This is a genomic window from Verrucomicrobiia bacterium (assembly GCA_036405135.1).
Classification (GTDB): domain Bacteria; phylum Verrucomicrobiota; class Verrucomicrobiia; order Limisphaerales; family JAEYXS01; genus JAEYXS01.
This window is the reverse complement of record DASWYF010000008.1, coordinates 1-104,545: the sequence shown is the minus strand read 5'-3', so window position 1 is coordinate 104,545 and position 104,545 is coordinate 1. Positions and strand designations below refer to the sequence as shown.

Annotated in this window: 89 protein-coding genes and 3 tRNA genes; 37 read left to right on the top strand and 55 right to left on the bottom strand. The window is 55.1% G+C overall.

Annotation, left to right across the window (positions count from 1 at the left end):
- The first annotated feature begins 252 nt into the window (after positions 1-252).
- The gene (ppdK, locus tag VGH19_03330; protein ID HEY1170380.1) at positions 253-3,003 is read left to right on the top strand and encodes a pyruvate, phosphate dikinase; all 2,751 of its coding nucleotides are present in this window, start codon (positions 253-255) and stop codon (positions 3,001-3,003) included.
- A gap of 160 nt (positions 3,004-3,163) precedes the next feature.
- Here the strand turns inward: ppdK and VGH19_03325 are convergent, their stop codons facing one another.
- On the bottom strand, positions 3,164-4,099 hold the full coding sequence (locus tag VGH19_03325; protein ID HEY1170379.1) for an AraC family transcriptional regulator: 936 nt from the start codon (positions 4,097-4,099) through the stop codon (positions 3,164-3,166).
- Between the two features lie 186 nt (positions 4,100-4,285).
- Between VGH19_03325 and VGH19_03320 the strand changes: the two genes are divergently transcribed.
- Complete coding sequence (locus VGH19_03320; protein HEY1170378.1) at positions 4,286-5,008, top strand: SDR family oxidoreductase; 723 nt, start codon at positions 4,286-4,288, stop codon at positions 5,006-5,008.
- 205 nt (positions 5,009-5,213) lie between these two features.
- Positions 5,214-5,975, top strand: a complete 762-nt coding sequence (locus VGH19_03315) for an SDR family oxidoreductase (GenBank protein ID HEY1170377.1) — start codon at positions 5,214-5,216, stop codon at positions 5,973-5,975.
- 300 nt (positions 5,976-6,275) lie between these two features.
- On the opposite strand, the gene VGH19_03310 is transcribed toward VGH19_03315, so the two are convergent.
- Together VGH19_03310 and VGH19_03305 are read right to left on the bottom strand one after the other, a co-directional pair.
- Positions 6,276-7,625: an MFS transporter gene (locus VGH19_03310; protein HEY1170376.1), complete on the bottom strand. Its 1,350-nt coding sequence runs from the start codon at positions 7,623-7,625 to the stop codon at positions 6,276-6,278.
- A 154-nt stretch (positions 7,626-7,779) separates the two neighbouring features.
- Positions 7,780-8,367 (bottom strand): hypothetical protein, encoded by a 588-nt coding sequence (locus tag VGH19_03305; GenBank protein ID HEY1170375.1) that lies wholly within the window; start codon positions 8,365-8,367, stop codon positions 7,780-7,782.
- A 75-nt stretch (positions 8,368-8,442) separates the two neighbouring features.
- Here VGH19_03305 and VGH19_03300 point away from each other — a divergent pair, with 75 nt between their 5' ends.
- On the top strand, positions 8,443-8,850 hold the full coding sequence (locus VGH19_03300; GenBank protein HEY1170374.1) for a helix-turn-helix domain-containing protein: 408 nt from the start codon (positions 8,443-8,445) through the stop codon (positions 8,848-8,850).
- A 119-nt stretch (positions 8,851-8,969) separates the two neighbouring features.
- Here VGH19_03300 and VGH19_03295 read toward each other — a convergent pair whose 3' ends face one another.
- The 3 genes from VGH19_03295 to VGH19_03285 all read right to left on the bottom strand — a co-directional run bounded on the left by VGH19_03295 (position 8,970) and on the right by VGH19_03285 (position 12,880).
- The gene (locus VGH19_03295) at positions 8,970-9,338 is read right to left on the bottom strand and encodes a VOC family protein (GenBank protein ID HEY1170373.1); all 369 of its coding nucleotides are present in this window, start codon (positions 9,336-9,338) and stop codon (positions 8,970-8,972) included.
- Between the two features lie 89 nt (positions 9,339-9,427).
- Complete coding sequence (locus VGH19_03290) at positions 9,428-10,801, bottom strand: hypothetical protein (protein HEY1170372.1); 1,374 nt, start codon at positions 10,799-10,801, stop codon at positions 9,428-9,430.
- 15 nt (positions 10,802-10,816) lie between these two features.
- On the bottom strand, positions 10,817-12,880 hold the full coding sequence (locus tag VGH19_03285) for a M48 family metalloprotease (GenBank protein ID HEY1170371.1): 2,064 nt from the start codon (positions 12,878-12,880) through the stop codon (positions 10,817-10,819).
- A gap of 121 nt (positions 12,881-13,001) precedes the next feature.
- Between VGH19_03285 and VGH19_03280 the strand changes: the two genes are divergently transcribed.
- A complete protein-coding gene (locus tag VGH19_03280; protein HEY1170370.1) occupies positions 13,002-13,520 on the top strand; it encodes a dual specificity protein phosphatase family protein in 519 nt (172 codons plus the stop codon).
- Between the two features lie 13 nt (positions 13,521-13,533).
- On the opposite strand, the gene VGH19_03275 is transcribed toward VGH19_03280, so the two are convergent.
- Positions 13,534-14,250, bottom strand: a complete 717-nt coding sequence (locus tag VGH19_03275) for a hypothetical protein (GenBank protein ID HEY1170369.1) — start codon at positions 14,248-14,250, stop codon at positions 13,534-13,536.
- A complete protein-coding gene (locus VGH19_03270) occupies positions 14,247-16,193 on the bottom strand; it encodes a cyclic nucleotide-binding domain-containing protein (protein HEY1170368.1) in 1,947 nt (648 codons plus the stop codon). Before VGH19_03270 ends, VGH19_03275 begins: the two co-directional genes overlap by 4 nt.
- 272 nt (positions 16,194-16,465) lie before the next feature.
- Here VGH19_03270 and VGH19_03265 point away from each other — a divergent pair, with 272 nt between their 5' ends.
- The 3 genes from VGH19_03265 to VGH19_03255 all read left to right on the top strand — a co-directional run bounded on the left by VGH19_03265 (position 16,466) and on the right by VGH19_03255 (position 19,939).
- Complete coding sequence (locus tag VGH19_03265) at positions 16,466-17,263, top strand: sugar phosphate isomerase/epimerase family protein (GenBank protein ID HEY1170367.1); 798 nt, start codon at positions 16,466-16,468, stop codon at positions 17,261-17,263.
- A gap of 6 nt (positions 17,264-17,269) precedes the next feature.
- Positions 17,270-18,628: a nucleoside hydrolase-like domain-containing protein gene (locus VGH19_03260; GenBank protein ID HEY1170366.1), complete on the top strand. Its 1,359-nt coding sequence runs from the start codon at positions 17,270-17,272 to the stop codon at positions 18,626-18,628.
- 105 nt (positions 18,629-18,733) lie between these two features.
- Positions 18,734-19,939 (top strand): hypothetical protein, encoded by a 1,206-nt coding sequence (locus VGH19_03255; protein ID HEY1170365.1) that lies wholly within the window; start codon positions 18,734-18,736, stop codon positions 19,937-19,939.
- Between the two features lie 6 nt (positions 19,940-19,945).
- On the opposite strand, the gene VGH19_03250 is transcribed toward VGH19_03255, so the two are convergent.
- Positions 19,946-21,475 (bottom strand): arylsulfatase, encoded by a 1,530-nt coding sequence (locus VGH19_03250; protein ID HEY1170364.1) that lies wholly within the window; start codon positions 21,473-21,475, stop codon positions 19,946-19,948.
- A gap of 90 nt (positions 21,476-21,565) precedes the next feature.
- On the opposite strand from VGH19_03250, the gene VGH19_03245 reads away from it, so the two are divergent.
- Positions 21,566-22,330: a carbohydrate-binding family 9-like protein gene (locus VGH19_03245; GenBank protein HEY1170363.1), complete on the top strand. Its 765-nt coding sequence runs from the start codon at positions 21,566-21,568 to the stop codon at positions 22,328-22,330.
- Between the two features lie 2 nt (positions 22,331-22,332).
- On the opposite strand, the gene tsaB is transcribed toward VGH19_03245, so the two are convergent.
- Genes tsaB through glgB form a run of 5 tightly spaced genes read right to left on the bottom strand, consistent with a single transcriptional unit; the run spans position 22,333 to position 27,362 of the window.
- Complete coding sequence (gene tsaB, locus VGH19_03240; protein ID HEY1170362.1) at positions 22,333-22,989, bottom strand: tRNA (adenosine(37)-N6)-threonylcarbamoyltransferase complex dimerization subunit type 1 TsaB; 657 nt, start codon at positions 22,987-22,989, stop codon at positions 22,333-22,335.
- The gene (gene tsaE, locus VGH19_03235; protein ID HEY1170361.1) at positions 22,970-23,443 is read right to left on the bottom strand and encodes a tRNA (adenosine(37)-N6)-threonylcarbamoyltransferase complex ATPase subunit type 1 TsaE; all 474 of its coding nucleotides are present in this window, start codon (positions 23,441-23,443) and stop codon (positions 22,970-22,972) included. The genes tsaB and tsaE overlap by 20 nt, the downstream gene beginning before the upstream one ends.
- Positions 23,415-24,353 carry a thiamine-phosphate kinase gene (locus VGH19_03230; protein ID HEY1170360.1) on the bottom strand — a complete coding sequence of 313 codons (939 nt, stop codon included), beginning with the start codon at positions 24,351-24,353 and terminating at the stop codon, positions 23,415-23,417. The genes tsaE and VGH19_03230 overlap by 29 nt, the downstream gene beginning before the upstream one ends.
- Before the next feature lies 1 nt (position 24,354).
- Positions 24,355-25,113, bottom strand: coding sequence for a type II CAAX endopeptidase family protein (locus tag VGH19_03225; GenBank protein ID HEY1170359.1), 759 nt, complete (start codon positions 25,111-25,113; stop codon positions 24,355-24,357).
- Positions 25,114-25,169: 56 nt separating this feature from the next.
- Positions 25,170-27,362 carry a 1,4-alpha-glucan branching protein GlgB gene (glgB, locus tag VGH19_03220; GenBank protein ID HEY1170358.1) on the bottom strand — a complete coding sequence of 731 codons (2,193 nt, stop codon included), beginning with the start codon at positions 27,360-27,362 and terminating at the stop codon, positions 25,170-25,172.
- Positions 27,363-27,601: 239 nt separating this feature from the next.
- Between glgB and VGH19_03215 the strand changes: the two genes are divergently transcribed.
- From VGH19_03215 to VGH19_03205, 3 genes are all read left to right on the top strand, one after another.
- Positions 27,602-28,990: an NAD(P)/FAD-dependent oxidoreductase gene (locus VGH19_03215; GenBank protein HEY1170357.1), complete on the top strand. Its 1,389-nt coding sequence runs from the start codon at positions 27,602-27,604 to the stop codon at positions 28,988-28,990.
- Between the two features lie 315 nt (positions 28,991-29,305).
- Positions 29,306-30,676, top strand: coding sequence for a DUF4832 domain-containing protein (locus VGH19_03210; protein HEY1170356.1), 1,371 nt, complete (start codon positions 29,306-29,308; stop codon positions 30,674-30,676).
- Positions 30,677-30,803: 127 nt separating this feature from the next.
- Positions 30,804-32,111, top strand: a complete 1,308-nt coding sequence (locus VGH19_03205; protein ID HEY1170355.1) for a DUF4832 domain-containing protein — start codon at positions 30,804-30,806, stop codon at positions 32,109-32,111.
- 13 nt (positions 32,112-32,124) lie between these two features.
- Here the strand turns inward: VGH19_03205 and VGH19_03200 are convergent, their stop codons facing one another.
- Complete coding sequence (locus tag VGH19_03200; protein HEY1170354.1) at positions 32,125-32,316, bottom strand: hypothetical protein; 192 nt, start codon at positions 32,314-32,316, stop codon at positions 32,125-32,127.
- A 112-nt stretch (positions 32,317-32,428) separates the two neighbouring features.
- On the opposite strand from VGH19_03200, the gene VGH19_03195 reads away from it, so the two are divergent.
- From VGH19_03195 to VGH19_03180, 4 genes are all read left to right on the top strand, one after another.
- Positions 32,429-33,886: a PRC-barrel domain-containing protein gene (locus VGH19_03195; GenBank protein ID HEY1170353.1), complete on the top strand. Its 1,458-nt coding sequence runs from the start codon at positions 32,429-32,431 to the stop codon at positions 33,884-33,886.
- 43 nt (positions 33,887-33,929) lie between these two features.
- Positions 33,930-34,490 carry a DUF3341 domain-containing protein gene (locus VGH19_03190; protein ID HEY1170352.1) on the top strand — a complete coding sequence of 187 codons (561 nt, stop codon included), beginning with the start codon at positions 33,930-33,932 and terminating at the stop codon, positions 34,488-34,490.
- Between the two features lie 143 nt (positions 34,491-34,633).
- Positions 34,634-35,806, top strand: a complete 1,173-nt coding sequence (locus VGH19_03185; GenBank protein ID HEY1170351.1) for a DUF748 domain-containing protein — start codon at positions 34,634-34,636, stop codon at positions 35,804-35,806.
- Positions 35,807-35,810: 4 nt separating this feature from the next.
- A complete protein-coding gene (locus tag VGH19_03180) occupies positions 35,811-36,527 on the top strand; it encodes a group 1 truncated hemoglobin (protein HEY1170350.1) in 717 nt (238 codons plus the stop codon).
- A gap of 141 nt (positions 36,528-36,668) precedes the next feature.
- Here VGH19_03180 and VGH19_03175 read toward each other — a convergent pair whose 3' ends face one another.
- Complete coding sequence (locus VGH19_03175; GenBank protein ID HEY1170349.1) at positions 36,669-36,986, bottom strand: hypothetical protein; 318 nt, start codon at positions 36,984-36,986, stop codon at positions 36,669-36,671.
- 238 nt (positions 36,987-37,224) lie between these two features.
- Here VGH19_03175 and VGH19_03170 point away from each other — a divergent pair, with 238 nt between their 5' ends.
- Positions 37,225-38,373, top strand: a complete 1,149-nt coding sequence (locus VGH19_03170) for an AI-2E family transporter (protein HEY1170348.1) — start codon at positions 37,225-37,227, stop codon at positions 38,371-38,373.
- A gap of 15 nt (positions 38,374-38,388) precedes the next feature.
- Entirely contained in the window at positions 38,389-38,838 is a 450-nt protein-coding gene (locus VGH19_03165; protein HEY1170347.1) for a hypothetical protein, read from the top strand.
- 44 nt (positions 38,839-38,882) lie between these two features.
- Here the strand turns inward: VGH19_03165 and VGH19_03160 are convergent, their stop codons facing one another.
- The 5 genes from VGH19_03160 to VGH19_03140 form a co-directional block, all read right to left on the bottom strand.
- Positions 38,883-39,452 (bottom strand): HAD family phosphatase, encoded by a 570-nt coding sequence (locus VGH19_03160; protein HEY1170346.1) that lies wholly within the window; start codon positions 39,450-39,452, stop codon positions 38,883-38,885.
- Between the two features lie 67 nt (positions 39,453-39,519).
- Entirely contained in the window at positions 39,520-40,599 is a 1,080-nt protein-coding gene (gene prfA, locus VGH19_03155) for a peptide chain release factor 1 (protein ID HEY1170345.1), read from the bottom strand.
- 112 nt (positions 40,600-40,711) lie between these two features.
- Positions 40,712-40,960 carry a 50S ribosomal protein L31 gene (gene rpmE / locus VGH19_03150; GenBank protein HEY1170344.1) on the bottom strand — a complete coding sequence of 83 codons (249 nt, stop codon included), beginning with the start codon at positions 40,958-40,960 and terminating at the stop codon, positions 40,712-40,714.
- 212 nt (positions 40,961-41,172) lie between these two features.
- On the bottom strand, positions 41,173-41,589 hold the full coding sequence (locus VGH19_03145) for a DUF393 domain-containing protein (GenBank protein ID HEY1170343.1): 417 nt from the start codon (positions 41,587-41,589) through the stop codon (positions 41,173-41,175).
- Between the two features lie 111 nt (positions 41,590-41,700).
- Entirely contained in the window at positions 41,701-42,384 is a 684-nt protein-coding gene (locus VGH19_03140) for a phospholipase D-like domain-containing protein (protein HEY1170342.1), read from the bottom strand.
- 605 nt (positions 42,385-42,989) lie between these two features.
- On the opposite strand from VGH19_03140, the gene VGH19_03135 reads away from it, so the two are divergent.
- Positions 42,990-43,077: transfer RNA gene (locus VGH19_03135), tRNA-Ser, on the top strand.
- Between the two features lie 10 nt (positions 43,078-43,087).
- On the opposite strand, the gene VGH19_03130 is transcribed toward VGH19_03135, so the two are convergent.
- The 14 genes from VGH19_03130 to VGH19_03065 all read right to left on the bottom strand — a co-directional run bounded on the left by VGH19_03130 (position 43,088) and on the right by VGH19_03065 (position 60,782).
- Entirely contained in the window at positions 43,088-44,107 is a 1,020-nt protein-coding gene (locus VGH19_03130) for a hypothetical protein (protein HEY1170341.1), read from the bottom strand.
- A 156-nt stretch (positions 44,108-44,263) separates the two neighbouring features.
- On the bottom strand, positions 44,264-45,334 hold the full coding sequence (locus VGH19_03125; GenBank protein HEY1170340.1) for a PA0069 family radical SAM protein: 1,071 nt from the start codon (positions 45,332-45,334) through the stop codon (positions 44,264-44,266).
- A gap of 68 nt (positions 45,335-45,402) precedes the next feature.
- Entirely contained in the window at positions 45,403-47,271 is a 1,869-nt protein-coding gene (locus VGH19_03120; protein ID HEY1170339.1) for a hypothetical protein, read from the bottom strand.
- 502 nt (positions 47,272-47,773) lie between these two features.
- A complete protein-coding gene (locus VGH19_03115) occupies positions 47,774-48,691 on the bottom strand; it encodes a restriction endonuclease (GenBank protein HEY1170338.1) in 918 nt (305 codons plus the stop codon).
- Between the two features lie 11 nt (positions 48,692-48,702).
- Positions 48,703-49,053 carry a hypothetical protein gene (locus VGH19_03110; GenBank protein HEY1170337.1) on the bottom strand — a complete coding sequence of 117 codons (351 nt, stop codon included), beginning with the start codon at positions 49,051-49,053 and terminating at the stop codon, positions 48,703-48,705.
- Between the two features lie 39 nt (positions 49,054-49,092).
- Positions 49,093-49,830 carry a hypothetical protein gene (locus VGH19_03105; GenBank protein HEY1170336.1) on the bottom strand — a complete coding sequence of 246 codons (738 nt, stop codon included), beginning with the start codon at positions 49,828-49,830 and terminating at the stop codon, positions 49,093-49,095.
- A 10-nt stretch (positions 49,831-49,840) separates the two neighbouring features.
- A complete protein-coding gene (locus VGH19_03100) occupies positions 49,841-51,175 on the bottom strand; it encodes a hypothetical protein (GenBank protein ID HEY1170335.1) in 1,335 nt (444 codons plus the stop codon).
- Positions 51,132-52,658, bottom strand: coding sequence for a class I SAM-dependent DNA methyltransferase (locus VGH19_03095; GenBank protein ID HEY1170334.1), 1,527 nt, complete (start codon positions 52,656-52,658; stop codon positions 51,132-51,134). The genes VGH19_03100 and VGH19_03095 overlap by 44 nt, the downstream gene beginning before the upstream one ends.
- Complete coding sequence (locus VGH19_03090) at positions 52,639-53,190, bottom strand: hypothetical protein (GenBank protein HEY1170333.1); 552 nt, start codon at positions 53,188-53,190, stop codon at positions 52,639-52,641. Before VGH19_03090 ends, VGH19_03095 begins: the two co-directional genes overlap by 20 nt.
- A gap of 4 nt (positions 53,191-53,194) precedes the next feature.
- Positions 53,195-54,451: a hypothetical protein gene (locus tag VGH19_03085; protein ID HEY1170332.1), complete on the bottom strand. Its 1,257-nt coding sequence runs from the start codon at positions 54,449-54,451 to the stop codon at positions 53,195-53,197.
- Positions 54,452-54,482: 31 nt separating this feature from the next.
- On the bottom strand, positions 54,483-56,852 hold the full coding sequence (locus tag VGH19_03080) for a DEAD/DEAH box helicase family protein (protein ID HEY1170331.1): 2,370 nt from the start codon (positions 56,850-56,852) through the stop codon (positions 54,483-54,485).
- A gap of 304 nt (positions 56,853-57,156) precedes the next feature.
- Positions 57,157-58,647 (bottom strand): AAA family ATPase, encoded by a 1,491-nt coding sequence (locus VGH19_03075; protein HEY1170330.1) that lies wholly within the window; start codon positions 58,645-58,647, stop codon positions 57,157-57,159.
- Positions 58,648-58,843: 196 nt separating this feature from the next.
- Positions 58,844-59,692: a hypothetical protein gene (locus VGH19_03070; protein HEY1170329.1), complete on the bottom strand. Its 849-nt coding sequence runs from the start codon at positions 59,690-59,692 to the stop codon at positions 58,844-58,846.
- Positions 59,685-60,782: a tyrosine-type recombinase/integrase gene (locus VGH19_03065; GenBank protein ID HEY1170328.1), complete on the bottom strand. Its 1,098-nt coding sequence runs from the start codon at positions 60,780-60,782 to the stop codon at positions 59,685-59,687. The genes VGH19_03070 and VGH19_03065 overlap by 8 nt, the downstream gene beginning before the upstream one ends.
- 90 nt (positions 60,783-60,872) lie before the next feature.
- On the opposite strand from VGH19_03065, the gene VGH19_03060 reads away from it, so the two are divergent.
- From VGH19_03060 to VGH19_03025, 8 genes are all read left to right on the top strand, one after another.
- A tRNA-Arg gene (locus tag VGH19_03060) sits at positions 60,873-60,948 on the top strand.
- A 95-nt stretch (positions 60,949-61,043) separates the two neighbouring features.
- The gene (locus VGH19_03055) at positions 61,044-64,496 is read left to right on the top strand and encodes a PVC-type heme-binding CxxCH protein (protein HEY1170327.1); all 3,453 of its coding nucleotides are present in this window, start codon (positions 61,044-61,046) and stop codon (positions 64,494-64,496) included.
- A 14-nt stretch (positions 64,497-64,510) separates the two neighbouring features.
- Positions 64,511-65,275: an SDR family oxidoreductase gene (locus VGH19_03050; protein HEY1170326.1), complete on the top strand. Its 765-nt coding sequence runs from the start codon at positions 64,511-64,513 to the stop codon at positions 65,273-65,275.
- A 303-nt stretch (positions 65,276-65,578) separates the two neighbouring features.
- Entirely contained in the window at positions 65,579-66,487 is a 909-nt protein-coding gene (locus VGH19_03045; protein HEY1170325.1) for an alpha/beta hydrolase, read from the top strand.
- Positions 66,488-66,489: 2 nt separating this feature from the next.
- Positions 66,490-67,203, top strand: a complete 714-nt coding sequence (locus VGH19_03040; GenBank protein HEY1170324.1) for a metallopeptidase — start codon at positions 66,490-66,492, stop codon at positions 67,201-67,203.
- An 80-nt stretch (positions 67,204-67,283) separates the two neighbouring features.
- Positions 67,284-68,573, top strand: coding sequence for a Gfo/Idh/MocA family oxidoreductase (locus VGH19_03035; GenBank protein HEY1170323.1), 1,290 nt, complete (start codon positions 67,284-67,286; stop codon positions 68,571-68,573).
- A 180-nt stretch (positions 68,574-68,753) separates the two neighbouring features.
- Positions 68,754-69,677: a type II secretion system protein gene (locus tag VGH19_03030; protein ID HEY1170322.1), complete on the top strand. Its 924-nt coding sequence runs from the start codon at positions 68,754-68,756 to the stop codon at positions 69,675-69,677.
- A 32-nt stretch (positions 69,678-69,709) separates the two neighbouring features.
- The gene (locus VGH19_03025) at positions 69,710-70,162 is read left to right on the top strand and encodes a hypothetical protein (GenBank protein ID HEY1170321.1); all 453 of its coding nucleotides are present in this window, start codon (positions 69,710-69,712) and stop codon (positions 70,160-70,162) included.
- 17 nt (positions 70,163-70,179) lie between these two features.
- Here the strand turns inward: VGH19_03025 and VGH19_03020 are convergent, their stop codons facing one another.
- Together VGH19_03020 and VGH19_03015 are read right to left on the bottom strand one after the other, a co-directional pair.
- Positions 70,180-71,253 carry an alpha/beta hydrolase fold domain-containing protein gene (locus VGH19_03020; GenBank protein HEY1170320.1) on the bottom strand — a complete coding sequence of 358 codons (1,074 nt, stop codon included), beginning with the start codon at positions 71,251-71,253 and terminating at the stop codon, positions 70,180-70,182.
- Positions 71,250-74,360 carry a heme-binding protein gene (locus VGH19_03015; GenBank protein HEY1170319.1) on the bottom strand — a complete coding sequence of 1,037 codons (3,111 nt, stop codon included), beginning with the start codon at positions 74,358-74,360 and terminating at the stop codon, positions 71,250-71,252. The genes VGH19_03020 and VGH19_03015 overlap by 4 nt, the downstream gene beginning before the upstream one ends.
- 416 nt (positions 74,361-74,776) lie before the next feature.
- On the opposite strand from VGH19_03015, the gene VGH19_03010 reads away from it, so the two are divergent.
- From VGH19_03010 to VGH19_03000, 3 genes are read left to right on the top strand one after another with little or no spacing between them, the layout of a single operon-like run.
- Entirely contained in the window at positions 74,777-75,172 is a 396-nt protein-coding gene (locus VGH19_03010; GenBank protein ID HEY1170318.1) for a YciI family protein, read from the top strand.
- 19 nt (positions 75,173-75,191) lie between these two features.
- On the top strand, positions 75,192-75,821 hold the full coding sequence (locus VGH19_03005; GenBank protein HEY1170317.1) for a hypothetical protein: 630 nt from the start codon (positions 75,192-75,194) through the stop codon (positions 75,819-75,821).
- A 9-nt stretch (positions 75,822-75,830) separates the two neighbouring features.
- A complete protein-coding gene (locus VGH19_03000; GenBank protein ID HEY1170316.1) occupies positions 75,831-76,763 on the top strand; it encodes an MJ1477/TM1410 family putative glycoside hydrolase in 933 nt (310 codons plus the stop codon).
- Positions 76,764-76,838: 75 nt separating this feature from the next.
- Here VGH19_03000 and VGH19_02995 read toward each other — a convergent pair whose 3' ends face one another.
- Positions 76,839-77,600 carry a DUF481 domain-containing protein gene (locus VGH19_02995; protein HEY1170315.1) on the bottom strand — a complete coding sequence of 254 codons (762 nt, stop codon included), beginning with the start codon at positions 77,598-77,600 and terminating at the stop codon, positions 76,839-76,841.
- A 228-nt stretch (positions 77,601-77,828) separates the two neighbouring features.
- Between VGH19_02995 and VGH19_02990 the strand changes: the two genes are divergently transcribed.
- Positions 77,829-78,773 (top strand): TIM barrel protein, encoded by a 945-nt coding sequence (locus tag VGH19_02990; protein ID HEY1170314.1) that lies wholly within the window; start codon positions 77,829-77,831, stop codon positions 78,771-78,773.
- A gap of 164 nt (positions 78,774-78,937) precedes the next feature.
- Here the strand turns inward: VGH19_02990 and VGH19_02985 are convergent, their stop codons facing one another.
- The 3 genes from VGH19_02985 to VGH19_02975 all read right to left on the bottom strand — a co-directional run bounded on the left by VGH19_02985 (position 78,938) and on the right by VGH19_02975 (position 84,322).
- Positions 78,938-82,141 carry an efflux RND transporter permease subunit gene (locus VGH19_02985; GenBank protein HEY1170313.1) on the bottom strand — a complete coding sequence of 1,068 codons (3,204 nt, stop codon included), beginning with the start codon at positions 82,139-82,141 and terminating at the stop codon, positions 78,938-78,940.
- Positions 82,142-82,150: 9 nt separating this feature from the next.
- The gene (locus VGH19_02980) at positions 82,151-83,401 is read right to left on the bottom strand and encodes an efflux RND transporter periplasmic adaptor subunit (protein HEY1170312.1); all 1,251 of its coding nucleotides are present in this window, start codon (positions 83,399-83,401) and stop codon (positions 82,151-82,153) included.
- Positions 83,402-83,656: 255 nt separating this feature from the next.
- Complete coding sequence (locus tag VGH19_02975; protein ID HEY1170311.1) at positions 83,657-84,322, bottom strand: protocatechuate 3,4-dioxygenase; 666 nt, start codon at positions 84,320-84,322, stop codon at positions 83,657-83,659.
- Between the two features lie 141 nt (positions 84,323-84,463).
- Here VGH19_02975 and VGH19_02970 point away from each other — a divergent pair, with 141 nt between their 5' ends.
- Together VGH19_02970 and VGH19_02965 are read left to right on the top strand one after the other, a co-directional pair.
- Positions 84,464-84,808 carry a hypothetical protein gene (locus tag VGH19_02970; GenBank protein HEY1170310.1) on the top strand — a complete coding sequence of 115 codons (345 nt, stop codon included), beginning with the start codon at positions 84,464-84,466 and terminating at the stop codon, positions 84,806-84,808.
- Between the two features lie 226 nt (positions 84,809-85,034).
- On the top strand, positions 85,035-88,994 hold the full coding sequence (locus VGH19_02965) for a lamin tail domain-containing protein (protein ID HEY1170309.1): 3,960 nt from the start codon (positions 85,035-85,037) through the stop codon (positions 88,992-88,994).
- Positions 88,995-89,322: 328 nt separating this feature from the next.
- Here the strand turns inward: VGH19_02965 and VGH19_02960 are convergent.
- A tRNA-His gene (locus VGH19_02960) sits at positions 89,323-89,397 on the bottom strand.
- 171 nt (positions 89,398-89,568) lie between these two features.
- Here VGH19_02960 and VGH19_02955 point away from each other — a divergent pair.
- On the top strand, positions 89,569-90,669 hold the full coding sequence (locus VGH19_02955; GenBank protein HEY1170308.1) for an ATP-binding protein: 1,101 nt from the start codon (positions 89,569-89,571) through the stop codon (positions 90,667-90,669).
- Positions 90,670-90,705: 36 nt separating this feature from the next.
- Positions 90,706-92,679 carry a DNA mismatch repair endonuclease MutL gene (mutL, locus tag VGH19_02950; GenBank protein HEY1170307.1) on the top strand — a complete coding sequence of 658 codons (1,974 nt, stop codon included), beginning with the start codon at positions 90,706-90,708 and terminating at the stop codon, positions 92,677-92,679.
- Between the two features lie 18 nt (positions 92,680-92,697).
- Here the strand turns inward: mutL and VGH19_02945 are convergent, their stop codons facing one another.
- Positions 92,698-93,540: a hypothetical protein gene (locus VGH19_02945; protein ID HEY1170306.1), complete on the bottom strand. Its 843-nt coding sequence runs from the start codon at positions 93,538-93,540 to the stop codon at positions 92,698-92,700.
- Between the two features lie 227 nt (positions 93,541-93,767).
- Here VGH19_02945 and VGH19_02940 point away from each other — a divergent pair, with 227 nt between their 5' ends.
- Positions 93,768-94,766, top strand: coding sequence for a hypothetical protein (locus VGH19_02940; GenBank protein ID HEY1170305.1), 999 nt, complete (start codon positions 93,768-93,770; stop codon positions 94,764-94,766).
- 82 nt (positions 94,767-94,848) lie between these two features.
- Here the strand turns inward: VGH19_02940 and ychF are convergent, their stop codons facing one another.
- The 7 genes from ychF to VGH19_02905 all read right to left on the bottom strand — a co-directional run bounded on the left by ychF (position 94,849) and on the right by VGH19_02905 (position 99,002).
- Positions 94,849-95,952 carry a redox-regulated ATPase YchF gene (ychF, locus tag VGH19_02935; protein ID HEY1170304.1) on the bottom strand — a complete coding sequence of 368 codons (1,104 nt, stop codon included), beginning with the start codon at positions 95,950-95,952 and terminating at the stop codon, positions 94,849-94,851.
- A 23-nt stretch (positions 95,953-95,975) separates the two neighbouring features.
- Positions 95,976-97,235, bottom strand: a complete 1,260-nt coding sequence (locus VGH19_02930; GenBank protein ID HEY1170303.1) for a GTPase Obg — start codon at positions 97,233-97,235, stop codon at positions 95,976-95,978.
- 174 nt (positions 97,236-97,409) lie between these two features.
- Positions 97,410-97,673 carry a 50S ribosomal protein L27 gene (rpmA, locus tag VGH19_02925; protein HEY1170302.1) on the bottom strand — a complete coding sequence of 88 codons (264 nt, stop codon included), beginning with the start codon at positions 97,671-97,673 and terminating at the stop codon, positions 97,410-97,412.
- 6 nt (positions 97,674-97,679) lie between these two features.
- Positions 97,680-97,991 carry a 50S ribosomal protein L21 gene (gene rplU / locus VGH19_02920; GenBank protein HEY1170301.1) on the bottom strand — a complete coding sequence of 104 codons (312 nt, stop codon included), beginning with the start codon at positions 97,989-97,991 and terminating at the stop codon, positions 97,680-97,682.
- A gap of 142 nt (positions 97,992-98,133) precedes the next feature.
- Positions 98,134-98,412: a hypothetical protein gene (locus VGH19_02915; GenBank protein HEY1170300.1), complete on the bottom strand. Its 279-nt coding sequence runs from the start codon at positions 98,410-98,412 to the stop codon at positions 98,134-98,136.
- 18 nt (positions 98,413-98,430) lie between these two features.
- A complete protein-coding gene (locus VGH19_02910) occupies positions 98,431-98,787 on the bottom strand; it encodes a hypothetical protein (protein ID HEY1170299.1) in 357 nt (118 codons plus the stop codon).
- 2 nt (positions 98,788-98,789) lie between these two features.
- Positions 98,790-99,002, bottom strand: coding sequence for a hypothetical protein (locus tag VGH19_02905; GenBank protein HEY1170298.1), 213 nt, complete (start codon positions 99,000-99,002; stop codon positions 98,790-98,792).
- Between the two features lie 19 nt (positions 99,003-99,021).
- Between VGH19_02905 and VGH19_02900 the strand changes: the two genes are divergently transcribed.
- On the top strand, positions 99,022-99,477 hold the full coding sequence (locus tag VGH19_02900) for a hypothetical protein (GenBank protein ID HEY1170297.1): 456 nt from the start codon (positions 99,022-99,024) through the stop codon (positions 99,475-99,477).
- 219 nt (positions 99,478-99,696) lie between these two features.
- Here VGH19_02900 and VGH19_02895 read toward each other — a convergent pair whose 3' ends face one another.
- From VGH19_02895 to VGH19_02875, 5 genes are all read right to left on the bottom strand, one after another.
- Positions 99,697-100,116: a hypothetical protein gene (locus tag VGH19_02895; GenBank protein ID HEY1170296.1), complete on the bottom strand. Its 420-nt coding sequence runs from the start codon at positions 100,114-100,116 to the stop codon at positions 99,697-99,699.
- Between the two features lie 215 nt (positions 100,117-100,331).
- The gene (locus VGH19_02890; GenBank protein HEY1170295.1) at positions 100,332-100,946 is read right to left on the bottom strand and encodes a hypothetical protein; all 615 of its coding nucleotides are present in this window, start codon (positions 100,944-100,946) and stop codon (positions 100,332-100,334) included.
- Positions 100,947-101,272: 326 nt separating this feature from the next.
- On the bottom strand, positions 101,273-101,710 hold the full coding sequence (locus tag VGH19_02885; GenBank protein ID HEY1170294.1) for a hypothetical protein: 438 nt from the start codon (positions 101,708-101,710) through the stop codon (positions 101,273-101,275).
- 223 nt (positions 101,711-101,933) lie between these two features.
- Positions 101,934-102,428: a hypothetical protein gene (locus tag VGH19_02880; protein HEY1170293.1), complete on the bottom strand. Its 495-nt coding sequence runs from the start codon at positions 102,426-102,428 to the stop codon at positions 101,934-101,936.
- Between the two features lie 361 nt (positions 102,429-102,789).
- Complete coding sequence (locus VGH19_02875; GenBank protein ID HEY1170292.1) at positions 102,790-104,295, bottom strand: PQQ-binding-like beta-propeller repeat protein; 1,506 nt, start codon at positions 104,293-104,295, stop codon at positions 102,790-102,792.
- Between the last annotated feature and the right edge of the window lie 250 nt (positions 104,296-104,545).

The window sequence follows — 104,545 nt, the reverse complement described above, 5'->3', positions numbered from 1 at the left end:
CTTCCTGCTCGATCTCCCGTAAGGTCAAAGGCCGCTTGGGTTCTGGCTTCATCCGTGTTCCTTTGGTTCGTGGTTGCCCCTTTGCACCCAGGATCGGAACCGTTACCAACTCATTATGGGGGCAGTGTCAAGATGCGCCCTGTCACGGTTTTGTGGCAATTCCCCCGTTGACACCCCCTCCCCCTCTGGTACCCTCGCTGCTCCGTTTTTTCACGGAATAATCCGTAAAAAGTTAATCGTCCTATACCATTTATGGCCAAAGCAGCGAAGTCAGTGAAATACGTTTACACGTGGGGTAACAAAAAAGCCGACGGTGACGGCTCGATGAAGGCCCTTCTCGGTGGCAAAGGCGCAAACCTTGCCGAAATGACCCGTATCGGTCTGCCCGTTCCTCCGGGATTCACGATCACGACCGAGGTCTGCACCTACTTCTACGGCAACAAGCGTTCTTATCCGAAGGAACTCCAAGCCCAGATGGAAGTGGGCGTGGCGAACATGGAGAAGATCATGGGTTACAAGTTCGGCGACGCGAAGGGTTTCCCGCTGCTGGTGGCCGTGCGCTCCGGTGCCCGTGATTCCATGCCGGGCATGATGGACACGATCTTGAACCTGGGCTTGAACGACGAGACGGTTCTCTCCTTGGTGAACGCCACGAAGAACGAGCGTTTCGCGTGGGATTGCTACCGCCGCTTCATCCAGATGTATGGTGACGTGGTGCTGGGTGTGCAGAAGCGCGAGGGCGAAGATCATGAACCGTTTGAAACGGTGATCCATGAGTTCAAGCACGAGAAGTATCACAAGGATATCATCGACTCCGACCTGACGGCGGCTGACCAGCAGGAGCTGGTGAAGCGCTTCAAGGCGCTGGTGAAGGAACGCACGGGCAAGTCTTTCCCGAGCAATCCTTGGGATCAATTGCGCGGTGCCGCTGGCGCCGTGTTCAGCTCCTGGATGAATGATCGCGCGAAGGTTTATCGTGCGAAGTACAACATCCCGACGGAATGGGGAACCGCAGTGAACGTGCAGGCGATGGTGTTCGGTAACACGGGCGAGACGTCCGGTTCCGGTGTGGCTTTCACGCGCAATCCCGCGAACGGCGCGAACGAATTCTACGGCGAATTCCTCGTCAACGCCCAGGGCGAAGACGTGGTGGCCGGTGTCCGCACGCCGGAACCCGTCCTGAAGTTGAAGGACGTGATGCCGAAGTCCTACGCTGAGTTGCTCGCCGTCCGCAAGACGCTCGAGTCTCACTTCAAGGACGTGCAAGACATCGAGTTCACAATCCAGGAAGGCAAGCTGTTCATGCTCCAGACGCGTAACGGCAAGCGCACGGCAGCCGCCGCGCTGAAGTTCGCCGCGGACATGGTGAAGGAAAAGCTCATCACGTGGGAAACCGCCGTGCTGCGCAACCCGGCCGACCAGCTCGACCAGTTGCTCGCCCCGATCTTCGACCTGGGCGAAGTCAAGAAGGCCAAGGCCATCGCCACCGGTCTCCCGGCCGGCCCTGGTGCCGCCACGGGCAAAGTTTATTTCAACGCCGAGCGCGCAGTTGCCGCCGCTGACAAGGGCGAGAAGGTCCTCCTCGTGCGCGTGGAGACGTCTCCGGAAGATTTGCGCGGCATGATCGCGGCGGAAGGCATCCTCACCGCTCGCGGTGGTGTGTCCTCACACGCGGCACTCGTCGCCCGTCAAATGGGCAAGGTGTGCGTCTGCGGTGCTGCTTCCCTCGAGATCGATTACGAGAAGAAGACGGTGAGCGTGGGCGGTCAGACCTTCGGCGAAGGTGACTTCATGTCCATCGATGGTACGTCCGGCCAAGTTTACGGCGGCCAGATCAAGACGGCTCCGTCAGAGATCATCGCCGGCTTGATCAACAACGACAAAGCTTCTCAGAAGACCGAGAAGTTCAAGAACTACGTGCAGCTAATGAAGTGGTGCTCGCAGGCGACCCGCCTCCAGGTGCGCACGAACGCGGATAACCCGGAGCAGACGGCGAACGCGCTCGCGTTCGGCGCCACGGGCATCGGCCTCACCCGCACGGAACACATGTTCTTCGAAGGTAACCGCATCGACGCGATGCGCGAGATGATCCTCGCGGATTCGCTCGCCGCGCGCCAGACGGCCCTCGCGAAGCTCCTCCCCTACCAGCGCGAGGACTTCTTCGGCATCTTCAAGGAATTGAAGGGCTTCCCGGCCACGATCCGTTTCCTCGACCCGCCGCTGCATGAGTTCCTGCCGCACGATCACGCCGCGCAGACCGCGCTCGCAGAGAAGCTCGGCGTCAGCGTCGAGAAGATCACGGGCCGCGTGCACGAACTGCACGAGTTCAACCCGATGCTCGGTTTCCGCGGCTGCCGCCTCGGTATCAAGTATCCGGAGATCACCGCCATGCAGGCGCGTGCTGTGTTCGAAGCCGCTGCGGACGCGAACAAGAAGGGTTACAAGGCCAAGCCTGAGATCATGATCCCGCTCGTGGGCTTCAAGAAGGAACTCGACCTCCAGGTCGCCGTCGTTCACGAAGTCGCCGCTGCGGTGCAGAAGGAAAAGAAGACGAAGATCGCCTACAGCGTCGGCACGATGATCGAAGTGCCGCGTGGCGCGCTCACGGCCGACCAGATCGCCGAGACCGCCGAGTTCTTCAGCTTCGGCACGAACGACCTCACGCAGACCACGTTGGGCATGAGCCGCGATGACTCCGGCTCCTTCCTCCCGGGCTACGCTGATCTCGAGATCGTGAAGAAGAATCCGTTTGCGACGATCGACCAGACTGGCGTCGGCCAGCTCATGCAGATCGCCATCGAGAAGGGCCGCAAGACCCGCCCTGGCATCAAGCTCGGCATCTGCGGTGAACACGGTGGCGAACCGGATTCTGTGAAGTTCTGCCACAAGCTCGGCCTGAGCTACGTGAGCTGCTCGCCGTTCCGCGTGCCCGTCGCCCGCCTCGCCGCCGCGCAAGCCGCGATCGAGGAAGCCCGCGCCGCCGCGAAGGCCAAGAAGAAGTAATCACCCTTGGTAGGGACGCGGTGCTCCGCGTTCCCTAACTAAATTCGAAAGCCGCTCCGGGGAACTGGAGCGGCTTTTTCATTCCCTAGGAGCGCGGCTTTTAAGCCGCTTCAACACCCAAACGCAAAACCGATCATAGAATCCGCAACGGCTCTAACCTCTACGCAAACCGCATCAACGACTTCCTCCACCGCGCCGCCACAGCCGCCGGTCCATCACCGAAGAACCGTTTGAACTCGCGGCTGAACTGCGACGCACTTTCGTAACCCACCTGCAACGCCGCCGTGCCCGCGTTCATCCCCTCGTGCACCATTAACATGCGCGCCTTGTGCAGCCGCACGTTCTTCAGGTATTGCAGCGGCGAGGACGACGTCACCGCTTTGAAATGCGTGTGAAACGTGGACACACTCATCCCCGCATCTCGAGCCAGCGCCGCCATGTCATACTCACGCGCGTAGTCCGTGTGGATGCGATTCAATATCCTACTGATCTGCCCGAAGTGACTATGCGGTGCCGCCAGCACACGCAGATTGTGCCCCAGTTCACCAAGCAACACGCGATACGTGATCTCCCGCACAATCTGCGGCCCAAGGATCTTCGCCTCATCATTCGTGCGCAGACACTCCAGCAACCGCACCGTCGCATTACTCAACGCCTCATCTAGCGAAGCCGATTGGATCGCCTGCAAGCTGTCCTCATCAAACGCCGTCGATTGCTCCATCTGCATCAGCAACTCCGTCACGAGCGCAGGAGTGACACCGATTGAAACACCCAGCAACGGATTCTCCGGATTCCCCTCCGTCTCGCACTCGAACGGCAGCGGCACCGACAGCACCAGATAATTGTTCGCGTCATACACGAACTGTTTCCCGCCCAGATATCCGCTCTTCCTCCCCTGCCCCACGATCACGATGCTCGGCTCATACGCCACCGGCGTGCGCGACACGAACTGCGTCGAGCGCATGAACTTCACTCCCGGCAAGCGCGTGGGACTGAACCCCTCGCCTCGCGCCAGCTCCGTGAGCAATTGCACCAGCCGAGGATTCGTCGGCTTTTGCAGCGGTTTATTCGTTTGTTTGGCAGCTTTAGCACTCATGCGTTTCCGCAATAATAGGCAATTAATTCACCTTAAAACAACCCTCTCATACGCCCATTCGTAAAATTAGGCAAACCTTCCAGAAGTCTGTGTATGGAGCAAAACACCGGAACGCATTAAAGATAAACACAACGATAACGAAGTGATCGAACACTTCACCGAAACAAAAAAATAAAAACAAAGCATATGAAAAAAGTCATCCTCATCACCGGCGCCAGCAGCGGAATCGGCGAAGCCACCGCCCGCCACCTCGCCTCCCTCGGCCATCAAGTCGTCCTCGGCGCACGCCGCACAGAACGTCTGGAAAAGATTGCTGCCGAGATCCGCACCACTGGCGGCACGGCGGAATATCGCGCGCTAGATGTCACCAACCTCGCTGATGTGCAATCCTTCGCCGACTTCGCGCTTCAAAAATTCGGTCGTATCGACGTCATCATCAACAACGCCGGGGTGATGCCCCTCTCCCCGCTCGAAGCCCTGAAGATCGACGAGTGGAATCAGATGATCGATGTGAACATCCGCGGTGTGCTCCACGGCATCGCCGCCGCCTTGCCTATCATGAAGAAGCAAGGAGTTGGTCAGGTGATCAACCTCTCCTCCATCGGCGGCCATCAGGTGTGGCCCACCTGCGCCGTCTACAGCGCCACGAAGTATGCCGTGATCGCCATCTCCGACGGCCTTCGTCAGGAAAACAAAGACATCCGCGTGACCGTCATCTCCCCCGGCGTGACCACCTCCGAGCTGGCTCACACCATCACCGATCCCGGCACTGCGAAAGCCATGGAAGACTTCCGCCAAGTCGCGATCCCCGCCCTGGCCATCGCCAAAGCCATGGCCTTCGCCATCGAACAACCCGACGACGTGGACGTGAACGAAATCATCGTCCGCCCCACTGCCAGTGCTTACTAAGCTGATAAAAGCCATTCGCAGCAAAACTAGAAAACTCGAGAAATGTGACCTCTCCTCTTAATGAGGAGAGGTCGGTTCCGCCCCAAGCGGAACCGGGTGAGGAGTGAGACGTAACACCAGGCATTCAAGCTTCTCATCACCCAACTCAGGCAACAACTGCTCGGAATTCGAAACACCACTCATTCAACCAAATCAAAATATCACCATGAACCACTCCCATAAAATCGCCCTCATCACCGGCGGCAGCCGCGGCCTTGGCCGCAACACCGCCCTCAAACTCGCCCGCGATGGCGCCGACATCATCCTCACCTATCGCGAACGCAAAGCCGAAGGCGAAGCCGTGTTGTCCGAGATCGAACAACTCGGCTGCAAAGCCGCCCTGCTCCAACTCGATGTCTCGAAGACCAGCGGCTTCGACTCCTTCGTGAAAGCCCTCGCCGAAACGCTCCAGACCAAATGGCAGCGCAACGACTTCGATTTTCTCATCAACAACGCTGGCATTGATCGCGCTGCTCCCTTCGCCCAAGCTACCGAGAAAGATTTTGATGACCTGTTCAACGTTCATTTCAAAGGCGTCTTCTTCCTCACGCAGAAGCTCCTGCCCTTGCTCGCCGATGGTGGCCGCATCGTGAACACCTCCACTGGCCTCGCACGCTTCGCCATTCCTGGTTACGCTGCATATGCCTCCATGAAAGGTGCCATCGAAGTCTTCACCCGCTATCTGGCGAAAGAACTCGGTGCTCGCCGCATCACCGCGAACACCATTGCTCCCGGTGCCATCGAAACCGACTTCACAAAAGACGCCTTGAGCCATCCCGGCTTGCGTGAGTTTCTCTCCGCACAAACTGCCTTGGGCCGCGTCGGCGTAGCCGATGACATCGGCGGCGTCATCTCTTTCCTCTGCTCGGAAGAAGGCCGCTGGGTCAACGCCCAACGCCTCGAAGCCTCCGGCGGCATGTTTCTGTGAACAAATTCGGCAAGTAGAACGCCGCGTTGCTCAAAACAACGCGGCTTCTGTTTTTATAACGGTATGGAACGACGAAGCCAAACGCCCCGTGCTGCCGGATTCAAGCCGGCAGTAAGCAGACGTACGACGAAACCCATTCGCTTGCCCCTACTCCTTTCAACCCGTCTGAAATCCGCAGCCTTCTTCGTGCCGTCAGGCACGGCAAGATTCATAGCGGCGGCTTTCAAGCCGCCGTAGCTGAACTAACCAAACAGCGTCGCGTAGCGACGCCAGACTAATCCTTCGCATGGATTACTTACTTCATCTGCTCGTCCGTATCGGCAACGCAATCCCCGCCATCAACACCCCTGCCACACAAAGCGTCAGATAAACCCGCCGAAAATCCGCCAGCCCAGAACCCACCGTCCCCACCAGCGCCACCCCGATCGCTGCGCCCACTGCACCACCCAACTGACGCAACGTCGCATTCACCGCATTCCCCACACCCAATCTCGCCGGTGGTAAACCCGTAACCGCCGCTGCCGCAAATCCCGGCAACATCAGCCCGATACCGATTGCGCCAACCAGTTGACCCGGCAACCAAATATGCAAGTAATCCGCCGAGCCACTCAGCCGCGTGGTGAACCAAAGATTGCTCACCGCAAACACGATCCCTCCAACTTGCAACAACACCTTCGAATCTTTCCCCGCCATCAATCGTGAAGTGACCGCGATGACCACGATCACGCCCAACGGTCCCGCTGTCGCCGCCAATCCCGCACGCAACGGCGAGTAACCCCAGATGCTCGTCATGAACAGGTAGAACGAGAGAAACATCAGGCTCATCGCCGCACCCAACAGGAAAGTTCCCGCATTCGCCCATCGCACCGCTGCATTCGCGAACACCTCCGGCCACGGCGTCACTCTTCCGCCATTCCGCTCACGCACAATAAACGCCGTCAGCAAAACACTGCCGAAACCGAGTGATGCTATCATAGTCTGCGCCGTTCCGCTCTTCTCCCCGAAGTGCACGATCCCGCTCGCCAACGCTCCCACCGCCGCCATGAGCAACACACTCCCCGTGATATCCGGCGCTGCCGTATCCATCTTTGGATTCGATTTCGGCAGCGACTTCCGCGCCTGCCACGCCGCCCAGATTCCCACCGGCACATTGATCAGAAAGATCCACTGCCATTCCGCCAGCGTCAGCACCACTGCGCCCATCGATGGCCCCAGCGCAACCGCCAACGCTCCTACCGCCGACCACGCACTCACCACCTTATTTCGTTCCTCCACCGATCGCCCTTCCAGCAACAGCGCCAGTGACGCCGGCGTGACCGCCGCCGCGCCGATCGCTTGCAAAACTCGCGTCGCGATCAGCAGTTTGATATCCGGCGCGAACGCCGCTCCCGCCGATGCAATCGTGAATGCCACCAAACCTGCTTGGAATACCTTCGCCCGCCCAGCCCGATCCGCCCATTGCCCCATCGGTATCAACAACGCCGCATACACGATGGTGTAAGCATTCAACACCCAAGACAGCTCTGCCGCCGAAGCCGTGGCAAAGTGCGCTCGCAACGCCGGAAACGCCGCGATGACTACTGTTGAATCCAGCGCCACCATGAACACCACCGTCGCTGCCACTAAAAACACCGCGCGCTCTTGCTTCATAACTTTTCTCTGCTGATTAGGCTTTCCATGAATTTAAGTGGTGAAATGAACATTACAGCTATCACCCTCTCCCCTCGGAGGGGAGAGGGCCGGGGTGAGGGGTGCCGGTTTTGGTCCGCATGCGTTGATAATTCTGAATGATTCATGCGAATAATCAGGAAAGCCCCGCAATGATCGCCTCGATCTGCCGCCGATGCAGACTAATGTGAAAGCCCGCCATGAAATGCCACCCCGCCGCATCCAGCGCCCCAAACCACGGATGCGCGTAACGCGCCGATGTCTTCAGATCCTCTATCCCCGCCACCGTCTTCGAGAACAGATCACACCCCTGCTCAAACTTCTCGATGATCCCCGCATCCACTTCGGGCGAAGGCTTCACCGCCGCCGTGCTCGCCGTGCGTGTCGGCACCTGTCCGCGCGAGAGCGACCGTATCGCCTCCATGCAACCAAAGTTCACGATCCGCAGATGATCCAGCGTCATGTATACGGACCAATGCCGACTGCTATCCTCCATCCCCCGCAGCCGATTGATCAAAACACGCTGACTCCCCAGCTCTGCACTACAACCTCGCGCTAACCGCACCACCGCCTGCCGCTGCTCGTCGAAAAGCGCCTGCGCCGATTCCCGCGATGCCAACGCTCTCTTACCATGAAACAACAGGCGCGCCGCGAGCAGTTCAGGATAAGGCAATCCCGCTCCGGGAGCCTCCAGCTTGGGTCCAGCTTCAATGACCAAATTCATATTACTTGCATTATACAAGTAAGTTACTTGTTGAATGCAAGTAAAATTAATCCATACTATTTCACGTAACAATCTATGGCCAGCACCAAGAAAACCCTTAAAGAAGCCGAACGCCGTTCCCCCTGCCCCGTGGCTTGCACCTTGGATATCCTAGGCGACCGCTGGACCCTCCTCGTCATCCGTGATCTCGTGCTAGGCCGCTCCCGCTTCAAAGATTTCACCGCCTCCCCTGAAGGCATTCCCACGAACATCCTCAGCGATCGCCTCGAACGTCTGCAAAACCACGGCATCATCACCCAGATCACCCCACCCGATGGATCGAAACACCGCGCCTATCAATTGACCACCAAAGGCGAATCCCTCCGCCCCATCCTCGCCGCCATGCGCGACTGGGGCCTCACGTGGGAAAAAGGCACCAAAGTCCTGATGCAACCACCTCCAACCGATACCCCAAAGCCCAAAAAACAAAGCCGCCCTGCATAAAAGCAAGGCGGCTCAATCTTCGGAGTGCTAAGGCAGACCGACGAATCCCGACGTCCCGTGCTGCCGGCATCTTGCCGGCAGTCCAAGGGCGTTCGACGAAGCCCAAGCCTTCGTATCCCTCACTTCATCGAGTGCAACCCCACCACATTCCCTTCCGAATCCTTGATTATCCCGATGAACCCGTGCTCTCCGATCCCCATCCGTGGCTTGATCACTGAACCACCAGCACCAGCCACGCGACCCAACACCCCGTCCAAGTCTCCCTCTACATTGAGATAAACGAGCGTGCCACCCGCACCCGGCGAGCAACCATCCATCTGCGTGACCGCCCCACCGATGCCCTTCCCCATATCGAACGGAAACATCGCCATCTTCATCGTCTCACCACAACTCTGCAGCGTCGTCTGCAAAATCGTTTCGTAGAAGCGCACCGCACGATTGAAGTCGGAAGAATAGATCTCAAACCAGTTCACTGCGTTTGTTTTCATAGGATTGATAGTGTTCGTTAGTATTTACGTTACGCAGCCAAGCTACAACCCGCCACTGACAACCCCATGTCAGGAGACTTACGTTCCTCTCATTTTTCCTGCGCCGCCTTCAACTTCGGATCATTCAAATCCAGCCGGTAAATCATCTGGTTATAATCATACCGGGGCGTGAATTCCTTCCCGTCACTGAACTCTTTCGTGTAGGTACCTTCAAAGATCAGAATCGGTGAACCCGCTGGCGTGAACTCCGGGTGCAGGCGAGGATTGTAGAACGTGTAATGATCGTGCGTCAGCACCTTCACCGCTTTGCCCCACGGCCCCGTCGGCGCATCCGCTTCTGCATACCATAGTTCACCAAATGCCGAAGGCTTTCCGAAAGCCTCCATGAACACCGTCACCCACCGCTTGCGAAATGAATTCCATGCGATTGAACCCGTATGCGGCTTCACCACCTTGCCATCCGTTGCCGAAACAAAACTCTCTTGCGGTTTCAAGACCTCCCACTGCGCCGGATCTTGCCATGCTTCAAACGTCGCCAAGCAACGCACCTTGGGTAACGGATCACCAAAATAAACCCACTCCTTCCCCTGCGCATCTTTCACGAACGCTGGATGCCCATTCGGCATGGAGGGCTGCGTCGGCTGCTTGTCCGATTTGGTCCACAATACCTTGAGCTGATCAAAGCTCTGCTTCTTATCATTCCACACGCACAAGCCCGCTTCGTAAGCCTCCAGATGCCCTTTGATCTTCACATAATTACCCACCAACCGCTCCTTCCCGTTCTTGTCTTTCAACGTCACGTAAGAACTCACCCACGTCGGCCCACTACCCGGCATCTTCGCCACACCACGCGCCCGGCCCTTCTCATCGCGAAAATAATTCAGCTTCAATTTCAGCGGCGGCTCGAATGATTTCAGCGGCTGAATCTCGGTCGTCGCGCTGCTCATGTCATAGATTCCCAGCGGATAATTCGCCATCATCGTATCGCCCCACGCCCAGAACATTTTGCCCTGATACACCGCGTTCTGCACACTATCGCTGCCCACGATGCCTGACTCTTCCCAATCCAAATCCTTCCCCGTCTTCTGGCTCTCCGCAAACAGTCCTGCCCCCGTCAAACGCCCCAAACGTTTCGCGATATTCACCCGCTCCACCTCCACCTTCACCGTCTTGCCCGGCTGCGGAATGATGCGCACGCCGCGAAAACCAAACCCATCCTTCTTCGCCTCATACCCATGCCCACTCACCGTGAGCCAAGTCTCCTTACCCATCAGTTCCGGCAGGTCAAACGCGACCACTCCCGCATTATCAGAAACAAAACGGATTTGGTTCACTGTCCGCAATTCAATCAACGGCACCGGCCATCCTGAGCCCTTCTCCACTACTTCGATACGGCACGGCTCAACCGCTTTTAGTGCGACAAGGACACCCAGCCATGAGCAAAGCAGCCATAAAAAACGCATAAGATTAAACTATGATTAACTGGTTTGCGCTCCATTTACCAGTGGCGGCATCGGGCAATCCAGTGCATCCGCCACCGCACGCAGCAATTCACCTTCGGCCGGATGTATCTGATCATCGGCAGCCACGACTGCCACACTGGCTTGGAGGATGACGCGTTTCACTGAAGGCCCCGCCTCACGGATGTTGTTCAGCGCCGCTTCGAGCGTGTTCAGGGAGCACTGATCAGCAGGCAGCAGGCGCAAAGCGAACTGCGTGGAGTTGATGCTCTTCACGCCTTTATCGAACGCCTCTTGCCGCCAGGCAGGCGGCCCCACACTGGCCAAGGCCGAAAGCAGCACGGACACATCCCCGGCCAACGCCTTCACCGTGTGGTAGCGGATATCTGCCGAGGGCTTGCCCAAAAAATGTGCACCCATGTGACGTCGCAAGATGTGCTGCAACGCGAACTCGAACACGTCCAATTCCTGATCCGCCATGACCAGTTTGCGGATCAACTGGTCAAATGTGCGATACGCCTCGGCATTCAGGCCGCGCAAAGCGGGCAAGGCCAGCTCCACCAGCGGGATGCGGGCGTGGGCGGGCAGCTTGGCGACCAGTTCATGCAGACGCGCGGTCTGCGTGACCGCCGCTTCATTCTCTGCCTGTTTCACACTCTCAAGTTGCAGCGTACGCACGCTCGGGTCCGAAGACAGCAAGAGGGCGAACATCAGCGCCTTGGCCCGCTCCGTATCATGCGCTGCGGATTTCAACTCCTCCGGCAGTGATTCGAGCAGCTTCGTGGCGAACACCAGATGCTCCGCCATCGGCATGCCGACCTGCGCCAACGCTTCTGTGGCGGACGTGACGACCGGCGGCAACGGCAGATCTTGACTCAACTGTTGCAAGATGGGCGGACGTTGCACCGTGATGCTGGCTTTGGGCTTGAGCGCCTTCTCTTTGCTTTCCTCCAGCCGCATCGCCTCGGTCTCTTTTTTGGCAATCTCCGCATGAGATGGTACCCGCCCCATCATATTACGCACCCGGTTGATCCGCTCACTGATTGGCGGGTGCGTGGAAAGAAAGAGGAAGAACTGATCGCCCTGCAACGCATCGGCAAAGAACATGTGACTCGCCTCTTCCGCATGCGGGCAGACCACCTTGGCACCATCCGGCCACTGCTGCACTTTCTCGAAGGCGCCCGCCAGTCCTTCCGGATAGCGCGTGTATTGCACTGCCGCCGCATCCGCCAGATGCTCGCGCTGGCGGGATACCGCCGCTTTGATCATCCGCCCAAACACGGCCCCATGCCAGCCGATGAAGCTGAGGATGAACCCCACGATGGAGATGCCTATGTCCAAAAACATCTGCCCGCCGTAGAGCTTCACCTCACCGGTATTGGCGAACTCACGGTCAAAGCTGGCATTGCGCCGGTCCATCACCCAGTCCGCGATGGCCGTCACCGCAAAGAGACCGTGCACCCAGCCCATCAGGCGCATCTTCAGCGCCATGTCGCCATTGAAGATGTGGCTGTATTCATGAGCGATGATGCCCTGCAACTCATCCCGTGAGAGATATTTCACCGCCCCACACGTCACCCCCACAATCATATCATCCACCGAATGCCCAGCCACGAAAGCATTGATGGATGGCTCGCGTTCCAAGATGTAAACATCCGGCACGGGAATGCCCGAAGCCACCGACATCTCCTCCACCACATTCAGCAATCGCCGCTGACCCGGCTCTTCCGTCCCTGGGTTCACCCGCTTGGCCCTCAACAAGCTCGCCACAGCCCGCCCACCTTCACGCAACTGCCGCGTCTTGCGGATGCTATTGAAAAGAAACAGCACCAACACAACTAGCGCGATGACGATAGCCCGGTCCGCACTCCAGAATTGGAAATGGAAAACGGCATCATCACGAAACACGCCCTTCCAAAAGTGAAGGAAGCCACCGAGCAGAAATGCCAACCCTGTATAAACGGCATAGACAGCAGCAATGACACCAAGGATCGCCAGAAAGAACAGCGGTATGAGACGCACGCTGCTGGCCCGTGCCTCTTCCTGCCGTTCAAAGAAATTCTTGGGCGTAAGCTCTGGCATATGTCAGCGCCAGAATAGCTCTGCCAATATCTAAAGCCCATTGGAAACTGGGCGGGAATGTGTAATGCCAATCAACGGTGACCGCTTGCGTTTAAACCCGTCAGAAGCTAACGATTTCTCCATGAACGAAGCCCCTGATAGAAACCTGCTCTGGTGGCTCATTCCAAACGCTCTGGCCGGCATGCCCATGCCTTTTCTCCACCCAGAGCGCCGTCTAAATTCCGGCGGTGCATTACGAGCTTACGCCGATGAATTGCCCGTGCTGAATGATGCAGGCATACGCGGTGTCGTATCACTCTTGAATATTCCCTCTGATACGGTCGTGTATGCAGCCGCTGGCCTCAACTACCTTTGCCTTCCGATTCCCGATGGTCACGCTCCTGATTTTTCACAGGCAGATCAGTTTGTCCGCTTTGTCGATTCTCACCGTCAGTCTGGTCAGGCTGTCGCGGTGCATTGCTATGCTGGCTTGGGACGCACGGGCACGATGTTAGGCGCGTATCTCGTCGCTAAAGGAATGGATGCCACCTCAGCCTTGTTGAAGGTGCGTGCTGCAGAGCCTGCTGCCATTGAAACACGCCATCAGATAAAATTCTTGGACGATTACGAGATCCACCGCCGTTTATTGGATAAAAAGTAGAGCACCAACCGCTCTACTTTTTACCTGCTGTATCCAAAGCCGATAGCTTTTTAATAGCATCCGCATTCCCATTCTGCGCCGCCTTCTCCAGCCATTCGCGGCCCTTGGTAGCATCCAGTTCCACGCCACGCCCTTCCAGATAGCGTAACCCTAACTGATACTGCGCGTAGCCCGAACCTTTCTCCGCCTGCTGCCTCTGAAAATCCAATACCTTCAATTCCGTCTCCTCCGCCGTTTGTTTCGCAGGATTGATATTACGTGGCACAACAACAGGAGCAGGCGGTGTCGTGGTAGCGACTGCTTTCGCTTTGTTATATGCTTCTGGCGTGACGCCTAATCCACCTGGCATCTCCTTCACCGAACGCGCCGCTCGGATGTCATCCTCTGTTCCCCATTGTGCATCAGGTCCGGCACTGGATACCTCAAACGCATACATTTGCACCTTCAGCTTATAGGCATTGCCCCACGGATCCTTCGAGCGATCCCGCGTCCCCTGCCCCTTTCCTGTTTGCGAATTGGATGCTAGGAATTTACTGAAATCATCCGCAGGCAACCGCCCTTCCTCCAGAAACTCCGTAACCACCAGATCGCAAATAGCGTCCACTTCCAGGCCAGACGTCGTGGCATTCTGCACCTTGCCCACGACATCCAAGTTTTCCTTGAAGGCATCTTTTCCCAGCCACACTGCCGCTCCGATCGCGATGATCGGTAATATGCGGAAGAAGCTCATGCCTCCCTCCCCTGCTCATCGCGCCGCGCGGTCACCGTGGATTCGATTGCCAGTCCCGTAAGGAAATCCTTGCTGACTAGGCGCAGGAAGCTGTCCTTCTCCAAGCGCAGGCAACGGGCTTTTTCCGAGGCGATGACATCCGCCGTTGCGGGAATGTTCTTCAACAGGCTGATCTCACCACAAAAATCGCCCGCTTTCAGAATCGCCAGCTTTTCACCACGCAAGACCACAGTGAATTCCCCATCATAGACCATGTAGAACACGTCATTGATCTGACCGGCCTTAAGAATCACCTGTCCCGCAGCGCACTCTTGCAAAACGAATTCCTTGGAAATCTGGAAAAGGGCCGGAGGATGCCAACGGGCAAAGAGCGCATTGCGCCGCAGAAATGCAGACACTTGGATGAGCGTCTTGATCTGTGCTGAGCCGAGTGTATTGACCAGAATCCGTTCGAAATCTGGCCGGGCCAGCACCAGCAACGCGGTCTTCTCCAGCGCCTTGACCGAACTGGTGCGCGGCACTTTATCCAGCAAGGCGATCTCACCGAAGGCATCGCCTCTCGCGAGTTTCGCCACCGGTCGTTCACGTCCAGACTCCTCTTCCTTCAGCACCTCCACCGTCCCGCGATAGACGATGAACATGGATTCACCGACATCACGCTCGCGGATGATCGTCGCCCCCTCTTCCACCAAGGCGTATTGCATCGCCTTCGCCAACTCACCACGGGCTTCGGGATTCAATTCCGCACAGAGCAGCGACTCTCCGAGAAAGGTGACCAAGTCCTTGTCCGATGGCCGTAAAGCGGTGGCCGATGACTGCCGGATCTTTGATTCCGCATCAAACAACTTGGGAGCAACTGCCCGATAGATACCGCGCAAAACCAGCCACACCAAATAAGCAACGATGGCGATCAGGACGATAGCGAGCAGCCAGAACACTACCAAAGAAAGCGATGTTTCCTCACCCGGACGACGCTGGCTCAGTTGTTGAGAAACAAAACGGCCATGCTCGGCCATGAGCTTGTTTGCAAAACGGAAAGTGACACCGAGCCAGAGAATCGCATACGTGCAATAGCCGAGAAAGTAACGTTCCTCCTGCAGCTTTGTCTTCCAGTCAAAGATGACCGCGAGCAGCTTCGTATTCAGAAACTGATCGGCACAACGCGGCAGTTCATACTCCTTCCGCAACAGCGCATGCAGCAACGTGTGAGCGGGTGTGGGTCCGAAAGGCGAGCCAAGTATCACCGCCGTTAAAGCACTGCCGAGCAGCGCAGCATCTGAACCCGTGAGCCATGCGAAAGCTGCCAGCAAGAAAGGTGCGGCCAAGGCTTGCGCCGCCACACTCACCTCACACACGCGCCCGCCCATGAAAGCATCACGGGTATCGATGGAGAAGAAAGGGATGAGCCGGTCCAGCCGGAAACGCGGCTGATAGACGGAACGGCCAAAGGCATCCAAAGCCGCTGCCGCCCAAGCACTGCTGAGCGAAAGCCCCAGCGATACGAAAAGCAGCACCTGAAACCAACCATTCAGTTCCGTGACCGGGCGCCATTTACCCACTGCGAGCGCCCAACCGCCCAACACCGTGATCAAGACGGCTGCCGCCAGACCGTTCCAGACCCGTTGCGAGCGTCCGATCTTACGCGTGAAAAAGGTCGTGGCATCTTCAGTTCCGATTTCGATCAGGAAGCCGCGATTAATCGCTGTCAGCACCAGATCATAGAAACCGCGGATGTCCGGGTGACCTTGTTGCTGCAATACCCCATGTAAAATGGCTTCCACCGTCCGGCGGCCATCGAAGAGTTTCAGGATGTTTTGCTGCGCCGCATTCAGCGCGAGGTATTCGATGCGGGCGAGCTGTTTGAGCAGGCGGGTGCCGTCGGGCAAATCACGAACTTCAATTTGCGACGACAAAGCGAACACTTTGCCGGAGATATCTTGCATGCGTCGAAGAAACTGACGGCGTGAGTTCTAGCCAAGCCCAGCCAGAATGGCAAGGCGTAGTGGGACAGGCCAATGTGCTGCCGGATTCCAGCCGGCAGATCAAGAGCATTCTCTGGATTGGGACCAGCGGATCATAAACCTGCGCTTCCTATAGCCGCAGGGTTTCGACGTTCGCCACCTTACTGCCGGCTGGAATCCGGCAGCACGAGCCTTACGCTTCGTCGTTCAATTCCTCAGCTTTCATTTTCTTAGCTTTGCATTACAACCATCCCATGTCGTTCACACCACCCATCACTTGCCGTCTGGAAGTATTACCCGGCGAGAGTGTCGCCGAGAAAGTCATCAACGCGCAGCGCTTTGGCTTTGCGGGTATCGCCCTGCCCGGACGCTTCCTCAAGTCTTGGCTAGATGAAGCGCGTGCTTTCCAGAAAGACAGCCCACTGCCCTTTGTCAGTCTCTCACTCGGCTTTGAAGGTTCTTTGCTCAACCCTAATGCAGCAGTGCGACAAAAATGCCATGATAGCATCCTGCGTCTGCTCGACATCTGCGCGGAATTCAAAGCGCACCTCTTCAACATCCCGCCGGTCCTGATCCAGGATAATCCTGAGCGTCTGAAAGATCGCACCCAGCAGGATGATTTGTTTCTCGAACAGCTTCCGGCGTTGGGTGATGCGGCTAAAGCGCGTGGCGTGACTTTTCTCATCGAGCCCGTGAACCGCTACGAGAGCGATTACCTGCATTCCATCGAACACGCCGCCCAGCTTTGCGCGCAATTAAATCATCCCGCCATCGCTCTTACTGCGGATTTCTACCACATGCAATTGGAAGAGCTTCACGCCGATGCCGCCTTAACAAAAGCGGGTGTCTGGACGAAGCATGTGCATGTGGCGGAGAACACTCGTGTGGAGCCCGGTCCCGGCACATTGAATTTTTCACCCGGCTTCAAGGCATTGAAACAACTCGGCTATCGCGGCCTCATAGAAGTGGAATGCCGTACACTCTCAGGTTCGGGCGATGAAGTGTTGCCGAAGTCAGTCGTCTATTTGCAGAAGCTCTGGCAAACCACCTGACATTTTATGAAACGCTTTCTTCTCATCACCCTGCTGTGCCTTTTCAGTTGGATGGCCCAAGCCGCTGATGCGAAACCTCGCCTGCTCGTACTGACGGATATCGGCGGCGATCCCGATGACCAGCAATCCATGATTCGGCTGCTGCTCTATGCGAACGAATTCGAGATCGAAGGACTCATCGCCAGCGCCTCCGGCACTCCCGGAGAACTGAAGGAAAAAGTCACCAAGCCCGAACTGATACGCCAACTCATCAATGCCTATGGGCAAGTACAACCCAACCTCATCAAGCACGCTGAAAGATATCCGACCGCCGAGCATTTGCTATCTCTTGTGAAATCAGGCAATCCGAACCGCGGCCGCGATGCCATCGGTGAAGGCAAAGACAACGAAGGCTCCCGCTGGCTCATCGCGATGGTCGACAAACAAGATACGCGCCCCTTGAACATCAGCATCTGGGGCGGACAAACGGACTTTGCCCAAGCCCTCTGGAGGGTGCGCAAAGATCGCGGCGTGGAAGGATACCAGAAATTCATCAGCAAACTGCGCATCTACGACATCAACGATCAGGATAAGATTGTGGACTGGATCTTCGCCGAATTTCCCGGCCTCTGGTATATCCTCGCCCAAGCACCGACCGGCCAGGACAAGCGCACTGGTACTTATCGCGGCGTCTATCTGGGCGGCGATGAATCACTCACTTCACCTGAGTGGATCAACCAGCATGTGAAAGAAAACCACGGACCTCTCGGTGCGCTCTATCCCATGAAGACCTACACGGCACCGAATCCACACAAGACGATGAAGGAAGGCGACACGCCCTCATGGTTTTATTTCCTCGCGAATGGATTGAGCGATGCAGCACATCCGGAATGGGGTGGCTGGGGCGGACGTTTCAAAGTGGAAACAAACTCCATCTATCGTGACGTTGCTGACTCACTAAATGGCACCACTGAACCACGCGTCTCCGTCTGGCGCTGGCGCCCGGCGTTTCAAAATGATTTCGCTGCACGCATGGACTGGTGTGCGAAAGATTTTGCTGAAGCCAATCACGCTCCCCAGATCACAATCAATGGCGCGAAAGATACTTCCCCTCTCAAGCTTTCAGCAAAGCCCGGTGAAACAGTCGCGTTGAAAGCCTCCGCCACTGATCCTGACCAGAACACGCTCACTTACAAATGGTGGATTTATCCAGAAGCATCGACACACACCTCCGCCAAGATTGACCAGAGCCATTTGGCTATAGCGAATCTGTCCATTCCTGAAAACGCCACCTCAGGGGATATCCATATCCTTCTGGAAGTCATAGATAATGGCTCTCCCGCTCTGACTGCCTACCGACGTGTCATCGTATCGGTAAAGCGCTGATTACAAAGCAGCTCCAGCATTAGACTAGAAGCGGTTTGCCAAAACTGGCTGAGTTAGGCATTATGCTGACGTTAGTTTTGATGTCGTAATTTGAAACTGCCCGCCATGAAACGTTTTATCATCTTCACGCTGATCGCCGCTTTGCTCGCGGGCACTTGGTCCGCTTATGCAGCCACCAAGGCGGAACCGGCCCCTCTCGCACAGAAGGAAACGAACTCCAGCAGCAAGACGCCGGGCATGGCGGCAGCAACGGCTCTCTCCACCATCACGGGCGTGGCCATTTCCCCTCTGCTCGGTGTAAGTGCCGTGGGTGCTTACACCTATTTCCAAACGCCAAAGGAAAACCGAGGCAGTCTCTCATGGTATGCACAACCGTGGTTCTGGATGTCGGCGTTTGTGCTCGTCGGCCTCTGCTTTGCGAAAGATACGGCAGGCACTGCCTTGCCCTCAGTATTGAAGAAACCGTTGGATATCGCCGATGCGGTGGAGAACAAGATCAGCGGTCTCGTCGCTGTAGGCGCATTCGTGCCGATGGTCGCCTCGGTGTTCCCCTCGCTCATCTCCAGTGACCATGCGAATATCGCTGCACCGTGGTTCATGGCAGTGATCAATCCGGCGGGCTTGCTGAATTTCATTCTTGTGCCCATCGCCATGGTTTCGTTCGTCATCGTGTGGCTCGCGGCGCATTCCATCAATATCCTCATCCTACTCAGCCCCTTCACCACGGTGGACGCAGCGTTGAAATCCTTCCGCCTGTTCCTGCTCTCATTCATCACCGGCGGTTCGCTCATGGACCCCATGCTTGGTGCAGGCATCTCGCTTATCATCATTTTCATCGCTTACTTCATCGCGGGCTGGTCCTTCCGCGTGACGGCCCTGGGCAGCATCTATATCTGGGATGCGCTCAGCCTGCGTCGCACACGCACAAAACCACAGACGAATGAAGTTTGGGGTTTCCTCTACTCCGAGATCAGCAAAGTCCCGATCCGCACCTACGGCAAGCTGGTAAAGGACGCCGCTGGACGCATGGTGTTCCATTATCGTCCCTGGATGATTCTGCCTGAAAAAACTTTGGTGCTACCCGTCGGTGAATACGCCGTGGGCGAAGGACTTATCAATTCCTACATCGTAAAAACCTCTGGTGAAGACGAATATGAAGTAGTGACACTCCCCCCACGCTATCGCTCTCACGAACAAGCGGTAGCAAATGCTTACGAACTGGCTGGCGTACGTGAGATCGGGTTTATGAAAGGTTTCAATGCCTTCATCCGTGCCCTCTTCGGCGGTTCATCCGAACCCGCACGGGTTTAACCTTTCTCAGTTCAACTTGTCCAAAGCCGGGAACGGAAAATCGGCTGATTTCCGATGTTGTTCCCGCATGAGCTTCTCCATGCGCGCGATGATTTCAGGATGTGCAGCAGACACGTCCTTGGTTTCCGCACGATCCGTTTTTAGGTCATAAAGCTCGATCTTGTAATCGGGATTGTCCTTGCGTGCCAGATTACGCCGGATGCCCTTCCAATCACCGATGCGCACGCTCTGCTGGCCGGTGTACGCTGGAAACTCGCGATAGAGAAAAGGCCGCTCCAGTTGAGATTTTCCCATCAAAGTAGGCGCGAACGAGATTCCATCCAAATTCTTCGGTGTTTTGCCTGATACTCCAACAAGTTCCATCAGCGTAGGCATCCAGTCTTCAAATCCCGTCACCCGTTCACTCGTGCTGCCTGCCTTGATCTGACCTTTCCAACGGATGATACCAGGCACGCGATACCCGCCTTCATACAAAGTGCCTTTGCCATCACGCAAGCCACCGGAGGAATTGAAGAACGCGCCATCTGTCCCCGCCAATCCCTGATGAGTGCCGGTTAAAGGGCCGTTATCACTGGTGAAGACAAAGATGGTGTTCTCATCCAGCCCAAGCTCAGTAATCAGTTTTATCATCGCACCGATCTCACGATCCATGCGCGTGATCATCGCGGCGTAAGCTGCCTTGGGTTTGAAGTGAGGAGTGTAGCCTTTCCCACCGACGTAGGGCGCATCCTCCCACTTGCCCAGATACTCCTTAAGCGAATCATCCGGCACTTGCAAAGCCACGTGCGGAACAGTCGTTGGCCAATAGAGAAAGAATGGCCGCGACTGGTTCTCCCGCACAAAATCCCTCGCTTTCTCAGCGATCAAATCAGCGGAATATTCTGTGCCTTGAAAGCGTTTATAGCTCTCGGCCTTGGCCGGATCTTCAGCTGGAGTGAGTTTGTCATTGGAAGCGAAAGGCGGATTCTTCAGGTCGATGGTCTTGTCGTTGTCCCAAAGATAGGTCGGATAAAAATTGTGGGCTACTCCCTGGCAGTTGTAACCGAACCAGCGATTGAATCCCTGTTTCAGCGGCTCACCGCTGCTGCCTGGCCCACCGAGTCCCCATTTCCCAAACCCACCCGTCACATAACCGGCAGACTGGAATAACTCTGCCATCGTCACGGTTTCTGCGGGGATGGGATGCTGCCCTTCCGATGACGGTTTGCCGATCTTGGGCAGGCTCGCCCCTTCCATCTGACGATTGTTACGAATGAAAGCGTGGCCGGGATGCATGCCCGTCATCAGCACGCAACGCGAGGGAGCACAGACAGCGTTGCCGGAATAATGCTGGGTAAAACGCATTCCTTCAGCGGACATGCGGTCGAGGTTCGGTGTTTTGATCTTCGTCTGTCCATAGGCACCGATGTCGCCATAGCCAAGATCATCTGCGAGGATGAAGATCACATTCGGTGCCCGGCCAGTGGCGGCTTGTAACGACGTGACTAGCAGGAGAAAGAAAAAGCCTGAGGCTAAACGATTGAGCCGGATCTTCATGACGCGCAGAATAGCAGGCTATGTCTGCGGAGGCCAGCATTGACAAGAGCACACGCTCGACCAACTCTTCACAGCAACCCAACAACTGCCATGAGATATTGCTCTGCCCTCTTTCTCGCATGTGCGCTACTCAGTGCCGGTTGCGCATCCACCGCTGTCTCCCAAGCTCCTACACCAGCTACAGCCACGACACCTGCACGTGCGGTAGTGCCGAAGCTGTCTGGTAAATTGACCCTGGATGGCAAGCTGGATGAGGCGGTTTGGAAAAAGGCATTGGTGTTGAATCCACTGACACCGAATCGTGGTGAGGGAAAAGATTCCGAAGGCACTGAAGTGCGCGTGTGGTATGACGATACGGCTCTTTATCTGAGCTGGGTCTGCACGGACAAGGACATTCAGGGGACGTTCACGAATCGCGACAGCATGTTCTGGAACGAAGAAGTCGCAGAACTGTTCCTCGCACCGGACAAGCTGGATAAATATTATGAACTGCAATGGAATCCGCTGGGCGCAGTCTTCGATGCGATCATCCACAACACGCTCGGGCCTGATGGTATCTCCAAGAAGATCGATGGCGAGTGGGGCTATACCGCCAAGGGCATGCGCAGTGCTGTGAAAGTCGATGGCACGGTGGCAAATGCGAAGGACGAAGATAAGTCGTGGACTGTAGAAGCGGCCATCCCGTTCTCTGATTTTAATCTAACTGCTCCCAAGCCAGGAACAGTGTGGCGCGCGAACTTCTATCGCTTCTCACGCGGAAAGAATAATCCTGAACTGCAACTGAGCTGGTCCCCCACCCGCCTACCGAGCTTTCATCAGCCGAGCAAATTCGGGTATCTGGAGTTCGGGAAATAAACTCATTTACGCGTTGGCGGACTTTTCACGAAGCTGACTTCACGTAGATAGATCGGTTCCAATTCATTCGCGGGTTTGAATTCGCCGCGATTCACAGCGAGTTCGGCCACGATCGCGGCGTTGGCGTAGAGAGGAATCGCGCTGGGAAATGCTTTCTGCAAATCAGGGCCCAAGACTTTCTTGCCCGCTGATTGATATGCTTCCAGCTCTTCCTTCGTAGTGATACGAAGATCGTTCAATTGCTTCCACCCAGCTTCACCCAACTGAAATTCGGCGGCGTAGAACTCGCCGCGCATAGCATCGATCGCCAGCACGATGGTGCCGCGTTCACCACCGCGCCAGATCTGCTCAGCGAGACAGCTGGGGGTATCAATGCCGCAGACTTTTCCCCCGGTCATGATCTGCCAGCCTTGCGCGATGGCGAGGGACATGCGGATGCCCGTATAGGAACCGGGGCCGAGGCAAACGGCCATGCAGTTCACATCACCCTTTTGCCAACCGGACTTGACCAGCACGTCATCCGCCAGACGAAATGCGGGAGTGTGACGAGTGGTCGCCTCGACGGCTTCCGCCAAGAAGCGAAACCCCGTCGCTGCTTCGCCTTCCACGGCGGCAACGCTGCGATGATTGCTCGAAAACTCAAACGCCAAAATCTTCATAGACTACCCGCCGTTCCGTCTCACCTAATGTCTCGAACACTAAACGCCTTACATTGGCTTCCGGTTTAACTACGAAACCATCCTTCTCCGCATTCAGCGCAAAGAACTCTGAACTGAACCAACGCTCAGGCCATTCTACCAAGGTGATGCCGTTAGGTTGGATAAGAAATTCATCCAGTCCAGCCACGAGCACATCATGCTTCGTATCTAAGCGATAAAGGTCGAGGTGATAGATGATCAAGTCTGCGACCAAGTATTCGTTGATGAGTGCAAAGGTCGGCGATTGCACGCGCTTACCGTAGCCCAAGCCGGAAGCAATGCCTTTCGCCAACTGTGTCTTGCCCGCGCCCAAGTCGCCAACGAGCGCGATGACATCTCCTGCGTGCAGGGTTTGCGACCATTTCTGCCCGAGAGCGAAAGTCTCTTCAGGACTGCGCGTGATGCACGTAGCCATGGTCGTGTAATTCGCGGACACCCCGCTCATCCTTCAGATGCAGACCGGGTTGCTTGGTGATTTTACCAATGCAGCTCAGGGGCAGATTGGGGAACTGCTCTTTCCATGCGTCTTTGAGCTTCACGGCTTCGTTAGGAGGCAGCGTGAACAGCAGTTCGAAATCTTCCCCATCAGTCAGTGCCGCAAGGATGGCGGGCTTGGCGATAGTTTTTTCGCGAGCCTTCACTTTTGCTTCTCGGCTCACAGGAATCATCGCGGCGAAGAGCAATGCACCCACGCCGCTTTGCTTCATGATGTGGCGAAGATCACCGGCGAGGCCATCGCTCACATCCATCATCGAGGAGAGGGAAAAGTTTTCCATCAGCCAACGGCCTTCGGCAAGGCGCGGTTCGAAATCCAGATGTTTGCCCGAAAGCGAACCGCCCAAGTTTCCCGTGACGAAAATGGCATCGCCCACTTGAGCACCCTTGCGTAAGGCCGCTTTATCTTTCTTCACGGTACCGAGGAGAGCCACGGAGATGAGCAGACATCCGGGATTCGTCGTAGTCTCGCCGCCGACGATGGCGACATTATACCGCAAGGCCAGCGCGCTCATGCCACGATAAATCTGCGAGATGCGTTCGGGGTCGTAATCCTTCGGCAAGCCTAACGTGACAAGTGCATGAGTCGGCGTGCCACCCATGGCGGCGATGTCGCTCAGGCAGCGGCCCAAAGCTTTGTGACCGATGCGCTCAGGTTCCGTTTCAGCGGTGAAGTGGACGCCCTCCACCACAGCATCGGTCTTGAAGAGGACAGACTGGTCCTTCAGGCCAAGGTCCAGCACGGCGCAATCGTCCCCTGCCCCGACCGTTACCGATTCATTGGTAGGGAGGGTTTTCGTCAATTTTGCGATCAACTCAAATTCGTTCATGTCACTCACCAGATAAAGCCTTCTGCGTTCCCTTAAGCCATTGTTCGATAGCTGGTTGATTTATCAGCAGAACAAAATTCACGAGATTGAAAAACGCATGAGCAGCAATGCAGCTCAGCAAATTACCCGTCCTTTCATACAACCATACCAGCACCAGCGCCAGCACTGTCAGAGGCAGGAAGGTCATGACATTGGCGTGGATCAAAGCAAATAAAAGCGAAGATCCCCAGAGGGCAGTACGCCGGTAACCAGTCTGTTTTATGGCCGTATAAAACACACCCCGGAAGAAAATCTCCTCGACGACAGGTGCCATGACAACTGCCATGACACCGAAAAAGAACTGCTGCATAGGTAAGGTTGTCTTCTGCAACATCTGCACAGCTTGCTGCGTCTCCGGCTTGGTGCCCAGCAATTCCATCATCACTGCGGAAACCTGCCCCAGCATCCAGGCTGCGGGAAGAAAGACCACAGCTACGACAATTCCCGAGATAATGGCCACGAACGGCGGGCTATCACGAAAGCCAAATCCCTGGGACCATGTCAGTCCATGGCTGCGCAAAAAGGAAGCCACTAACAAAAGACCGCCACCGTGGAGCATGACGGTGAAAAAGACCATGCCTGCAAAACGACCTTCATCCGTTTTTGCAGCTTCTTCCCCCTGGATCAGACTGGACAATACGCCACCTATCCCTAGGCAGAATAAAAAGCCCGAGAGGAGGCGCAGCAACTGTTCCGGTTTCCATGTCTTGTCCGTCAACACGCGCGACAAGGTATGTCAGGTAATGCGGGAAACTCCAAACCCAAAGCTCAGAGCGTTCATTTGGCCAGCACCACGACACCCAAGGGCGGCAAGGTGACTGGGGCAGAGAACGGCTGGTTGTGGACCTGGTAGTTGTCCGCCGTCACCCCACCGCCGTTGCCCACGTTGCTGCCAGCGTAGATACCGGCATCTGTGTTCAAGGCTTCGCGCCAGAAACCCTCTTTCGGCAGGCCGATGCGATAATTGGCACGAGTAACCGGCGTGAGGTTCATGATGACCGCCACCTCGCCACCGCCATTTTCATCACGTCGGAGGAAGGAGAGCACGCTGTTCTCGTTATCCGCGCAATCAATCCATTGGAAACCACCACCATCGTAATCCGTCTGCCAAAGAGCATGACGGTCGCGATACAGGCGGTTGAGGTCTTCCACGAGACGTTGCGCGCCCTTGTGATACGGACCGGCATCAAGCAACCACCAATCAAGCTGGGCATTGGCATTCCATTCGCGGCTCTGGCCGATCTCGCCGCCCATGAAGAGCAGTTTTTTGCCTGGGAACATCCATTGATAAGTCAGCAGGCAGCGCAGGTTCGCGAAGCGTTGCCAGTCATCACCGGGCATGCGACCGAAGAGCGAACCTTTGCCATGCACCACTTCGTCATGCGAGAGCGGGAGCATGAAATTCTCGTTGTGATGATACAGCATCGCGAACGTGAGATCGTTCTGGTGATATTTGCGATAGACGGAGTCGCGCTTGAAATAACCGAGCGTGTCGTGCATCCAGCCCATGTTCCACTTGAGGCTGAAGCCGAGACCGCCGAGGTAAGGCGGACGCGTAACCAGCGGCCAGGCGGTCGATTCCTCGGCGATAGTGACCACGCCATTGCATTCCGTATGGACGAGATGATTGAACTCGCGCAGGAAGGCGATGGCTTCCAAGTTCTCGCGGCCACCGTATTTGTTCGGGATCCACTCCCCTTCTTTACGTGAGTAGTCGAGATAGAGCATCGAGGCCACGGCATCGACACGGAGGCCATCGACGTGGAAACGCTCACACCAGAAAAGTGCATTGGCCGTGAGGAAATTGCGGACTTCGTGACGGCCAAAATTAAAGATGAGCGTGCCCCAGTCCTGATGCGCACCTTGCTTGGGATCCTCGTGCTCGAAGAGCGCGGTGCCATCGAACTTGGCGAGCGCCCATTCATCACGCGGGAAGTGCGCAGGCACCCAATCCACAATCACGCCGATGCCAGCGCCGTGCAGGGCATTGACGAGGAATTGAAAATCTTCTGGTGTGCCATAACGGCTCGTCGGCGCGTAGAAGCCGGTAACCTGATAACCCCATGAAGGGTAATAGGCATGCTCAGCCACGGGTAGTAATTCCACATGGGTGAAGCCCATCTTGCGGAGGTAATCTACCAGCGGTGCGGCGACTTCACGATAGTTGAACGACTCGAATTCGTTCTTCTTCATCCATGAGCCGAGATGGATCTCGTAGACACTCATGGGTTCGCGCAGACAGTTCTTCTGCTTGCGCTCGTTCATCCACTTCTCATCAGTCCATGCGAACTTGCGGTTGTCCCAAACTACCGCAGCGTTCTTGGGCGCTTGCTCGAAGTGGCAACCGAACGGATCGGTCTTCAGCGCGACATGGCCGTGAGCGGTGAAGACTTCGAACTTGTAGATATCCCCTTCCGAGACGCCCGGGATGAACAATTCCCAAACACCAGAAGCACCGAGCATGCGCATGGGATGACGGCGACCGTCCCAGTTATTGAAATTACCCACCACGCTGACGCGCTTCGCGTTCGGAGCCCAGACGGCGAAGCTCGTGCCTTTCACGCCATCGATGACGCGGAGGTGTGAACCGAGCTTCTCGTAAATCTTCCGTTCGTTGCCCTGGCCGAAGAGGTAGACATCCGTCTCACCCAAAGTGGGCAGGAAGGAATAGGGATCGCGCGTGGAAATCTTGTGGCCGCCTTTCAACGTGATGACGAGGTCGTAAGCGTAGACTTGCTCGCTCTGGTGCGAGACACCCTCGAAGAGGCCGATCTCATGGATGCGCTTGAGGGTGATCTTCGGCTTGGTCTTCTCGTGCGTGGGATGGATCTCCACTTTCTCGGCATCAGGGATCAAGGCGCGGACAACGACGCCGGAGCCATCGCCCAACGGATGCATGCCCAAAAGCTGATGAGGAGAACGATGTTCGAGTTGAACCAAACTCTGCAGCTCGGCGGCCGTAAGAATCATGGCGGGATGCTGCCATGCGGTCAGGGGTTTGGATAGGGGGAAGTTCGGACTTTTATTGGTAGCAGCCGCGGAAACGCTTGGCGCGCCCACCCCTCACCCCTGACCCAGATATCTCCCCGTCGAGTTCCGAAAGCTTTCGCGAGTTCGGGAGAGGGAGAACACTTCTCGCTGCAGTAGATCGTGAGGCGATTGTCATTTTCACCTTTTGAATTATGTTCGCGGGCATCATTCTTAAACACATGAACGAGCACAATTTTGACGTCATCGTCATCGGCGGTGGCAGTGGTGGGTATGCGGCGGCGCGCACGGCTGCGGGCAAAGGGTTGAAGACGGCAGTGATTGATGGTGCGGAGGAATTGGGCGGACTCTGCATCCTGCGCGGGTGCATGCCATCGAAGGCTTTGCTTTATGCAGCGGAGGTGAAGCATCTCGCGGATCATGGCAGCACATGGGGCTTGCGCATTCCCGAGGTGAGCTTTGATTTCACGGCGGTGATGGCGCGCAAGGCGGCGATGATCAAGGATTTCGCGGACTATCGCGTGAAGCAGTTGAATGCAGGCCGCTTCCAATTGTTCCGCGCGTTTGCGAAATTTACCGATCCGCATACGGTGGAGCTTTCGGATGGGCAAAAGCTCACGGCAAAAAACTTCATCATCTCCACCGGTTCAGTGATCGCTCCCCCGCCCTTGCCGGAAATGAAAGAGATCGGCTGTCTCACGAGCGATGACATTCTCGCACTCAAGGAATTGCCGAAATCGGTCATCGTGTTAGGTGGTGGTGCGATCGCGGTGGAGCTGGCGCAGTTTCTCGCGCGCTTCGATGTGAAGGTGACGATCATCCAGCGGGGTTCTCATTTCGTGAGAAGCTGTGATGTGGATGCGGCCAAGGTGATCGAGGACGTGTTCGTCAAAGAAGGCATGACCGTTTATACAGACACGAAGCTGAAGAAAGCATTTATCGAGAACGGGCAAAAGGGCATTGAGTTCGAGCAGGCAGGCAAGACAGTGCGCTTGCAGGCGCAGGAGATTTTTCACGCACTGGGTCGCGTGCCAAACACGGCCAAGCTGGCATTGGAGAAAGCGGGAGTGAATACGGAGAAAGGACGGATCCTCACGGATTCACAGCAACGCACAAGTGCGGCGCACATCTTCGCCGCGGGTGATTGCTGCGGACCGCATGAGATTGTTCACATCGCGATTCAACAAGGCGAGATCGCGGTGCACAATATCGTCACGCCGGAAAAGCCGAAGGAGATGGATTACCGGTTGCTCATCAATGTGATCTTCACTGACCCGCAAGTGGCGAGCGTGGGACTCACCGAAAAAGCAGCGAAGGAAAAGAACATCCCCTACCTCGCCGCGAGCTATCCATTCAACGATCACGGCAAATCGATGATCATGGAAGCGGTGCATGGCTTCGTGAAGCTGCTAGCTGATCCGAAAACGGGCGAGATCATCGGTGGATGTTGTGCGGGACCTGTCGGCGGCGAACTCATCCATCAGATCGTCACAGCGATGGCGAAGCGGATGACGGTGCATGAACTGGCAGCAATGCCACACTATCATCCGACGCTGGCGGAGATATGGACGTATCCGGCGGAGGAGTTGGCGGAGCAAATTACGGAATGAAGTTTCAAGTGTTCAGTTTTCAGTGGGGAAAATTTCCTGCCACTGATGAAACACGGAACCAACATGGATGGGAGTGACCAGAGACAAAACGCACAATTATCACCGGAAAGAAACGGCATTCAGGAATGCATATTTGATGAGTTGGAGTTGCCGTGATCAATTGCACATGCTGCTGTAAAAACCAGAGTTGGGAACAGCGTGGAACTTCGAGAGACGTCGCGAGCACACCCACCCTTACCAAGCCTAAGCGCGTGCAAGATTACGAATGTTCTCAGCGTTTTGAATATTTCTTAAAGATCTCGCGTCAGTTCTCGCATGTCCGAAACTGCCCGGGAGGTGGAGTTGGCGTTGGACCACCGCTGTCGTTTAGCGGTGGTCCTTGGCATTCTTCTAATGGTCGTTTTCATGACCGCACACGCATCAGCCATCGAGCTGGAGTATGCGCCGCAAACGAAACCCGCTCCGCTCAAAGGACTCGAATCCAGCCTCGCAGGAAATGACACCATCGATTGGTCGTATCTGCGGTTGAGCTCGGTGATGAAGGGGCCGTTTGAGTTCGACTGGACGAGCTTGGAGAAGCAACTCGATAAATCTGCAAGTGCGGGCAAGCACCTGATTCTACGGCCCATCATAGACTGGCCATCGCTTTACCCAGCACTTCCCTTCTATCTGACGAACATACCGGGCGCGACATTCAAGCATACCAACAACAACCATCGTCTCTATGGCACAGGTATCACCGTGCCGGTCTATACAAATGACGCCACACGCACGGCGATATTCAATTTCATATGGGCCTTCGGAGCCAAGTATGATGGCGATCCGCGCATCGGCTTCATCGAGACGGGACTGCTGGGAGCTTGGGGAGAGCTATATTTCGCAAGAAATCCATACTTCCCGCTGACCGATGTACCTGAAGACCTCGAAGGAGAGGTGCTCAAGGCTTATACCGAGAACATTAAGAAGACCAAGCTGATGACTCGCTGGCCCAAGCAGCAACACCTTGTCTATCAAACAGGGTATCATGATGACTGGTTCGCGGATTGGAGAATCCCTGACAATTTGTTTCGCAACCAGACCAAGGCAGGTCCTGCTGCTTTGCAAATCTGGCAGACCCAACCCATAGGAGCGCGTCTGCATCCGCACTTCACCTTCCCAAGTGAATTTGAAACGCCACCATCCGCCGCCACTTCCGAAGCGTTTCTGAAGTTTATACAACGCGACCACATCTCGTGGCTGCGCTACTCCAAGGATAAAAAGTATCTGCCGGCAGAACTGCTGACGAATCTCGAAACACTCGCGCCCAAGATGGGTTACGAACTGTACGTCTCCCATGCAGATTGGAAAAAGAATCTATCGCAGCATACGCTCGAACTCAGCGTGACCATCACGAACACGGGGGTGGCTCCATTCTATTATCCGTGGAAGTTTGAAGCGGCTCTTTGGAAAAACGATCAGATACAAAACCGCTGGCCGGTGACATGGGACATCAGTCAAGTCATCCCTGGAAAAGACGCGGTCACGTTCAGGACCGTTCTGCCTGATTTTCCAGAAGAAAGGGAGAATACCCGCCTTCTGTTGCGCGTCATGAATCCTTTGAAGACTGGATTTCCGCTTCGTTTTGCAAACAAGATGCAAGATGCAGATCTGAACGGATGGTTGACGCTGGGAAAGTTGAAACACTGAACCACACTCAACCTGGCCGGTTCAACGCATTCATCATCTGCTGATTTCACACACGAGACAAAGAAATCCCTCAAAACAAATGAATCACCTTCATTCAGTGGTGTTCTTTTGCATTTGTCTGCTTGTGATGAGATGTGCAGCAGCGGAAGCTGCCGTACATCTGGACTACCAGCAACAGACCAAACCGGCTCCTTTGAAGGGATTGGAGCAACCTCTGAACGCTCCGGGCACAATCGGGTGGAACTATGTGACATTGCGGATGGTGATGAAAGGGCCCGATGAGTTCGATTGGTCTTTTTTGGAAGGAAGGCTCAACCGGGCAGCCGCTGTGGGCAAGATGCTAGTGCTCCGCCCAGTGATGGATCTCTACGGAGACAGCAGCGGCCCAGTGTTCACAGAAGCACCTCTCTATCTGACGGAATTACCAGGAGCAACGGTCACGGTGAGTCAGGCCAACCGGTTCTACGGCCAGCGCCTCGGCACGGTCCTCCCAGTCTACACCAACGTATTCACCCGGATGGCGATCATGAACTTTATCCGGGCTTTCGGTAAAAAGTATGACGGCGATCCGCGAGTCGCATTCATAGAGGTGGGACTTTTGGGAGCGTGGGGCGAATGGCATGACATCAATAGCAGGCGTTCACCGGAAACCACCGTACCTCCAGAGATGAAGCGGGCGATGATGCAGGCTTACAAAGAGCATTTCAAAAACACCAAGCTGCTGACCCGCTGGCCGGACAAGGAGATCGAGGACTTTCCCACGGGTTACCACGATGATTGGTTCGCATTCTGGAAAAGGCCGGACACTCTCTACCAGAAACAAACCAATGCGGGACCAGTGGCCCTAATGCGCTGGCAGACGGAGCCGATGGGTGCACGATTGCATCCTGAATTCGACATGCCAGAAAAACTACCAAGCCTGACAGCCAGCAGCATCACTCCCACCCGCCTTTCTGAATTGATCGAGCAGGGTCACATCTCTTGGTTACGCTATCGGCATAACAAACGCGAGCTTCCAAGTGGACTGCTGGTAGATTTGGAAACAGTGGCTCCCAAGATGGGGTATGAGTTTTATATTCCGCATGCCGACTGGGAATGGCGGCAGCGTGAGCAAATCGTCCACCTGAGTCTGACAGTCACGAACACTGCAGTGGCCCCATTCTATTATCCATGGCAGGTGGAGATCGGATTGTGGCATGACCACAAATTGCAACAGACTTGGCCGGTAGATTGGGATATCCGCAGAATCATCCCCGGACAGGAGGCGATAACTTATACGGCGACATTGAAGGAATTCCCAAGGCGGTTGCGTGATGCGCGTTTGATGATGCGGGTGGTGAATCCATTACCGAGCGGGTTTCCATTGCGGTTTGCGAACAAAACGCAGGATGTGGATCTGGATGGGTGGCTGACCTTGGGCCCGTTGAATCGTTGAAAGATCAAAAACATTAAACAGGATGATGTTGCAACGTTTTTAACTTTTCACGATTCAACGGCTTTTCCAGCACGAAGACGATGGCGATCACGGACCCGCGTAAGCAATCGTAATCTTGCGGTTGCAATTCTTCAGCAGGCAGGAGGTCTTTCTTCCTCAACGAGTTAGGCTTGTGTTTTGCACGGTATTTATTGGGGTTTTCCACATTTAATTTCAGGGGAGTGTACCCTATGGAGACAGTGTCTGACCGGGCCTAGGTTGAGGAGACAAACAAAAACGGAAGAGCGAAAGAAACACTCTTCTGAACATCTACCAATATGAAACGCAACCTACAAACAATACTCTGTGCCTCGGCCGCAACGGTCATCGCCATTTCTGCTCAGGCCCAGCAAAATAAAGAGCGACAAACGGATCGTTCGACATCGACATCCGAAGTCACCATCAAGGCCGACAAGGCGGAAAAGCGTGCGGCTCAACTGACGGGAGCAGCCAAGGCATCTGACCTGGTGGGCATGACGGTGAAGAATCTACAAGACGAGAAGATCGGCAAAGTTGAGGAACTCGGTGTGGATGTGGAATCCGGCCGGGTGCTGCAAGTGATCGTTTCCACAGGCGGTTTCGCCGGTATCGGCGATACGTTGACGGCCGTGCCGCCCAGCGCCTTCCGTCAAAATACCGCTGACAAGACCTTGATTCTTGATGCGACGAAGGAGCAGCTTAAATCCGCTCCGAAGTTTGATATGTCGAAGTGGGATGAAGCCTACACGGCAGACCGGCTGCATACTGTATATCGCCACTACGGCAAGGAATCCTCGCTCGATTACCTCGAAGACAACAAGATTGCGCGCAATGATTCGCCTAACACGGTGATCAAGCGTCTGCCAGACGGCACGTGGGACAAGGAACGCATCGAAGGTGATCTCAAGACATCCAACAACACGATCCCTAACGCACGTCTGGTGAATACGCATCGCGCCAGCAAGGTCATCGGTATGCCGGTGAAGAACTTGCAGGATGAGAAACTGGGTGATGTGGATAACCTGCTGGTGGACATCCACTCGGGCCGCATCGTTGCTGTGGCGATCTCCTCCGGAGGCTTCATCGGACTCGGGGACGAACTGACCGCAGTCCCCTCCTCGGTGTTGAGCTTCAATGCGGAGAAGAAGGCGCTGCAACTGGACGCAACAAAGGAGGTGCTGGCGCGTGCGCCGCACTTCAAGTCCAACCAATGGCCTGACTTCGGCGACAGGACGTACGTGGAGACGGTATATCGTCCGTTCAACGTGGAACCTTATTTCTCTGACAACAGTTGGAGCAGCCGCACAGAACGCGCGATTGATCGCACAGCGCAACGCACTGAACGCGCCATTGACCGGACGGTTGAGCGCACGGAACAGGCAGTTGAGCGCAAAATGGACCGGACCGAACGCGGAATTGTAGATGCAGACAATACGGCCCGCAATGAACGCGACCGTGATGGCCGCACCTTGACGCCGATCGAACAAGGCACCTCCAAGGCGGATATCGATACCACGGCACGCATCCGCAAGGAGCTCGTGGGGAACAAGAACATCTCGCTGAGCGCGCAAAACGTGAAGGTGATCAGCAATAACGGCAAGGTCACGCTGCGCGGCCCGGTGGAAACCGATGCAGAAAAACGCATCGTGGGTGACATCGCAAACCGCGTGGCCCGTGCTGAGAATGTGGACAACCAGATCGAGGTGAAACTCGTGCCGACCGGTCGCAGCCAGGACGGACGTCCGCCGCAGAAGTAACAATCAACAAACAGAACAACACAACGAACAAAAGGGAAATATTATGTCTAAAAAATCTGTATTCGGTATCGCAACGTCCTTGAACCAGGCGGACCTGATCGTGGACAACCTGAAGATGGCGAACTTCTCGAACAACGACATCTCCGTGCTCTTCCCCGACAAGGAGACGAGCCGTGATTTCGCCCATGAGAAGAACACCAAGGCCCCCGAAGGCGCAGTGACAGGTGCGGCCACGGGTGGTGTGCTGGGTGGTGCCTTGGGTTGGGTCGCTGGCATCGGCGCCCTTGCTATCCCGGGTGTCGGCCCATTCATCGCAGCCGGTCCGATCATGGCAGCTTTGAGCGGTGCAGCTGTGGGTGCTGCTGCTGGCGGCATCACGGGCGGCCTCATCGGCCTTGGTATTCCGGAACTGGAAGCCAAGCGCTATGAGGGCAAGGTCCGTGCGGGTAACATCTTGATCTCGGTGCATACCGAGAACTCGGATGAGATCAAGCGCGCGAAGGAGATCTTCGAACGCGCTGGCGCACAGGACATCTGCACAACGGGTGAGGCCTCCACGCCTAAGGATGACAAATCCAAGAGCCGTGAGCATGTCAGCCGCTAAGCAAAAGTGAATTCATCTGCGGTCGGGGATGCGTTCTCCGACCGCAGTTTTTGTATCCAGAGACAACTGGACACCACACTTCTGGGATGAAAGAGACGCCACATAGCACGAGCCTCACGGAGCATCCAAGCCATCGACCTGCGATGATCGAGAAAAAGCGCAAAGAGCATCGGGGCTGGAGGCGGTTCTGGATATTCGTTGCCGGGTTGGTGGTGATATTGGCGATCGGGAGGGCATTTCTGCCGGTGATGGTTCGGGATTATGTGAACCGGACATTGGACAGAAATCCGATGTATGACGGGACGATCGGGGATGTGAGCATTCACCTGTGGCGCGGGGCTTATTCGATCGAGAATGTGAAGATCAACAAGACGGCGGGAAATGTACCGGTCCCCTTCTTTGCGGGCAAACGCGTGGATTTTGCGATCGAATGGCAGGCTTTGTGGAATCGCAGGATCGTGGGGCGCGTGCACATGCTGGAGCCGGAGTTGAACTTCGTGGATGCGCCTGATGAGGATGATACGCAATCAGGTGCCGGTACTCCGTGGCTGGACATGATCAAGGATTTGTTCCCTTTCAAGATCAACAGCGCAGTGATCGAAAATGGCTCGATCCATTTTCGGGCGTATCAACTGGCACGCGTGGTGGATGTTTATATCTCCAAGGTGCAGGGAAAGATCGATAATTTGGGCAACATCCGGGATGAGACGACGCCGCTGGTTTCCACGGTGGAGGCGAAGGGTCTGGTGATGGATCACGCGAAGTTTGAATACAAGATGACGCTGGATCCGTTTTCGTATCGGCCCACGTTTCATATGGCTTTGCAATTATTGGGCTTGGATGTGACGCGGATCAATGATCTGGCGTTGGCGTATGGGAAATTTGATTTCAAGCGGGGGTACTTCGATCTGGTACTGGAGACGGATGTGCAGGAGGGGTTGATCACAGGTTATGCCAAGCCGCTATTCCGTAACCTGAAGGTGTTCAGCATCACGGAAGATATCGAGGAAGGGAATGTGCTGCACTTCTTCTGGCAGGCGCTGGTGGGTGGCGTGACATTTGTTTTCAAGAACCATCCGCGAGACCAGTTCGGCACGCTCATCCCCTTCTCTGGTGATGCGACGGGTGCGACGTCAGCAGACATTTTTGCCACGTTGGGAAACATCCTTCGCAATGCGTTTATCCGGGCATATCTGCCGCGATTGGAGGGCGGGCAACAGGCGGTGGGAAATCTGAATTTTGAACCGCCGGAATTTACGGATCCGATTTCTGCGGGAGACAGCGAACCAAGTGAGCAATACGAAACACTTCAGTAATACCATGAAAACGAAGAGTAAAATTATCGGAAGCGTGACATGGCGTCCGCTCGTGTTGTGTGTTTTGAGCGTGGCCTTGACCGGCCTCGTGGGCTGCGGGACTTCAAAGAGCGCGAAGAAAAATGATGATTTCTTCACTTCCGGCAGCCGCGATGCCGATCAGCGCGCGAGCCAGCGCATGGCGAAGGAACAGCAACTGGCCGGGACCGGTGAAGGCAGTGGAGAGAAAGGTGTGAAGAAGGCGGAGGTAGCTGAGGGTGGGACCACGAATGGAGTCACGGCTGCGCAGGTGGAAGGCAAGCTGGCATTGTTCGACCGCTTGGGCGGCGAGGAGGGGATCAAAGCGATCATCGATGATTTCACGCCACGAGTACTGCAAGATCCGCGGGTAAACTGGGACCGCTCAGATGTGAAGGGGAAAGGCGTCGCATTCATCCGCAAGGATGGGCCGGAGCCGTGGACGGCGGATGAGAGGAGCGTGGCGCGGTTGAAGAAGCATCTTGTTCAATTCCTGGTGCTGGCGACCGGTGGTCCGGCGAAGTACGACGGCAAGGACATGAAGGAGACGCATGCGAACATGCGGATCGGCAACCCGGAATTCGATGCTGCCTTGGGAGATTTGAAGGCGTCGCTGGACCGCCTAAAGATACCTAACAAAGAGCAGAAGGAACTGCTTTCAATCGTGGAGAGTACGCGGCCGCAGATCGTGACGGAAAGATGATTCCAGTAAGTTTGAGGACGGCTAGGAGTGGGACGGGAGCCCCCCTCCTCCCTGTTGGAGATACGGATGCAGTAATTATTAGAATGTCAGAGACTGCCTTCCCTTCGGGTATTGCTGCCATTCGGAACAACCCGGGTTCCATCAGAAGTCGGAACCGAAGTGATTGGTGAAGATAAGGTAAACCAGGACGCCACTCCCAATGACGACGGCGAGGTAGGCGATGAGTTTGAGGCGTGACACGCCATTGTCATCAGCCCCTTCCGGGTCATTCAGGTACGCCGTGAGGTTGTCGCATTTATCCCGGGAGTTTTCAAAGAGGCAGCCAGTGAAATCACTATGGTCATCAAAGAAGTCTTTGAAGAAGAGCGCGGCGGTAAGCGCGGAAACGAAGATGGCAATGAGCAATATCATCTGGACTTGGGCGTAACCACGGATCTGGCAGTTCAACTTCTCAAACACACGATTCACGGAAGATATTGAAGGAAACATAACATTGGCCAGTGCATTATGAACAGCACGGTGGACACCAAGAAGCACCTCCAGATCGCTACAATGGCCCGACTCTCAATTATCCGATTCTTTGTAATCTCCCGTTTCCCCAGACCATGTCATCCTCCAATTGTTGTTGATTGATAAAAAGACATAAAATTGAACTGGTGACACCATCACCTGCTCAGCTATTCATACATACATAGGCATGAGCTTTCCGGCACCCAGCGAAACACAGGCGCGCGTCCTCTGGTTTTCCCTGACCACGCTCGCCGTCGGCGTCACCATCGCCGTGTTCGGCGTCGTCATCTGGGGCCTCGGCTGGCTCATCAACGCCCTTTCCTCCGTCCTGCTTCCTCTCGCATTCGCCGCCATCCTCGCCTACTTGCTCGATCCCGTGGTGGATTGGTTGGAGCGTAAGAAAGTCCCCCGCACCCGCGGCATTCTCCTCGTCTTCTTTGTAGCGGTCATGCTCTTCCTCATGATGCTCGCGACCGTCATCCCGCAACTTCTCGTGGAAACCAGCCAGCTCATCGATCTCATTCCCGATTACGCGGCAAAGCTGAAAGACAAACTCGGTGTCTGGCTCGAATCCTCCCGCCTAGGTCAGCAAGCCAAACAAGCCTGGGATGAGGGCATTGGTGCCGACGCCCAAAACTGGGCCACCACCGCACTGCCCGTCGTCTCCGCCTGGGTCGTTGAAAAACTGAGTAAAGTCGCCTCTTGGGGCGGACTCCTCGCTGGCTTCGCCCTCGTGCCCGTTTACGTCTTTTATTTCCTCTCCGAAAAGCAAGGCATCACTGGCAAGTGGAGCAACTACCTGCCTCTACAAGAATCCAAGTTGAAGGACGAAGTCGTTTTCGTAATCAACGAGATCAACAACTGCCTCATCGTCTTCTTCCGCGGCCAAGTCCTCGTGGCCATGTGCGTCGGCGGCATGCTCACGCTCGGGTTTCTCGGTATCGGCCTGAACTACGCCATCTTGCTCGGCGTCGTCGCCGGCGTCCTCAGCATCGTCCCCTATCTCGGCGTCATGCTTAGCATCATCCCGGCACTCGCACTTGCCGCCATCCAATTCGGCGATCTCTGGCATCCCTTGGCCGTCGTCGGCATCTTCATCCTCGTTCAGATGATGGAGGGCCTCGTCATCTCCCCCAAGATCATCGGCGACCGCGTGGGCCTTCACCCGTTGACCATCATCATCTCCGTCATGGTCGGCACCACGCTCATCGGCGGCATCCTCGGCGGCGTCCTCGCGATTCCGCTTACAGCAGCGCTACGCACCCTGATGTTCCGCTACGTGTGGAAGAAACCCGCAAGACAAAGCGCTCCGGCGAAGTCTGGCGGAAAAAAGTAGGCCTCGATTGAAGCCATGGACCTGTATCGAATCAAATGTACAAGCTGCGATTGGTCAGCCATCCGTACATTTGATGGCAAGCAATACGATTACATCCCAGATGGATTTGATAAACTGGTTCTCGATGAAAAGGTCGTGCAACTAAGCGGTTTATTCGCAAGCTGCACTTTAGCTGAACACGGTTACACTTGGGAAAAAGCGGAATCAGAAAACCGGCTTGTCTATGTCAGCAGCGTGATATGCCTGACCTGCGGTGAATTATCCGAACTCGAAATCAATCACAAGGAATTGAAGCTTGCGGCCCAGAATCCAGAAAAATTGAAATCTTGGTTCAAATCAAAATCCTGCACCCACTGTGGCAGCTCCACCTTCAACAAACCCTTCAAAGCCATGGATAAAACACTGCCCTGCCCCAAGTGCAAAACACTCTCTGTGAAATGCAACCGGGAGACTACGGTCGACTAATTCGCGACCATCCTCATCGCGTCGAAATAAAAGGTGGCGCTCCCCTACCTCCGATACATCGGTCGCACATCCACCACGTGCATCCCCGCCGCTTGGATCGCCTGCAAACCCAGCTCCGCATCCTCAAAACCCTGACAATACTGTGGCTCCACCCCTAAGCGCCGCGCTGCCTCCAGGAAAATATCCGGCGCGGGCTTTTGATTCTTCACATCCTCGCTCGTCACCACTGCATCGAACATATGCGCGATGCGCAGATGCTCCAGCACCTGCGTGATGATCGGCTTCGTCCCGCCTGAGGCCACCGCCATGGGCAGCTTACCGAAATTCTGCTCCGCGATCGCCAGCACCGCTGGAATCGCAATCACCTGCGGCAACAAAGGCAAATACGCATTCTCCTTATCATGCGAGGCCTGCAACGGGTCCAGCTTCACGCCTTGCTCCTCACCCAGCATCTTAAATATATCCCGCGAAGGCACACCACCCAGCGCATAAAACCGCTCCTCCGGAAAATGCAACCCATACTGCTGCGCGACCGTATTCCACGCGCGCCAATGCAACGGCATCGTATCCGCCAACGTCCCATCACAATCAAAGATCAACCCACGAATTTCCATAATGCTATCTCGTAATCGTTCTCGTCGTCCTCGATATTTTCTTCTACTGGCCCGTCGAGCATCGACCTTAGAGCTTCAACTGCGCCAGCTTCTCGTTCAGCTCATTCGTCAGCAGCGGCTGCACCAGTCCATCGATATCCCCATCCAAGAACTGCGTCAGACTATACAGCGTCACCTCGATGCGATGATCCGTCACGCGATTCTGCGGGAAGTTATACGTGCGGATGCGCTCATTGCGTTCGCCGGTACCCACTTGGTCCTTACGGAACGCCGCATACTTCGCCGCTTCCTCCGCCACCTTGATATCCAGCAAACGTGAGCGCAGCACCGTCATCGCCTTCAGCTTGTTCTTCTGCTGGGAGCGCTCATCCGCGCAACGCACGATCATGCCCGTGGGCTTGTAGATGATCTGCACCGCCGAGTCCGTCGTGTTCACGCCCTGACCGCCCTTGCCTGAGGCACGGCACACGTTGATCTCCAGATCCTCCGGCTTGATCTCCACGTCCACCTCTTCCGCCTCCGGCATCACGGCCACCGTACACGTGCTCGTATGGATGCGCCCCTGTGCTTCTGTCGCGGGCACACGCTGCACGCGATGCACGCCTGACTCATGCTTCAAGCGCTTGTAAACGTCATTCCCCGTGATGCTGAAGATGATTTCCTTCAAGCCACCCAAATCCGAGTAGCTCGAATCCAGCGGCTCCATCTTCCATCCCTGATCCTCCGCATACCGCGTATACATGCGGTAAAGGTCTGCTGCAAAGAGCGCCGACTCCGCACCACCTGCACCGGCGCGGATCTCAAAAATCGTATTACGCGAATCCACCGGACTGGGCGGGATGATGCCGTACTGCACCGTCAGCGAGAGCTTCTTCACCTCTTCTTCCAGCCGCGCGATCTCTTCCTTCGCCATCTGCGCCATCTCGGAATCCGGTAACTCAGCAGCGTATATTTCCTTGTTATCCGCCAGATCGGCCTCGGCCTTCAGCAATGCTTTGCCCGCTGCGACCAAGTCTTTCAGACGCGCATATTCCTTCGTTAGCTCCTGTGCCTTCTGCGGATTATTGAAGGCGTCGGGACTGCTCAGCAACGATTCCACCTCGGCGAAACGCCGGGTGAATTTTTCGATATGTGGACGCAGATCCATGTAGGTCGTTCAGTCGGTGATAAAAAATGGGAGAGGGCCGTTCGCACGGCCTCGGAAAAAAGACGCCGCCCGCACGGTCTTGTGAACCATGCGGGCGGTGTGCTGGAAAACGCTACTTCTTCTTTTTCTTGCCCGTGGCAGCGAGGGCGTCCTGCGCGGCCTGGGTCTTCGCCAAGCGCTGCTGGAACTTGTCCACGCGACCGGCGGTGTCCACGAACTTCTGCTGGCCCGTGTAGAACGGATGGCAGTCGTTGCAAATACCGATCAAGACCGTCTTCTTCGTCGAACGCGTATGGATCACGTTACCACAGGCGCACCGGATCTCGGCATCCTGATAATTCGGATGAATGTCTGCTTTCATATTACCAAAAATTAAAGAGGCGAAAAACTAACAGGGAAAACCCGATTGGCAAGGGTTAATTTGCGATTTTTCCGACTACATTCCTTCATAAGATAAACCAGCGGAGTCGCAACAGGCTGTGGAAAACTCAGTAATGCTCCATCTCCCTCGCCCCTCAGAGGGGAGAGGGCCGGGGTGAGGGGTGCCTGCCGTCTTTAAAATTAGTTTCCTCCCTACCCCTTCTCCACCGTCACCGCTCCCTTATCCCCCTGCCGCCTTCGGGAAGGCAAAATCGCACATGCCTCCTTGCAGCCGAACCACTTGCTAAAGAGATACCGGTTCCTGCTGATCCACTGATAAACCTTCTCAGCTACCCAGATCACTCCCGGAATCCACAAGATCAAGACCGGCAGCACCAAAAGCGGCATCCTCATGCCCACGAACCGGATACAACGTGCCCCCCGATAAATCCGCCCCTCTGGCGTCACACAATGGATCGCCTCCGAAAGCTGGTCCTCTGTGATGCCCGGCGCGACCTCCTTCGCCAGCGGATCGCTGATAGGCACCAACCGCACCTTATCCAGCCAGTCCAGCCACGTCAGCATGCGCGATTGAAACGTACACAGCGAACACTCGCCGTCATACAGCACAACATGTTTCGTTCTGGCTTCGTTACTACTCACAGCAAAAGAGAAGGTCCGAGGTTGCCGCCCGAATGTCAACCTGTCCCCTTTCTTACTTCACACTTCTCCTCTCGCACCTTAACAAACCATCTTTCCCCACAACGCTTCAAACTCCTTCATGAACGGCTCCACCAATCGCATGTCATTGCTCACGATGATATTCTCCTGATTCACCGCTGAAGCACTCCGCGTCCAGTTGAAGCTGCCCGTGAGCAGAATGCGATTATCGAACACCGCGAACTTGTGATGCATATGATCCGGACCGCAATCCAGATGCACCGGAATCCCCGCGCGCCGAAACTCCTCGATGTCCGAACCCGCGTCATACGATTTATCATTATCACTGACGATCCGCACCTTCAACCGCCGCCGATGCGCATTCAGAATCGCTGAAGAAATCCGGTCATCCGCGATTGTGAATACACACAAATCCGCTGTCCGCTCCGTCGCTGACAACAGATCGATGATGCGATACGCACAATCATTTCCTGGACTGAAAAACACTTCGTTTGTCACCGTGCGCACCGGCTCATTCTGAGGAAGGAGCAACTTGTTCACTTCCTCCAGCCAGTTGCAGATCTCCTTTGCTCGAGGATCAGCCAGTTCCTTTCGCGCCAGCTCAAACGCCTGATGCCGCACCACCGCCCGTTGCTGCTCATTGAGATTCGCCGTGCGCAAGATTTCTCCCAGCGCCCGCTTCTCTGCTCCGGAAATGCTCCGGTCCGCCAGCGTTTGCGCCAATGCCTCTTCAATGGGAATCATGCGCGCAGCCTACTTTTCACCTCGAAAGTCATCCACGAAAATCCGGTGAAATTTTGTTACCCCTTGATAAATAGACGTTTGCGAAACCAATAAAAATTTACCCCACCGATTTGAACATTCTGGAACCGGTGCTATCTAATTAAGTGGAGAGCGTTGGTTGCGTTCTCTGACAATTAGCGCAGTGTTTGGAACGTTTCTTCAGCGGCCTCCCCCAGGCCCACCTCCTTGGCGTCCAAGCACTGCGTATTGTTTTTAGGCTATAATGCGATTCTGAACTGAGCATCAGTTTTTACGAACAGACGGCCTACTAGGCTGGACCTTCTCATACTTCATTCCAATCAAAGAAAGGCAAAAGCGATCATCGAACGGTCTGACATTGCCTGCGACATGCCTACCCACGAGTAATTTGGGGTGCATTCCTTCCTTTTGCGAATCCGCTTGCCCTCGGGGCATATCCATGCAAGAAAGACAGCAGATGGATCGTTGCGGTAAGCTTCGCATTTACGTCTTCTGACGGCGGCGGTTGCTTCCTCTGGCTAAACCCGATACCGAAAGGTGCACGGGATTAGTGTCGGAACCTGCAAAAGATTCATTAAATGCTGGTTGGAGAGATGGCTGAGTGGTTTAAGGCACACGCCTGGAAAGCGTGCGTAGGTAACACTACCGGGGGTTCGAATCCCCCTCTCTCCGCCACTGGCGTCAGTTACTTCTTAACTTCCCGAAAACCGCCCTCGCGGATCTGCCGTGAATCGAGCTGGGCGATGTTCACCCAATCGCCTTTCAATTCTGTTACGCGGTCTTGGTGGACGATCCAATCCACGCCGCCTTTGGCTTTTTGCAAGACGATGGCGTCGCCGCCCTGATAGGGCATCTCTTCCGGCTTGGCCTTGCGCCAAGTGCCTTGAGCCACACCTTTGGGAACATCGATATCCCAAGTGTATCTGCCATCCGCCGTGATGATGATGGAGCCGACATCTTTCACGCCGATCTCGGTCTGGCGGTAGATGTAACCGTCGTTGCCCTTGTAATCCACGGTCGCGCCGATCTTGCTCAGGCTCCATTTGCCGATATACCAAGGTTCCTTGGTGGGAGGCCCATAGTTCGCTTGCAGAGGGAAGATGATGTCTGAGCTGGCACCGTATTTGCCGAGCTGGTTGCTGAAGTCTGAGAGGGTCTGGTAGCGGAAGTTCACGCCGCGTTTCTTGATCATCTCGGCGAGTTCTTTTCGTATCTGCTCTCTCTGCGGATGAGCGAAAGGCTGGTCTCCCAGACGCGTTTGAAGAAAGTTCAAGACTTCCTCTTGTGTCATCAATCCACCAGCCGTGGCAGGAAGAGTTTGTGTCGCAGTAGGTGCCGGTGCAGCCGGTTTGGTGGCGACGGGTGCGGGGGGCTGGGCTGGCGTGGTTTTTGCCGGGGCTTCAACGGTCGGTTTGGCAGCAGGCTTGGTTCCCAGCGGGCGGATACGTTCCCAACTGTAGGCGGTTTGTGAGCCGTCTGGATAAAATTCGTTCGGCTTCTTGCGGATGATCGGTTGTTTGCCATCGGGCGTGGCATACATGTAAACACCGGGTTCCCACAGATCTTTGATCGGTGATTCGAGGTATTCGATCTTGTCACCGGGTCTGTATTTATCCGCCTGTGCCAGCAACGAGCACGTGGCGAGGAGTGAAGCAACGGCGGTGGTTAACAGCGTAGCTAAACGAACCAAAGAATGTGTTTTCATGAATGGATTTTCATTCAGCGGAAAAGCGGATGAAAACTTGCTTTGTCGCTCCATGACGAGATGGAAGGTGTGTCTCAACCATGCTCACTGGAGAGAGATTACTCCCTTTGTGAGTGGTGGGAAGAGTGCGTTTTGTAAGAGGAGAGCTAAATGGCCTCAGAATAACTCCAACTGCTTCCCTGCAGGGCGTCTGAAATGCTCTGTGCTGAGGTGCAATTCGTCTTTGTTCATACCGTATTTATGACATGCGACTTTGAAAATCTGGTGGATCTGTTCCGCGAAGATGCCTTCACCGGAAAAGCGCTTGCCCCATTCTGAGCTGTTCAGCTTGCCACCGCGGATGGCACGGATGCGGTTGAGCACTTTTTCTTTGCGATCGGGGAAATGGCGCGTGAGCCAGTCATCAAAAAGCTCTTTCTGTTGATAGGGCAGGCGGAGAACGACGTGACCGGCGTGCTTGGCACCGGCTTCGGAAGCGGCTTTGAGGAGTTGCGGAATCTCGTGATCGTTCAGGCCGGGGATGATGGGCGCGGTCATGACGCCGACTGGTATGCCGGCAGTGGCGAGCTTGGAGATGGTATCCAGACGATCGCGCGGTGAAGCGGTGCGCGGCTCCATCACGCGGCGAAGATCGGTGTCCAGAGTGGTGAGCGAGATGAACACCATGGCGCACTGGTGACGGGCGAGTTCTTGAAGCACATCGATGTCCCGCACCACGAGCGCGTTCTTGCTGACAATGCCTACAGGATTGCGACATTCCGCGAGGACTTCGAGACAGCCGCGTGTGATCTTGAGCTTGCGCTCGACGGGTTGGTAGCAATCTGTCACACCGCTGATAGCAAGGCATTGCGGTTTCCATTTGGGCTTGGAAAGTTCCTCGCGCAATAGGACTGGCGCGTTCAGCTTCACCATGATCTTGCTCTCGAAATCGAGGCCTGAGGAGAAACCGAGGTATTCGTGCGTGGGCCGTGCGTAACAATAAATGCAGCCATGCTCGCAGCCGCGATAGGGATTCACACTGGCACTGAACCCGATATCCGGGCTGTCATTATAGGCAATGATCGTCTTGGAATGATCAACGAGGAACTGCGTGCGCAGCAGATTGTCGTCCTCTGGATTCCATTCCTCATCACGCTCCAGATGGATCTGCTCGAAACGATTTGTCGGGTTGCCGGAAGCTCCGCGAGCGACCCGCTTATCCGCACTGATCTGTGAGGTGACCGACACAGAAGCATTTTCGCACGCGCGACGGCATCTGCAATGGAGAGATATTCACAAAATATGGACTCATGGGATCAGGGCGTGATTTTCCGGAGGCGGTAGAACTGAGAAGAAGAAGCGGGCACGGGTATGGTCAAGGTGCGATCACCTAAAACATATCCCTGAGTTCCCCCTAGGGGTGCCCAGGTAGCATTTGGACCCAAAGAATCCGTGCTTTCTACCTCGAACCCGACATTCTCCATCGACCAGCCAAGAATCAGATTTGTTCCGTCACTTCGCATACTAAAGCCAGGGCCGCGGAAAGAATAACGATATATGGCGTAGCTGCGCGGAATGATAAAATCACCATTCTCGTCGATGGCCAGTCCTGACCCTCTCCCGGACCATCTGTTGAGCAAAGTTCCTTCAGCGTCAAAACATTGAATCTTATCGATGTCAATCACCAGGATTTGGCCGAGCGAATTCAGGGCGATATCTTGCGGATAGTAGAATTGGCCATCATCTGTTCCTTCGCCGCCCCAGGACGTCACATAATTACCATTGAGGTCAAATTTCTGGATCCGATGGTTTTGAGAGTCGGCAACATACAAAAAATTGGTCCCGTCAGTGGCCATTCTGAGAGGCTCATTGAACTGTCCCGGCCCGTTTCCGCTCGTGCCCCATTTTGCCGTAAAATTCCGATCTTCGTCGAATTTCTGGATCCGATGAGTGGAGAGATCGCTTACGTAGATGTTCCCGGCCAAATCGATTGCCACACCTCCTGGATGCTGAAACTTCCCATCGGTTGCCGCGCGCGCGCCCCAGGCTCGAAGAAACTGGCCGTTAGGGCTAAATTCTTGGATCCGACCATTATTGGTATCCGCCACCAGGAGATTACCTTGGCGGTCCACGGCAACATCTCCGGGAGAGTTCAACTGCCCTTCCGCAGAACCTTTCATTCCGAAGCGAAAAACCAAGTTCCCTTGAGGGTCAAACTTGAGAAGGCTGGAGACATTGGCATCACAAACCCAGACATGGCCCGTTGCATCCAGCACAGGTGCCATCACATTGGCCAAGGGGACATATTCTTTGACTCCCCAAACTCGGACCAGATCTCCTGTATCAGTGAACTCCTGCACCCGGTGGTTGAAGCTGTCGATGACATGGACGTGGTCATCACTACTCACCGCGATGCCGGCGGGAAAGTTGAACTGTCCGGTGGCGAAACCAGGCCCGCCCCATTTAGCCAGGAAATTGCCACTACGATCGAACCGCTGCACCCGGTGGTTATCACGTTCCGTCACGAAAACATCGTTGCCTCTGATGGCGATACCGGAGGGGGCTTTGAATTGTCCGTCCTCGCTGCCGGAAGCCCCCCACTTGCCGAGGTAATTCCCGTTTGCGTCGAATTTTTGGATCCGGGCAAGGCTCTCATCGGTGACATACAAGGTACCCTCGGCATCCACACCGAGTCCGGCAATGACTGAGAACTGTCCGTCTGCCACCCCCTGCGCCCCCCATTTCAGCAGAAAGTTTCCTGCGGTATCGAATTTCTGAATACGCCGCAGACCTTGATCCGCCACGTAGATGGCGTCATCAGCACCTATGGCTATGCTGATGGGCAGGCTGAACTGGCCATCACCAGATCCGTTGCTGCCCCAACTGAGGACGTGTTCCCCGGAGGAGTTGAATTTGTGAATTTTCCGGAATTGATCATCGCTAACATAACTGTTGCCCTGGCTGTCCAGGGCGATGCTGATCGGCTTCATGGACTGGAACCCTTCTTTGTAAGTCCAATGAGCGAGATATTCCTTGGAAGCAGAAAATTTTTGGATGCTATTGTTGCCAGTATCCGCGACGTAGAAATTTCCGTTGGCATCAATAGCAACCGCCTTGGGCGTGATCAGCATGCCAGGAACAAACGTGGGACGCCCCCAAGTTTGAGCGACGTAGGGTGCAGCCATGAGGTGCCATCGGCTTATGGGAACGAAGGCCAGCGCCAGCAGCAAAAACTGGCCAGCCCAAAATTGCCGCTGTGATAATTTTAGTCGTAGAGGGTATCTCCGCTCCATTTGCTGATAAATTATAGGTCCGGCGAATCAGTGTCTATCAGAAGAATTAAAGGACAGAGTGTTCCGCAGGCTTGACCCTGAGAGCAGAAGACCGCAGTTTTTGCAGACCAAGTCGCTATGTCTCCATAGCTCAAATGGATAGAGCAGCGGTTTCCTAACGCCAACCAGCCATTTTTCAGGAGTTTTCCCGAGTTATCTGCTGTCATCAAACCGGAAAATCATTGGGCTTTTTTCGCGTTCGACTCATCCTGAGTCATCCTGAAAAACCCCAAATTTCGGCACCGGGTTACAACTTTGGGTTACAAGTTAGAAAGGCCGTTTTTGCGGCTTAATGCAACGGTTTCAATGATCGCTGCTCCAATTTCAGCGGTTGTTACCTTAGCAAAAGAGATGCTCATTCCTCCTCAAAATAGTCGCTGTCCACGCGTTTGATTTCGTAGCTGTATGCCCGCGAAACCCCGATGTTGTGCTCGATCATTAATTCGGCAAGACGTTGGCCGTCTATGAGGATAACCCGTTGAGGCAGGTTTTTGACGTAATCCCGCGCGGTAGTGCTGAAATCGCTGGTGGTGATGAAAATGCCTTTTTGCGCGTGTTGTCCAGCAAGAGCCCCGACAAAGTTTTGGATATGGGGACGGCCAACCGAATCTTTCCAGCGCTTCGCTTGGACGTAGATTCGGTCCAAGCCGAGGCGATCTTCATTTATCAAACCGTCAATTCCTTCGTCGTTAGACTTCTGCGTGACGGTTGCAGCTTCCTCCCGAGAGCCGCCGTAACCCATGGCCAGCAAGAGGTCCAAAACCAGCCGCTCGAATCTGTACGGGTTCATCTTGCGAACCAGTTCCATTAATTCGGCATTTAATGTGGCTTGCAGGCTTTTAAAGGCGGCATCGATGACTTCATTGGGTGTGGCTTCGCTCTTGAGTGCTATGTCCTTTTCCAAGGTTGCGGATTCACCGCTCTTTTCGGAAGCATTCAGCCATTCTGAAAACTTCGGAAACTTTAAGAGGAAATCGCGGTCAATAACCTTCGGCTTAGCCTCTGCAACTTTCTTGCCTAGTTCAGTGATGACATAGAACCCGCGTTTAGGCTTATCCAGCAAGCCAGCGCGGTAGAGATCATAGCAGGCCCAATTTGCGCGGTTGTGCCAACGGGATTGAGTGCCGCTTGGCAGCATTTCGCTTAGGTCGGCTTCGGTGAGAGAAAAGTGTTTTGCCAGCACCAAATAAATCTCGGATATTTTGTGCGGCTTGCCATCGGCAAAAAACTGCATCGCCGGGGCTTTGATGTCGTTGAATTCTGGAACGGCCATAAAACCTTTAGTTATGCTTGGGCCTTTAGGTTAAACTTACTCAAACGGCTGCGGATCGCACTTGGTTGACGTTGCATTATTCTGGCGATTTCATTCACCGACTCTCCCTGTGCGACTAGTTGACGGAGTTTTTCATCTTGGGTGGCATCCCATTTTTCATACGCGAGCGCGTGCTTCTGCCGCATTGCTTCTACTGAATAGGCCTTTTTAGGAGCGCTGTCTGGTGGATTCTCCAGTGCTTCGGCTGCTGCTTTGAATATGTCATGGTAGGTCCAAGCCAAATCCTGAACCAGAATTTGCTCATACGTCTGCCCTTTGGCAATGGCCTGAAGTATGAGCCGGGATTTTTCGCTTAATGGCATACTCTGCTTTGGTCATAAAGATTAAGGTCTATGATCATGTCAATTTGACCCTTTCTTTGGATTCGTCTCTTTATGTTCAATACGACCACTCTCTAGGGAATAAACTACTTCTTTTGAGCCAGCAGAACGGCTTTTTTCCAATGCGCTTAGGGGAATTGGTATTTGATAAATTCTATGTCTTCCTCGCTGTAAATAGTCAAGGTCTCCAAGTGGATGCTGGACCCAAGTTGTATTTCCCTCTCGATCTACAATCGAAACCATCCTTACTCGTTTGTGAACACGCCAAGGCATAAAAATAGGTCGGTAAGATATCTCGAACTCTAGAACAACTGAAATATCCTCATTAGGCGCAAGCTTTGTGAAACCGAAGGTAGAAATTGTAACTTTTTCGTCGGGGTTGAGATTGCCGACGTCAAAAAATCTCCGGCTTTCAATTGAATCGTTTACTGCTTCCACGGGAGGAGTTGTTATGTCAGGTTTTCTCGAGAAAACGAAGGGCATCCAACATCTATATTCAACTTTTCTCAGGGGAACTATTGATTCATTTGCTATCTGAAATTTTAGTGAGAGAGGACTATCAGGATTTGCTTCGGGAAATTGGCTTAGCGAAAGACGAGGTAAAAAGGTAACTAACGACGATAAAACTCCGATAAAGCCGATTATGAATGCGCCGACTTTAAGGAGCGAATTGCGAATACCTTTCTTATCCTCCGCGATCTTAGCGCGTTCTGTGCGAATCGCTTTTTTCAGGCGATTCCTCTCGCGTTTTTTGCTCATGGTATGTGCGTCAAGTAGTAGTTGGGTGCCGGAATGGTAATGTGCTCATGCCTGAAGGTTTTGACTTCTCTAATAGTTCTCCTTTGAAGGCGCGGTCTAGGATGGCGGGGAGCAAGGCGTCTAGCTCTCTGGCGGTTTCCGATTGCAGACTTTTCAAGCGCTCTACCTCTGCTTGTAACCTGTCCAACTCGGCTACGATCCGGCATTGTTCAATCAATGATGGATACGCTACGGGAGTTGCTTTGAGTATTGTTTGAGAAATATTTACCTGAGCATCTGCTAAACCTGTTTTTCGTTGAACGAGATGTTCTTGTGAGAAAGGCGAAGCTAGCGACAGCTCCAGAAATCTCGGTTCAATCTTTTGGAGATTTGCCCGCAAGCGAATCAGCTTATCCGAAATCGTAAGGAATGGTTCATCACGGCGCACTGCTGCAACTACAGCGACACGTTTTCGTGGGCCTGCTCGGGTGACAAGGATGTCACCTTTCTTCACAGCCAAATGGGGGATAGGTTGGAGGCTTTGAGGCAATGCTTTGTTATGTTCGGCCTGAAAATTGCACCATTGAACGGAAGTTGTTTTTAGGACTCCCCACTCACCTTCCTTTGCTGGTAGATCGTCACATTGTGGGCTCCACCCTGCATCCATCGATTCGATCACATCAACCACTGTTTCTCTTTTCCAGCCTTCGTCGTGCGGCATCATTACGATACTCAATTGTTGGGAATAAAGAGCCTCGGCTTCTTGGGTGGCTTGGTGGCGGAGGGTGCGGGCTTCTTGGATTTGGGCGGCTAGTTCCTCTATACGTGCCACCAACCGCTTTTGCTCTATCAAAGAAGGCAGCCTCAAACGAATCGTGTCGAGAACTTCTTGAGGTTTAAGATATTGGCGATTTGTTGTTCCTAGACTTGCGGCTGTGATGGCATCGACCACAGTTGGCATCATAAAGAGTTTTTGCAGAAGACGCGGATCAATGATATTTGTGTCAATGTCTGCCAAACACATATTAGGCGATGCAAGGCAACCTGCATGATCTTCAGTTGTTACGCCAAACGCGCCGTTTTTCGTATCAACTTTGCACCACATTAACTGATTAACTGAGGCGCGCTGATACTCGCGCATTGTCAAATCACTGCCACGAACTGTGCGTTTTATAGCAACACCACCGCCACGATTCGTGACGCCAAGAATTCGATATTCTACCAAATCATCTATTTGAAATCGCGATTCTTTGTTAATGCGAATAGCCGCTGATAGCGGTTTGACTGGCCAATCGGTTCGGTTGGAAAATGATTCAAACACTTTAGGAGGCCAGTGCTTTTTGAAGGTTAAACATAATTTCTGCAATTCGCTGTTCTTTCTTGAGAATGCTGGCGGCGAGTTGTTCCGGGGGCAGGTGGGTGATGTCTTCCTTGGCACTGGGGTTCTTACGATCCAAGTTGCAACCGGCGGCGAGCAGGTCGGCGGCTTTCACCTTCCAAGCGTTCTCGTTCTCTTGGCGTTTGTTCCACCAAGCAACGAGCGGGGAGAATTCCTCAAATTGGATAGGGGCGGTCTTGGTGTAGTTCTTCCGTCCTTCGGGCAAGGGTTGCTCGTAATACCAGACATCCTGTGTCGTGCCGGAGCGGTCGAAGAACAAGACGTTCGTAGGAATGCCAGTGTACGGGGCAAAGACGCCATTCGGAAGGCGGACGATGGTGTGGAGGTTGAATTCCTTGAGCAGTTCTTCTTTGATCCGGGCGCAAACGCCATCACCAAACAAGGTGCCATTCGGAACAACCACGGCAGCGCGGGCTTTGCCGCCTTGCCGCTTCAATTTACGCATGATGAGTTGCAGGAAGAGCAAAGCGGTTTCCGCCGTCTGCTTATCCTCGGGGAAATTGCCCTGAATGCCTTTCTCTTCCTCACCACCGAAAGGCGGGTTGGTAAGGATTACGTCCACTCGTTCACGTTCGCCGATGTCCGTCAGCTTGTGACGGAGGGCGTTGCCGGGATCGATCTGCGGAGCGTCCAAGCCGTGCAAAAGCAGATTCATTTGGCAAAGCAGATAAGGGAGTGATTTCGGCTCACAACCGAAGATACTTTTTTCCTGCAAGACACGGCGATCTGCCACGGTCTTAACCTGCTTGGCGAGGTGGTTGTAGGCTTCCACCAAGAAACCGCCCGTGCCGCTGGCGGGATCTAGCACGGTTTCACCCAAGCGCGGATTCGTTACTTCCACCATGAGGCGGACGACGGCGCGAGGGGTGTAGAACTCGCCTGAATCCCCGGCAGCATCGCGCATTTCCCGAAGCATGGATTCATAGAGCGTGCCGAGGGTGTGCAATTCCTCGCTGGATGTGAAATGAATGCCATTCAGCTTGTTGACGACATCGCGGAGCAGATACCCGCTTTTCATGCGGTTATCTACGCCCTTAAACACCGTGGCAATCACGTCGCGGCGATTGTCGCCGTTTTCACTGGTAAGCGTGCGAAGATAGCGGAACAAACCCGGACCACGTTTGCCATTGGGCAAAACTGCGTCCTCGTTATTGATGAACGCCAGCAATTCATCGCCGGTAATGCCATCCGTCTTGGCGGCCCAATCCCGCCAGCGATAAGGTGCTTCAATGGCGGGTTTGAACTTTTTTCCAGCGAGCTTGGTTTCCTCTTCCCGTTGAAGTTCCAAGTCATCCAAGAACTTCAAAAACATGATCCAAGTAAGCAGGGGCAAGCGATCCAAGTCGCCATTCAGCCCCTTATCCTTCCGCATGATGTCACGCGAGGATTTGAGTAGAGAGCCAAGGGATTGGGCGGTGGTGGCTAGGGCGTCATTCTTCAATTGTCGCATCTCCTTTACTCAAATCGAAACCGGTTACCAACTCAACGAAATCTGCCCCGGCAGCTCGGGGGACGATCTGATTACCTTGTCGAAAACTTTCGATGAGAGTGGCAAGTTCATGAACAACAACACCTGCACTTCGAATAACTTCTTTTTCTTCTGGGTGCCGCAAGTTGTGAACTACCAATTCTCTGCTCCATTCCCCATTATGCAGAGCCTTTCGTTGAGCAACCTTCCGGGGGTGATCGAATTTTTGATGAATCCAAGAGGCTACGCTTTCCTGTAACTCTGATTCCGTTCTGCGTCTAGCGTTGCTGGCGGACTCGCCGAGTTTTCTCTTAGCTTTGGGAATTTTTGTCAGATAGCTAACCGGATTGAATGACGCTTGAACTTCTACGTGCCGACAAAGGATGCCCTTGTCCGGGCTTGGTTTTAGGGCAAGAATATCGATTTCTTCAACGCCAAGCTTTATGCCGCGAATGGTAAACCATCCGGCTCGATTTAACCATTCCTCAACAATCTCCTCCGCAAGCAATGCCATAAATCTACTTCGCTTTGGTCAAATTGTTCAAAACATTGGTGAGAACACCAAACATATCTTTTTGTGTGACATCGCCGGTGGAAGCGGGAGATTCGGGAGCGCCAAAAAATCTCTCGGCGAGTTTACCTTTAATCGCATTGCGCTGTTCCTCTGGCAGCAGAACCAAGTAGGCATCGATTGAAGCTAATTCTAGGAAGAATCTCCGGTTGAGCCGTTCCCTTTCCCTGTGTTTAGATGATTCATTTGCTGCATAGGCGGCGGGAATGGCTAAAATCACTACTGTGCCCATCCGGAAAAGAAACACGGTCATATCGGTCGGATTTTTTATGCTAAAATAAAACGCGATACATGCTACAGCGATCATGGCAGTCATTAAGCCAATCGCAATCCACCGCCAAAGATTGGCAGCTTTCCCTTCAATATCAGCAGTGTTTTTGAAGTTTCCTGAAAATGAAGTTGAACCGATGGCTCCGAATATTTTGTCGATTTCTTCTTTGCGCGAAGCAATGAACTCTAAGTGGGCCGTATTTTCACTCTTCGCTGTAGAAAAGAAGTTGGTGTATTCATCTGCGTGCTTTTGAGAACGTGCCGCAAATGTGTCTTCAAACGACTGCAACTGTTTTAGGTGCTCTTCCAGCTTTTGCTTAATGGCAGCGGCAAACTCAACATTTCTTTTTTCTTGGGCTTGCGAGAACTGACTTTGAAACTCGGCAATAGATTGATCAAGTCGAGCTTTCTGTTGTTGGATGGTATTGGTGTGCTCGTCTAAACGCGTTTTGCCATCCGTGATAGCCCGAGAGAGAGAATCAAGCTGGGATTTAATGTCGTTGGATTTGCCTTTAACGCGATCCAGTTCTTCAACAATTTTTTGTTGAAACTGTGCGTTGGCATCTGCGATTGACTTAAATTCCTCAACGGTTTCAGCCGAGCCGAATGATTTCAACTCATCCAGTATCGCATCCGCTGCGCTATTAGCTTCATGTAGGTGTGAAATTCGCTTACGTGCGGCAAATTGTTGGATTCCATTTAGAAGGTTGTTAAGCCAGTTTGAAACTTGATTCCAGCGGTGTTGACTATACAGCTCCACATCAATTTTCGAGAATCTGCTCTGTAGCGCATTTAAGACCTTTAATAATCTTTCATATTCCTGAATGGAGCCCTGCTCGGAACCATCGAGAGATAGTGTTTTAAGTGCATTTAGGCAGTTGTTCGTTTTTTCCGATATTTGCAGATTATTGAAATTCGATTTCCACCTAGACATACCTTTGCCTCTTTAAATTGTTTGCGTTTGTCTATGCAGCATACAGCAGTGACTGTAGTTGGTTAACTGCACTTCGTAGTTTTTCTGTTCCTCCGAATCGTCCAATTATCTCATTCACATTTCCATAGTGTGAAATTGGTGGAACTTTTAGAACGTCCGGTAAACTGAATTGCAGCTCCCCATCGGCAGCATATTTTTCCAGAAGATCGCCGAGGATCGCCTTGGCTTCCGGTCCATAACCGTCGAAGAAGTTGGTTTCCTGTTTCTTCACGCGGTCGGCGCGTTGGCGGCGAGTCAAAATGGGCGCGTTGTAAGCTAAATGGCAAAGGAGATCGAAAGGATCGGCTTCGGGCTTGCCTGCTTGCAGGGCGAGGGCTTGGAAATCAATGCCGCGCTCGGCCAACTGCTGAATCATCTCGGCGCGTTGCTCGGGATCGCTCCAACGGGCACGTAGCTCCACCGTGCTCGGGCAAATGGAACGCACTTTATCCCCGGTGTATTCCGTCAGCTTCACCACGCGCAATTGCTTGCCGTCCGCGTCCAGCTCGTAAACGAGGTCGGCAGCAATCTCTACCTGTCCGCCATCGTAATAGTATTTCCGCTTTTCCTTGTCTGCCGGGTAATCAATTTCGATCTGTTCCTTCGGCTCTTTGATTTCACCGCTTGGATCTTCCGGTTCCTCGGGCGTAAGGATTTCGGTTTCCTTCACCTTGCCGTACTCATCAATTTCTTCTTGAGAAGCAAAGGCCGGATCGCCATCGAAAGCAGGATCGGCGAAATTCCGCGTGGCAGTGCCGGTATAGTCGATGATATTGAACCAAAGCTTGCCGTAATCATCACGGACACGTGTGCCGCGTCCGATGATCTGCTTAAATTCCACCATGGAATTCACCATGCGAACAAGAACGACGTTCTGACACGTAGGGGCGTCTAGGCCGGTGGTGAGTAATTGGGAGGTGGTAAGGATAGTTGGCGTTTTGGTATCGGGGTCTTGAAAACGTTCCATGTGTCCGCGTCCGATGTCGCCTTCGTCTGATGTCACGCGACAAACGTAATTCGGATAGTCCTTTACCAAGTCCTTGTTCAGATTATTCAGCGCCGTGCGCATCTCCGAAGCATGCTCTTGGTCCACGCAAAAGATGATCGTCTTGGCAAAGCGATCCGTCTTTTTCAGGAATTCGGTTAAATGCTTGGCAATGGCTTGCGTCCGGGCGCGTAAGGCAACCAAGCGTTCAAAATCGGCAGTGCGGTATTCCTCATCCGGGATGGCGCGTCCGTAGCGGTCTAACTCATCCTTGCTCGGACGCCAGCCAGCGGCATCCCATTGCGTAATGACGCGGTGGACGCGGTAAGGGGCAAGGAAACCGTCATCAATGCCTTGCTTGAGGCTGTATTGATAGACGGGATTGCCAAAGTAAAGGTAGGTGTCCCGGTTTTCATCCCGCAACGGCGTTGCGGTCATGCCTATTTGATAAGCGGAGGTGAAATATTCGAGGATGTCCCGCCAGTTCGATTCTTCCTTGGCGCTTCCCCGGTGGCATTCGTCGATGATGATGAGATCGAAGAAATCAGGGGCAAACTCTTTGTAAAGGCCGGGGCGGTTGGCGTCCTTGGCAATGGATTGGTAGGTAGAGAAATAAAGCTCGCGTCCGTGGGTAATATCGCCGCCTTCGATTTTGTGACGGGCATCACCAAAGGGAGCAAAGGTTTTGTCTTTAGGATCATCTACTAAGAAATTGCGATCTGCTAGAAAGAGAATGCGAGGTTTGCGCGTAGGATCGCCTTTGGCGTTCCACTTCGAAGTCCAAAGCTTCCAGCAAATTTGGAAGGCTACGACGGTCTTACCGGTGCCGGTGGCCATGGTGAGCAAGACACGGCGCTTTCCTCCGGCGATAGCCTGCAAAGTGCGATTAATCGCGATCTGCTGATAGTAACGGGGATCTTTGCCGTTAGTAAGGTTTGGCGGAGTAAGGAGGGGTTGCTGTTGCTCTGCTTTTAAGCCGGTACGGTATTGCAGACGGTTCCAAAGATTTTCAGGGGATGGAAATGCCTCGATGATCGACTCTTTGCCGCTCAAGAAATCAAACTCAATGATTTCGTGGCCATTGGTGGCGTATGCAAATTTGAGATCAAGGATTTGGGCGTATTCCTTCGCCTGTTGAAGTCCCGAGGCGGCGTTCTTATGAGAAGCTTTTGCTTCAACTACTGCCAAGGGAAGGCTTTGCCGGTAGCGGAGCAAGTAATCAGCGCGTTTCTGGGGACGTCGCCAAGCCATTTTGCCAGCCACGACGATTCGCCCGTCCGTAAACGGGCGTTGTTCGCCTATTTGGTCATCATTCCACCCTGCCGAATAAAGTTTCGGCACGACGAATTTACGACACGTATCTGCCTCGGTTGACATTAATAGCAACGAACGGCTTTTAATTATGTGTCCCCAACCTCCACCTCGAACCCTAAGCTATTAAAGCTGTGTCCCGGTTCCCGTCCGGCGGGTTTGCAGGCTTGTTTAACCTCTAAGGCCGGTGGCTGTGTCTTTTTGCCCTGTTCTAAAGACTTGGTCCAGTGGAATTCCTACCGGTTTTTGGAAAAGGCGGGAGGTTTTGCGGCGAAAACCGGTTTTCCCGAAATGAAAAACCCCTAGGGGTTTCGGGAAACGGGAAAATTTTCCTGAAATAGTTTCAGGAATTCTCGAAATATTTCGAGAATCAGCTTTTAAGGTAGAGAAGTCTGTTTTCGTCCGTGTCCAGCAGATGACTACAGCGTTTCAGGGCTTCGTAGGCATTGCTCGCGACGCAATCGCAGTTTTCCATCAACTCATCAACGACCACTTTCTTGGCCGCTCGGCGTCCGTCCGCCAAAACCGTCCGAATATCCTCTTCACTTACCTTAGCCGGACGCCCGGACGTTTTGCCGCCTGCTTGGAAGGATGTCCAATCGAAGTCCGGCAAAGGCTCAAAGCTGGCGATTGAGCAATCCCAAGCGGTAGCGGGTGGCATTTCGCAGTTGTTTGCTTTGCAGCATGTCCAGACACGACGGGTATCGTCCGGTTCATCGGACGCTTTTTGGATGACGAAGGCTGTCCGGGCGGCACTGCCGATGGTGTAGCTGCCTGCAATGAGGTTCAAGAGTCCGCGTCCAGAGGTCTTTTCCTCTCCTTGTGGTTTCCGGGTATGACAGACGATGATTAGAGCCGGGGCGTTATCTCCTTTGGGCAGGCAAGAGCGGATATTGGCGAGGGCGTTTTGATAATCCTCTTTTTTGTCGCCTTGCGTGGCTTCTGTCCACGGATCAACAACGACAACCGAAGGTTTAAAACGCTCGATCTCCGCTTTAACCTCAGCGCGGAATGCCGGACACGCGAATTTGAGTCCGACGTCCGGGCAATCCGTCACCATAACCGCGTCCGCCAAATCAATTCCTGCGTCCGCCAAAGCGTCAAAGTCGGATTTCAATCGGTGGCGTCCGTTTTCGCATTGGATAATGAGCGTCCGAAAACGATTGCGGACGGGAAGCCCGAACCAGTCGCGTCCGGTAGCGCCGGACACAGCCAGTGCCAAGGCAGCACGGCTTTTGCCGATGCCAGGAGCGCCACCAATCAAAATAACCTCCCCGCGAGTGATTAATCCTTGTCCGACCAGAAAAAGGTCGTCCGGTGCTACCCATGAGCGGATGGATGCTTGCGAATGGAAATTCAGGAGCTTTTTCGATGGTTTGTCCGCCTTTGATACCAAAACCATGTCCACCAATGTCCGAACGGCGTCCGTAAGCTGTCCGCCTTTGAGGTTTTCGTCCGAGGATAGGCGGACGGCTTGGCGTCCGGCAATCCCCAGCAGGCGGCGTTTCTGGACGGTTTCCAACCGGACACGGACGGAATTAAAGTCCGAATTAATGTCCGGGTTTGCGTCCTTTAGTCCATTAATCAATTCCAAGGCTTCGTCCTTGAGCATCCCTTGGTTTTCGAGGTGGTTAATAAGGGGTTCCACGGACGGAAGGGTTTCCGTGTGAAAACAGTTTTGCAGGGCGTGAAAAACCGCATGATTGCCGGACAGGTGGAAATAACCTGCGTCCAGCAAACCCATACAAGCCCGCGCTTCCGTCTCATTGGCTTCGAAAATCAGCCGAAGGATGAGAGAGAGTGCGTGTTTCTCCGCTTTGGGATCGTGAGGCAAAGCGGACGTTTCGAGTGGCGAAACCATGGCGACAACCTTTCCTTGTGGTTAGCTTTCCAATGGGAAGCTGGTTTCACGGAGGAAGCGCTGGATTTCCGCAATGGAGTAAAGCGGACGCCTTGTTGCTCGTGAGGGGTTAAGCAGACCGCGCTTGGTGAGGCGGTCAATGGTGATGGGGCTGATACCGAGCGCCTCAGCGGCCTCGGTCCTAGACAGTGCGAGTTTAATTTTTTCGATCATCTACATCGCCCATTATTCTCTGGGCGACTCTCTTACTATCTGGAATCGACTCTACTTGGGGAGGGACATCCAAAATAATCGGTGTCCCCCCTTTGTCACTGCTTCCGTCAAAGCGTAAGCCAAGACGGTGACAAAGCTTTTTAAGGCGGTCAGTGTCGCCTACTTCCTGAATGCCAAGAAATTTGGCCAGCTCCCTATGAAGCTGGGGTAAGGTCGGCTTATTGGTGGTTATGTAACGCCAGCCAATCGCAATGGAGATTTGAATCATGCTGCTGGTATTCCAACCGATAGGCCACCCCACTGCGTCAAAAGTACGGCTGAAAGCGTGATTCAAGCCCTTGAGGAATTTAGCGGCCTCCGCTGGGGGCAAACTCATACCCTCATTGGCTAAAACTTTCACGGGCACTTCTATGCGAAGAAACATATCTCGGACTTCCTGTTCAACTTTCCCGCTGATCTTTGCAAAGATGGCAGTCCCTTGTTTCGCGTGGCCGATGATCGCGAGCAAATGTCCCGTAAACCTGCCGAAGGCTTCTGAATCGGGATTGCTCAAATCAACATTCTTGAGTGTTGGATAACATAAAAAGAACAAATGGTGTGCGGCGCGTTGTCCCCAAACAGGCAGCTTTGGGTAATCGACGGGCAAGCCGAAGGAAGTCATTGCTCGTAGGATGAAGTCTTGCGCTTCCTGCGGGAATGCTCGCCAAAGCACGTCAAACTCTTTGATGATTTGTGCGCCAGCTTGCTGAGAGACAGTTAATTCGCCAGTTTTTGGAATTAATGCCGCAAAAGAAAATTCAGCAGCGGATTTAACTGGTAATAAATTACTCATTTGACGATGCGGTAAAAGTCATGCGTTTGGCCATTTCGAAAGAGTGAATGTCTCTCAAGTGGCCGTATGTCTGGGCAACGAGTATGCCGCCGTCTTTGTGGCCAAGCCAGCCTGCAATGGTTTTAAAGTCGATACCTTGCTCGATGGCATTGCTGGCGAAGTAGTGACGCATGGCGTGATGGGTGAAATGAGGCAGCGATTGATCTTTGCACGCGGACGCCATCGCTTTCTTGGCCGTATCAATCCGAATAATCCGGTCTTCGGGTTGTGGATTGCGCTCTTGAATTAATCGCTCCAATAATTGCTTTAATGCGGGGAAGAGCGGAACGGAGCGGGCTTCGTGGTTTTTAGTGCCTTCTTCGCCGCCGGTTACGGTGAAACTACCTCTCACAAAGTCGATATGCTGCCAAAGCATTGCGGTAGCTTCACCAAGCCGGACGCCAGAGTATGCCAGTAGTTCGATTAAATCGGCAGCGTCACGGGCGCGGACGTCCAAATCTCGGATGCCTTTAATCAATTGGCTGAATTGATCGCGGGTAGGAATGACGATTTCCTTTTTCTGCAAACGACGGCGTTTAATGGCTTGCGCGGGATTATTGAGAATTAATCCCTCGCGTTGTGCGTAGTCCAAGATTGCCCGGAGGGTTTCGCGCTCGTTGTTGAAGGTGGAAGCGCTACGTGTGCCTGCGCGTTTCGCGATCCATTCATCGCAAGTTTGTGCGGTGATATTGCGAACGGGTAGAGAACCAAAATGGCGATTAAGTTGGACGACGCTGGTTTCGCGTCGGCGAAGGGAGGAGGGCTTCAAGGCATATCGAATGGTTTCGAGCCAGCGTTCGGCCAGTTGTTTGAAAGAGATTTTGCCAATGCCTTCCACGCGGCTGAGTCTGGCCACCTGTTCGCGGAAGGTGGCGAGGTGGCGTTCGGCGATCTTACGGTCGGTGGTTTTGAAGGATTTTCGAATCTGCTTGCCGCCTCTCTTCACCAACCCGTAATAGATGGAGCTACCAGTATGGCGATAGAGGCACTCAGCAACCTTTTGAAACTCGGGTTCATCCCGAGTGGCCTTGCTTTCGGAGTCCGATTTCATGCCGAAAGCGTTATGGTTACAGAAATAGGTGACAAGTGCAAAATTTCCACTGGTTTAAACGAGTTGCAAGTGGCTTATTTGCAATAGTTTGTCTCCATAGCTCAAATGGATAGAGCAGCGGTTTCCTAAACCGTTGATCCAGGTTCAATTCCTGGTGGGGACACCATTCAAATGCTAGACCAAAGCATCCTGATGGAGAAGCATTGACGTCTCTCCTCCGGGTCTTGCCTCCCGCCGACATTTCGTTACTCTTGGCCCGCCATGCAGAAGCCGATCCATCGTTCCCTCACCGCTTGCCTAGCGGCGACATTGTTCACCTCTTTCGTTCCTATTGCGCCGCTTCACGCCGCGGACGGCACGAAAGATGACAAATATCCCGAAGGCGTCTCGCTGGCCGACGACCCGGCAACGGCGATGAAGAAGTTCCGCATCACGCCCGGCTTGAAGATCGATGTCTTCGCTGCCGAACCGGACATCCAGGACGTCGTCAGCTTCGCCTTCGATGACAAGGGCCGCGCTTACGTCGTCGAGACCGGCCGCCGTCGCACCTCCGTTTACGACATCCGCAAGCACCGCGACTGGACCGAGAACGACCTCTCCTTCCGCACCGTCCAAGACCGCATCGATTTCCTGAAAGAGAAGCTCGTTCCAGATAATACTGCCCTCCCCAAGGACATCATCAAAGACCGCAACAACGACGGCAAATTCGACTGGAAAGATCTCGAAGTCGAATCCGAGCGCATCCGCCTCATCGAAGATACGAACGGCGATGGCAAGGTGGATAAATCCAGCATCTATGCTGAAGGTTTCAATACGCTCGTCTCTGGCGTGGCCGCTGGTATCGCCGTGAAGGGTGAGGACGTTTACTTCACCTGCATCCCTGATCTGTGGCTGTTGAAAGGCGTCGATAAGAACGGCAAGGCGAAGGAACGTGTTCCCCTGCTCAGCGGTTTCGGCGTACACATTGCCTACGGCGGTCATGACATGCACGGCTTGAAGTTCGGCCCCGATGGCAAACTTTACTTCACCATCGCAGATCGCGGCACACACGTAGAGACCAAGGAAGGCAAGAAGATCGAATTGCCCGATACCGGGGCGGTCTTCCGTTGCAATCCTGATGGCACAGACTTCGAAGTCGTCGCCACCGGTCTACGCAATCCGCAGGAACTCGCCTTCGATCAATACGGCAACCTCTTCACTGGTGATAACAATGCTGATGGCGGCGACAAGGCCCGCTGGACCCACATTGTGGAAGGTGCCGATTACGGCTGGCGCTATGGCTGGCAGCACTTGCCCAAACTCGGCGCGTGGAACTCCGAAAAACTCTGGGACCTCCCACCGCGCAACACCGCTGCCTACATCCTGCCCGCTGCCGCGCACATCGGCCACGGCCCCGCTGGTATCAGCTATTATCCCGGCACCGGTCTGCCAGATAAGTATAAGGACACATTCTTCTACGCGGATTTCCCCGGTGGCGTGCGTTACTTCAAGATGCGTCCCTTCGGTGCCTCTTATCTCGTGAACAATCCCAAGGATTACTTGATGGATAACACGCTGGATAAGATGGATGGCAAACTCATCTGGGGCATGTATCCGACTGATGTGGACTTCGCTCCCGGTGGCGGCATCTACGTGCTCGATTGGGTCAGTGGCTGGGAAAAGACCGGCAAAGGCCGCATCTACCGCCTTCACGATCCCGAAGTGGACAGCAGCGATGCCGTTACGGATACGAAGACCATTCTCGCCGCTGGCATGCGCGGTCGTAGCGATGATGAACTTATCAACCTCCTCGGCCATCAAGACCAGCGGGTGCGTCTCGCCGCTCAATACGCCATCGCCGAAGAAGCGCGTGACAAGGAATTCAAAAAGACGAAAGTCACCCGTTTCCTTCGTCCCTTCAGCAAACCGCTTGATGCCTTGATCATCGCCGCCAAGACGAGCCGCAACCAGATGACCCGCGTTCATGCGCTCTGGGCCATCGCTCAGATGGGTCAGACTCCTGGACTCGATCACGTACAGGAACTCGTTCCGTTAATCTTGGATAAAGACCCCGAAGTCCGCGCGCAGACTGCTCGTGTCATGGGCATCGCCCGTTATGAAGGCGCCTTTAACGCCCTCATGCAATTGCTCCAGGACTCCGACGCCCGCGTCCGTTACTTCGCCGTTCAAGCCGCTGGCCGTTATGGCGATACCCGCGCCATCGAACGCATCCTCAACGTCGCCCGTGAAAACGGCGAACGCGATCCGTATCTCCGTCATGCGTGCATGATGGCCCTGCTCGCCATCGACGGCGGCAAAGGCCTCGACGCAGCCGCGAAGGATAACTCCCCCTCCGTCCGCATCGCCGCCCTGCTCGGCATGCGCAAATTGGAAAGCCCCGATGTCGCCCAGTTCCTGAAAGAGCGCGACAACCTCATTGTCCTGGAAGCCGCCCGTGCCATCAATGACGTCCCCATCAATGACGCCATGCCGCAACTCGCCGAATTGACCAAGGATGCCAAGGCATCCGACCCGATTCTGCGCCGCGCGATGAACGCCAACTTCCGCCTCGGCAAATCCAGCAACGCCCAAGCCATCTCCACCTTGGTCGCGCAGAATAACGTGAGCGAAGCCGTCCGCGTCGAAGGCATTGAGTTCCTTGGCGACTGGGCCAAGCCCGGTGGCCGCGATCGCATCACCGGCCTCTGGCGCCCGATCGCTAACCGCGATGCCGCTCCTGCAAAACAAGCGCTCAAGTCCACCTGGAAAGGCTTGTTGAATGCGACCAATGACAATGTGCGCATCGCCGCCATCATCGCCATCGAGAAATTGGAGATGAAAGAAGCCGGTGAAACCCTCCGCAGCCTCGTGGCTGATAGCCAACTCAAGGTGGATGTCCGCGTGGCCGCCTTGCGCGCCCTCGCCGGATTGAAAGATTCCAAACTCAACGACAGCATCCAGATCGCTCGTGCAGACAAGGAACAGATGCTGCGCCGCGAAGGCAGCCGCCTCCTCACCGCCATGGCCGGTCCGAACATGATGAAGACCATCGCCACCACCTTGGAGCAAGGCTCTGTGGGCGAACAGCAAGCCGCCTTGGAAACCCTCTCCGGCATCCAGAGCGAAGAGGCCGATGCCCTCGTCGTCATCTGGCTCGGCAAACTGAAAGACGGTTCCGTGCCGCGTGAGATCCAACTCGATGTCCTCTCAGCTGCCCAAGGCCGCAAGGCACAAACAGTGAAGGACGCCTTGAAAGCCTACACCTCCAAGCAGAACAAGAAGGACACCCTCTACGGCTTCCGTGAAGTCCTCTACGGCGGCGAAGCCCGCCGCGGCAAAGAGATCTTTTACGAGCGCGCCGAAGCCGCCTGCTTCCGCTGCCATAAGATCAATGGCGAAGGTGGCGATGTCGGCCCCGACCTCGGCAAGATCGGTTCTCAAAAAGATCGCGAATTCATTCTGGATTCCATCGTGCATCCGAACTCCATCATCTCCCCCGGCTATGAAAACGTGGTCGTGACTTTGAAGAGCGGCCCGACCGTCATGGGCATCCTCAAGCAGGAAAGCGAAACTGAATTGCTCGTCGTTTCACCCGAGGATGGCCCCACGAAGATCAAGAAAACAGACATCGCCAAGCGCGAAAAAGGCCTCTCCTCCATGCTGCCCGAACTCGGCACCATCCTGAGCAAACAGGACTTGCGCGATGTCATCGAGTATCTCGCCAACTTGAAATAAGAGCGGTTGAACTCATGAGTTTGTTCTCTCTGCAAGGTCACGGCGCACTGGTCACCGGCTCGTCACGCGGTATCGGGCTCGCTATCGGCAAGGGCTTGCACGAAGCCGGTGCCGAAGTCGTCTTTCACGGCACCAAGAATCGCCCGAAAGACATCCCGCCCACTTGTCCTTACGTGAATGGCGATTTGCGCTCTGTGATGTCCCCGCGCGACATCATCACTGCCGCTCGCAAGCGCATGTCCAAGCTGGACCTGCTTGTCTGCAACGCCGGCTCCTTCTACGACGTGCCCTTCCGCGAGATGAATATGCAGCGCTGGAAGAACACGATGGACCTCCACCTCACGGGCAACTATTTCCTCATCCAGGAATTCGCCAAAGTCTTGTGGGAAGAAGGCCATCCAGGCTCAGTCGTTCTTGTCGCTGATACCAGCGGCATGCAGGCAGATCACGACTGCACCGCGTATGATATCGCCAAGGCCGGGATGATCGGCATGGTGAAAACTCTGAGCGTCGCCCTCGGGCCGCAAAAGATCCGCGTGAATGCCATCGCCCCCGGCGTCATTGATACGGACTTCACCCACGAACGCCTCGGCAAATCTCCCGAACGCGTCGCCGACTACGAACAGAAATTCGTCCTCGAACGCTTCGGCACCGCCGCCGATTGCGTAGGCTCCGCGATCTTCCTCTGCTCTGAAGCCTCCAGCTACATCACCGGACAGATCCTTGCCGTCGATGGCGGCCTCGGCGTCAGCCGCGTCGGCAAAAAGCCGAAGCCCTAAGCCCCGTGCTGCCGGATTCCAGCCGGCAGTAAGTTGCTGCCCGCACAGACACAGTGATGTTGTTGGGCGCATTTGGTAATGCCCCTGCAATGACTATGGCTTAGGAAAGCAGCAAAACGCTCTATCTCCCTCTCCTCCAACGATAGTTGGAGGAGAGGGTCGGGGAGAGGAGGCACTGATCCCTTCAAACTTCGCTCGCTCTCTTTTTTCTGTCTTTGCGGGCAGCAGCCAAATGAGCCCGATGTTTTTCCACCGCAAAAAAAACAGGCGTGCCTCCGCTCAAAATCCTGCCACCATAAGACAATGAAATCCGCCCTCACCCTGCTCATCCTCGGTTTCATACTCTCGTCCAATTTAATCACCCAAGCCGCTCCCCCTGTTGGTGAATCCCACATCTATAAAAAGATCGGTGACCGCGAACTGAAACTCTTCGTCCTCAAACCTGCCGATTGGAAATCATCCGATCAACGCCCCGCTGCCGTCTTCTTCCACGGTGGCGGCTGGACCGGTGGCAGTCCCTCGCAATTCAACGAGCATAGCGAATATCTCATCACGCGCGGACTCGTCTGCATCCAGGTACAATACCGCTTGCTCGACAAAAAGACCAACGAGCCGCCCACTCAATGCATCCACGATGCCAAATCTGCGATGCGCTGGGTACGCTCGCATGCGAAGGAACTCGGCATTGATCCAAACCGCATCGCCTCCGGTGGCGGCTCAGCGGGCGGCCACCTCGCCGCCTTTGTTGGCATGGTGGATGGCACCGATGACCCGCAAGATGATTTGAAAATCTCCGCGAAATCTAACGCCCTCCTCCTCTACAATCCCGTCTTCGATAACGGCCCCGGTGGTTGGGGCGCCAATCGCGTCGGCGACCGCTACAAAGAATTCTCCCCCGCTCACAACATCACCAAGGATGATCCTCCGGCCATCGTGTTCCTCGGCTCGAAAGACAATCTCATCCCTGTGAAAACCGTGGAAACCTTCAAAGCGAACATGGAAAAGGCCGGGGTTCGCTGTGACACCCACATCTACGAAGGCCAAGGCCACGGCTTCTTCAACTACGGCAAGGAAGACAGCAAGTATTGGTATGAGACGCTGCTGGAAACCGACAAATTCCTCACCTCGCTCGGCTGGTTAAAAGACCCACCGACCTTGAAAAGGCCCGAAGCCAGAAGCACTCCCGTCAAATCAGAAAAGAAACAGGATTGATCATGCTCTATCGCCTCTCAATTCTCCTCGCATTGTGTTGCCTGCCCATCGCCGCCTTCAGCGCCGACGAAGCCGCCAAACCCACCGCTCACGAAACGCGCCAGATCGAAGGCTGGACCTTGCAGGTGGACAAACGCCTGCTGGAAGAATCCAACAAAGAACTCGGCCAGCGCGCCTTGCGGATGCTGGAGAATTCACTCTACGAAATCGCCCTCATCACACCCACGAACCAACTCGCCAAACTCCGCGCCGTCCCCATCTGGCTCGATCTCACCCATGGCAAGCTGGGCAACATGCAGTATCATCCCAGCTCCGGCTGGCTGCGTGAGAACGGCTACTCCACCAATCTCGCTAAGTGCGTACACATCCCTTCCGCCGAAGGTTTCACCGCCCTCCGTCATCATCGCATCCAGCCATGGTGTGTCCTTCACGAACTCGCCCATGCCTACCACGATCGCGTCCTCGGCTTTGAAGAACCTCGCATCAAGACCGCATGGGAAAAGTGGCGGCAGAAATCGGAATATGAAACTTCCCTCTACATCGAAGGCCATCCCCGTCGCCATTACGGCCTCACCAATCACAAAGAATTCTTCGCCGAGATGACCGAATCCTACTTCGGCATGAACGATTTCTTCCCCTTCAACCGTGGTGAACTCAAAACCCACGAGCCCGAAGTCTTCAAATTGATGGAAGACATCTGGGGCAAATTACCGTGATAAAATTCTTTGATGGAACAGCCTGCGATTGACGTCCATATCAGCGTTGTGTTTGCTGTACTTAATCCAACCAATTGACTATGAACACCCCGACTGACACTTCCCGCCGCAATTTCCTGAAGACCTCCGCCACCTTGGGTGCGACTGCCCTCGCCTTCCCCACCATCCTAAGCGCCGCATCGAACAGCGACAAGCTGCGCATCGGCCTCGTAGGCTGTGGGGGTCGTGGCAGCGGTGCCGCCAATCAGGCTTTGAGCGCGGACAGCAATGTGGAACTCGTGGCCATGGGCGATATCTACGCCGACAAGCTGGAGCAATCCCTGCAAGGCCTCGCCAAGCAGCACGGCGAAAAGGTGAAGGTAAATGCGGACAAGAAATTCACCGGATTGGATGCTTACCAAAAAGTCATCGATAGTGGCGTGGATGTCGTCCTACTCGCCGCTCCCGGCGGTTTCCGTTCACGCCATCTCGCCGCTGCGATTGAGGCCGGTAAACACGTCTTCTGTGAGAAACCCATGGCTATTGACGGCCCCGGTATCCGTTCTGTGTTGAAATCCGTCGAACTCGCCAAACAGAAGAAACTCGCCCTGCGCGCAGGCTTTTGCTTCCGCTTCGACAACACGCTCCGTGAAACGATGAAACGCGTTCACGACGGTTCCATTGGCGATGTCCTTTCCGTTTATTCCACTCGCATGGGCGGCACGCTCTCCACGAAATTCCCCGGCACCCGTAAGCCCGAATGGACCGACCTGCAATGGCAGCTCAATAACTGGTCCAACTTCCTCTGGCTCTCCGGCGATTGGATGATGGAAGTGGCCGTCCATAGCGTGGACAAGATCAATTGGATCATGAAGGACGTGGCCCCCATCAAATGCGTTGCCTCCGGTGGACGCCAGGTGCCTTCCTTCGGCAACATCTATGACCATTTCGACGTCACTTGGGAATACGCCGATGGCCGTCGCACGATGCTGAAGACGAAGTATCAGGATCATTCCTACAAAGAACACGCCGATTACATCCAGGGCAATAAAGGCAAATGCATCATCGGCCGCAAGACCGCCCCCGAGATCTTTGACGCGAGCGGCAAACCTGTCTGGCGCTACACCGGCGAGAAGGGCGACATGTATCAGAACGAACACGACGAACTCTTCGCCTCCATCCGCTCCGGCAATGTCTGCAATGACGGCGATTGGATGATCAAGAGCTGCATCATGGCGATCATGGGCCGTATGTCCGCTTATACTGGTCAGGAGATCACTTGGGATATGGCGATCAACTCACAAGAAGACCTGTTCCCGAAAAATCTTGCGTGGGATATGAAACTCGATGTGCCTCCGATGGCTTCACCCGGTGTGACGAAGTATTTCTAAAACAAACTCTCCATTAATTACATTAGGACAGGCGGCCTGCATTCTGCAGGCCGCCTTTTTTATTTTTACATGTCCGCTATTTGGACGAACTAATCTCCGTATCACCCAAAGAGCGTACCCGCATCATTGCTAAGAAAACAGATTCTTCCGCCATTTGTCATTAAATACCAATTCACTTTTATGACGAATAAAAGACACCTGTCGTCACGGGCAGTCTCCGGTTTTACCTTGATTGAACTGCTCGTGGTCATCGCCATCATTGCAATCCTCGCGGGCATGTTGCTCCCCGCTCTCGCCAAGGCCAAAACGCGCGCCCAGATCACCCAATGCCTGAGCAACATGAAACAGCAAGGCGTGGGCATAGGCATGTATACCACTGACAGCGCGGAGAAACTGCCCTATGCAGTGCTGCGCCAGCACAACAACTACGACGTCACGTGGGATGACCTGCTTTCTCCTTACTTGGGAGGCTACGAAACACCCACACAACTTCTCTCGAGCACACAACAAAAAATCACGCAGGTGAAAGCCATCACGTGCCCTTCCGACAAGGTCGAGCGCATCTTTGCCAATGGCGGCGTATCCAACCCCATACGTTCCTTCCGCAGTTATTCCCTGCCTACGCATCAACGCGGTGATACCGTTACCTGGACTTACGCTGCCACCGCAGCAGAAACTTGGCCGCCCAGCCCGGTGAACAAATGCGGCATCGGAGTTTTCTGGCGTCAAACTACTCCCGCACATACCTCCTGGAACAGTGCAGACACATGGTATGGCGGAGATTCCACAGCGAATACAAAACCATGGCCGAGCCGCCAAGCTGCGGTGCGTACCACGCTCATCCAGAACCAGCCGGAAACCATCCTGGTCGTGGAACGCGTCAGCACCGGTAGCCATGTGCAATATGGCGGCAACGAAAACGGTGCCACCACCGACCACCCCAACCAGCAGAATGGTACCATCGGCCTCTCTCTCTATCACAACAGTGGTTACAATTACCTCTACGCTGATGCCCATGCGGAATTCCAACCACCCGCCAAGACCATCACCACGACCGATCTGAACAAACAATCCGGTGCTTGGACCATCAATCCGAAGGACTGATCACACCGAGGGATACCCATTCACTCGAGATTATGAAACTCTCTTTGCTATCAAATCGTCCCGCTCTGATGTGTGTCACTCTGAGTCTGCTTGCTCTCACTGCTTGCAGCTCTGAGACTGAAGACCTGGCACCCGCTCCTACTCCTGCTCCTGCAGAAGCAATCTCATTGATCCCTGCACCAGCGGCACCAGCAACCGCTCCCGGAAACACTGCTGCTCCCGTAGCGCAAAATGTTCTCTCCTCCACCGATCCAGCCGCTTATTCACAAAAAGACATCGCCAAGATCATCGAACATCTCGATTGGTTCGCCGAGAATTACATCTCGCAGAAAAATCGCATCCCGACCTTGGATGAACTCAAAGCGTGGAAAGATCCGAATTATCCCTTGGGTCTGCCTGAATGGCCAAAAGCACCAGCTGGTAAGGAATGGGTCATGAATGAAAAGAGCGGCCAGTTCAGTTTGGCTGACGTGGCCGCTCCGTAAATTTACTGCGCAGTAAATTATTTCTTCACTTTCTTGGCGTAGGCCGCGACTTCCTTCGCGGCCTTCGTCTCCTCACCCGGTTTGCCCAAGAAGCCCAAGTCCGTGAACCACTCAACATATCGGTCGAACCACTTCGCGTATGGGATTGCATCCGGCGCATTGCTCCGCTTCACCGCATGCACGCCGCGACCATAGATGTGCATCTCCAGATTCGGCACATTCGCCTTTAGCATCGCGTTGAAATAATCCACCGCCCAGATCGTATGCCCCTTGTCACCCGTGCCCGCGCACGCGAGGAAGCTCGGCGGCACATTCACGGGAATCGCCGTCTCCGGCGCCTTCGTGAACGGCGTCGGTCCCGGATAGATCACTCCTACGAAATCCGGGCGTGCTGAAAACTTCGAGAGCGGATCGCTCGGGTCATTGTTCTTCTTCTCAAACTCCTCGAAGAACAACGCCGCTGGCGATGAAAGTTCCGCACCCGCTGAAAAACCCACGATACCGATCTTGTTCGGGTCCAGATTCCACTCCTTCGCCTTCGAGCGCACTATACGGATCGCCTGCAGCGCATCATTCACCGCATCCGTCGTCGGCTCGTAACCATCCACGCGCAAACGATTGCGCAAGATGATCGTCGAGACACCCAGCTTGTCATTCGTCTCAACGTAATCCGCACCTTCCGGCCCCACCCACAAAATCTTATGCCCGCCACCCGGCGCCACGATCATCGCCGCACCATTCAGCGAACGATCCTTTGCCAGATGCACCTCGATGGACGGATTGTGAATGTTGATGACATTGATGATGCTCTTGCTGTTCCCCTGCGAATTATACTTCTCCGCCTCATGGATGCGCTCCTTCTTCAGCAACGGCGAATCCGGCTTGTAGAGCGGGATGATCATACCACCGGGCTTGATCACTTGCGGTTGGAAAGGCCCATCCGAAGGTTTGCGTTCTGCCACCGGCGCATTTGTTTGCGCTATGGAGAAACATGCAAAAGCAGTCACCGCGAATAAAGTAAGCAACGTCGTTTTCATGGATTTGATGCCGTCCATTTCACCCGTTTCTAAAATTCCGGCAATGTTTTTCATTTCTTGAACACTGTATGTTTAGAATTCCCCTCCGCTTCAAAATACGCCAGCAGATCCAGCACATCCTCCCGCTTCAACACATTCAGCAACCCCTCCGGCATCGCCGACATTCGCGACTCCGCCACGCTCACCACATTTGCGCGCTTCACCGTCGTCAGTTCCTTCGCTAGCGGATTCGCCCGCACAAACATCGTCCCCGCCTCTTCACGTTCCAAAGTTCCTTCGATCATCTCACCATCCCGCAGCTTGAACCGTGTCAGCCGGAATTTCTCATCGATCACCTTCGATGGATTCATGATGTGATCCAACATATCCGCCCGCGGAAACCTGCCACTTACCCCCGCCAGATCCGGCCCCACCACGCTACCACCCATCGCACGGTCTGACGAAAACCGGTGACACGCCACGCACTGCGCCTGCCTAAACGCCGCGCGCCCATTCTCAAAAGACCGCCCCTTCGCCACCTCACCCAGCATCGGCAGCAACTCCTCCATCTTCCACTCCTTCACGAATTGCGCAGGAGGCAACTCCGGCAACTTCTCCTTCACCGGCGCAAGCAACACATCCGCCAGCGCCGACCTTTCTGCCAGCGTCAACTGCTCCGTCACCTCCGCACGGATCGTCTGCAGTGAGAACCCATAATATCTCCCGCCCGAAAACTCCTCCGCACGATTCAACGCCTCAAAATACGTTCGCCGCTCCGCCACCGTCCAACCACTCGTCACATTGCGCAGGAAGAACAAATAATTCAGCCGATCATTCGGCTCCGTCGCAGCACTCAGCAAAGGTATCGTCCGCTTCACCGTCTCCGGCGCGCCCAGATACACCAGCAGCTCGCATAACTTGTTATTCACCCTCCAGTCCTTCACCGGATACCGTTCCTCCATCGCCGCCATCAAGCGCCCGCCGCTGTTTGCCCCCGGCACCCCCATGCGACTAAACGCCACCGCATACGCGCGCAACAAAACCAACTGCTGCTCCGCGCTCAACTTCTCCCACTCAAATCCTTCCATCTTCCGCATCAACGGCTCCAAATGTTCTTTGCCACCAAATCGCGCCAACGCCATCGCGCTATTCAATCCACTCTCAACACCCTTTTCACTCAACACTCTCTGCGCCCACAATCCCACCGGCTGATGCTCCACCGCCGTCCGAGCCGCAAACCGCACAAACACATCCTCATGCCCCAAATACGCCCAAGCCTTCTTCACGACTTCCTCTGAAGAAACAGTATTCCCCCTCGAGTAAAGCCCCTCCAACTCCCTGCGCACTTCCCTAAGTTTAGCGGTCTCATCGCCCTTCGCGCTTAGGACTTCGCCCCTTGCCTGCCCCTCGTATTTCACCCTATAGAGTCCCGACTGCGTCCCCCGTCCCCCCGTCAGCACATACATCGCGCCATCCGGCCCGAACTTCACATCCGTCACATTCAGCGGACGCCCCGCCAGAAACTCCTCCGTCGCGCCCGCATAACTCGCTCCCTTTTCACTGAGATGCACCGCCAGCACCCGCCCGTAAGACCAATCACTGATGAACAACGCCTTCCGATATTTCGCCGGGAATTTGCTTCTCGTACCAAACTCAATGCCCGTCGGTGAACTCACCCCGATATTCACCACCGCTGGCAGCGCATCCGGCGAATACTCCGGCCACATCCCCGTTCCGCGACGCCACCCAAACTCCGCGCCCGGAATCACGTGCAAAACGCGCGTGGGCCGATACCACGGACACCCCAGATCTCCTTCATTATCCGCATCAAACGTGAACATCTCTCCCGCTTCATTGAACGCGAGGTCCAGCGGATTCCGCATCCCGCCCGCGATGAGCGTCCACTCCTTCCCCTCCGCATCCGTCTTCAGGATGTGCCCGCCTGGCGGCGTATTCTGCGCATCGAACATATACGGATCCCACGGACACTCGATCAATTGATCCACCTGATAATCCTGATACGGCTGCGGCCACCTCAGCGAGTTCGTCGCCACCCGCACATCATTTCCGTGCACCAGATAGATTGCTCCATCCGGTCCCAGCACCGCATGATTCCGCCCATGCCCCACCGTTCCCTCCGTGCGCAAAAGCTCCTTCGTCTCATCAAACTTCCCGTCGCCATCCGTATCGCGGAGCCGCACGAACGCCTTGCTGTTGTTCGCATTCACATACAGCGCCCCGTGCGCATACAGCAGCCCGCGACACTCCAGCAGTGAATCCTCGATCACCTCCACGCTCTCCACCGCCGTCGCTCCGATCGTCATCCGCAACAGCCCTCGCTTCTCTCGTGCCACCGTCAATTTCCCCTGCGGATCAAACGCCATCGAAACCCACGAACCCTCCTCCGGCAACGCCGACCGCAACAACTCCACGCGAAACCCCTCAGGCACCCGGAACGTCGCCGGATCAGTCGCCAGCTTCGCCCCACTCGCCAGCTTCCAACTGTTGTACGCATCAAACGCCTTCGCCGGATCAAACGGATTATCCTTCGCCTCCATCGACCCAAAACTCTTCGCCGCACTCCACGCCACATCATTGAATCCCACCTCATTCCACTTCGCCGATGGGTTCCCGCTCACCTTCCATGACGCATCCGAGATCACCCACGCCTGCTCCCCCATATGCGAAGTCGTCTCAAACAACACCGCCAACTTCGGCGCTTTCCCTGAACCCTTCACCGAAAACGCCAACACATTCGTTCCCGTGTGAAGAAACCGCGTCACCTCAAAACTCTCCGCCCTCTCCCGCTGCGATGTCGCTCCCGCCTTCTGTCCGTTCACAAACAACGTCGCCTCCCCCTCCACTGCCACCAGCAGAATCCCGCGTAACAACTCTTCCGGCACCTTCACCACCTTACGATAATAAATCTGCTCCTCTGCACCAACGCTCCCAATCCACTCCGGCACCGGCTGCACCGTCCCCTGCCCGATGCCAAACCCGCTGACGCAACTCATCAAAACTACCCACCACACCAGCACCGCGTAAATGCCCTGAGGCTTCCACCACCCTCGCCCCTCGGAGGGGAGAGGGCCGGGGTGAGGGGTGCCCCCATCTCTCAATATCAGACCTTGGATATATTGGCCCGCCGGTGCAACCGGCTTGGATGTTCGATGTTTTCCCATTCCGCTATTCCTCATATTGCTCATCTCCGTTTACACCCGCAAGACTCTCCACCTCTCATTCATTGCGTCCACCTTCCCACATTTTCCCCGCTGACGTTAGCCTTCCATCGGCTACATCGGCTATATCGTCACAAAATTCCGCCTTTCTCATGCGCCCACTCTGCCATCCTTCCCCTTCCACCGTTAGCCCTCCATGCGCTATATGCGCTACATGGAGACAAAATTCACTCAAACTTCGCAGCCGCCGACATCAGTCGGCGCCCCCCATTTGGAGTGTGGAGGCTTGCCTCCGCTTTCCGCCCGAGGCGGCTTGACGCCTCGACTCCCCCCTCTGAACGTTGGACGTTGAGAGTTGGAAGTTGGACGTTTGCATTTTCCCCCTTCAAACTTCCCCCTCCCTTGCTATCCTCTTCTCAATGAGCAAGGCCGATCTCTCCACCGAATACCTCGTCATCTCTCGTGGCCAATGGGATAAAAACCTCCCGCCCGAACGCATCCAGACCGCCATTGATGACTTCTACGTGTGGATCACCAAGATGATCGAGGACGGCAAGATGAAGTCCGGCACACGCCTCGCGAACACCGGCAAGACCGTCTCCACCAAGGGCATCACGGATGGACCCTACGGCGAGACCAAAGAGATCATCGGCGGCTACTGGTTCATCGTGGCAAACAGTTTGGACGAAGCCTCCCAACTCGCGTCTCAAAACCCCTGCATGCAATGCGGCCTCTTCTACGAGATCCGCCCGTTAGAATACGAACGCGCCTCGGCTTATCGGGAAGGGAATGAGACACCAATAAAAAGAGACTAGTCCAATACCAACGTATCCCATGAGAATTTCCTATTTTAATCCCACTGAAAACTTCAAAGAATGGGAAACTTGGCATGTTGATAAGACAGTCACTGAACTGGAGGCTCGTCAAATTTTCGCCAGCTTCATCGGTCCAGGCAAGTCCCTCAACATATTGCCAGAAGAACAAGATGGCGAAAGTCCCTCTCTGTACTTGGAACAGTATTGGGAAGATGAATGGGAAGTCACCCTCCACCGCGTCATTCATAATAACCTGCGCATGGGGACGGTCACACGCAAACAAGCAGAACGCTTAATAGAAGCTATTTTTCGACAGGAAAATCTGATTTCAGCCACCAATTCCTTGAGAGTTAATTGGACCGATATTCCTAAGGCGCATCATCGTGACTCGCTTTTCCACCACCCAGGCATCTCCCGCATTGAGGATGACGGGAAAATCGTCATGCAAGCAGGCGGATCAGGAGAAAGCGGTATCTGGGACGGTTTTATTTCCTTCGAACCTTCCACCGCCGATTACCAATTCTGGCACTGGCTCGTCACTTCAAAAAAATGGAGTTCATGCGACAAATCCGTCGGCAACGACTTGATAAGCAGGCTTAAGAAAGAGTTTGAACAATCTCGCAATCAATCCCAAGGAAAGTCCGCCTAACTGAATCCGATGAAACTTCGACTCTTCCTAACTCTCCTTGCGCCTTTATTCTTTGCCCAAATTTCCTCTGCCCAATCCACCCCCACCTCCTTCGCCTACATCCTCCAAGCCGACTCATTCGCCAAAACCAAATCCGCTGCCGCTGAAAAACTCACTGCCTGTGATCGCGACTGGATCGTCCTCGACGCCGTCTTCAGCAGCGATTCTCCATGGGAACGCGCCGACCTCGACGCCATTCGTAAAAACCATCCTGCCCGCAAAATCATCGCCTATCTATCCATCGGTGAAGCGGAAGACTATCGCCCCTATTGGCGCAAGGAATGGGGCACCGGCAAGAAACTCACCTCCGCTGCACCGAAATGGCTGGGACAAGAGAACCCTGATTGGAAAGGCAATTATCGCGTCCACTACTGGCACCCCGAATGGCAGCAACTCATGCTCACCGCCATTGATGACGTCATAGCCCGCGGCTTCGATGGCATCTACCTCGACATCGTGGACGGCTTCGAAAACTTCGAGCGCGATGGCAAAAAATTCATCGATGACCGGCTCAATCCTGAAACGAAACAGAGCTACCGGCGCGACATGGTGGACTGGGTCAAAGCAATCGCCGCCCGTGCCCGCGTCAAGAACCCACAAGCCCTCGTCATCCCCCAGAACGGCTCCCAACTTCTCGCCCACGCCGATTTCCTCGATACCATCAGCGCCATCGGCATCGAAGACCTCTTCACCAACGGCGACAAACTCCAGCCAAAGGACAGCTCCGCTTACATTCTCGGTTACTTGCAAAAGATGACCGCGAAACAAAAACCCGTCCTCCTCATCGAATATTCCAAATCACCCGAGCGACAGGCTTTATCAAAGAAACTCACCCAAGAACATCACCTGACCTTGCTCATCACCGATCGTGAATTGAAAACCCTCGGCATATCAGGCAAATAACCACTTCAGCAATACTCATAAAATACAAAACCCCGCCTCACTCCTGAGGCGGGGTCTTTTATCTACAGTCCCTGTTTAAAACTTGTACTTCACACCCGCCACGAACTTGATGTCGTTCTTCTTGCGACCAGCAGCCGGTTCATTGTCGTAGTTGTCCACGATATAGAACTCCAGCTTCACGGACTTCGTGATGTCCGTCTCAATGCCGATCTCGAAGTTGAACAGGTAGTTATTGAAGTCATCCACCTGCGGCAAGAACTCCGCCTTCTGCCAGATGCGCGCGCGATCGCTGATCTTGTATTGGAACTTCTCGCCAATACGCGCCGTCAGGTAGCTCTTGTATTGGCCGCCCACGTCCTCGAACACCACCGTCGGACCACCTTCTGCGCTCAGCACGGTGCGCTCGCTCTTGATGAAGTAGTAGCCGAGACCGGGACCCACATTCACGCGGTAGGAAACATCCGCGATGTCATCATGCAGGTAATCCGCGAGCACATAACCATACAGGTTCTCATTGAAGAGGCGGTTGTATTGCACCGAGAAGCGGAAAGAATCGTTGTTCTTCACGCTGTTCGCCTCGCCATACGTCGCATCCGCCGCGAGGTTCAGTTCGTTCTGCTCCCACTTGCGCATGCCTTGCAGACGCGCATTGAACATCACGGTATCGCTGTTGCCCTGCGTGAGCGTCACGCCAAGGCCAGCGCTGCCTTCCCACTTGGGAGCAGGCTTCGCTACGGCTGCCGGAGCTGCGGCCGCAGCCGCTTGCGCCATCGCCGAGGTGGATAACACGCCTGACACCGCTGCCAACATCCCGGCAGCGACCAGCGTCCGCTTCATTGCAATATGAATGAACTTCATAAATGAACCGCGAACCATAAACGCCATTTCTGCCCTGTCAAAAACTGATTTCGGACATTTTTGCCCTTTTTACGCCTGTCCGCTGTCTAAAGATATATCTCCCCACCGCTTACCTGAACCCTTCTCACTTCATAATTCATACCTCAGCATTCATAATTCCCCTCTTCCATTTCCCCTACTCTGCCCCTATTTTCACTCTCATCCTTTATGAAGAAAGCCACCCAGCCAGATCGCCTTTCCCAAGGCAGCACCAGCCGCCGTGATTTCCTGAAGACCGGTGCACTCGCGGCGACCTATGGCGGCGTGGCCGCTGTGACATCCAAGGTCCAAGCTGTTCCCGCCACCGCGCAGATTGATCCCAAATACCGCATCGAAAAAGGCCGCATCCGCCAGTCCATCATGGGCTGGTGCTTCAAACCGATGCCGGAAAAGGAACTGGCGAAGCATTGCAAAGAGATCGGCCTCGTGGCCATGGAAGGCATCAGCATCGATTCTTATTCTATGGTGAAAGAACTCGGTCTGAAGATATCCCTTGTCGGCAGCCACGGTTTCGCGAAAGGCCCTTACACCCCGGCGAATCATCATGAAGTAAAAAAATTACTGCTCGAACGCATCGACCTTGCCGCTGACATCGGCGCACCGAACGTCATCACCTTCACCGGCATGCGCGAAGCTGTGATCGACCCTGAACAAGGCGCCAAAAATTGCATCAACTGCTGGAAAGAGGTCATGCGCCATGCCGAGAAAAAGAAGATCACGCTCGTACTGGAACACCTGAACTCACGCGATAACACGCATCCCATGAAAGGCCATCCCGGCTACTTCGGCGACAATGTGGATTTCTGCATCGAGCTGGTGAAAGCCGTGGGTTCACCGAATTTCAAACTCCTCTTCGACATCTACCACGTCCAGATCATGAACGGCGACGTCATCCGCCGTATCAAGATGTATAAGGATTACATCGGCCATTATCACACCGCAGGTTGCCCCGGTCGTGGTGAGTTGGATGATCATCAAGAAATCAATTACCCGCCCATCCTCCGTGCTATCTTAGATACCGGTTACACTGGCTACGTCGCCCAGGAATTTATCCCCACGTGGGATGATCCGATCTTAGCTCTCCGGCACGCCGCGAAGGTGTGCGATGTGTAGATTAGCCTTCTTGGACCGCGACTGTGTCCTCTGAGGACCAGTCGCACGACGGTTAAAGCAGGTTAGAGCGGTTTTAAAAATACTGTAGCCGAGTGGGTGAGGAACTGGGAGGGCGGTCTTTTTGGGTTCTGACGTCGTTTCGGCACAGTCACAATCCACAAGAATCAATGCCCATCCGGGCTGTGCGCTGCTCCTGGAGTCATGGCGCCACCACCGCCATTGGCCGTCTTGGCGTTCGTCGGCGTCAGCATCTTCGCCAGCTTGGATTCCTTGATGTCATCCAGCAGCGAGTAAGCCACCGGCGTCACCACCAGCGTCAGCAAGAGCGCCAGCGTCTGGCCGCCGATCACCACCACCGCCACTGCGCGACGCTCTTCCGCACCAGGACCCGAACCCAGCGCCAGCGGGATCATACCCACCACGAAGGTCAGCGTGGTCATAAGAATTGGCCGCAAACGATCACGATTACCTTCCAGAATCGCATGCAATCTATCCATGCCCTTCTTGCGTAACTGGTTCATGTGATCGATCTGCAAGATGGAATTCTTCTTCACCACGCCGAAAAGCACTAACAATCCCAGCGCTGAGTAGAGGTTGATCGTATTCCCTGTCAGCCAGAGCGTCAGGAACGCGAACGGCAATGTCAGCGGCAGGGACAGCAAAATGGTAAATGGATGGATGAGGCTCTCATACTGGGATGCCAGGATCATATACATGAACACAATCGATAGCAGGAAGGCCCAGAGGAATTCATCGAACGTTTTCTGGAATTCCTTGGCGCGACCGGAGACAGCGGTCTTGTACACGGGCGGCAAGTTCATCTTCTTCACCTCTTCGTCCAAGGCCTGGATGCGGTCGGCCATGGCGTAGCCTTTGGCCACACCGGCACGCAGGCTGACCTGGCGTTGACGGTCCAGGCGGTCGATGCGCGAGGCAGTCTGGCCGGGCACGATCTGGACAAGGTTATCCAGTCGGACCAGCCCCGCACTCTGGCTCGGCACATACAGACGCGAGATCGTATCTGCATCATTGCGTCGCCCTTCCGTGAGCCGGAGTTGCACATCGTATTCCTCGCCCATCTGCGGGTCTCGATAACGTGAGACGCGATCATCGCCACCCACCATCACACGCAAGGCCGAGGAAATGTCCTCCGTATCCACCCCCAAAGCGGCGGCCCGTTCGCGATCGATCTCCACGCGCAGTTCCGGCTTGTTGAGCTTCAACGTCGTGTCCGCATCGATGATGCCCATTTCCGGTGCTTTTTTGCGAAGCTCCTCAGCGTACTTTGCCAGAGATTCCAAATCCGGCCCCAGCAGCGAATAATCCACCTCGTAGCTTGGCCCTCCGATGCTGATGGAAGAAGCCCCGGCGCGGACCGCCACGCGCACGTGCGGGAGCTGGCGCAGAGCGGTGCGTATCTTCTGCTGCACGTCTTGCTGGCTGTAATTTCCTTGAAAAATCCTGGTCGGCTCCCGGAGGAACCGTTTCAGGTTGATCGTCCGTTCTTCGTGCGGAGGGATGCGTACATACACGCGCATATTGTTGGCTCCACCGACACGGCTGGCTCCGATGGTGGCCAGATACAGGCGCACTTCCGGTATCTTGCTGAGGATCTGCTCCACCCGTGTGGCCACCTCTTCCATGGCCGGGAGGCTGGTGCCTTCCTGGGCGGTGATGCTGATCTCGAATTCGCCTTCATCCGTGCTCGCGGGCACGAACTCTTGCGGCACCATCTTGTAGAGCGGGATGGATGAAAGCATCACCACCACCGCGCCCAAGGCCACTAACCACCGGTTTTTCATGGCCCACGCCAGGACCTTCACATAGGCGTTTTCCATTTTCCCATACAAGCCACCCCGGGAAGACTTGTGACTGTCCTCTTCCCCCTCCTTCACGCGCAAGAGACGTGCGCTCATCATCGGCGTCAAGGTAAAGGAAACGAGCAAACTCACCATGATCGCCACCGCAGAGGTCAGACCGAATTGGAAGAGGAAACGCCCCGAGATGCTGGACATGAAGGACACCGGCACGAAGATCACCACCAGGCTCAAGGTCGTGGCCAGCACCGCCATGCCGATCTCCGCCGTGGCTTCCCGTGCCGCATCGAACGGATGCATCTTTTTCTCCTCGATGAAGCGAAAAATGTTTTCCAGCACCACGATGGCATCATCGATCACGATGCCCACCATCAGCACCAGAGCGAGCATGGTCACGCTGTTCAACGTGAAATCCAGCGCCCACATCATGCCGAAGGTGGATATAACGGATGCCGGGATGGCCACACCAGCGATGATCACGGCCCGAAAATTCTTCATGAAGGCCAGCACGACCAGACACGCGAGGAAACTGCCCAGCACCAGATGCACTTCGATCTCGTGGATCGCCTCGTAGATGTAGCGGGACTGGTCCTCGATGATCTCCATCTTGATATCTTCCGGGAGTTGCGCCTGCACGGCTGGCAGCTTCTCCTTGACGCCTTCGATGACAGAAACCGCATTCGCATCCGATTGCCGTTTGACGCTCAAGGTGACACAAGGGACACCGTTCAAGCGCGCCAACGAACGCTTCTCCTTCACCCCATCCTCTGCATAACCCAAGTCGCTGATGCGCACCGGCGAGCCATTCACCTGCGCCACCACCAGATCGTTGAATTGCTTCGGGTCCGTAAAACGTCCAAGCGTGCGCAATGATTGCTCGGTGAGCGCAGAACGCACGTTACCGCCCGGCACATCCGCGTTCTGTCGCGCGATAGCGTCACGCACCACGGAAATAGGTATCTTGTATGCCGCCAGCCGTTCGGGGTCCACCCACACGCTGATCGCGCGTTGCCAGCCGCCTTGAATCTCCACTTCACCGACACCGACGGACCGCTCAAGCTGTACCTTCACGATCTTGTCCGCCATCTCCGTCAGTTCCCGCTCCGGTCGTGTTCCCGAAAGCGCGATGGTCATCGTGGGCGACCGGTCACTATCGAACTTCGTCACCTGCGGCGGATCGATGTCACGCGGCAATTCACCCAGCACACCGGAGACGCGATTGCGCACGTCTTCCACCGCACGATTCACATCCCGGCTGAGGTCGAACTGGATGATGACGAAGGAACTGCCATAACCGGAGATGGAGCGCAGCTCCGTGATGCCCTCCACTGTGTTCACCTGCTCCTCGATCGGCTGGGAGATGAGTGTCTCCATTTCCACCGGCGATGCACCCGCCAAAGTAGTGGAGACATATACCGTAGGGATATCCACCGGCGGCGTGCGGTCCACGCCCAGTTTGAAGAAGCCCGTCGCCCCGATCACCACGAGCGACATGATGATCATGGTCGCGAAGACCGGGCGGCGGATGCAGATTTCAGCGAGCTTTTGCATACAGCCTTCTTAGCTCTCTTTGCCCTCTTTGATCACCACAGGTTCGCCCGTGCGCAGATTTCCGGGATTGCGTACTACCGCTTCCCCGGCTTTCAATCCGTTCAAAATCTCCACCCACGTCGCCCCTTTGCGGCCTGAAGTGACCGGACGCTCCAAGGCTTTGCCCTCTTTGATGGTCAGCACCTTTTCCACACCGGCAAAAGTGACCAGAGCATCGGCAGGAACAGTCAGGCCCGGTTCACTGGGGTTCGCCACGATGTCAGCCTGGGCGAAGAAACCCGGACGCAAGCGGCCGGGATTGGGCACATCCGCCTCCACCACCAGCATGCGGTTCAGGTCGTTGACGATCGGGCTAAGACGCTTGATCTCGCCTTGATAAATATTCGTATCTCCGGTCACGGTAAGGCGGACATCCTGACCTTCCTTGATCAAGGAAGCCCGCTTTTCCGGCACTTCCAGTCGCAAACGCAGGATGTCACTGCGCACCACGGTGGCAACCGGCGCACCCACGATCAGATACTCACCCTGAGTGGCCCGGCGTTCCTGCACAAATCCATCGAAAGGTGCCTTGACCGTGGTCTCTTCGAGCTGTTGTTTGGCAATGGCCACTTCCGCACGGCGTTGCGCCAGCAATGCCTGGCGATTGCGTATCTCTTCCATCGCATCCCGCTGGCGGTTCACGGCGACTTCATAAGCGGCCTCCACTGTTTCGAGTTCCGACTGGGAGGAAACTCCATCTTTGGAAAGTTTTTGAAAACGCTCGCGGTTTTTCTTGGCTTCTTCCAAGACCGCTGCTGCTTCACGCACCACACTGGTCTGAACCGGATCAACGGCATCGTCATCCCCTTGCAGAGAAAGGCCCAGCTTGGCGCGCGCCTGGGAAAGCAATGCTTCTGCCTGCATCAACTTCACCTCATACTCGCGCTTCTCCAGTTGGGCAATGACCTGTCCTTTTTTCACCGGCGTGCCGATGTCCACGCTCACCGACTGCATGCGCCCGGACACTTTCACCCCCAAGGTCGCCTGCTCATAGGCTGCAAGCGATCCCACAGCAGCGACCGTACGTTCCAATCCCTGCATCTGAGCCTTGGTGACTTGCACCACCCGAGGCGGACCCGAAGGTGCGGATGGCCCATCCTTGCCCTTGCCTTTTGCATCATCCTTCTTGCCGCCACAACCGGCAAACAGTCCGGCCACCAGCAGCAGCAAAAGACCATGATACGACGATTTTCTCCAGTCTGACTGATATATCCGGTTCAAAAGATTCAAAAGTCTTTAAAGGTTGAGCCCGCTCAAAACCGTACGCATACGGACTATTTTATGCCGCTTTGTGACGATGTGCAACATTACTATCAGTTTAGCTAAACGGGACGCAAGGCCAGCGTAAGGTTTCAGACGCCTTTTCTGTCGGACAGATTCAAAACACCAGCAATAGGGATTAGCTTCTGCCGGATAAAAAGAAAATCCCAAGCGGGTTACACTTGGGAAGTTCTAAACAGTTATGTTGAGTGACGGTTATGCCTCCGGCGTGAAACCCATCACGATATCGAACTTCGCCGCCAGTTCGCCGATCTTGGAATCCTTCACTTTCGTGAACGGCACGATGACCGAGGCGCGTTGTTTCGCATCCTTGATGCCGCGCAAGACGCCGTCCTTCTCATTTTGCGGATGTCCCTCGATGTAGCATTGGGTGATGAGTTTCTTCTGTCCCTTCATCTTGACCGCCACATGGATGTGCGGAGTGCGGCCTGGATACGGCACCGGCTTGATCGTGCGGAACAGATATTCACCCGTGGAACCGGTGACAAACCGGCCAAAGCCTTGGAAATTCTTATCCTGCTTGTCCTTATTGCCTGTGCGGGTATGCAGGTAAGCCCCGTTGTTATCCGCCTGCCAGATCTCGATCGTCGCATTACGGATCGGCTCCCCACGTGAGTCGAGCAGGCGCCCGCTCAACCACGTGATCTCGCCCACGCCCGGCGTCGTGGCGTCGTTAACGATGATCAGGTCGTTATCCGTATCCAGCGGCAGCTTGTCCGGATAGAAAGGCCCTTCCGTCTGGGCAGGCGTGCGGGTCAGTTCTTCAGCAAAGGCACCGGGCACCGTGAAGAGCGAGGCGGCCAGACCAAGCTGGGTAAGGAAACGGCGGCGGCTGTTCACAGGCTGGATGAGCGAGTTCATAAGCGGTTTGGTTGGTTGCACTAACATATATATGAGAGTGAAACGTCCCGCACGCAGAAAAGTTGGCTGAGAATTGTAAAGAATGGGTAAATATTTTTCGGGATTTGCGTAGATATAGGAGTTTCGGCAACGTAACCGCCCATGCCCCGCATCGGCGTCTGTGAATTGTGCGAACGGGAGGAGTGTGTGCTCACGAAGCATCATCTCATCCCACAGGCGCGTCATGCGAACAAGCGGAACAAGCGCGAGTTCGATCGCGTGGAAGTGAAACAGCGCGTCACGTGGATCTGCCGCCCTTGCCACAATCACGTTCACAATCTCTTCACCGAAAAAGTTCTCGAACGCGAATACAATACGTTGGAGTCTCTAAAGGCGCATCCCGAGGTGGCGAAGTTCATCGGCTGGATCAAAAACCGGCCCAGCGCTTTCAAGCCTATGAGCAGCCCGGCCAAGACCAAGGGTGGCAAGCGCTCTAAAAAATGGTGATGTAGTCATATCGCCTCGTCGTAATCGTTCTCGTTCTCGTCGTCGTCCTCGCCCCTTTCCTGCTCCCCTTCTCCGAATCGTCTCCATTCCGTAACCTCTTCTTCACACTACCCACCTTGTCCTGAGGCGCGCAGGACGCATTCTAATACCTCTTGGGTTTCATCGTCATTGCTTTGAAGACGCTGGTGAAAATCCCAAGCGAGCATCCGAATCAAAACACATACGCATGAAATCCAGCCTATCCCGCTCCTCCCGATGGTATGGCGCGCTGACCGCCATGGTCCTTGGCCTGCTGCCTGCGGCCATCCACGCTGCCGATGTCAATCTTCTCGTCACCGAGATCCAGTCCAATCAAAGCGCCAACAAACCTGCTGGCTCACAAGATTACTGGGAGCTTTATAATTACGGAGCTACTTCCGTGAATCTCTCCGGATATCGCTGGCACGATAGCGGCAAATCATTCAATGACGCCGCCGTCATACCGGATGGCACCATCATCGCCCCCGGCGAGTCCATCGTCTTCACCTCCGCCACACCTTCCGTGTTCCGCGCCTGGTGGAATCTCCCCGCTACGGTGCAAGTGATCCAATCCGTCGGCGCACCTGGCTTGGGCGGCAATGACGGCATCACCCTCTTCGATAGCGGTGGCAATCAATTGTTCTTCTTCAGCTATGCCGCAGCCGGTTTCACGAAAGAGGATGGCAATCCTTCCACCGGCGGTCATGCCGGTCCTTCGGCTGGTGGGTCAGCAGATTCCGTCGCCCTGATCTGGGTGCCGACTTCGGGCACGGCTTCGCCGCGTTACACCTTTGCCACAGGCTCCAACTTCGGCTCATTCACCGCAGTGGCTCCGGCTACAGATGTCGGTTCTCCCGGCACCACCCACGCTGGCCCGAAATCCATTGATCTATCCACTTACGTGCGCGTCGGCCGTTACTCGTTGCCTGAGCCCACGCGCACCACGCCTCCGAATGGCATCAATCTCCTCGCTCAAGAGGCTTCTGGTGTCACTTACAATTGGGACACTGACAGCCTATTCATCACTGCGGATGGCGGCACCGCCATCGTGCAAGTCTCCAAGACCGGCCAACTCATCGACACCATGACCCTCGCGACCGGCAGCAGCCCGCAAGGCACGGATTTCTATGACCCGGAAGGCATCACCTACGTGGGCAACGGCCAGTTCGTCATGAGCGAAGAACGCGATCGCCAACTCGTTCTCTTCACTTACGCCGCTGGCACCACGTTGACCCGCGCCAACACCAAAACGGTCAAGCTCGGCACCTTCTCTCCGAACGAAGGCACCGAAGGTCTTTCCTGGGATCCGCTCACGGGCGGCTTCATCGTGCTGAAAGAACTCAATCCGATCGGCATCTTCCACACCACGGTTGATTTCGATGCCGGCACCGCCAGTAATGGCTCTCCAACTGCCGCGAACTCCATCAACCTGTTCGACCCCGCGCTCACCGGCTTCACTGATGTGGCCGATGTCTTTGCGCTCTCGAATATCCCTTCGTTGAGTGGCACCGCTGATTTCAGCCGCATGCTCCTGCTCAGCCAGGAGAACGGCAAGATCCACAACATCGACCGCGCCGGCAACATCCAGAGCACGCTCACCATCACCGCCGATCCAGGCGATACCTTGACCGTGGCCAATCAGCAGCACGAAGGCCTCACTATGGATCGCGCTGGCATCCTTTACATCGTGAACGAGAACGGCGGCGGTAACATCAACTTCCCCGAACTCTGGGTTTACGCTCCCTCCACCGTTCCGAACCAGGCACCGACCGCCATGGTGTTGAACAACCAGATCAGCTCCTTCCCGGAGAACACCAGCACCTCTTCTCGCGTGAAGGTGGCGGACATCGTCGTCACGGATGACGGCCTGGGTGTGAACACCTTGAGCCTTACCGGCACTGATGTAGCCTCCTTCGAGATCATCGGCACAGCACTTTACATCAAGTCCGGCGTCACCCTCGATTTCGAGACCAAGAGCAGCTATACCGTCACCGTCACTGTGGATGACACCACACTGGGTGCGACTCCTGATGCCAGCGTCAGCTACACGCTCACCCTGACAGATGTCACGAATGAAACGCCCTCCACTCCGAGCATCATCATCTCTGAGGTCGCCCCGTGGTCCAGCGGCAACAGCCCCATCGGAGCCGACTGGTTCGAGGTCACCAATACCGGCACGAACGCCGTGGACATCACCGGCTGGAAAGTGGACGACAACTCGGCTTCATTCGGAAATGCTTTGGCCTTGAACGGCATCACCAGCATCGCGCCCGGTGAATCCGTGATCTTCATCGAGACGGCCAACCTGACCGCCGCCAAGGCAACGTTCCTCTACACCTGGTTCGGTTCTCAACCGCCCGCCAATCTGCAGATCGGCAGCTACACGGGCGGTGGCATCGGGCTCGGCACCGGTGGTGATGCCGTGAACCTCTACAATGCCAGCGGCACACTGCAAGCCAGTGTGAGTTTTGGTGCTGCCCCGGCTGGTCCCACCTTTGCGACCTTCGACAATGCCGAAGGCTTGAACAACACCGCCATCTCGCGCTTGAGCACCGTCAATCTCTACGACGCCTTCACCGCTGTGAATGACAGCAACGAGATTGGCTCCCCCGGCACCACCGGCAAGCTGATCATCTCCGAAGTGGCTCCTTGGTCCAGTGGCGACAGCCCGGTTGGAGCTGACTGGTTCGAGATCTCGAACACCGGCGCACGCCCGATCAATATCGAGGGCTGGAGAGTCGATGACAGCTCAGAGTCCTTCGGTGGCTCGGTCGCCCTGAACGGCATCATCAGCATCGCCCCAGGCGAATCCGTGATCTTCCTAGAAACAGCCAACCTAGCCACCGCCCGCACCGCGTTCATCAATACCTGGTTCGGCGGTAACGCTCCCACTGGCTTGCAGATCGGCAATTACACCGGCTCCGGTGTCGGCCTCGGCACCGGCGGCGATGCCTTGAACCTCTATGACAATCTCGGCCGGCTGCGCGCCAAAGTCGTCTTCGGCACTTCACCCTCGGCAGCACCGTTTGCCACTTTTGATAACGCCACTGGTCTGAACGGCGTCACCATCTCGCAACTCAGTGTCACTGGCCGCTACGGCGCACGTGCCGTCACGAGCGAGACCGGCTCCCCGGGCACCACCGGCAAGCTCGTCATCACCGAAGTGGCTCCTTGGTCCAGCGGCAGCAGCCCGGTCGCCGCCGACTGGTTCGAACTCTCGAACACCAGTCCGCGTGTCATCAACATCGCCGGATGGAAGGTGGACGACAGCTCCGCTTCCTTCGCCAATGCACTCGCTCTGAATGGCATCACCAACATCGCCCCCGGCGAATCCGTGATCTTCCTGGAGAGCGACAATCTAGCCGCGATCAAGACCTCGTTCTTGAACACGTGGTTCGGCGCCAATCCTCCCGCTTCGTTGCAGATCGGCAATTACACCGGTGGCGGCATCGGTCTGAGCACCAGCGGTGATGCCGTGAACATCTACAATGCAGGCGGCATCTTGCAAGCGAGTGTCACCTTCGGCGCCTCCTCCGCGAGTGCACCGTTCAAGACCTTCGACAACGCCGCCGGGCTCGATAACGTCAGCCTCACCAGCTTGAGCAGCATCGGATTGTACGGCGCGTTCGCTGCTGCCAACGATGCCAACGAGGTAGGTTCCCCCGGTCGCACAATGACCGTTCCGCTGCTCAGCCTGGCCTCCGGTGAAGCGTTCTATACCGCGCCTGCTTCCATCATGTTGCAAGCCAGCGTGATGGACGCAGATGGCAAGATCGTCCGCGTAAAGTTCATGGTCGGCAACACCGTGCTCGCCACGCTCACGGCTCCACCCTACCAATACAACTGGCAGAATGTGCCGGCTGGTTCCTACTACGTCACCGTGCGTGGTGAGGATAATCTGGGTGGCGCTTACGTCTCGGAAGTCCAGCACATCCTCGTGGGCACCGTCGGTATCGCCGCACCGGAAAAAGCGCCAGGTACCTTCCGCTTCCAGTTCGTGGGCCTCATCACGGGCAAAGTCCACCTTATCCAGGCCTCCACAGACCTAGTGAATTGGACCACCATCGGCACCGTCACCCCCGGTTCGAACTCGATGCAGTTCGAAGACACCAACGCCGACAGCAACGTGAGACGCTACTACCGCGTGATCCAGCAGGATCAGCCGTAGGCGATAACCCGTTGGCCAGTCCAACGACTCCCCTCACCGCCCGCCACTGAAAAGTGGCGGGCTTTTTTATCCGTAGCCGACGACGTGCGGAGGCGGAACTAACGTCATCTTGGGGCTTTCGCCAACCAGCAGCAGAAACATGGAAACATAAGCGAATTACCCTCCCATTCCCCTTTCCAAGTATTCATCCCTTCTCTAATTCGTGCCAATCCGTAAAACTTGTGTCTTCTCCCTCTCCCAATTCGCGGTAATTCGCGTCACCTTAAAATTCATTCAAAAAGCAAACAGCGGAATCCCGATCTCTCGGAATTCCGCCGTTCAAAAAGGATGGGGTGACCAACGGGACTCGAACCCGCAACATCCAGAATCACAATCTGGGGCTCTACCATTGAGCTATAGCCACCGCTCAGGGCCAACGAAATTAAGCGACCAGAGGCTTTGACGTCAAGCGGGCAGTAGCAGTGTTTCAAAAACCCGTCAAAACCACCCTCCCCAGCTTTCTTGCAATTCTCCATTCAAACTCCTTCTAAGAGCTTTACCCAGCCAAATCTTGGCTTAGACTCTCAACCAGCACATGGGATCCGGCAGACGTCCAAAGCAGTTTAGCAATTTGTTGGCCGAGGAGCTTCAGTCTCTCGCGCAAACAGCAGAGGTGCGTTTTTACAAGGCCGGGCAACCTGTTTTTCAGGAAGGCGATCCCGGTGACGGCATCTACGTGGTCCTCGAAGGCGCGGTGCAAGTGTCTGCTCTCGTTGGGCATAACGAACGCCGCGTGCTCTCCCGGATCGAAAAAGGCGATTTCTTCGGCGAGATGGCCGTGCTGGATGAGGAACCTCGTTCCGCCACTGCCACTGCCGAGACTGATACCCGCGCTTTTTTCATCCGCCGAGATAATCTCCTGAACGTCTTGGAGCATTCGCCCAAGCTCGCCGTCAGCCTCGTACGCGAGTTCAGCCTGCGGATGCGCGAGTTCAATCGCCATTACATCCAGGAAGTGTTGCAGGCGGAACGGCTCACATTGGTCGGTCGCTTCGCCCGCTCTATCGTCCATGATTTCAAGAACCCCCTGAACGTCATCAGTCTTGCCTCCGAAATGGTGAGCATGGAGGGCGTCACGCCGGACATGCGCAAGAACGCGCAGTTCCGCATCCGTCGTCAGGTAGATCGTCTCAGCAACATGATCAATGAGTTGCTGGAATTCACTCGAGGTTCGCAAGCCGCCGTCGTTCTGGCCGGAACGGATTACGGTAATTACGTCAAAAACCTCATCGACGAAGTCTCTCCGGAGGTGAAGGAAAAAGGCGTGGAGATCGTTTACGAGACTCCCCCGCCCCGCGTGCTGGCCCTCATGGACCCGCACCGCCTCACGCACGTTTTCTACAATCTCATCAACAATGCCGTGGATGAGATGCCCAACGGCGGCAAGATTTTCCTCCGATTCCAAGTGCGAGAGACGGACATCCTCACGGAAGTCGAGGACATGGGCAAAGGCATCTCCCCAGAGATCGTCGGACGCCTCTTCCAGCCCTTCGCCACCTTTGGCAAAATGAAGGGCACGGGCCTTGGCCTGTCCATCTGCAAACGCATCATCGAAGATCATCGCGGTGAGATCACCGCACGCAGTGAACCCGGCAAAGGTGCCGTCTTCGCCTTCACGATCCAGCTGAGCCGTTAAAAGTTTTAGCAGCGTTCTTTCCGCTCACCCTAAACGATGAACCGCATCCGCCTCCTGCCAGAAAATGTCGCGAATCAGATCGCGGCTGGCGAGGTGGTGGAGCGCCCATCCAGCGTGGTGAAGGAACTCGTCGAAAACGCGCTGGATGCCAAGGCCACGGCCATCCATGTCGAGGTGCAAGCCGGCGGGCGTAGCCTCATCCGCATCACGGATGACGGCATCGGCATGAGCAAGGATGACGCGCTGATGTGCCTGGAACGCCACGCCACCAGCAAGATCCAGCGCGCTGAAGATCTCGCCTCCATCCGCACCATGGGCTTTCGCGGTGAGGCATTACCTTCCATCGCCAGCGTGAGCCGCTTCACCCTCACTACGCGTGAGCGCGAAGGCGATGCCGTGGATGGCACGCAAGTCATCATCAATGGCGGCAAGATTCTGGAAGTGAAAGCGGCCGGTTGCGCTCCGGGAACAAGCATCGAGGTCCGCCAGCTTTTCTACAATCTCCCCGCAAGACGCAAATTCCTCCGCGCCGAAGAAACCGAACGCGCGCACATCCAGCATTACGTCACGCTCGCGGCTTTGGCGCGACCGGATGTGGCCTTCACACTCGTCCACAATGGCCGCCTGCTCTGGCAATATCCTGCCGTCACGGGTGATTCCAAGCTCTCTGCTTTGGGCGAACGCCTCCGCGCCTTATACGGCGGCGATCTGGAATTGCTCGAAGTCGATTTCACCGGCCACCTCGCGCCAGCGGGTGAAGTGATGGAGGATGAACCCGTTGTCGATTCCACCGTACGACTCTGGGGTTTCATCGGTGCGCCGGGCGTCTCGCGCAGCACGCGTGAGGATCAGAATGTTTTCGTAAACCAGCGTCCCGTGGAGAATCGCGGACTGAATCACGCGTTGATGGAAGGCTATCACAACGCGTTGATGAAGGGTCGCTTCCCGGTTTGCTGCCTCTTCCTCGAAGTAGACCCGGCGGAGGTGGATGTGAATATTCACCCGGCCAAGCGCGAGGTGAAGTTTCATCGCGAGAGGAATGTGCGGCAGTTGGTGACGAAAGCCATCCGAGAAACACTGCTGCGTTATCACACAGGCATAGGGCAAGTGGCGGAAGTGAAGACTGCACCCACCGCGCCAGTCATTCCGCAAGCAGAACAGCGGCATCTGGCTTTGCCCACGACGCTGGAGCTGCAATCGCCACCCAAACTGTCGGTGCCAGTGCCGAGCAAGCCGATTGCGGATTGGCCCATCGAGCGAAGTGTAGCGGGTGTGCAGAAAGCGCAAGCGCCATTACCGGAACAGCGTGTAGTGCCTGTGGAGCCAGTGCGTCCTGCGGAGCCGATTGCGCCGCTCATCACGCCATTAGCTTCTGCGCCGCAACCCGCGTTGCCTTCCGGCCAGCCAACCGGCCCACGTCCCCTGCTCTCCGTGCCCTTGCGGCTCGTAGGCGTGATTGGCCGTCTCTATGTCGTGCTGGAATCGGATAAAGGTCTCGTCCTGCTGGATCAGCACGCCGCACATGAACGGATTCTTTATGAGCAGATGTTGCAGCGATTGGAGTCTGGCCCAGCGCCTTCACAACGCCTGCTATTGCCTGAGACGGTAGAGTTGCCGCCGCGTGATGCGCAGTTTGTTCGCGATCAACTTACGACATTGAACAAGCTGGGCGTAGGCTTAAGCGAGTTCGGCGATAAAACGTTTTTGTTAGATTCACTGCCGCCATTCGTGAAGGTGAAGGACACGCGACGTTTCGCGCTGGAACTCGTGGACGCCATGAAATCCGCCGGGCAAAGCATCAACACGATGCGGCTCGGCGAGGATATGATCGCGAAAACGGTCTGCCGCCATGCGGTGAAGGCGAACGATCCCTTGCGCGAGGCCGAATTGCAGAATCTCGTGGAAGACCTGCGCCGCTGCACGATGCCTTACACCTGTCCGCATGGGCGACCCACGCTGATTGAGATGAGTTACAAGGAATTGGAGAAGAAGTTCGGGCGGACGCAGTAGCACCGATACCTAGCCCGCTTATTCCACCTTCACTGCCTGATAAAAGCCAACCGCCCCTTTTATCGGCACATCCACAATCGCATTGGTTCCCGTAGCGACTATGGAGATATCCAGGTTCTTCCAGCCGGGAGCTTCAAGCTTTTCTTTGAACTGCACTTGGTAGGTCATCCCGATCTCCGTCGCCCAATCGATGCGCAGTTTCTCAGGGCGAACGATCTTAGGAACTGTGATCGCGGCTACGGGCATCGCACCCGCTTTGATGGCAGTGTCTGGTTGGGTTTCATATGCCCAATCCAAAATGACGGGCGAGAGTTCAATTTCAGCGGGACTTTGTGCAGGTAACGGCAAACGCACGCGCACCCAGCCGTAATGTCTCCCCGAAGAACTATGGAATTGCACCCCCAGATAACCTTCCTTCGTGATGCTCAATGGCCCATGCCAGGTATTCGTATTCTGTATGAGATTCATGTGGTAGCGCGCCAGGCTGGCACTGGCATAGCCTCTCCACGCGGTGTCTCCAGTCGAATCTCCGATTAGTGCGCCCGCAGACAAGACAGCGAATTGATCCCCAACACATAGCAGACTGTTCGTGGACAGGGGAATGCCAGTGTAACTGATGGAGCAACTGCTCGTGGGAACATCTGCTGTACACAGAAAACCGCCTCCGGAAAAACTCACATCGGCTTCGCCATCACGGTCAAAATCTATGGGCGTGGAAAAACCCGGCTGCATGGCGAACGAAGTAGCAGGACCAGCGGTGTAACGGATGGTGCTTTGGGCAATTACCAGCCCGACACCAAGCCAGAGGCTGATGGCGCACAGCAAATAAAACAAAGCGGTGTGGTACGACCTCCCAGACATGCCGATATACTTGCCAGCAACTAGATAGATGCAAGCTTTGTTTCTCCTAAACACCTCGGCAAAAGCTTGAAATTAAGGCATTTACACACATTGAAATTAGCATGACTTAACAACTGAATAATGCTTGTTTTATTTCGTCTGTTATCTGTAGAAGGCCGGAAACAACCAAAACCCGGCTACGGAGGTTTGAGGCGTTTTCGCAAATCATCCACAAAACAGAGATGGCTATGAAAACACAGGTATCGAATAGAAAATCATCATGCGGAGCCTTGGCGATAAAACTGTCGATTGTTTGCACCCTGATTGTCTTGGTCACTTTGGGATTAAGAGCCGCCAACAAAGGCAATGCCAAAGCCGGTCCCACAGAAGAATACTGGAAAAAACTGCACGCTTCCGCCGGAGCAACAGATGCCGAGCAAATTCTCGCGGATCTCAAGCAAACTGAACCTACTCCTCAATCCCTCGAAAAAGCCGCACAGGCATTAATTGAACTCGCAACCCAGTTGGATAAAACCTGCCAGCAAATAGCTGCCCTACCCGCACTGAATGTCGATCCAGAGCTTCTACAGTATTCAGCGTCCTATATGAAGGCCAAGTCTGAAGGCGTCATCGTTTTGAATGAGTATTCAAGTTTGCTCCTCCAAAGCAAAGAATTGCTTAGCGGAGATAATCTGCTTTTAGATTTCTTGTTTAGCACTCTCAAGCATAGCGACAAAGGGAATGATGCCTTGGGATACGCATTGCGCGAACAGCTCTCCAGCAAAGGTGGCGCGCTGGATGCAATCAAACCACGTGTGCAGCAAATCTACCGGCAGGCTATGGACGTAAGAAATCAGGTTTCCCGGCTGAAAGCGGATGAAATGCAGCTAAGATTAAATCTTACCAAGAAATATGCCCGTGAATTTGCACCCATCAGCACATTCAAACTGCCAACGACTTCAGCGCTAAAAAAAATTGGCGCAGTGGAAATCCCTGCCACGAAAATGCAGCAAGACTTGCTAGGAAAATCTATCAATGATGGTTTGCAATGGAACTTTGAAGATATGCAGGAGTATACCCTCTTTCATGTCATCAAATCGACTCAACTAAGATCGGATTCGATTCAGTATCAAGTGGTCAGCAAAGTCAAAGGCATCCGCACCGGAAATATTAGAACTATCTGGCTGAATCTGGAATACCGGCAACAGAATGGGCAATGGAATCTGACGAACTTTGTTCCATTTTGAATCAGAAATTTCTTTTCTGAGTAAAAGCAAAAAGCGCGGAAAATAATTCCACGCTTTCGCTTTTTGAAAATATCGGACGTGTTTATACGTTGAACTTGAAGAGCATTACGTCGCCGTCTTCCACCACGTATTCTTTGCCTTCCATGCGGTAGAGGCCCTTTTCACGGGCGGCAGCTACAGAACCACAAGCCACGAGATCGGCGTAGGAAACAGTCTCAGCCTTGATGAAGCCGCGTTCGAAATCACTATGAATCACACCGGCCGCTTGAGGGGCGGTGTTACCCACGTGGATGGTCCAGGCGCGCACTTCTTTTTCACCGGCGGTGAAGTAGGTGCGCAAGCCGAGCAGCGCATAGGTGGCGCGGATGAGGCCGCCCACACCGGATTCTTTTACGCCGAGTTCTTTCAGAAATTCCGCGGCTTCTTCCGCCGAGAGGTCGATGAGGTCGCTTTCGATCTGGGCGCTGATGACGGTGGCTTCGCAGGCCAGATGCGTCTTCACATACTCGCGCACTTTCAGCACGTAAGGATTCGTGTCCGCCGTGGCGAGATCGCTCTCCTTCACGTTGCACGCGAAGATGGTGGGCTTATCCGTCATGAGGAAGAATGACTTCGCGATGACTTTTTCTTCCGTGGTCAGCGTAACGGTCAAAGCAGGCTTGCCGCTGTCCAGCACGGGTTCGATCTTTGCGAGCACGGCGTCTTCGGCGAGCGCCGTCTTGTCACCGCGCTTGGCATCCTTGGCCACACGTTCACGGCGTTTCTTCACGGATTCGAGATCCGCGAGGATAAGTTCCGTATTGATCGTCTCGATATCGCGCACCGGGTCCACAGAACCGGCGACGTGATGGATGTCCGCGTCCTCGAAGCAGCGCACGACTTGCACGATGGCGTCCACCTCGCGGATGTGCGTGAGGAATTTGTTGCCAAGACCTTCACCGGCGCTCGCGCCTTTCACCAGACCGGCGATGTCCACGAACTCGATCGCGGCCGGGATGACGACGGTGGTCTTCGCGATGCCCTTCAACACGGCAAGGCGTTCATCCGGCACCGTCACGATGCCGACGTTCGGATCGATGGTGCAGAAGGGATAGTTTGCCGCTTCCGCCTTGCGGGTGCGGGTGACGGCGTTGAACAGGGTGGATTTTCCGACGTTGGGAAGACCTACGATGCCAGCTTTCAACATAGCGAGTTAACAACAGGGTAAAATTATTCCTTAACCTCTTCGATGGAAGCCTCTTCCACCGCTTCACGGATAGTCTGCTTGAATTTCTCGATGCCTTCGTCAAACGCAGCGGCGATCGGCAGCACCGTCACCTTGCGGACTTTGCGTTTGAACTTCTTGAGATTCTCTTCGGCCTGCGGTTCGTCCATCTTGTTCGCGACGACGATGCGCGGCTTCTCCAGCATCTCGGGGTCGTAGAGGTCCAGCTCGCTGAGCACCTGCTTGTAGTCATCCCATGGCTCGCGGCCATCGCTGCCCGCCATGTCGAGGAGGATCACGAGGACTTTGCAGCGCTTGATGTGGCGCAGGAATTCGTGACCGAGGCCCACATTGTTATGCGCGCCCTCAATGATACCCGGGATGTCGCAAACGGTGATGCGCTTGTAATCCGCAAACTCCACGATGCCCGGCTGCGGATGCAGTGTGGTGAAGGGATAGGGAGCGACCTTGGGCTTAGCGCGTGAAATGGCGGTGAGCAAGGTGGACTTGCCTGCGTTCGGATAGCCGACGAGGCCGACATCCGCCATGGTGCGGAGCTCGAAAAGATAATTGCCTTCCGTGCCGACTTCACCGGGTTGGGCGAAGCGCGGCGTCTGACGCGCGGAGGTGGCGAAGTTACGATTGCCCAAACCACCGCGACCGCCTTTGCACAGGATAAAACGCTGGCCGTGCTCAGTAAGATCGGCGACAAGTTCGGCGCCTTCAATGCTCGCGGCGGCGTGTTGATCGCTCAGCTTGCGCGGGGCGTCTTCATCCTCGTCATCGTAAGAAATTTCGATGGCGCGTTCCTTGCCTTGATAGCGGATGGGCTGACGCGAGGCGGTGGCGAGCTTCATCGGCTGAGGAGACTTCTTTTCATCAGCCGCTTCTTCTTCCTCGTCCTCCTCGTCTTCATCCTCTTCGCTTACGGGAGCGACGGACTTGGTATCGATGGGCGTTTCGGTATCGGGCAGTTGCCAGATCATCGTGCCGCAGGGGACTTTGATGATAAGGTCTTTGCCCGCATGGCCGTCCATGCCCTTGCCCATGCCTGCTTCACCGTGTTCGGCGAGGAGGCGGGGCTTGTAGTATTGCTCGATGAGGTTGTTACGATCGTGATCGGCCTCAATGATGACATCGCCGCCGCGACCGCCATTGCCACCGCTGGGACCGCCCTTGGTGATGTAAGCTTCGCGATGGAACGCCACGCAACCCTTGCCGCCTTTACCGGCGCGGGCGAAAATTTTGACCTGATCTACAAACATAACGGAACTGCGGTAACACTATGCCGGAATTGTCACGTTGCGCAATGGCGCGCAATGCTTCCCATAGTGGGGCAGCCGCCCCCGGCTGCCATTAAGTCGGACAGGCGCCCCCGCCTGTCATCTAAAATAAAAAAGGCGAGGTGACGCGCACCTCGCCGTGAAATGGGGTTGCGATTAGTTCGCGGCAGCAGCTTCCACGGGAACGATGTTCACGCGGGTGCTGTCTTTGTCGAACTTCACGAGGCCGTCGATGAGCGCGTAGAGCGTCCAGTCCTTGCCGATGCCGACGTTCTTGCCGGCTTCGAAGCGGGAACCGCGCTGGCGCACGATGATCGTGCCGGCGTTCACCACCTGGCCACCGTAACGCTTCACGCCGAGGCGCTTGGATACGCTGTCGCGGCCGTTACGTACACTTCCTTGACCTTTCTTATGTGCCATAACTTCTTAGAGATTGATTGCGTTGATCTTGACGACCGTGAGTTCTTGGCGATGACCCACCTTGCGATGATAGCCCTTGCGGCGCTTCATCTTGAAGGCGATTTTCTTTTCGCCACGGATGTGTTCCACCACATCAGCGGTGACCGTGGCGGAAGCGACGGTCGGAGCGCCCACCTGCACTTGGCCGTCTTTGGCCACGAGGAGGACACGGTCAAAAGTGAATGGTTTGCCGGCGTCCACGGACACGCGCTCGATCTCGAGCGTGTCACCTGCGGCGACGCGATATTGTTTGCTGCCAGATTCAACTACTGCGTACATAGCGTTTCCCTATCAAAAAGGACGGAGATACAACCATAACCACAGGTGGAGTCAACCTTTGTTTTGAAGATTTTTAAGGAATATTTCTGGGGGTTCATCACGAGAAATAATCCATAACCCACTCAACTGCAAAGAGATGAGGCTAAAAACCGCGTTTCCGCCGTTCATCCCACTGTTTCAAGGCGAGTTTGCGGCGACGCCAGTCTTTGAAATCGGTGAAGAGGTCTAGGGTCATGATGAGTGGGTACGCACAGGCAAGCGAGAGGAAGATTCGGGGCAGCCATCCCCAATCGGTCAGGAGGGTAAGCGCGCCCAGCAGGAGCAGAAACGAGATGAGGTAAACGGCGACGACCGCCCCGGCACCGACGAGCAATGCCAGCAGGAGTTCTTTCAATGAGAATGTGTCCTTGGTTTCTCCCACGTTGTTCTTCTTTCTATTTCAGGAGTAATGCGCGGTGATGCCAAGATAGGCGAGCCCGCTAATGAAAATCAGCAAGATGCCTGCTTCAACCCAGAGTTTCGTTTGCATCGTTTTCTTCATGACCAAGAGATGGGCGACAGTGGCCGTGAGCATGTAGAAGATCACGGCCATAAACCCGACTATCCCAAACACCGCGATGATTCCCGCTCCCTGCTGTCCATTACCGGTATAAACCTCTCCATAAGCTTCGTGGGCCAGTGGCATTGTCACGGCCACCAAGAACATGCCGACCATGCGCAGTGCGATTAATCCAAAGCCCATGAATATGGTTTTCGCTGATGCACGCGGTGGCGAGATGGTTGCAACGGGCTCCATGATCAATTCTTTGGATTGGGCAGACCATATAGCATCAGCCCTTTCTCCACAATCTCGGCTTCGATCTCAGCGAGTAGCTCGCGTGAGACTTTGCCGGGTTTGGGAAGGGGCGGGCCGGCGCTGCGACGGATGCCGGTGGGTTTGTGGATGACAAACATGAAGTCACCGCCCTGCCCCCGACCTATTTGGATTTCGATATCTTCGGGTTTGAGCATGGGCCCTTTGAAATATTACGTGAACGCTGATCACCAGTCAGAACTACGACTAGGAGCTTGGATTCTTAGGTGGCGCGTTGCCGATGAAATTGCGGAGGTAATCAAGGTCTGGCGGTTCAGCCGTGATCTCGATTATATCCTCGCTGTAGTGCCGTTCATTGTCAGAAATGCCAACGACCATGTCATGTTGAAACTCGGCCCGGCAGGCAAGGCAGAAAATAACGATCTCTTCAACATCCGCAAACCAACCGAAGGGTTCTTGATATGGATCAGGCAGGTCAAGGTTGAGCCCGAGTTCCCATTCAGGTACACCGTCGCTGGCGGTCCTCCTTTGATTGACGGCCCTAACATCAGGGCAAATCCATGTCCGGCCTGGAATGAACTGATTGGCATGAGTCACGAACAAGGCGTCGAATTGGGTGAAATCATTCCCGAGGAAATAGGCAAAGAGAGTGTTTTTAGCCATGTTCGTTAACGAGATTTAAGCAGCGCATGCGATTGGGTGCCTCGTTATGAGAATGTATTCAGCAACGAATAGGGACGCAACCACGTTGTGGTTAGGGGATTGCCGGGAGGTTACCCAACCTAGTCCCGTTAGGCACGGGGAGATGTCACGTTTTGTGAGGTGTGGTGAAATATTTAGCGCCTGCCGACAGCCAGTCGGCGATCCCGCAGTCGCGGGGACCAACCTGCGCTACGAGGACGGCGCATTCGTGGTCGTGATTTTGATTTTTTGGCCGCAACGTATGTGGCGGCGGCCGGTCCAGCGATTGGGGTCATTGGTGGTGAAATGCCAGCCGCATTTGGGACAGGTCAGCCGGCCAGTCGGCGTGGCGATGGCGGTGACTTCGGGATCATCGGTGAGGAAATAACGCTCTACCTCACCCGTGGTGCCGGTGCCTCGGCAAGCGGAACAAGACTTCAGAGTGCGAATCTTGGTGCCATCGGGGCGGGTGGAAAGTTCATCAATACGCCCGCAGCCGTGACATTTCGGGCAGTCTTGGAGGATCTCCGGATTGTGATCGTTCTCATCGGTGAACTTGGCCGCTGAACGACGGGGAAAGCGCGCCTTTTGAAGACGGCGCTTAAGGTCTTTTTTTCGTTCGGTGGTCATGCCTTGGGGTTAGGGTGGAGGAAATCGGGAAGGACGCAACCACGTTGTGGTTGGGAGATTGCGGGCGGTTAACCCAACGTAGTCCAGTTAGGCACGGAACAAGGTTGGGCTTTGGGACGGAGCTCCGTTGGAGCACGGGGAGAGGTCGTGTAAGGTGACGGATGAGGCGGGTTTTCAGCCCTAGAAAGGAGTGGTGCGGACGCCGCTCTGCGATCTCATTGTTTCAGGCTAAAATAGTAATCACCGTGCGGCAAATCCGCGAAATGAATCTCCTCGTCTGATTTTTTTGACCACTCACCTTTTTTGGGCGGCCAACCACTCGGCCAGTCGTTCGTTGTGACCGGCCATGTGGAGACAAGTGCAAGCAATTTGTCGTAGTGCGCCACGGCCGACTGAACACTGGTAATCCCCAAGCTTCGAACCGCCGGAATGGGTGACGAAGGGCCAATCTCAATATCGCCACCATACGACTCCCGATCTCCTACCAACTGGCGCGTCCGAAAACTGTAAGGGCCGATGGACGTCAGGCGCAGGTTCTGGGTCTGCTGGAAGGAATCGCGATCCAATTCGAAAAATCCCATCTCACCTTTGTCCGCGATGTCTATGCGCGTCCAGATCTCTTCCATCGTCAGGTCGTGAACTCCGTTCAACTCCAGTATTTTCACGTTAGGCATCCGCTCCAACTCGGCTTTCACGGCGTTCAACTCAGCGTAGTAGCCGGGGCCGGTAATCCAATATAACAGCGCCCCCAAGGACACGACCGCAGTCAGGCACAGCAAGCCCAAGCTGATCAACAGGGTTTTGAGGCGGGGAAATCTCAGAGCCTTCATAAACAGGATAGTGCGCTAGAGTAGTGGAATGGGAAGAAAGAAAACCACGTAGTGGTAAGGGGATTGCGAGCAGTTAACCCAGCTTCCTCATTCTCACGACTGCATGTCTGCCAATCGCCGATCTGGGCCTTGGCAAGACGAACCGATCTCTGGATGAATATGTCGCGCATCTGCGCCGGACTCCAATGTGACAAATGAGAATCATCAAACCAAAGCCCGCGATTGGGTGACCAAATCGTGCCGCCCTCAAATATCCAGCCACGTGATTGAAGCAATTCAATGAACTGCGTTCTTTGAGCGCTGGTAAAAGGCATAGTGGTCGAATTTCATTTATCACTCACCACGGCGGGAGTGATAATCTCGGCTAGCTGGCCCTCTTTTCCAGACCACCGACAGAACAGGTGTATGACGACGGCGGCGGTGCTCCCAAGAGCCAGTGTCATCAATGAGTTCTCGGGCAGAATGACGGCATCGCTGGCAGGCCGTCTGATAAAGCGGAAATAATAATATCCTGCGCCCGGAATGGATAAGAACATGGCGCAAAACCATCGCGAAGAACGGGGCACGCAATAACTGGAAAAGAAGACGCCGACAAAGCCGGTGATGGCACTGATCAACCAGATGGGAGTGCCCGCAAACAGCAAGAAGAGCGATGATGGTATGGACAGGCAAAACGCGAGCACCACAGCCAGGGAATAGCTCCAAAATACAGTGCTGATTTTGGCCAGTCTGCTTTCAGGCGGGTTGTGGGGTTCGGGGTTCACTTGTTGAATGGATAGTAATATGGGAGGGGTGAGTTGGGAATAAGTTTCGAGGGCCACAAAGAAGCACAAAAGAGCCGGTCGCACCGGCAGGCCTACAGAACGAGGGGGGCGGGTCTTTTAGCTGTGGTCTCGAGCCGGGCCGGAGGCTGACGCTCTGTGGGTGAGTTGATTGGCCCCCATTTGATTAACAGGCGGGATAAAGCACATCAAAGCGCCGATGGATTCAATCCATCAACCAGATGTAGTAGTGAGGGGAAAATCCCTGCGTGAAAACGAGTGTTATGACGATGCCCACCGCGGTGACGATACCAGCGGCAAATCGGCGACGCCAAAAGGCGGCAAGAACTGCGACCGAGAATAACGGGATGGCAACGTAACCGAGCAAGTAAAGCAATATCACGGGCATCCGCCAAAGGTCACCGATCCACGTCATGGGAATCAGCCCTTTCGGGTCTTGAATCATCGGCGGGAAGGCGCCGATGGATACCTGATACACGCCCATGGTCCAATAGGGATAGTTACGCCACCCAACGACGGCACAGGCGATAAATATGGCGGCAAAGGTTGACAGGGCGACATAATCCCGACGGTTATGCCGGGCCATCAGGATCAGCTCAACAAATGCAGTGATGGCGGTGGCGAGGCCAAGGAGAACAAGAATGATGCGCAGAGGCTCGAGCGCGTCCGTGCCGCTGTACAAGGCGGGCGGAAGGCTCATGGCAAAGGGTGCCAGTGTGAGCAAGAGCAACAGCAGCCCAAGTGAAAGCCAAGGGAGTCGATGATTTGTAGCAGGTGTCTTCAGAGGTTGTGTGATGGTGACTAAAAATTACGCTGGTGGACGGGACTTGCAAGCGGGGAAATGGCGTTTTACGGGACGGGGAGATGAATCGCGAAAAACGCAAAATACACGAACAGACAGGGGGAGATTTTCAACCGAATGGGGTCAAGCGAATGAGGGAGGAATTTTTGACAGGATCAACAAGTGCCGATTTACATCAAGCTGCTACGGCTTAGAGGAACGACGATTGGAAAAGAGTTAGTTCCGCCTCATCACTTCGACGGCTACGTTGGGAATAGGGCTACGGCTTGATGCGCAGGTCGAGGCAGATCATTTCTACGGCGTTGCGCACGAGGAGTTTGCCTTCGGAGATGGCGGGGTGATTCCAGGTCTTGCCTTCGAGGAGAGGGTTGCGGGCGACTTCGGTCCACTTCTCGGGGGTGGCTTTTACGAGGGCGAGGTCGCCATCGCCGCAGAGGACGATAATGTGGCCGCTGGCGAGGAGGATCTGGCCGTAATCGTAGCGGCCATCTTTCCAGACGCGCTTGCCTGTCTCGGCATCGAGGCAGACGAGGATGTCTTCATCGAGGCCATAGACGTGGCCTTCATGGTAGATGGAGCTGGTGAATTTGTTCTTCAGGAACTTGTTTCGCCAGAGTTCTTTGGCGGCGAACTTATCACCTTCCTTGGTGACCTGGATGGCGGCGCTGCCTTTTCCATAACCGCCGGTGAGCATGAGGCGGTCTTTGCCAAGGAGGACGGGTTGGGCGATGGAATTCTCGTAACTGACGCTCCAAGGGAATTCCCAGAGGAGTTTGCCGTCTTCCACGGCGACGCCTTTCACACGAGTGGCGGAGACGACGAGCATCTGGCGTTGACCAGCGAGTTCCACGAGAACGGGCGAGGTGTAAGCGGTCTTGTCATCTTGCGTGTGCCATAGGACTTCTCCTGTGTCCTTATTATAAGCGACGATGGACCAACCGTTCTCGCCGCCAGGCAGGAGGATGACCTTATCCTCCACGATGAGGGGCGAGTAGGCGGTGCCGAACATGAGGAGAGAGGACTTGGCATCGTGCAGGATGTTGCGCTTCCAGAGAACCTTGCCAGTGAGGGCATCGAGGCAATGAAAGTCCCCTTCCCCGCCGAGGGCGTAGATCTTCCCGTCATGCCAGGTGGGCGTAGCGCGCGGGCCTTCACCGCCCATGCTCTCCTCGAACTTGCCCACGTAACTGTGCGACCAGACTTCGCGGCCCGTCTCCATGTCGTAAGCAGCCACGACTTCTTTCTCGCGACGTTGCTCGATGGTGTAAGCGAGACCGTTCGCGATGGCGAAGGAGGCGTAACCGCCACCGATGGGTTGGCGCCAGAGAACCTTCGGGCCGCCCGGCGGCCAAGCGGTGAGGATGGGTTGCTCGGTGTAATGGGCATCGCGCAACGGGCCACGGAAACCGGTCCAATAGGTGGAGCCAGTGCGTTCGGTGACGTTGGTGGAGGCGGGAGCGGATTTGGATTGGGAGGCGCGGCTGCGCTCCACGGCGTCGTAGTCAGGCAAAGTCACCTTGCGCGTGATCTTGGGCGGGAAACCGCCCTGCCACTCCACATAGACGACCTTGGCCTTCACCAACACGGTGAGGATCAGAGCGAGGTAAACGACGGAATAAAGCGCGATGCCGAAGGTGCTGAACAGCTTGCGACCAAGAGAGACCGGCTCACGCCACGTCATCACCAGGCCCGCAGGCGGAAAGAGCCACGTCGCCAGCCGGAGTTTCAGCGGGCGTGCTTGTTTGCTGGATTGTGTATCGCTCAAAATCTTCCAATTCCAACCTGACAACGGATACGCCTTGTGCCATGGTCAGCACTTAGATAGCGCACATTTCATCCTGTGGAAACATCAAACAATACCATCATCTCGGGTAGGGCGCATCTTGACACTGCCCCCGATTAGGTAGTGAACCAGAGTTGATCCCAGTGGTGATTATGGCGTGCCTCGGAGAGTGCGGCCAGATGGCGCATGCCTTTGGGCGTCCAGAACTGGCCGGGCCGTTTGAAGCGGCACT

Bases quoted from the DNA above. Each gene is read 5' to 3' on its own strand.
- ppdK (HEY1170380.1), top strand. From the start codon at position 253: ATGGCCAAAGCAGCGAAGTCAGTGAAATACGTTTACACGTGGGGTAAC.
- VGH19_03325 (HEY1170379.1), bottom strand. From the start codon at position 4,099: ATGAGTGCTAAAGCTGCCAAACAAACGAATAAACCGCTGCAAAAGCCG.
- VGH19_03320 (HEY1170378.1), top strand. From the start codon at position 4,286: ATGAAAAAAGTCATCCTCATCACCGGCGCCAGCAGCGGAATCGGCGAA.
- VGH19_03315 (HEY1170377.1), top strand. From the start codon at position 5,214: ATGAACCACTCCCATAAAATCGCCCTCATCACCGGCGGCAGCCGCGGC.
- VGH19_03310 (HEY1170376.1), bottom strand. From the start codon at position 7,625: ATGAAGCAAGAGCGCGCGGTGTTTTTAGTGGCAGCGACGGTGGTGTTC.
- VGH19_03305 (HEY1170375.1), bottom strand. From the start codon at position 8,367: ATGAATTTGGTCATTGAAGCTGGACCCAAGCTGGAGGCTCCCGGAGCG.
- VGH19_03300 (HEY1170374.1), top strand. From the start codon at position 8,443: ATGGCCAGCACCAAGAAAACCCTTAAAGAAGCCGAACGCCGTTCCCCC.
- VGH19_03295 (HEY1170373.1), bottom strand. From the start codon at position 9,338: ATGAAAACAAACGCAGTGAACTGGTTTGAGATCTATTCTTCCGACTTC.
- VGH19_03290 (HEY1170372.1), bottom strand. From the start codon at position 10,801: ATGCGTTTTTTATGGCTGCTTTGCTCATGGCTGGGTGTCCTTGTCGCA.
- VGH19_03285 (HEY1170371.1), bottom strand. From the start codon at position 12,880: ATGCCAGAGCTTACGCCCAAGAATTTCTTTGAACGGCAGGAAGAGGCA.
- VGH19_03280 (HEY1170370.1), top strand. From the start codon at position 13,002: ATGAACGAAGCCCCTGATAGAAACCTGCTCTGGTGGCTCATTCCAAAC.
- VGH19_03275 (HEY1170369.1), bottom strand. From the start codon at position 14,250: ATGAGCTTCTTCCGCATATTACCGATCATCGCGATCGGAGCGGCAGTG.
- VGH19_03270 (HEY1170368.1), bottom strand. From the start codon at position 16,193: ATGCAAGATATCTCCGGCAAAGTGTTCGCTTTGTCGTCGCAAATTGAA.
- VGH19_03265 (HEY1170367.1), top strand. From the start codon at position 16,466: ATGTCGTTCACACCACCCATCACTTGCCGTCTGGAAGTATTACCCGGC.
- VGH19_03260 (HEY1170366.1), top strand. From the start codon at position 17,270: ATGAAACGCTTTCTTCTCATCACCCTGCTGTGCCTTTTCAGTTGGATG.
- VGH19_03255 (HEY1170365.1), top strand. From the start codon at position 18,734: ATGAAACGTTTTATCATCTTCACGCTGATCGCCGCTTTGCTCGCGGGC.
- VGH19_03250 (HEY1170364.1), bottom strand. From the start codon at position 21,475: ATGAAGATCCGGCTCAATCGTTTAGCCTCAGGCTTTTTCTTTCTCCTG.
- VGH19_03245 (HEY1170363.1), top strand. From the start codon at position 21,566: ATGAGATATTGCTCTGCCCTCTTTCTCGCATGTGCGCTACTCAGTGCC.
- tsaB (HEY1170362.1), bottom strand. From the start codon at position 22,989: ATGAAGATTTTGGCGTTTGAGTTTTCGAGCAATCATCGCAGCGTTGCC.
- tsaE (HEY1170361.1), bottom strand. From the start codon at position 23,443: ATGGCTACGTGCATCACGCGCAGTCCTGAAGAGACTTTCGCTCTCGGG.
- VGH19_03230 (HEY1170360.1), bottom strand. From the start codon at position 24,353: ATGAACGAATTTGAGTTGATCGCAAAATTGACGAAAACCCTCCCTACC.
- glgB (HEY1170358.1), bottom strand. From the start codon at position 27,362: ATGATTCTTACGGCCGCCGAGCTGCAGAGTTTGGTTCAACTCGAACAT.
- VGH19_03215 (HEY1170357.1), top strand. From the start codon at position 27,602: ATGAACGAGCACAATTTTGACGTCATCGTCATCGGCGGTGGCAGTGGT.
- VGH19_03210 (HEY1170356.1), top strand. From the start codon at position 29,306: ATGTCCGAAACTGCCCGGGAGGTGGAGTTGGCGTTGGACCACCGCTGT.
- VGH19_03205 (HEY1170355.1), top strand. From the start codon at position 30,804: ATGAGATGTGCAGCAGCGGAAGCTGCCGTACATCTGGACTACCAGCAA.
- VGH19_03195 (HEY1170353.1), top strand. From the start codon at position 32,429: ATGAAACGCAACCTACAAACAATACTCTGTGCCTCGGCCGCAACGGTC.
- VGH19_03190 (HEY1170352.1), top strand. From the start codon at position 33,930: ATGTCTAAAAAATCTGTATTCGGTATCGCAACGTCCTTGAACCAGGCG.
- VGH19_03185 (HEY1170351.1), top strand. From the start codon at position 34,634: ATGATCGAGAAAAAGCGCAAAGAGCATCGGGGCTGGAGGCGGTTCTGG.
- VGH19_03180 (HEY1170350.1), top strand. From the start codon at position 35,811: ATGAAAACGAAGAGTAAAATTATCGGAAGCGTGACATGGCGTCCGCTC.
- VGH19_03170 (HEY1170348.1), top strand. From the start codon at position 37,225: ATGAGCTTTCCGGCACCCAGCGAAACACAGGCGCGCGTCCTCTGGTTT.
- VGH19_03165 (HEY1170347.1), top strand. From the start codon at position 38,389: ATGGACCTGTATCGAATCAAATGTACAAGCTGCGATTGGTCAGCCATC.
- VGH19_03160 (HEY1170346.1), bottom strand. From the start codon at position 39,452: ATGGAAATTCGTGGGTTGATCTTTGATTGTGATGGGACGTTGGCGGAT.
- prfA (HEY1170345.1), bottom strand. From the start codon at position 40,599: ATGGATCTGCGTCCACATATCGAAAAATTCACCCGGCGTTTCGCCGAG.
- rpmE (HEY1170344.1), bottom strand. From the start codon at position 40,960: ATGAAAGCAGACATTCATCCGAATTATCAGGATGCCGAGATCCGGTGC.
- VGH19_03140 (HEY1170342.1), bottom strand. From the start codon at position 42,384: ATGATTCCCATTGAAGAGGCATTGGCGCAAACGCTGGCGGACCGGAGC.
- VGH19_03130 (HEY1170341.1), bottom strand. From the start codon at position 44,107: ATGAAAACACATTCTTTGGTTCGTTTAGCTACGCTGTTAACCACCGCC.
- VGH19_03120 (HEY1170339.1), bottom strand. From the start codon at position 47,271: ATGGCTGCACCCTACGTCGCTCAAACTTGGGGGCGTCCCACGTTTGTT.
- VGH19_03115 (HEY1170338.1), bottom strand. From the start codon at position 48,691: ATGGCCGTTCCAGAATTCAACGACATCAAAGCCCCGGCGATGCAGTTT.
- VGH19_03110 (HEY1170337.1), bottom strand. From the start codon at position 49,053: ATGCCATTAAGCGAAAAATCCCGGCTCATACTTCAGGCCATTGCCAAA.
- VGH19_03105 (HEY1170336.1), bottom strand. From the start codon at position 49,830: ATGAGCAAAAAACGCGAGAGGAATCGCCTGAAAAAAGCGATTCGCACA.
- VGH19_03095 (HEY1170334.1), bottom strand. From the start codon at position 52,658: ATGCGACAATTGAAGAATGACGCCCTAGCCACCACCGCCCAATCCCTT.
- VGH19_03090 (HEY1170333.1), bottom strand. From the start codon at position 53,190: ATGGCATTGCTTGCGGAGGAGATTGTTGAGGAATGGTTAAATCGAGCC.
- VGH19_03085 (HEY1170332.1), bottom strand. From the start codon at position 54,451: ATGTCTAGGTGGAAATCGAATTTCAATAATCTGCAAATATCGGAAAAA.
- VGH19_03080 (HEY1170331.1), bottom strand. From the start codon at position 56,852: ATGTCAACCGAGGCAGATACGTGTCGTAAATTCGTCGTGCCGAAACTT.
- VGH19_03075 (HEY1170330.1), bottom strand. From the start codon at position 58,647: ATGGTTTCGCCACTCGAAACGTCCGCTTTGCCTCACGATCCCAAAGCG.
- VGH19_03070 (HEY1170329.1), bottom strand. From the start codon at position 59,692: ATGAGTAATTTATTACCAGTTAAATCCGCTGCTGAATTTTCTTTTGCG.
- VGH19_03065 (HEY1170328.1), bottom strand. From the start codon at position 60,782: ATGAAATCGGACTCCGAAAGCAAGGCCACTCGGGATGAACCCGAGTTT.
- VGH19_03055 (HEY1170327.1), top strand. From the start codon at position 61,044: ATGCAGAAGCCGATCCATCGTTCCCTCACCGCTTGCCTAGCGGCGACA.
- VGH19_03050 (HEY1170326.1), top strand. From the start codon at position 64,511: ATGAGTTTGTTCTCTCTGCAAGGTCACGGCGCACTGGTCACCGGCTCG.
- VGH19_03045 (HEY1170325.1), top strand. From the start codon at position 65,579: ATGAAATCCGCCCTCACCCTGCTCATCCTCGGTTTCATACTCTCGTCC.
- VGH19_03040 (HEY1170324.1), top strand. From the start codon at position 66,490: ATGCTCTATCGCCTCTCAATTCTCCTCGCATTGTGTTGCCTGCCCATC.
- VGH19_03035 (HEY1170323.1), top strand. From the start codon at position 67,284: ATGAACACCCCGACTGACACTTCCCGCCGCAATTTCCTGAAGACCTCC.
- VGH19_03030 (HEY1170322.1), top strand. From the start codon at position 68,754: ATGACGAATAAAAGACACCTGTCGTCACGGGCAGTCTCCGGTTTTACC.
- VGH19_03025 (HEY1170321.1), top strand. From the start codon at position 69,710: ATGAAACTCTCTTTGCTATCAAATCGTCCCGCTCTGATGTGTGTCACT.
- VGH19_03020 (HEY1170320.1), bottom strand. From the start codon at position 71,253: ATGAAAAACATTGCCGGAATTTTAGAAACGGGTGAAATGGACGGCATC.
- VGH19_03015 (HEY1170319.1), bottom strand. From the start codon at position 74,360: ATGGGAAAACATCGAACATCCAAGCCGGTTGCACCGGCGGGCCAATAT.
- VGH19_03010 (HEY1170318.1), top strand. From the start codon at position 74,777: ATGAGCAAGGCCGATCTCTCCACCGAATACCTCGTCATCTCTCGTGGC.
- VGH19_03005 (HEY1170317.1), top strand. From the start codon at position 75,192: ATGAGAATTTCCTATTTTAATCCCACTGAAAACTTCAAAGAATGGGAA.
- VGH19_03000 (HEY1170316.1), top strand. From the start codon at position 75,831: ATGAAACTTCGACTCTTCCTAACTCTCCTTGCGCCTTTATTCTTTGCC.
- VGH19_02995 (HEY1170315.1), bottom strand. From the start codon at position 77,600: ATGAAGCGGACGCTGGTCGCTGCCGGGATGTTGGCAGCGGTGTCAGGC.
- VGH19_02990 (HEY1170314.1), top strand. From the start codon at position 77,829: ATGAAGAAAGCCACCCAGCCAGATCGCCTTTCCCAAGGCAGCACCAGC.
- VGH19_02985 (HEY1170313.1), bottom strand. From the start codon at position 82,141: ATGCAAAAGCTCGCTGAAATCTGCATCCGCCGCCCGGTCTTCGCGACC.
- VGH19_02975 (HEY1170311.1), bottom strand. From the start codon at position 84,322: ATGAACTCGCTCATCCAGCCTGTGAACAGCCGCCGCCGTTTCCTTACC.
- VGH19_02970 (HEY1170310.1), top strand. From the start codon at position 84,464: ATGCCCCGCATCGGCGTCTGTGAATTGTGCGAACGGGAGGAGTGTGTG.
- VGH19_02965 (HEY1170309.1), top strand. From the start codon at position 85,035: ATGAAATCCAGCCTATCCCGCTCCTCCCGATGGTATGGCGCGCTGACC.
- VGH19_02955 (HEY1170308.1), top strand. From the start codon at position 89,569: ATGGGATCCGGCAGACGTCCAAAGCAGTTTAGCAATTTGTTGGCCGAG.
- mutL (HEY1170307.1), top strand. From the start codon at position 90,706: ATGAACCGCATCCGCCTCCTGCCAGAAAATGTCGCGAATCAGATCGCG.
- VGH19_02945 (HEY1170306.1), bottom strand. From the start codon at position 93,540: ATGTCTGGGAGGTCGTACCACACCGCTTTGTTTTATTTGCTGTGCGCC.
- VGH19_02940 (HEY1170305.1), top strand. From the start codon at position 93,768: ATGAAAACACAGGTATCGAATAGAAAATCATCATGCGGAGCCTTGGCG.
- ychF (HEY1170304.1), bottom strand. From the start codon at position 95,952: ATGTTGAAAGCTGGCATCGTAGGTCTTCCCAACGTCGGAAAATCCACC.
- VGH19_02930 (HEY1170303.1), bottom strand. From the start codon at position 97,235: ATGTTTGTAGATCAGGTCAAAATTTTCGCCCGCGCCGGTAAAGGCGGC.
- rpmA (HEY1170302.1), bottom strand. From the start codon at position 97,673: ATGGCACATAAGAAAGGTCAAGGAAGTGTACGTAACGGCCGCGACAGC.
- rplU (HEY1170301.1), bottom strand. From the start codon at position 97,991: ATGTACGCAGTAGTTGAATCTGGCAGCAAACAATATCGCGTCGCCGCA.
- VGH19_02910 (HEY1170299.1), bottom strand. From the start codon at position 98,787: ATGGAGCCCGTTGCAACCATCTCGCCACCGCGTGCATCAGCGAAAACC.
- VGH19_02905 (HEY1170298.1), bottom strand. From the start codon at position 99,002: ATGCTCAAACCCGAAGATATCGAAATCCAAATAGGTCGGGGGCAGGGC.
- VGH19_02895 (HEY1170296.1), bottom strand. From the start codon at position 100,116: ATGACCACCGAACGAAAAAAAGACCTTAAGCGCCGTCTTCAAAAGGCG.
- VGH19_02890 (HEY1170295.1), bottom strand. From the start codon at position 100,946: ATGAAGGCTCTGAGATTTCCCCGCCTCAAAACCCTGTTGATCAGCTTG.
- VGH19_02880 (HEY1170293.1), bottom strand. From the start codon at position 102,428: ATGAGCCTTCCGCCCGCCTTGTACAGCGGCACGGACGCGCTCGAGCCT.